Source organism: Streptomyces synnematoformans (genome assembly GCF_039531005.1).
In the GTDB taxonomy this organism is placed as follows: Bacteria; Actinomycetota; Actinomycetes; order Streptomycetales; family Streptomycetaceae; genus Streptomyces; species Streptomyces synnematoformans.
The window spans coordinates 1-91,962 of record NZ_BAAAPF010000004.1; the positions used below are offsets into that span (position 1 = coordinate 1).

Annotated in this window: 95 protein-coding genes, 2 tRNA genes and 3 pseudogenes; 32 read left to right on the forward strand and 68 right to left on the reverse strand. The window is 72.5% G+C overall.

The features are described from left to right. On the forward strand, positions 1-1,303 hold a 1,303-nt coding region (locus ABD317_RS02205), incomplete at its 5' end, for a M20/M25/M40 family metallo-hydrolase (RefSeq protein WP_344287245.1). Positions 1,304-1,346: 43 nt separating this feature from the next. Here ABD317_RS02205 and sigJ read toward each other — a convergent pair. Continuing rightward, positions 1,347-2,282, reverse strand: a complete 936-nt coding sequence (gene sigJ / locus ABD317_RS02210) for an RNA polymerase sigma factor SigJ (RefSeq protein ID WP_344287248.1) — start codon at positions 2,280-2,282, stop codon at positions 1,347-1,349. A 156-nt stretch (positions 2,283-2,438) separates the two neighbouring features. Between sigJ and ABD317_RS02215 the strand changes: the two genes are divergently transcribed. Continuing rightward, entirely contained in the window at positions 2,439-4,613 is a 2,175-nt protein-coding gene (locus ABD317_RS02215) for an MMPL family transporter (RefSeq protein ID WP_344287250.1), read from the forward strand. A 163-nt stretch (positions 4,614-4,776) separates the two neighbouring features. Here the strand turns inward: ABD317_RS02215 and ABD317_RS02220 are convergent, their stop codons facing one another. Next, a complete protein-coding gene (locus tag ABD317_RS02220; RefSeq protein WP_344287252.1) occupies positions 4,777-5,625 on the reverse strand; it encodes a FadR/GntR family transcriptional regulator in 849 nt (282 codons plus the stop codon). 153 nt (positions 5,626-5,778) lie between these two features. Between ABD317_RS02220 and ABD317_RS02225 the strand changes: the two genes are divergently transcribed. The 3 genes from ABD317_RS02225 to ABD317_RS02235 all read left to right on the forward strand — a co-directional run bounded on the left by ABD317_RS02225 (position 5,779) and on the right by ABD317_RS02235 (position 8,068). Then, positions 5,779-6,273 carry a gluconokinase, GntK/IdnK-type gene (locus ABD317_RS02225; protein ID WP_037781940.1) on the forward strand — a complete coding sequence of 165 codons (495 nt, stop codon included), beginning with the start codon at positions 5,779-5,781 and terminating at the stop codon, positions 6,271-6,273. Between the two features lie 188 nt (positions 6,274-6,461). Beyond that, on the forward strand, positions 6,462-7,868 hold the full coding sequence (locus ABD317_RS02230) for a GntP family permease (protein WP_344287254.1): 1,407 nt from the start codon (positions 6,462-6,464) through the stop codon (positions 7,866-7,868). 127 nt (positions 7,869-7,995) lie between these two features. Further along, positions 7,996-8,068, forward strand: a tRNA-Glu gene (locus tag ABD317_RS02235). Positions 8,069-8,168: 100 nt separating this feature from the next. Here the strand turns inward: ABD317_RS02235 and ABD317_RS02240 are convergent. Next, entirely contained in the window at positions 8,169-9,083 is a 915-nt protein-coding gene (locus ABD317_RS02240) for an alpha/beta hydrolase (protein ID WP_344287255.1), read from the reverse strand. A 111-nt stretch (positions 9,084-9,194) separates the two neighbouring features. Here ABD317_RS02240 and ABD317_RS02245 point away from each other — a divergent pair, with 111 nt between their 5' ends. Next, entirely contained in the window at positions 9,195-9,611 is a 417-nt protein-coding gene (locus ABD317_RS02245; protein WP_344287257.1) for a MarR family winged helix-turn-helix transcriptional regulator, read from the forward strand. Positions 9,612-9,684: 73 nt separating this feature from the next. On the opposite strand, the gene ABD317_RS02250 is transcribed toward ABD317_RS02245, so the two are convergent. Then, positions 9,685-11,268, reverse strand: a complete 1,584-nt coding sequence (locus ABD317_RS02250) for an AAA family ATPase (RefSeq protein WP_344287259.1) — start codon at positions 11,266-11,268, stop codon at positions 9,685-9,687. Positions 11,269-11,346: 78 nt separating this feature from the next. Continuing rightward, positions 11,347-12,693, reverse strand: coding sequence for a cytochrome P450 (locus ABD317_RS02255; RefSeq protein ID WP_344287261.1), 1,347 nt, complete (start codon positions 12,691-12,693; stop codon positions 11,347-11,349). Positions 12,694-12,861: 168 nt separating this feature from the next. Between ABD317_RS02255 and ABD317_RS02260 the strand changes: the two genes are divergently transcribed. The 4 genes from ABD317_RS02260 to ABD317_RS02275 all read left to right on the forward strand — a co-directional run bounded on the left by ABD317_RS02260 (position 12,862) and on the right by ABD317_RS02275 (position 15,919). Then, complete coding sequence (locus tag ABD317_RS02260) at positions 12,862-13,692, forward strand: SAM-dependent methyltransferase (protein WP_344287263.1); 831 nt, start codon at positions 12,862-12,864, stop codon at positions 13,690-13,692. A gap of 86 nt (positions 13,693-13,778) precedes the next feature. After that, complete coding sequence (locus ABD317_RS02265; protein WP_344287265.1) at positions 13,779-14,573, forward strand: SAM-dependent methyltransferase; 795 nt, start codon at positions 13,779-13,781, stop codon at positions 14,571-14,573. A gap of 73 nt (positions 14,574-14,646) precedes the next feature. Then, entirely contained in the window at positions 14,647-15,345 is a 699-nt protein-coding gene (locus ABD317_RS02270; protein WP_344287267.1) for a class I SAM-dependent methyltransferase, read from the forward strand. Between the two features lie 55 nt (positions 15,346-15,400). Next, complete coding sequence (locus ABD317_RS02275; protein WP_344287269.1) at positions 15,401-15,919, forward strand: DinB family protein; 519 nt, start codon at positions 15,401-15,403, stop codon at positions 15,917-15,919. A gap of 147 nt (positions 15,920-16,066) precedes the next feature. Here the strand turns inward: ABD317_RS02275 and ABD317_RS02280 are convergent, their stop codons facing one another. Continuing rightward, positions 16,067-18,139, reverse strand: coding sequence for a 4-hydroxy-3-methylbut-2-enyl diphosphate reductase (locus ABD317_RS02280; protein WP_344287271.1), 2,073 nt, complete (start codon positions 18,137-18,139; stop codon positions 16,067-16,069). A gap of 842 nt (positions 18,140-18,981) precedes the next feature. Here ABD317_RS02280 and ABD317_RS02285 point away from each other — a divergent pair. Then, positions 18,982-19,896, forward strand: coding sequence for an aromatic prenyltransferase (locus tag ABD317_RS02285; RefSeq protein ID WP_344287272.1), 915 nt, complete (start codon positions 18,982-18,984; stop codon positions 19,894-19,896). Positions 19,897-19,997: 101 nt separating this feature from the next. Beyond that, positions 19,998-20,384 carry a peptidase inhibitor family I36 protein gene (locus ABD317_RS02290; RefSeq protein ID WP_344287273.1) on the forward strand — a complete coding sequence of 129 codons (387 nt, stop codon included), beginning with the start codon at positions 19,998-20,000 and terminating at the stop codon, positions 20,382-20,384. 39 nt (positions 20,385-20,423) lie between these two features. Here ABD317_RS02290 and ABD317_RS02295 read toward each other — a convergent pair whose 3' ends face one another. Beyond that, positions 20,424-21,506, reverse strand: coding sequence for a LacI family DNA-binding transcriptional regulator (locus tag ABD317_RS02295; protein ID WP_344287275.1), 1,083 nt, complete (start codon positions 21,504-21,506; stop codon positions 20,424-20,426). Between the two features lie 186 nt (positions 21,507-21,692). Between ABD317_RS02295 and ABD317_RS02300 the strand changes: the two genes are divergently transcribed. The 3 genes from ABD317_RS02300 (at position 21,693) to ABD317_RS02310 (ending at position 24,552) form a co-directional block, all read left to right on the forward strand. After that, positions 21,693-22,586, forward strand: a complete 894-nt coding sequence (locus ABD317_RS02300) for a class I SAM-dependent methyltransferase (RefSeq protein WP_344287277.1) — start codon at positions 21,693-21,695, stop codon at positions 22,584-22,586. 7 nt (positions 22,587-22,593) lie between these two features. Further along, a complete protein-coding gene (locus ABD317_RS02305; RefSeq protein ID WP_425582247.1) occupies positions 22,594-23,409 on the forward strand; it encodes an endo alpha-1,4 polygalactosaminidase in 816 nt (271 codons plus the stop codon). Between the two features lie 138 nt (positions 23,410-23,547). Further along, positions 23,548-24,552 carry a Rossmann-fold NAD(P)-binding domain-containing protein gene (locus tag ABD317_RS02310; protein WP_344287279.1) on the forward strand — a complete coding sequence of 335 codons (1,005 nt, stop codon included), beginning with the start codon at positions 23,548-23,550 and terminating at the stop codon, positions 24,550-24,552. Positions 24,553-24,813: 261 nt separating this feature from the next. Here the strand turns inward: ABD317_RS02310 and ABD317_RS02315 are convergent, their stop codons facing one another. Further along, positions 24,814-26,559 carry a cation:proton antiporter gene (locus tag ABD317_RS02315; RefSeq protein ID WP_344287280.1) on the reverse strand — a complete coding sequence of 582 codons (1,746 nt, stop codon included), beginning with the start codon at positions 26,557-26,559 and terminating at the stop codon, positions 24,814-24,816. A gap of 178 nt (positions 26,560-26,737) precedes the next feature. Further along, entirely contained in the window at positions 26,738-29,539 is a 2,802-nt protein-coding gene (locus ABD317_RS02320; protein ID WP_344287281.1) for an NPCBM/NEW2 domain-containing protein, read from the reverse strand. A 228-nt stretch (positions 29,540-29,767) separates the two neighbouring features. On the opposite strand from ABD317_RS02320, the gene ABD317_RS02325 reads away from it, so the two are divergent. Continuing rightward, a complete protein-coding gene (locus ABD317_RS02325) occupies positions 29,768-30,118 on the forward strand; it encodes a metallopeptidase family protein (RefSeq protein WP_199789005.1) in 351 nt (116 codons plus the stop codon). Between the two features lie 42 nt (positions 30,119-30,160). Here ABD317_RS02325 and ABD317_RS02330 read toward each other — a convergent pair whose 3' ends face one another. Further along, on the reverse strand, positions 30,161-30,388 hold the full coding sequence (locus ABD317_RS02330; RefSeq protein ID WP_344287283.1) for a hypothetical protein: 228 nt from the start codon (positions 30,386-30,388) through the stop codon (positions 30,161-30,163). Positions 30,389-30,726: 338 nt separating this feature from the next. On the opposite strand from ABD317_RS02330, the gene ABD317_RS02335 reads away from it, so the two are divergent. Further along, entirely contained in the window at positions 30,727-32,742 is a 2,016-nt protein-coding gene (locus tag ABD317_RS02335) for a DEAD/DEAH box helicase (protein WP_344287285.1), read from the forward strand. A 142-nt stretch (positions 32,743-32,884) separates the two neighbouring features. Then, positions 32,885-32,957 (forward strand) — tRNA-Lys (locus ABD317_RS02340). Between the two features lie 180 nt (positions 32,958-33,137). On the opposite strand, the gene ABD317_RS02345 is transcribed toward ABD317_RS02340, so the two are convergent. From ABD317_RS02345 to ABD317_RS02565, 45 genes are all read right to left on the reverse strand, one after another. Beyond that, a complete protein-coding gene (locus ABD317_RS02345) occupies positions 33,138-33,464 on the reverse strand; it encodes a hypothetical protein (protein ID WP_344287287.1) in 327 nt (108 codons plus the stop codon). A 14-nt stretch (positions 33,465-33,478) separates the two neighbouring features. Next, the gene (locus tag ABD317_RS02350) at positions 33,479-34,357 is read right to left on the reverse strand and encodes a radical SAM/SPASM domain-containing protein (RefSeq protein ID WP_344287289.1); all 879 of its coding nucleotides are present in this window, start codon (positions 34,355-34,357) and stop codon (positions 33,479-33,481) included. Then, a complete protein-coding gene (locus tag ABD317_RS02355; RefSeq protein WP_344287291.1) occupies positions 34,357-34,485 on the reverse strand; it encodes a hypothetical protein in 129 nt (42 codons plus the stop codon). The genes ABD317_RS02350 and ABD317_RS02355 overlap by 1 nt, the downstream gene beginning before the upstream one ends. A gap of 172 nt (positions 34,486-34,657) precedes the next feature. Further along, entirely contained in the window at positions 34,658-34,855 is a 198-nt protein-coding gene (locus ABD317_RS02360; RefSeq protein WP_344287294.1) for a hypothetical protein, read from the reverse strand. Then, on the reverse strand, positions 34,852-35,115 hold the full coding sequence (locus ABD317_RS02365; RefSeq protein ID WP_344287296.1) for a hypothetical protein: 264 nt from the start codon (positions 35,113-35,115) through the stop codon (positions 34,852-34,854). Before ABD317_RS02365 ends, ABD317_RS02360 begins: the two co-directional genes overlap by 4 nt. Positions 35,116-35,205: 90 nt before the next feature. Further along, positions 35,206-36,423: a helix-turn-helix domain-containing protein gene (locus tag ABD317_RS02370; RefSeq protein ID WP_344287423.1), complete on the reverse strand. Its 1,218-nt coding sequence runs from the start codon at positions 36,421-36,423 to the stop codon at positions 35,206-35,208. A gap of 178 nt (positions 36,424-36,601) precedes the next feature. Further along, a complete protein-coding gene (locus ABD317_RS02375) occupies positions 36,602-36,883 on the reverse strand; it encodes a histidine kinase (protein WP_344287298.1) in 282 nt (93 codons plus the stop codon). After that, entirely contained in the window at positions 36,880-37,179 is a 300-nt protein-coding gene (locus ABD317_RS02380) for a hypothetical protein (RefSeq protein WP_344287300.1), read from the reverse strand. Before ABD317_RS02380 ends, ABD317_RS02375 begins: the two co-directional genes overlap by 4 nt. A gap of 3 nt (positions 37,180-37,182) precedes the next feature. Then, positions 37,183-38,061 (reverse strand): peptidoglycan recognition protein family protein, encoded by an 879-nt coding sequence (locus ABD317_RS02385; RefSeq protein ID WP_344287302.1) that lies wholly within the window; start codon positions 38,059-38,061, stop codon positions 37,183-37,185. Positions 38,062-38,131: 70 nt separating this feature from the next. After that, positions 38,132-38,467 carry a hypothetical protein gene (locus ABD317_RS02390; protein ID WP_344287304.1) on the reverse strand — a complete coding sequence of 112 codons (336 nt, stop codon included), beginning with the start codon at positions 38,465-38,467 and terminating at the stop codon, positions 38,132-38,134. Between the two features lie 20 nt (positions 38,468-38,487). Then, positions 38,488-41,895 (reverse strand): hypothetical protein, encoded by a 3,408-nt coding sequence (locus tag ABD317_RS02395; RefSeq protein WP_344287306.1) that lies wholly within the window; start codon positions 41,893-41,895, stop codon positions 38,488-38,490. Between the two features lie 4 nt (positions 41,896-41,899). Beyond that, positions 41,900-43,987 carry a phage tail tape measure protein gene (locus tag ABD317_RS02400; protein ID WP_344287308.1) on the reverse strand — a complete coding sequence of 696 codons (2,088 nt, stop codon included), beginning with the start codon at positions 43,985-43,987 and terminating at the stop codon, positions 41,900-41,902. A 3-nt stretch (positions 43,988-43,990) separates the two neighbouring features. Beyond that, entirely contained in the window at positions 43,991-44,146 is a 156-nt protein-coding gene (locus ABD317_RS02405; RefSeq protein WP_344287310.1) for a hypothetical protein, read from the reverse strand. After that, the gene (locus ABD317_RS02410; protein ID WP_344287312.1) at positions 44,143-44,550 is read right to left on the reverse strand and encodes a hypothetical protein; all 408 of its coding nucleotides are present in this window, start codon (positions 44,548-44,550) and stop codon (positions 44,143-44,145) included. Before ABD317_RS02410 ends, ABD317_RS02405 begins: the two co-directional genes overlap by 4 nt. Before the next feature lie 136 nt (positions 44,551-44,686). Further along, a complete protein-coding gene (locus ABD317_RS02415) occupies positions 44,687-45,190 on the reverse strand; it encodes a hypothetical protein (protein WP_344287314.1) in 504 nt (167 codons plus the stop codon). Next, positions 45,190-45,600 carry a phage tail protein gene (locus ABD317_RS02420; RefSeq protein WP_344287316.1) on the reverse strand — a complete coding sequence of 137 codons (411 nt, stop codon included), beginning with the start codon at positions 45,598-45,600 and terminating at the stop codon, positions 45,190-45,192. Before ABD317_RS02420 ends, ABD317_RS02415 begins: the two co-directional genes overlap by 1 nt. A gap of 15 nt (positions 45,601-45,615) precedes the next feature. Next, positions 45,616-46,350: a hypothetical protein gene (locus tag ABD317_RS02425; RefSeq protein WP_344287318.1), complete on the reverse strand. Its 735-nt coding sequence runs from the start codon at positions 46,348-46,350 to the stop codon at positions 45,616-45,618. A 2-nt stretch (positions 46,351-46,352) separates the two neighbouring features. Next, positions 46,353-46,796 carry a hypothetical protein gene (locus ABD317_RS02430; RefSeq protein WP_344287320.1) on the reverse strand — a complete coding sequence of 148 codons (444 nt, stop codon included), beginning with the start codon at positions 46,794-46,796 and terminating at the stop codon, positions 46,353-46,355. Position 46,797: 1 nt separating this feature from the next. Further along, on the reverse strand, positions 46,798-46,977 hold the full coding sequence (locus ABD317_RS02435) for a hypothetical protein (protein ID WP_344287322.1): 180 nt from the start codon (positions 46,975-46,977) through the stop codon (positions 46,798-46,800). Positions 46,978-46,990: 13 nt separating this feature from the next. Then, positions 46,991-47,587, reverse strand: coding sequence for a phage gp6-like head-tail connector protein (locus ABD317_RS02440; protein ID WP_344287324.1), 597 nt, complete (start codon positions 47,585-47,587; stop codon positions 46,991-46,993). Positions 47,588-47,591: 4 nt separating this feature from the next. Beyond that, on the reverse strand, positions 47,592-47,849 hold the full coding sequence (locus ABD317_RS02445; protein ID WP_344287326.1) for a hypothetical protein: 258 nt from the start codon (positions 47,847-47,849) through the stop codon (positions 47,592-47,594). Between the two features lie 84 nt (positions 47,850-47,933). Then, positions 47,934-49,322, reverse strand: a complete 1,389-nt coding sequence (locus ABD317_RS02450; RefSeq protein ID WP_344287328.1) for a phage major capsid protein — start codon at positions 49,320-49,322, stop codon at positions 47,934-47,936. Between the two features lie 142 nt (positions 49,323-49,464). Further along, positions 49,465-50,136 (reverse strand): HK97 family phage prohead protease, encoded by a 672-nt coding sequence (locus tag ABD317_RS02455; RefSeq protein WP_344287330.1) that lies wholly within the window; start codon positions 50,134-50,136, stop codon positions 49,465-49,467. After that, on the reverse strand, positions 50,133-51,353 hold the full coding sequence (locus ABD317_RS02460) for a phage portal protein (protein WP_344287332.1): 1,221 nt from the start codon (positions 51,351-51,353) through the stop codon (positions 50,133-50,135). Before ABD317_RS02460 ends, ABD317_RS02455 begins: the two co-directional genes overlap by 4 nt. 9 nt (positions 51,354-51,362) lie before the next feature. Continuing rightward, on the reverse strand, positions 51,363-52,901 hold the full coding sequence (locus ABD317_RS02465) for a terminase (RefSeq protein WP_344287333.1): 1,539 nt from the start codon (positions 52,899-52,901) through the stop codon (positions 51,363-51,365). Next, entirely contained in the window at positions 52,867-53,112 is a 246-nt protein-coding gene (locus tag ABD317_RS02470) for a hypothetical protein (protein ID WP_344287335.1), read from the reverse strand. The genes ABD317_RS02465 and ABD317_RS02470 overlap by 35 nt, the downstream gene beginning before the upstream one ends. 87 nt (positions 53,113-53,199) lie before the next feature. After that, positions 53,200-53,445: a hypothetical protein gene (locus ABD317_RS02475; RefSeq protein ID WP_344287337.1), complete on the reverse strand. Its 246-nt coding sequence runs from the start codon at positions 53,443-53,445 to the stop codon at positions 53,200-53,202. Between the two features lie 14 nt (positions 53,446-53,459). After that, the gene (locus ABD317_RS02480; protein WP_344287339.1) at positions 53,460-53,750 is read right to left on the reverse strand and encodes an HNH endonuclease; all 291 of its coding nucleotides are present in this window, start codon (positions 53,748-53,750) and stop codon (positions 53,460-53,462) included. Positions 53,751-53,801: 51 nt separating this feature from the next. Further along, entirely contained in the window at positions 53,802-54,230 is a 429-nt protein-coding gene (locus tag ABD317_RS02485) for a nuclear transport factor 2 family protein (protein ID WP_344287341.1), read from the reverse strand. Positions 54,231-54,378: 148 nt separating this feature from the next. Then, complete coding sequence (locus tag ABD317_RS02490; RefSeq protein WP_344287343.1) at positions 54,379-54,561, reverse strand: hypothetical protein; 183 nt, start codon at positions 54,559-54,561, stop codon at positions 54,379-54,381. A 14-nt stretch (positions 54,562-54,575) separates the two neighbouring features. Next, a complete protein-coding gene (locus tag ABD317_RS02495) occupies positions 54,576-55,115 on the reverse strand; it encodes a hypothetical protein (protein WP_344287345.1) in 540 nt (179 codons plus the stop codon). Between the two features lie 78 nt (positions 55,116-55,193). Beyond that, positions 55,194-55,562 carry a hypothetical protein gene (locus tag ABD317_RS02500; RefSeq protein WP_344287347.1) on the reverse strand — a complete coding sequence of 123 codons (369 nt, stop codon included), beginning with the start codon at positions 55,560-55,562 and terminating at the stop codon, positions 55,194-55,196. Between the two features lie 267 nt (positions 55,563-55,829). Continuing rightward, the gene (locus ABD317_RS02505; protein WP_344287349.1) at positions 55,830-57,926 is read right to left on the reverse strand and encodes an FtsK/SpoIIIE domain-containing protein; all 2,097 of its coding nucleotides are present in this window, start codon (positions 57,924-57,926) and stop codon (positions 55,830-55,832) included. Further along, complete coding sequence (locus tag ABD317_RS02510; protein WP_344287351.1) at positions 57,919-58,281, reverse strand: DUF6251 family protein; 363 nt, start codon at positions 58,279-58,281, stop codon at positions 57,919-57,921. The genes ABD317_RS02505 and ABD317_RS02510 overlap by 8 nt, the downstream gene beginning before the upstream one ends. Further along, complete coding sequence (locus tag ABD317_RS02515) at positions 58,278-58,460, reverse strand: hypothetical protein (RefSeq protein WP_344287353.1); 183 nt, start codon at positions 58,458-58,460, stop codon at positions 58,278-58,280. Before ABD317_RS02515 ends, ABD317_RS02510 begins: the two co-directional genes overlap by 4 nt. Beyond that, the gene (locus ABD317_RS02520; RefSeq protein ID WP_344287355.1) at positions 58,460-59,143 is read right to left on the reverse strand and encodes a DUF2637 domain-containing protein; all 684 of its coding nucleotides are present in this window, start codon (positions 59,141-59,143) and stop codon (positions 58,460-58,462) included. Before ABD317_RS02520 ends, ABD317_RS02515 begins: the two co-directional genes overlap by 1 nt. After that, a complete protein-coding gene (locus ABD317_RS02525) occupies positions 59,143-59,499 on the reverse strand; it encodes a hypothetical protein (RefSeq protein ID WP_344287357.1) in 357 nt (118 codons plus the stop codon). Before ABD317_RS02525 ends, ABD317_RS02520 begins: the two co-directional genes overlap by 1 nt. Before the next feature lie 129 nt (positions 59,500-59,628). Continuing rightward, on the reverse strand, positions 59,629-60,285 hold the full coding sequence (locus ABD317_RS02530; RefSeq protein ID WP_344287359.1) for a hypothetical protein: 657 nt from the start codon (positions 60,283-60,285) through the stop codon (positions 59,629-59,631). Beyond that, on the reverse strand, positions 60,282-60,452 hold the full coding sequence (locus ABD317_RS02535) for a hypothetical protein (protein WP_344287361.1): 171 nt from the start codon (positions 60,450-60,452) through the stop codon (positions 60,282-60,284). Before ABD317_RS02535 ends, ABD317_RS02530 begins: the two co-directional genes overlap by 4 nt. Next, entirely contained in the window at positions 60,449-60,667 is a 219-nt protein-coding gene (locus tag ABD317_RS02540; protein WP_344287363.1) for a hypothetical protein, read from the reverse strand. The genes ABD317_RS02535 and ABD317_RS02540 overlap by 4 nt, the downstream gene beginning before the upstream one ends. 214 nt (positions 60,668-60,881) lie before the next feature. Further along, on the reverse strand, positions 60,882-63,617 hold the full coding sequence (locus ABD317_RS02545) for a hypothetical protein (RefSeq protein WP_344287365.1): 2,736 nt from the start codon (positions 63,615-63,617) through the stop codon (positions 60,882-60,884). Next, positions 63,614-63,940, reverse strand: coding sequence for a hypothetical protein (locus ABD317_RS02550; RefSeq protein WP_344287367.1), 327 nt, complete (start codon positions 63,938-63,940; stop codon positions 63,614-63,616). Before ABD317_RS02550 ends, ABD317_RS02545 begins: the two co-directional genes overlap by 4 nt. Positions 63,941-64,014: 74 nt before the next feature. Further along, complete coding sequence (locus ABD317_RS02555; protein WP_344287369.1) at positions 64,015-64,443, reverse strand: hypothetical protein; 429 nt, start codon at positions 64,441-64,443, stop codon at positions 64,015-64,017. Between the two features lie 235 nt (positions 64,444-64,678). After that, on the reverse strand, positions 64,679-65,146 hold the full coding sequence (locus tag ABD317_RS02560; RefSeq protein WP_344287371.1) for a DUF6907 domain-containing protein: 468 nt from the start codon (positions 65,144-65,146) through the stop codon (positions 64,679-64,681). Between the two features lie 32 nt (positions 65,147-65,178). Next, positions 65,179-65,481 carry a DNA-binding protein gene (locus tag ABD317_RS02565; protein ID WP_344287373.1) on the reverse strand — a complete coding sequence of 101 codons (303 nt, stop codon included), beginning with the start codon at positions 65,479-65,481 and terminating at the stop codon, positions 65,179-65,181. A 105-nt stretch (positions 65,482-65,586) separates the two neighbouring features. Between ABD317_RS02565 and ABD317_RS02570 the strand changes: the two genes are divergently transcribed. Next, entirely contained in the window at positions 65,587-66,321 is a 735-nt protein-coding gene (locus tag ABD317_RS02570) for a helix-turn-helix domain-containing protein (protein WP_344287375.1), read from the forward strand. A 24-nt stretch (positions 66,322-66,345) separates the two neighbouring features. Beyond that, positions 66,346-67,887, forward strand: a complete 1,542-nt coding sequence (locus ABD317_RS02575) for a site-specific integrase (RefSeq protein ID WP_344287377.1) — start codon at positions 66,346-66,348, stop codon at positions 67,885-67,887. A gap of 16 nt (positions 67,888-67,903) precedes the next feature. On the opposite strand, the gene ABD317_RS02580 is transcribed toward ABD317_RS02575, so the two are convergent. Then, positions 67,904-68,230, reverse strand: coding sequence for a hypothetical protein (locus tag ABD317_RS02580; RefSeq protein WP_344287379.1), 327 nt, complete (start codon positions 68,228-68,230; stop codon positions 67,904-67,906). Between the two features lie 635 nt (positions 68,231-68,865). Between ABD317_RS02580 and ABD317_RS02585 the strand changes: the two genes are divergently transcribed. The 3 genes from ABD317_RS02585 (at position 68,866) to ABD317_RS02595 (ending at position 70,350) form a co-directional block, all read left to right on the forward strand. Continuing rightward, positions 68,866-69,273 carry a hypothetical protein gene (locus ABD317_RS02585; protein ID WP_344287381.1) on the forward strand — a complete coding sequence of 136 codons (408 nt, stop codon included), beginning with the start codon at positions 68,866-68,868 and terminating at the stop codon, positions 69,271-69,273. A 298-nt stretch (positions 69,274-69,571) separates the two neighbouring features. Beyond that, the gene (locus ABD317_RS02590) at positions 69,572-69,847 is read left to right on the forward strand and encodes a hypothetical protein (protein ID WP_344287383.1); all 276 of its coding nucleotides are present in this window, start codon (positions 69,572-69,574) and stop codon (positions 69,845-69,847) included. A gap of 26 nt (positions 69,848-69,873) precedes the next feature. After that, positions 69,874-70,350, forward strand: a complete 477-nt coding sequence (locus tag ABD317_RS02595) for a hypothetical protein (protein ID WP_344287385.1) — start codon at positions 69,874-69,876, stop codon at positions 70,348-70,350. A gap of 477 nt (positions 70,351-70,827) precedes the next feature. On the opposite strand, the gene ABD317_RS02600 is transcribed toward ABD317_RS02595, so the two are convergent. Beyond that, a complete protein-coding gene (locus ABD317_RS02600) occupies positions 70,828-71,181 on the reverse strand; it encodes a hypothetical protein (RefSeq protein WP_344287387.1) in 354 nt (117 codons plus the stop codon). On the opposite strand from ABD317_RS02600, the gene ABD317_RS02605 reads away from it, so the two are divergent. Further along, positions 71,180-71,392 (forward strand): hypothetical protein, encoded by a 213-nt coding sequence (locus ABD317_RS02605; protein ID WP_344287389.1) that lies wholly within the window; start codon positions 71,180-71,182, stop codon positions 71,390-71,392. The two genes, ABD317_RS02600 and ABD317_RS02605, sit on opposite strands and share 2 nt — an antisense overlap. 105 nt (positions 71,393-71,497) lie before the next feature. Then, a complete protein-coding gene (locus ABD317_RS02610) occupies positions 71,498-72,166 on the forward strand; it encodes a DUF4352 domain-containing protein (protein WP_344287391.1) in 669 nt (222 codons plus the stop codon). A gap of 261 nt (positions 72,167-72,427) precedes the next feature. On the opposite strand, the gene ABD317_RS02615 is transcribed toward ABD317_RS02610, so the two are convergent. From ABD317_RS02615 to ABD317_RS02625, 4 genes and pseudogenes are all read right to left on the reverse strand, one after another. Beyond that, complete coding sequence (locus tag ABD317_RS02615; protein ID WP_344287393.1) at positions 72,428-72,880, reverse strand: VOC family protein; 453 nt, start codon at positions 72,878-72,880, stop codon at positions 72,428-72,430. A gap of 56 nt (positions 72,881-72,936) precedes the next feature. Beyond that, positions 72,937-73,614: a transposase gene (locus ABD317_RS37685; protein ID WP_425582249.1), complete on the reverse strand. Its 678-nt coding sequence runs from the start codon at positions 73,612-73,614 to the stop codon at positions 72,937-72,939. 5 nt (positions 73,615-73,619) lie between these two features. Beyond that, positions 73,620-73,820 (reverse strand): annotated as a pseudogene (locus ABD317_RS37690) (transposase); the annotation flags it as partial. Beyond that, the gene (locus ABD317_RS02625; protein ID WP_344287395.1) at positions 73,817-74,794 is read right to left on the reverse strand and encodes a helix-turn-helix transcriptional regulator; all 978 of its coding nucleotides are present in this window, start codon (positions 74,792-74,794) and stop codon (positions 73,817-73,819) included. The pseudogene ABD317_RS37690 and the gene ABD317_RS02625, both read right to left, overlap by 4 nt. Before the next feature lie 126 nt (positions 74,795-74,920). Between ABD317_RS02625 and ABD317_RS02630 the strand changes: the two genes are divergently transcribed. Continuing rightward, complete coding sequence (locus ABD317_RS02630) at positions 74,921-75,676, forward strand: NIPSNAP family protein (protein WP_344287397.1); 756 nt, start codon at positions 74,921-74,923, stop codon at positions 75,674-75,676. A gap of 171 nt (positions 75,677-75,847) precedes the next feature. Then, positions 75,848-76,224, forward strand: a pseudogene (locus ABD317_RS02635) (transposase); the annotation flags it as partial. Here the strand turns inward: ABD317_RS02635 and ABD317_RS02640 are convergent. From ABD317_RS02640 to ABD317_RS02650, 3 genes are all read right to left on the reverse strand, one after another. Continuing rightward, a complete protein-coding gene (locus tag ABD317_RS02640; RefSeq protein WP_344287399.1) occupies positions 76,137-76,331 on the reverse strand; it encodes a hypothetical protein in 195 nt (64 codons plus the stop codon). The pseudogene ABD317_RS02635 and the gene ABD317_RS02640 sit on opposite strands and share 88 nt — an antisense overlap. A 522-nt stretch (positions 76,332-76,853) precedes the next feature. Beyond that, positions 76,854-77,504, reverse strand: coding sequence for a Rid family hydrolase (locus ABD317_RS02645; protein WP_344287401.1), 651 nt, complete (start codon positions 77,502-77,504; stop codon positions 76,854-76,856). Further along, positions 77,501-79,027, reverse strand: a complete 1,527-nt coding sequence (locus tag ABD317_RS02650) for a flavin monoamine oxidase family protein (protein ID WP_344287425.1) — start codon at positions 79,025-79,027, stop codon at positions 77,501-77,503. Before ABD317_RS02650 ends, ABD317_RS02645 begins: the two co-directional genes overlap by 4 nt. A gap of 505 nt (positions 79,028-79,532) precedes the next feature. On the opposite strand from ABD317_RS02650, the gene ABD317_RS02655 reads away from it, so the two are divergent. From ABD317_RS02655 to ABD317_RS02675, 5 genes are read left to right on the forward strand one after another with little or no spacing between them, the layout of a single operon-like run. Beyond that, the gene (locus tag ABD317_RS02655; protein ID WP_344287403.1) at positions 79,533-80,111 is read left to right on the forward strand and encodes a hypothetical protein; all 579 of its coding nucleotides are present in this window, start codon (positions 79,533-79,535) and stop codon (positions 80,109-80,111) included. A 58-nt stretch (positions 80,112-80,169) separates the two neighbouring features. Continuing rightward, positions 80,170-80,748: a GNAT family N-acetyltransferase gene (locus tag ABD317_RS02660; protein WP_344287405.1), complete on the forward strand. Its 579-nt coding sequence runs from the start codon at positions 80,170-80,172 to the stop codon at positions 80,746-80,748. After that, a complete protein-coding gene (locus ABD317_RS02665; RefSeq protein WP_344287407.1) occupies positions 80,745-81,701 on the forward strand; it encodes an ABC transporter ATP-binding protein in 957 nt (318 codons plus the stop codon). Before ABD317_RS02660 ends, ABD317_RS02665 begins: the two co-directional genes overlap by 4 nt. After that, complete coding sequence (locus ABD317_RS02670) at positions 81,698-82,507, forward strand: ABC transporter permease (protein WP_344287409.1); 810 nt, start codon at positions 81,698-81,700, stop codon at positions 82,505-82,507. The genes ABD317_RS02665 and ABD317_RS02670 overlap by 4 nt, the downstream gene beginning before the upstream one ends. A 29-nt stretch (positions 82,508-82,536) precedes the next feature. Continuing rightward, positions 82,537-83,364, forward strand: coding sequence for an ABC transporter permease (locus ABD317_RS02675; RefSeq protein ID WP_344287411.1), 828 nt, complete (start codon positions 82,537-82,539; stop codon positions 83,362-83,364). On the opposite strand, the gene ABD317_RS02680 is transcribed toward ABD317_RS02675, so the two are convergent. The 4 genes and pseudogenes from ABD317_RS02680 to ABD317_RS02695 all read right to left on the reverse strand — a co-directional run. Further along, on the reverse strand, positions 83,357-84,196 hold the full coding sequence (locus ABD317_RS02680) for a DUF3109 family protein (protein ID WP_344287413.1): 840 nt from the start codon (positions 84,194-84,196) through the stop codon (positions 83,357-83,359). The two genes, ABD317_RS02675 and ABD317_RS02680, sit on opposite strands and share 8 nt — an antisense overlap. Before the next feature lie 42 nt (positions 84,197-84,238). Further along, positions 84,239-89,344 carry a DNA repair ATPase gene (locus ABD317_RS02685; RefSeq protein WP_344287415.1) on the reverse strand — a complete coding sequence of 1,702 codons (5,106 nt, stop codon included), beginning with the start codon at positions 89,342-89,344 and terminating at the stop codon, positions 84,239-84,241. Positions 89,345-89,480: 136 nt separating this feature from the next. Next, the gene (locus ABD317_RS02690; RefSeq protein WP_344287417.1) at positions 89,481-91,520 is read right to left on the reverse strand and encodes an SPFH domain-containing protein; all 2,040 of its coding nucleotides are present in this window, start codon (positions 91,518-91,520) and stop codon (positions 89,481-89,483) included. Between the two features lie 86 nt (positions 91,521-91,606). Next, a pseudogene (locus ABD317_RS02695) lies at positions 91,607-91,962 on the reverse strand (hypothetical protein); the annotation flags it as partial.

The following is a 91,962-nucleotide window of genomic DNA, read 5'->3' on the forward strand; positions in this document are numbered from 1 at the left end:
CCGGCGCCGGCCGCCCGCCACCGCCCAGCGCCCCGGCCGCGAGCTGCGCGCCCTGCTCGCCGAGATCGACCCCGACCGCATCGAGGCCGACGTCCGCCGCCTTGCCGCCTTCGGCACCCGGCACACCCTCTCCGCCCAGGACGACCCCGACCGCGGCATCGGCGCCGCCCGCGACTGGATCCACCGCCGGCTGCGCCGCCACGCCGCCGCCTCCGGCGGCCGGATGACCGTGGAGCTGCAGTCGTACGTCCAGCAGCCCGCCAGCCGCATCCCCGTCCCCACCCGCATCACCAACGTCCTCGCCACCCTGCGCGGCGACACCGACCCCGACCGCGTCTACGTCGTCTCCGGCCACTACGACTCCCGCGCCAGCGACGTCATGGACGCCACCTCCGACGCCCCCGGCGCCGACGACGACGCCTCGGGCGTCGCGGTCGCCATGGAGCTGGCCCGCGTGCTCGCCACCCGGCGCACCGCCGCGACGATCGTGCTGGCCGCGGTGGCGGGGGAGGAGCAGGGGCTGTACGGGGCCGCGCACATGGCGGAGCAGTTCCGGCTCCGGGGCGCCCGCGTCCAGGGCATGTTCACCAACGACATCGTGGGCAGCTCCACCGCCGACGACGGCACCCGCGACCCGCACACCGTGCGGCTCTTCGCCGAGGGCGTCCCCACCGCCGAGACCCCCGACGAGGCCGCCACGCGCCGCTCCGTCGGCGGCGAGAACGACTCGCCGGCGCGCCAGCTGGCCCGCTTCGTGCGCGACGTGGCCGACAACGACGCCACCGGCATGGACGTCCGCGTCATCTACCGCCGCGACCGCTACCTGCGCGGCGGCGACCACATCCCGTTCCTCGAACGCCGCTTCCCCGCCGCCCGGTTCACCGAGCCCGCCGAGGACTTCGCCCACCAGCACCAGGACGTCCGGGTGGAGGACGGCAAGCAGTACGGCGACCTGCCGGAGTTCTGCGACTTCCGCTACATCGCCCGCGTGGCGCGGGTCAGCCTCGCCGCCGTGTGGACCCTCGCCCAGGCCCCGGGCACGCCGACGGGCGCGGGGATCGTCACCTCCGCGCTGACCAACGACACCGAGCTGGTGTGGGACCGGGGCACGGAGCCGGGCCTCGCCGGCTACGAGGTGGTGTGGCGGGAGACGACGGAGCCGGAGTGGACGCACGTGGCGGAGGTCGGCGACGTGACCCGGCATACCGTGCCCAAGTCGAAGGACAACCTCTTCTTCGGCGTGCGCGCGGTGAACCGGGCCGGCCACCGCAGCCCGGTGGCCTTCCCGGTCCCGCGCAGGTGAGCCGCCCGGCCCGGCGGCCGGACCGCGCCGCGGTCCGGGATCCTCAGTCCAGGTCCGGGACCATCGCGAGCTTGTCGGGGTTGCGCATGATGTCGATCGCGCTGATCCGCCCCGCGTCCACCGTGAACGACATGACCGACAGCTGCCCGTCGGCGCCCCGGACCGCCAGCCCGGGCGTGCCGTTGACCTCGACCGGGCGGATGTCCAGTGGCCCCGCGGTGCCGGCCTGCGCGACGATCATCGGCGCCACCCGCGTCGCCTCGCGCTCGATGTGCTGCAGCGTGGCGACCTTGCCGCCGCCGTCGCCGCGCAGCACCACGTCCGGGTCGAGCAGCGCGATCAGCCCCGGCAGGTCGCCGTCCTGGCAGGCGGCGGTGAACGCGTCCACCAGCTCCCGCTGCTCCGCCTCCGTCGCCGGCGTCCGCGGCCGGCCGTCCTCCACCTGCCGCCGCGCCCGCGACGCGAGTTGCCGCACCGCCGCCGGCGAGCGGCCGACGACCTCGGCGATCTCGGGGAACGGCACGCTGAAGACGTCGTGCAGCACGAACGCGGTGCGCTCGGCCGGCGACAGCCGCTCCAGCACCACCAGCAGCGCCATGCTCACCGACTCGTCCAGCGTCACCCGGTCGGCGGGGTCGTGCGAGTCGTCCGCGACCAGCGGCTCCGGCAGCCACGTGCCCACGTACTGCTCCCGCCGGGCCCGCGCGCTGCTCAGGGCGTCGAGCGCCAGCCGGCTGACCGTCGTCGTCAGCCAGGCGGTGAGATCGCGGACGGTGCCCGGGTCGTCGATCCGCCGCAGCCGCAGCCACGCCTCCTGGACGCAGTCCTCGGCCTCGACGAGGGAGCCGGTCATCGTGTACGCCACGCGCAGCAGCCGCGGCCGGTTGGCCTCGAAGGACCCCGCGAGCAGCTCTTCGGTGTCCCGGGCGGCGTCCCGCGGGGTGTTTCGTCCGGTGTCCCGTGCGTCCCGCTTCGTCATTCCCCTGTCCTGTGCTCACCTGTGGCCGGTCACGGTGTGACACGGACCCTATCCGACGAGTGTCCATGTCACACCTCGCAAGGCTACGTCGTCAACAGGCTACGGAAGCCCGGGGCCCACCCCGGGGACGTTTGACGACCCTCCGGGGAAGAGATCATGACGATTACCGAGAACCGAGAACAAAGCTCAGAGCCGCCCCTCCAGAAGGGGGTGTTCGTCCGGATCGGGGGCTTCGCGCACCGCCGCAAATGGCTTGCCGTGGTCCTGTGGGTGGCGGTCCTGGTCGGTGTGTGGGGCATCGCCGGCGCCGTGGGGGACGCGTACAAGAACGACAACTCCATCCCCGGCACCGAGTCGCAGGCAGCCGCCGACCTGTTGAAGGAACACGGCGCGGAGCGCGCCGCGGACACCATCGACATCGTCTTCCAGGACGAGGGCGGGCTGGCCGGCGCGCAGCAGCGCGTCGAGCCGATGCTCGCGGAGGTCGCGGACCTGCCCAACGTCGGCAGCGTCCAGAGCGTCTACGACAACCCGACCGCCATCTCCGAGGACGGCACGATCGGCTACGCCACCGTGCAGCTCGAAGTGGTGTCGGAGGACATGCCGCTGGAGGACACCGAGCGCATCCTCGACGTCGCGCAGGAGATCGAGGGCGAGGGACTCCGGGTCGAGATGGGCGGTGAGGCCGTCCGGCTGCTCGCGGAGGGCGAGACCGGCACCGCGGAGATGGCCGGCATCGTGGCCGCGCTGGTGATCCTGGTACTGATGTTCGGCACGTTCATCGCCGCCGGGCTGCCCCTCATCATCGCCCTCTTCGCGGTCGGCTCGACGGTCGGCATCATCCTGCTGGCGTCGCACCTGTTCACCATCGCGTCGTGGACGCCGCCGGTCATGTTCCTCGTCGGCCTCGGCGTCGGCGTCGACTACGCGCTGCTGATTTTCGCCCGCTACCGGTCGGAGCTGGTGCGGGGCGTCGAACCGGAGCGGGCCACGATCACGGCCATGGACTCCGCGGGCCGCTCGGTCTTCTTCGCCGGCTGCACCGTCATCCTGGCGCTGCTCGGCCTCACGGCCCTCGGCCTCGGCTCGATCCAGGGCATGGCGCTGTCCGTGGCGCTGACCGTGCTGATGACGATGCTCGCCTCGCTGACGCTGCTGCCCGCGCTGCTCGGCATCTTCGGCAAGCGCTTCGCCCGCCAGTTCCTCGCGCGGGCCGAGAAGCGCAAGGCCAAGGGCAAGTCCGAGGACGGCGAGGGCTGGCGGAAGCTGGCGACGGCGGTGCAGAAGCGCCCGCTGGCCGCCCTGCTGGGGGCCGCGGTGCTGCTGGGCGCCCTCGCCTTCCCGGCGCTGAGCATCCGCCTCGGCTTCAACGACGCGGGCAACGACCCGAGCGACTCCACCAGCCGGCAGGCGTACGACCTGCTCTCCGACGGCTTCGGCCCCGGGTTCAACGGCCCGTTCCTGGTGGTGACCGAGGGCGGCGACGGCAGCGCCGAGGACGCCGCCGCGGCGGCGGCGCAGACGCTGGGCCAGACCGAGGGCGTGGCCGCCACCGCGCCCCCGACGGCCCTGCCTGAGGGCGAGGCCGCGATGGTCCTCGTCTACCCCACCACCTCGCCGCAGGACGGGGCGACCCAGGACCTCCTCGGCACCATTCGCGACGACGTGCTGCCGGGGGTGGAGTCGGAAACCGGCGCGGAGTACTTCGTCGGCGGGGCCACGGCCGCGTCCGAGGACTACGCCGGCAAGCTCGCCGACCGCATGCCGGTGTTCATGATCATCGTCGTGGGGCTCGCGATCGTCCTGCTGATGGCGGTGTTCCGATCGATCCTCATCCCGCTGAAGGCCGCGTTCCTGAACCTCCTCAGCATCGGCGCCGCGCTCGGCGTGATGAAGCTGGTGTTCCAGGACGGGGCGCTCGGCTTCGAGGGCGGACCCATCGAGGCGTACGTGCCGGTGATGATCTTCGCGATCGTCTTCGGCCTCTCGATGGACTACGAGATCTTCCTGATCTCCCGGATGCACGAGGAATGGGTCAACGACAAGGACCGCGACCCGTCGCGCGCCGTGCGGGAGGGCCTCGCCCACACCGGGTCGGTGATCACGGCGGCCGGTTCGATCATGATCGTGATCTTCGCGGCCTTCATCCTCAGCCCGACCCGGCTGTTGCAGCAGTCGGGCCTGGCCTTCGCGGTGGCGATCTTCGTCGACGCGGTGATCATCCGGTGCATGGTCGTGCCCGCGGCGATGGAGCTGATGGGCCGACGCGCCTGGTGGCTGCCGGCGCCGCTGGAGCGGATCCTGCCGAAGGTGGAGCTGGAGAAGCACTGAGCGGGGTGCGGCTCAGCGGAGCCGCATAGTCCGCGCGGGCCCCGCCGGGCGTCCGAGGACGGCCGGCGGGGCCTTTTGCCGTACGGGTGCGCGTACGGGGACGGGGCGCCGGGCGCGTACGGGGACGGGGAGATCGGGCCCGTACGTCGGCCGCGGGCGGGCCTCACCCGCGCGTACGCGGCTCCCAGAGCGGGAGCATCGCGTGCCGCACCTCCGCGAGCAGCTCGCGCATCGCGGTCTCCGCGTCCCGCGCCCGCCCGCCCGCGACGGCGTCCGCGACGGCCTCGTGCAGGGCGAGGGCCTCCGGCTCGGGGTGGTGCGGCATCAGCCCGAGCTGGGTGCGGCCCTGGAGCACGACGGCCACGACGTCCGCGAGCGCGCCGAACATCTCGTTGCCGCTGGCCTGGAGCAGCAGGGTGTGGAAGGCGACGTCCGCGGCGAGGAAGCGGTCGAGGTCGCCGGCCTCGCCGAGGGCGCGCAGGGAGGCGGCGATCTCGGTGGCCCGCTCCCGCTCGGCGGCGGAGGCGCTGCGGGCGGCGGCCCCGGCGGCGAGCGGCTCGACGGCGATGCGCAGTTCGGTCAGCGAGCGGAGCTGCGCGTTGCGGCCGGGGCCGGAGAGGCGCCACCAGATGACGCGGGGGTCGTAGACGTTCCACGAGGCGCGGGGCTGGACGGTGATGCCGACGCGCCGGCGGGAGCGGACCAGGCCCATCGACTCCAGGATCCGCATGGTCTCGCGGGCGACGGTGCGCGAGACGCCGAAGCGCTCGCGGATCTGCTCCAGCGTGAGCACGTGGCCCTCGGGCAGGGCGCCGCCGGTGATCTCCTCGCCGATGGTGTCGAGGACGGAGCTGTGGAGGACGACGGCGTCGGGGGCGCCGGCGGCCCCGGGCGCGGGGGCGGCGCCGGGTGAGGCACCGGGCGCGACGGGGGCGGCGGCCGGCGGGGGAGGCGCGGACGCGGACGTTGCCACGCCCTCCCGGCCCCCGTCGCCCACGCCCCGCAGTTCCACCGCTGAAGGGTATCCCGGGCGCGGCTCTTCCCCTGTCTCCGGCATTGGTGCTACCTTTCCCGGCGATTGGTAACACCATTCTAGGAGTCAGTCGTGTCCTCGCCTTCCCCGCAGCCGCCGGCCCCGCCGGAAACCCGCACCGGACTGGTGGTCATGGGGGTGTCCGGGGCCGGAAAGACCACCGTCGCCCGGCTCCTCGCCGACCGGCTCGGCTGGGCGTTCGCGGAGGCCGACGACTTCCACCCCCGTACGAACATCGAGAAGATGCGCGCCGGCACCCCCCTCACCGACGCCGACCGCCTGCCCTGGCTGCGGGCCATCGCCGCGTGGCTGGCGGGCTGGGCGGACGCCGGCGAGAACGCGGTCGTCACCTGCTCGGCCCTCAAACGCGGCTACCGCGACGTCCTGCGCGACGCCGGTCCCCGCATACGCTTCGTCCACCTGCACGGCGACCGCGACATCCTGGCCCGCCGGCTGGGCGGCAGGTCCGGCCACTTCATGCCGCCGGCCCTGCTCGGCTCGCAGCTGGCGGACCTGGAGCCGCTGGAGGCGGACGAGGACGGGGTGGTCGTGGACATCGCCGCGACGCCCGACGAGGTGGCGGCCGACGCGCTGCGTCGGCTGGGCCTGGCGGCGCGCCCCGGCTGACCCGCCGCGGCAACGTCCACCACCCCGTCTTCCCCCGCACAGCACCCCACCCTCCCCCGGCGGGCCACCCGACCGCCCAGCCCGTCCCGAACCGTCCCCCAACCCCCGCCCCCGACCCGTGACACCCGTCGCCGCAAGGCGCACGCGACCCCTGTCCCCGTACCCGAGAAGCGATGGAGCTTTTCCCCATGAAGACGGTGCATCTGGCCCAAGAGGTCGAAGACTGGACCCAGACAATGGACGCGGGCCCGCTGCTCGCGATAGCCGGCGCGGCCGTGGCCGTGCTCCTGTTCATGGTGATCTACCTGCGCGTCCACGCGTTCCTCGCGCTGGTCACCGTCAGCATCCTCACCGCCTTCGCCGCCGGCATCCCGGCCGAGCAGGTGATCCCGGTGGCGACCGACGGCTTCGGCTCGACGCTGGCCGGCGTCGCGCTGCTCGTCGGCCTCGGCGCGATGCTCGGCCGGCTGGTGGAGGTCAGCGGCGGCGCGCAGAGCCTCGCGGACGCCATGGTCCGGAAGTTCGGCGAGGACCGCGCCCCGTTCGCGCTCGGCCTCGCGTCGCTGATCTTCGGCTTCCCGATCTTCTTCGACGCCGGCCTCGTCGTGATGCTGCCGATCGTCTTCACCATCGCCCGCCGCCTCGGCGGCGGCGTGCTGCGCTACGGGCTGCCGGCCGCGGGTGCGTTCTCCATCATGCACGTCTTCGTGCCGCCGCACCCCGGCCCCGTCGCCGCGACCGAACTGCTGGGCGCGGACGTCGGGCTCGTCCTGCTGATCGGCCTGGTGATGGCCCTGCCGATCTGGTACGTCACCAGCTACCTCTACGGCCTGTGGATCGGCGAGAAGATCGTCCTGCAGGTCCCCGAGATCCTCACCGGCGGCCCGCAGGAGGAGAAGCAGGACGCCCCGCCGAGCGCGTCCACCGTCATCGCGCTGCTGCTGCTCCCGCTGCTGCTGATCTTCGCCAACACCGGCCTCGACACCGCACGCGCGGCGGGCTGGGTGGAGGGCACCGAGTCCTGGTACAACGTCGCCCGCGCCCTCGGCTCCACCCCCGTGGCGCTGCTGCTCACCGTCTTCGTCGCGTCGTACGTCATGGGCACCCGCCGCGGCCGGGGCCTGCAGATGATCGAGAAGCTCCTCGACTCCGCGCTCGGCCCGGTCTGCGCGATCATCCTCATCACCGGCGCCGGCGGCATGTTCGGCGGCGTCCTGCGCGCCAGCGGCATCGGCGACGCCCTCGCCGACGCGATGAGCGACCTGGGTCTGCCCGTCATCGTCGTCGCGTACATCGTCGCCACCGCCCTCCGCGTCGCCCAGGGCTCCGCCACCGTCGCCCTGACGACGGCCGCCGGGCTGATCCAGCCGGCCGTGCTGGACGGGGACTACAACGCGGTGCAGCTCGCCGCGATCGTCCTCGCCACGGCGGCGGGCTCGGTCACGGCCAGCCACGTCAACGACTCCGGCTTCTGGCTGGTGGGCCGGTTCTTCAACATGGACGTGAAGACGACGCTGAAGACCTGGACCGTGATGGAGACGACGATCGGCGTCTCGGCCTTCGGCCTGGCGTCGCTCCTCTTCGTCATCGCCTGACGCCGCCCCCGCGGCCCCGCCGCGGCCCGCCGGGTGCGGAAGGAATCGTTTTGGCGATCCCCCCCGCCATCCCATATCCTGCTGGAGCCCCCGAGCGCGGTTGGTCCAGCGCCCCGGCGGGCCGTCGGCCCTCATCGTCTAGTGGCCCAGGACGCCGCCCTTTCAAGGCGGTAGCACGGGTTCGAATCCCGTTGGGGGCACCCGTCCAGGCCCTCCTGATCGCCGGAAACGCGGCCGGGAGGGTTCTTTTATTCCGGTTCACGTGCTGACGGGGCAGCACCGCACCCAGGCTCGGGCCGATCACAGGTTGTGCACATAGAAGTCGGCGAGCCGGGCGACGGCGGCGTCGACGTAGGCGGGCTCGTCGTACATCTCGTAGTGACCGGCGCCCTCGATCACCATCAGGTCGACCGGGTTGGGCGCCAGTTTCCAGAGCCGCATGCCGGACTCGTAGGAGCCGGTGTTGCCGATGCGTCCGGCGAGGATGACCTGCAGCGGCTGGGTCATGAGCTGATCGACCAGGTGGTAGGCGTCGTAGCCCAGGAGCAGCGAGTCGCCGCGTGAGAGGCGGCGGTTCGTCGAGTGCTCGTTCCCGCCCCGCTCGGTGCGGTAGAAGGTGATCGCCTGGGTCGTGTCGATGTCCGTCAGCCCGGCCGCGGCGGCATCCGCCAGGGTGTCGGGCAGCCAGTTCGTGCGGGCCGGCACACCGGTGCGGGCCTCCTCGGTGCGCGCGCCGGCCATGGCCTGAAGCGCGGCCACCGGACCGTCCGGCTGGAAGCTGCGGAACGACGTGCCCATGTTGCCTGGGACGACCGTGCCGACCGCCTTGATGCGGTGATCCGTGCGGGCGGTGTACACCGCATAGCCCCCGCCGGCGCAGATGCCGAGGACGCCGACGCGCTCCGGGTCGGTGCCGGGGACGGTGCTGAGTGCGTCGATCGCGTAGGAGATGTCCTCGCTGCGGCGGTACGGGTCCTCCAGGTCGCGGGGTTCGCCGCCGCTCTGCCCCTGATGGGCGGGGTCGAACACGAGCGCCGCGAAGCCCCGGGCGGCGAGACGCGCTGCGTAGTTCGCGCCGATCTGCTCCTTCACGCTGCTGCCCGGTATGGAGAGCACCACGGTGCGCAGCTGCGCGGCCCCGTCCATGTCGTCGGGCAGGTGAAGGTCGGCCGCCAGCTCGATCGGCCCGCGCGGGATCGTGATGTGCTGAAGCACCTGATGCCGCCTCTCGTCGCCTATAGTTCGTTCGATAACCGACCAGTTCAAGGGACGGCTTAGTTCATTATTGAACTAGTTCAGGACTGTACCATCTGAAGGGAGTTTCGCGTGCCGGTTGACGTCGCCGAGTTGTGGACGCTGAACCATCGTCTGCTGACCGGCGTGATGAACGCCTGCAGCGCCGAACTGACCTCGCTCGGAATCGAGACGAAAGAGTTCTTCGTGCTCACCGAGGTGACCGCCTCGCCGTACCCGGCCGAGCTGGCGGCGACGCTGATGATCCCCAAGGCGAGCGTGTCGGTGTACGTACGCAGCCTCGTCGCGAAAGGGTTCATGCGGCGCGAGATCGACGATGCCGACCTGCGACGGCACCGGCTCGTGCTGACCGCGGAGGGCGAGGCGGTACGGGACCGCGCGCTCGCAGCGCTGAGCACGGAGTTCGACCGCAGGTTGGCGAGGATCACGCCCCGCGATCGCACCGAACTGCGGCGGATCCTCCTGACCCTGGCGGCACCCGCGCCATAGAGCCGCCACCCCGCGATTCGGCGCGCGAACCGCCGGCTCGTGTGTCCGTAGCCGGGCGCGTTCGCTCCGGCGGTCAGGCGCGGAGCAGGGTGACGGTGCGGCCGGAGGGGGTCCGCTGCTGTGAGAAGGCGGTGCGCTCGTGGACGAGGGCGGCCTGGGGGCGGGTGTCGAAGACGACGAGGGTGCCGGTGGACAGCTCCATGCGGTCCAGGTAGTCGTCCAGCTGCGACAGACCCTCGGTCAGGGGATCGGGGCGGCCCTCGCGCCACACCTTCAGCTCCAGTGCCTCGCGCTGGACCGATCGTGCGTTGTCGGCGGCTGTGTAGGGCTGGCGGATCAGCAGGTCCACCCGGCGGCGGCCGACCCCGTACTCCCGGTCGATGAAGCCCGCCCCGTTCACGATGCGGTGCAGGTACGCCATCATCACCAGCTGCGGCGCCGCCTCCGGGTAGGTCGAGTGGGTGGCCAGGATCTCGCCGTTCTCGCGCCAGAACTCGGCGAAGGAGCGCAGCAGCTTGTCCATGTCGACTTGGCCGTCCGGCAGCCGGAAGCTGCTCGGGGCCGCGGTGATGACCGATTCCGTCCTGGTGCCCAGAACACGGACGATGACCTCTTTGTAGATCGGGTTGGCCACGCGCACCGGCGAGTCCGGAGCGATCAGGCCCAGGTCGCGCACATAGGCCAGGTCATCGTTGTAGGTGCTCGCCTCCTCCGGCAACTCACCCGCGATCAGCGGCTCGATCACCCGCCGCACCCGGTCCTCGCCGAGCCTGGCCGTCAGCGAGTCCAGGTGCGTCGCGCGTTCCAGGATCAGCCGCTCCTTGGCCTCGTCCACGTGCTCAGCCGTGATCGGCTCGGCGGTCGGGACCCGCATCCGCCTGGTGATCTCGTACGCCAGGGCGTTGACCAGCCAGGGCTGCCCCTGGGTGCAGCAGTAGGCACGCGCCAGCGCTTCGGCCGTGAACTCCTGACCGGTTTCCGCGGTGTGCTGCCGGTACAGCGCGTGCACCTCGGCCTCGGTGAAGTCGCCCAGCCGCAGCGAGGCGACCTTGATGTTGAACGGGCTCGACGTGCCCAGCCTCGTCGGATCTCCGCCCGAGGCCGCCTTGTAGTCACGCACATCCCGCAGCCCGCACAACACCACCGACTGGGGGAAGCTGCTGCGGTTGGTCGTGAACCCATTGCGCAGCTGACGCAGCACACTGCGCAGGCTCTCCCCGCGCAGCGCGTCGATCTCGTCGAAGAACAGCACCAGCGGACGCGGACAGCGTCGCACCCACTCCGTCAGTCCTTGCTGGAGCCGGGCCCCGGGCACATCGTCCGGCCACGGGTCCGGAGGAGCCAGCTCGTCCGGCAGCCGGTTCGCCTCGGCGGACCGGCGGAGCGCGCTGAGCACCAGCTCCTCCGCCCGGCCGTAGTCTTCCCCTGCCACCTCCGCGTTCTCACATGAGAGATGCAGCGCCGCGTACTCTCCCGAGGCCGTCAGCTCCCTGGCCATCGACGCCAGCACCGTGGTCTTGCCGGTCTGCCGGGGTGCGTGCACGACGAAGTACTGGCCCTCCTCCACGATCTCGCGGGCCCGCGGCAGCCGTTCCTCGGCCGGCACCATGTAGTGCCGCGAGGGGAGGCACGGCCCCGCCGTGTTGAAGTAGCGCATGGCAGGAACGCTATCCGACGGCACCGACAGCCGGCGGTGGCCGAGCGGTCACCCGTTCGGGTCATCTCGGTGTGCGGGTCATCTCGGGGTGAGGTTCATGCGGATGTCCTCGGCGGCCCAGAGTACGAAGCGTTCGATCGGCGTGACCGTCTGGCCGGGGGCCAGCTCGAAGCGGAAGCGCTTCAGCAGGACGGCGAGGACGAGTTTGGCCTCGACCATCGCGAGCGTGGCGCCCTCGCAGCTCCGCGGGCCGAGGCCGAAGGGGATGTACGCGAGCCGGTGGCGGTCGGCGGTGGCCTCCGGGGTGAAGCGGTCCGGGTCGAACGTCTCCGGGTCGGGCCAGTAGGCGGGGTTCATGTGTACCGCCCAGAAGGGGTAGAAGACGGTCGTGCCCGCGGGGATCGTGTAGTCGCCGAGACGGAGGTCCTCGGTGGCCTCGCGGGCGCCGTACGGGCCCGGCGGGTACAGCCGCATCGCCTCGCGGAGCACCATGTCCAGGTAGGGCAGCTGCCGGAGGTCGCCGTAGCCGGGGGCGGCGCGGTCGGCGAGTACCCGGTCGAGTTCGGTGGTGGCGCGGTCGGCCGCCTCGGGGTGCCGGGAGAGCAGGTACAGCGCCCAGGAGATGGCGACGCCGGTGGTGTGGTGGGCCGCCATCATGGTCATCAGCACGGTGTCGCGGATCCGCGCCGGCGCCTCGCCCGCGGCGACCAGGGCCGCGATCAGGTCGCTGTGGTCGGCCCGTGCGGTGGTGCCGCGCGCCCGGTGTGCGGCGAGTACCTGGTCGACGGTGGTGCGCAGGTAGGCCAGGGCCCGCTCGGAGCGGTCCTGGCGCTCCTCCTCCGTACCGCCCACGTCCACCTGGTAGAGCCGCGCCAGGTAGTCGGTGAGCACGTCCTCGAACGCCGCCACGACCCGCCCCGCGGACTCCTCGGACGTCAGGGCGCTGCCCAGCGCGAACTCGCAGACCAGCTGCAGCGACAGCTTGCTGAGGTCCTTCTGCAGCTCGACGGGCCCGGAGGCCGACTGCTCCGCCCAGCGGCCGGCCATCGCCTCCGTCAGCGCGGTGAACTGCGCGAAGTGCGCCTCGTGCGCGGGGCGTCCGGCCAGCACGGACAGCATCACGCGGCGCCACGGCACGTGTTCGGCGGGCGGGAGCGTCTGCATGTTGCCCGACTCCTGGAGGGGCTCCAGGAACGCGAACAGCTGCTCGGGGCGTTTGTTGATCTCCGCGGTGGCCTCCAGCAGCACCGGGTCCGCGACCGACACCGCCGCGTCCACTCCCGGCAACGGGAACCGCACCACCGGGCCGTACTCGTCGTGCAGCCGCAGCTGGTAGGTGTGCAGTCCTCCCGCCGCCGCGATCGCCTCGACGCCGTCGCCCTCCGCGGGCGGGCCGGGGATCCGGTCGATGCCGTCGTCCGGCATGGCACTCCTCTCCGTGGGTCACGTTCCGGCAGCGTTCGCGGCCGGCCCCGGACGGGCCGGGCGGCCGCGGCTGACGGTCAGTAAGCTCGTATGCTTCCACGTATTTCCGGGACACGGCAGGAGGCTTCGATGGAGAGGCCGGCAGAGGACGGGGGAGAGCGCGGAACGATGGAGCCACTCGACCTCTGGAAACCGAACGTGCCGCGGATCTACGACTACTTCCTCGGCGGCAAGGACAACTTCGCCCACGACCGGGAGATCATGGAGGAGGTCCGCCGGTACGTTCCGGACGCGCCGCTGCTGGCGCGGGAGAACCGGGCGTTCCTGCGGCGCGCCGTACGGCTCCTGGCCGCCTCCGGTGTGCGGCAGTTCATCGACGTCGGCTCGGGCATGCCGGTCGAGGGCGACACACACCAGAACACGCACGAGATCGCCCAGCACATCGACCCGGACTCGCGCGTGGCGTACGTCGACATCGACCCGGTGGTGGCCAGCCACGGGCGGGCGCTGCTCGGCAAGTCGCCCGGGGTGGCCGTCGTCCAGGGCGACGTCCGGCGGCCCGAGGACCTCCTGGCCGATCCCGAGCTGCGCGAGGTCATCGATTTCGACGAGCCGGTCGCCGTGATCATGCTGCTGTTACTGCACTTCATCGAGGACGAGGAGGACCCGGCGGGGATCGTGGCCCGGCTGCGCGCCTCGATGGCGCCCGGCAGCCACCTGGTCGTCTCGCACTCGACCTCCGAGTTCGACACCGACGGCCGGGTCCAGAAGGCCGCCGACGTCTACCGCAAGGCCAACTCCCCCCTCACCCTGCGCGACCGGGCCGGCATCCTGCGGCTGTTCGACGGCTTCGACCTGCTCGAACCGGGCCTGACCACCCTGTCGCTGTGGCGCCCCGAGCCGGCGCCCGGGCCCGGGTGGCACCAACGGCCGGACACGGGCGTCCCGCCCGGCGCCGAACACCAGTGGATCTACGCGGGCGTCGGCCGCAGGCCCTAGCCGCGCGGTCCCCACGGGATGTCCGGTTGCGGTGGGGGAGCGGGTGCCGGGCCGACTACTGTGGTGGTCGTCGAGAGGAGCGCGGCGTGCCGCCACAGGGCTTCCGCTTCGAGGAGATAGACGTCAGCAAACCGCATCCAGCGCGGATCTACGACTATCTGCTCGGCGGCAAGGACAACTACGAGGTCGACCGCCGGGCCGGCGAGGCGCTCGTCGCGGCCGCCCCCGAGGCGCGGATCGGCCTGCGGGCCAACCGCGCCTTCCTGCAGCGCGCCGTCCGGCACGTCGTCGGCGACGGCATCCGCCAGATCCTGGACATCGGCACCGGCCTGCCCACGTCTCCCAACGTGCACGAGACGGCCCACGAGACGGCGCCGGACACCCGCGTCGTCTACGTCGACAACGACCCGATCGTCCGCGCCCACGCCGACGCGCTGCTCTCCGGCGCCGGCGCGACCAGCATCGTGCTCGCCGACGTCAGGGACGTGCAGACGATCCTGGACCACCCCGACGTCCGCCGCGTCCTCGACTTCGGCCGGCCGGTCGCGGTGTTCCTGGTGGCCGTCCTGCACTTCCTCACCGACGAGGAGCGGCCCCGGCAGATCGTCGCCGCGCTGCGCGACGCGCTGCCGTCCGGCAGCTACCTGGTGCTCTCGCACGCCACCGGCGACTTCAACGACCGCACGGACGCCCAGGCCGTCTACAACAAGGCGACGGCCGGTCTGAACCTGCGCCCGTACGCCGAGATCGAGCCGTTCTTCGACGGCTTCACCCTGGCCGAACCCGGCCTGGTGCAGGTCCCGTTCTGGCGCCCGGACATGTCGCCGCCGGCGCGGTACAAGGAGGTCGGCATCTACGCGGGCGTGGGCCGCAAGGACTGACGCCGCCGGGCGCCCCCCGGGGCGGCCGTTGGTCCGCCGCGGCGTTGTCACAGGGCTGTCCTATGTTGGCCCGATGGACGCACAACCACGCCTCCGCGCCGCCCGCGCGCCCCGCGTTGACCGGCCGGCCGACCTCGACATCGTCCGCGAGTCCTATGACCGCGTCGCCGACAACTACGCGCACCTGGTGCAGACGACGGGCATGGGCGACATCCGCCGGCACCCGTGGCTCAGGGCCTCGGTCGACGCCTTCGCCGACACCGTCGGCGACTCCGGCCCGGTCCTCGACGTCGGCTGCGGCCCCGGCACGGTGACCGCGTACCTCGCCGACCGCGGGCTCGACGTGTCCGGCGTGGACCTCTCCCCGCGCATGATCGAGAACGCCCGCCGCCTGTACCCGCGGTGCCGCTTCCGCGTCTCCTCCGCGACCGACCTCGACCTCGCCGACGGGTCGCTGGCCGGGGTGCTCGGGTGGTGGTCGCTGTTCAACCTTCCGCGTGACGTGCTGCCGCAGGTGCTGGCCCTGTTCGCGCGCGCCCTGCGGCCGGGCGGGCACTTCCTGACGGGGACGCACACGGGGGACGAGGACGTGGTGCGTACGGAGGCGTACGGCAGCGCGGGCGTCCGGTGGACGACGCACCGGTGGCGGCCCGAGCAGTACGCGGACCTGATCGAGCGGGCCGGGCTGCGCCCGGTGGCCGAGCTGCGGCTGCCCGGGGACGGGCAGACGGGGCCGGGGGTGGTGGTGATGGCGCAGAAGCCGGCGGGGTGAGCGCCCGGGGAAATCCGGCGACATCCCGGGGCCGGGCCCGCTAGCGTCCGCAGGCATGTCGCATATCTTCGAACGTCCTCCCCTCCTCGCAGACGAACGCGCCGCGCTCACCGGCTGGCTGGATCTCCAGCGCAGGATCCTGCGCTGGAAGTGCGAGGGCCTGAGCGAGGCGGACGCGCGTCGCCCCGTCGTCCCCACCTCGCCGCTGATGACCATGGCCGGGCTCGTCGCCCACATGCGGTGGACCGAGCACACCTGGCTGGAGGTCATCTTCCTCGACGGGGACAGCACACCCAATCCGGCCTTCGACGAGTCCGCGGACGAGGACGCCGACTGGTACACGGGCGACGTGCCCCTGGCGCAGCTGCTCGCGGACTACGAGGCCCAGTGCGCCCGCAGCGACGAGATCGTGGCCGCCGCCTCCCTGGACGACGTCGCCCGGCACCCCGGCTTGCCCCGCAGCAAGGCGAACCTCCGCTGGATCCTCCTCCACCTCGTCGAGGAGACCGCGCGGCACGCGGGCCACGCGGACCTCGTGCGGGAGACCGTCGACGGCACGAAGGGCTACTACTAGCGGGCGGCGCCCGGGACGCTCCGGCAGCCCTCCCCACCATCCCGCGCGTACGCACCCACCCGGCCCCCGCGCCCCCGCACAGCCGCGCCCCCGCCCCGGCTATCGGCCGGCCCGGGCGAGGGCGCGTTCAGCGGTGTCCGTGCGGCGTCAGCGGTCCCGGTAGGACACCCGCACCGCCATCTCGCCCAGCCGCTCCCGCCAGCCCGGCGCCAGCGGGGCCTTCTCCAGCGCCTTGTGCGCCGTCTCCACCAGGCGGTCGATCCGCTTCTCCACTTCCTCCCGCATCCCGGACGCCAGCAGCGCCTCGTGGAGCAGCTCCGCGTCCCAGTTCTGGCCGTCCGCCACCAGCCGCGCCACCTCCGCGTCCTTCGTCGCGGCCAGGGCGAGCAGCAGGTTCATCTTGTGCTCGCTGAGGTCGAGGCCCGCCGGCTTGCCCGTGACCGCGGGGTCGCCGAAGGCGTCGAGGAGGTCGTCGCGGAGCTGGAACGCCTCGCCGGCCGCCACGCCGTACGCCTCGAAGGCCGGGTGCAGGTCGTCGCGGCCCGCGATCGTCGCGCCCAGGGCCAGCGGGCGGTGGATCGTGTACTGGCCCGACTTGCAGACCGCGACGTAGCGGGCGAGGTCCGGGTCCGGGGCGAGTTCGGCGGCCAGGGCCATGTCGAGCTGCTGGCCGACGATCATCTCGGTGCCGAGGTGGTTCCACACCTTCCGCGCCGGGCCCGACAGGTTCTCGGTGACGGTGTGGGCGTAGCCGAACGCCAGGTCGCCGGCGATGATCGCCACGCCCTCGCCGTAGCGGCGGGCCTCGCCCGCCCAGCCGTGTTCGGCGTGGATGCCGGCGAACTCCATGTGGGCGGTCGGGCGGCCGCGGCGGGTGGGGGAGTTGTCCATCACGTCGTCGTGGATCAGGGCGAAGGCGTGCAGCAGCTCCAGGGCGGCGCCCGCCGAGGCGACCGCGTCCTCCGCCACCGAGCCGTCGAGTTCGCCGCCGGCGGCGAGGTAGCCGCTGATGCAGAACGTCGGCCGCAGCCGCTTGCCGCCGGCGGCGACCAGCCGCGCGACCACGTCTATCGGCTGCATCATGCGGGCGTCGACGTCGCCCCACTGCTTGCGCTCCGCCGTCAGCAGGTCGTCAATGCGGGTCGTGACCCGGGAGAGGAGCTTCTTCGTGGCCTTGTCCAGGCCGCCGGAGCCCGCGGCGTCCGCGCCGCCCGCGTCGCCCGCGGCGTCCGAACCCGTGCCCGCTCGCCCGCTCTTCGCCTCGCTCTTCGCCTCGCTCTTCGAACGTTCCAGACCCGCCGGCGGACGGAACACCACGTTCTCCTTCGCGGTCACGACCGAGTCGACCTCCCCGTAGCCCAGTTCCGCGAGACGCGATATGACCTGGTCCACCAGCAGCTCCGGCGCGCTCGCGCCGGAGCTGACGCCGACGGTCTCCACGCCCTCCAGCCAGCTCGGGTCCAGATGGTCCACGGACGGGAGCAGCTTGCCGGGCGTGCCGAGGGCCTCGGCGACCTCCACCATCCGCACGCTGTTGCTGGAGTTGACCGAGCCGATGACCAGGACGAAGTCGCTCTCCGCCGCGATGGCCTTGATGGCGTTCTGCCGGTTCTGGCTGGCGTAGCAGATGTCCTCGCTGCCCGCGCCCACGATCCCCGGGAAGCGCTCCCGCAGGATGGAGACGATCTCCGAGGTGTCGTCGACCGACAGCGTGGTCTGCGTCAGGAACGCCGCCTGGGTGCCCTCCGGCAGCTCCACCTGCCGGGCCTGCTCCGCGTCCTCCACGATGACCGTGCGGTCCGGCGCCTCGCCGTAGGTGCCCTCGATCTCCTCGTGGTCCGCGTGCCCGATCAGCAGCAGCGTCCGCTCGTCCCGGGCGAAGCGCCGCGCCTCCTGGTGCACCTTCGACACCAGCGGGCAGGTCGCGTCGATCACGTTCAGCTGCCGGCCCGCCGCGTTGTCGCGCACCTGCGGCGAGACGCCGTGCGCGGAGAAGATGCACACCGCGCCCTCGGGCACCTCGGTCTCGGAGTCGACGAAGACCGCGCCGCGCTCCTCAAGATCACGTACCACGTGCTCGTTGTGCACGATCTGCTTGCGCACGTACACCGGCGCGCCGTGGATCTCCAGCGCACGCTCTACGATCTCGATCGCCCTGTCGACGCCGGCGCAGAAGCCGCGGGGTTCGGCCAGGAGGACCCTGCCTCGGGGAGTTGGCATGTTCGCCTCTCAATATCCTTCGTACGGAACATCTTCGCGGCCGACGCGGATCGGATCGGTTGCGGGGGTTCCCGCGCGGGCGTGGACACCCGCACGGACGTACGGGTAGGGACCGGCGATCACCGGGACTCGGTCGGGGGCTCGGCGCGGTTCGCGCGGTGGCGCACCGGGGCTGAGAGGGCGGGTTCCGGGCCGGGGCGGCGGTGGCCGGTCCGGTGCGCCGCGGCGCCGGGGAATTCGTGTGCTCCGGCGGCACGGCCGGTCAGGCGTGTGGAATGCCGTGTGCATTGCGGCGCGTACGCCGCGGCAACCCTCACGTGTCGCCCCTTCCCCTGCTGGAACGAAGTTCCGGACAGCTGACGGACAAACCTGCACGAAAGCCGGCGGCGCGTCGGCGTGCGCCTGGCACCGGATCAGCATCTGCCAGGCGACTTGTGCGGCACTGAGGATTGAATTGGTGCCGACTTGGGTCTCCCGCGGGGAGTGGCGGCCGGTACATAATGCCAGGGCGCGCGCCGCACCTGTTGATCTTTTGGCCGGCGGGCGGCCGGCCCGCTTACCGGCGGGGCCCGTCCGCGCGGCTTTCCGCTACGCTCTTCCCGCGCGTGCCGCGCTGGCGCAGAAATCCGCAGGTGGGCGCGGCTGCTCTGGCGTGCCGCCAAGCCGGCGCCAAGCGGTCGTACAGTCCCGCGCAAGCCGGCTCGCCAATACTCGGGTCAGTGGAGCAGCAGGTAGCGGCCACGGTTGACGCTCCTCGATGCGCCGACGAGACGCTCTTCGACGGCGTCGGTGATTCTGACCTGGCCCCCATAGTCGCTCATGATCGATATGCGGAGGATTCCATGTCCGGGGCTAAAGACGTCGAACGTGTCTATTCCGCTATGGAGGAAGCGGCCGGGCTGCTGAATGTGCCCGTCGCCCGCGACAAGATCTGGCCGGTTCTGACCGCGTACCAGGATGCGCTCGCGGACGCCGTCATCGTCTTCTCCATGGCGGGTGGCCGCCGCTCGACGGAACTCGACTTCAGTATCTCGGTGCCCACGGACCACGGCGATCCGTTCACGACCGCGCTGGAGCGCGGCCTCACCGAGAAGGAGAACCACCCGGTCGACAATCTCCTCGCGGAACTGCGCGACGGATTCCCGCTCGGGATGTACGCCATCGACGGCATGGTCACGACCGGTTTCAAGAAGGCCTACGCCTCGTTCCCGACCAACGAGCCGCAGCCGCTGACCGCCCTGCTCGACCTGCCGTCGATGCCGGAGAGCGCGCGCGCCAACGCCGAACTCTTCGCCCGCTACGGCCTGGACAAGGTCCAGATGGTCTCGGTGGACTACCCGAAGCGGCAGGTGAACCTGTACTTCAGCGACCTGAACGCCGACCACCTCACGCCGGAGGAGGTCAAGGCGACGGCCAGCGAGATGGGGCTGGTGGAGCCGACGGACATGGCGCTGGACTTCGCCACCGGCTCGTTCGCGGTGTACCCGACCCTGGGCTACGACTCCGACGTCGTCGACCGCATCACCTACGCTGTCATCAGCGTCGACCCGACGCTGGCCCCGACGACGTCGGAGCCGGAGAAGACGCAGATCACGACGTACGCGAACTCCGCCCCGTACGCCTACGCCGGCGAGAACCGCACCCTCGTCTACGGGTTCACGCTGACGTCCAAGGAGGAGTACTACAAGCTCGGGTCGTACTACCAGATCACGGACCTCCAGCGGACGCTGGTCAAGGCGTTCGAGGCTCTGGACTGACCGGCCCGCCCCCTGCCCCCCGCCGCCCCGGGACGCCCGGGGGCGGCGGGGTGTTCGGTTTCTGCCGCCACGTTCGGGCTCTGCCCCCACCGAGGAGAGAGATGACCAAGAAGCTGCACGCCGCCCTCGTCACCGCCGCCGCGGCCGCCGCCGCCCTGCTGGCCGCGCCGGGCGCGTCCGCCCAGGCGGTGGCCGACGGCTACGAGCGGTGTCCGGCCGACCACTACTGCCTGTTCTCCGGCCTGGACGGCACCGGGGACATGGCCGCGATCCAGGACGACACCCCGGACCTGGCCGCCCTCGGCATGGACGACCGCGCCACGTCGGACTGGAACCGCACGGACCACCGGATCAACCTGTGGTCGGACGCCGACTACACCGGCTGCATGGCGGTCACCAGCCCCGGCGGCAAGGGCAACTTCTTCTCGTCCTTCCGGGACTTCTTCAGCTCGGTCGAGATCGACGAGCCCAACGGCATGTCCTGCTGAGGGAGCCTGCGCCGAGGCCGGCTCCGGGGGGCCGCCGGCTCACTCGGGCCCGTAGCGGATGACGTGCGTGGGCAGGACGGTCCGCCGCGGGGGCCGGGAGGCGGCGGGGCCGCCGTTGATCCGGTCGACGAGCAGCCGCGCGGCCTGCCGGCCCATCTCGTCGGCGTCGTACGACACGATGGTCAGCGGCATCCCGAGGATGTCGGCGAGGTCGAAGTCGTCGAAGCCGGCGAGCGCGACGGGCACGTCGAGGGCGCGGACGGCGCGGATCGCGCCTTGGGTGAGGCGGTTGTTGGTGCAGAAGAGCGCGGTGGGGGCGTCCGGCGCCGGCTCCCGCGCCCCCTCCCGGCTCTCCGGGCTCCCTGGGCTCGCCGGGCTCTCCGGGCTCTCCGGCGCCAGCAGGCGCCGCGCCGCCCGCTCCGCCGTCGCCACGTCCGTCAGCCCGCGCCGCACCAGCCGGTCGTCCGGCTCCAGCCCGGCCGCCTCGTGGGCGGCGCGGTAGCCGCGGTAGCGCTCGGCGCCGGTGTGGATGGCCGGCGGGTTGCCGAGGAAGCCGATCCTGCGGTGGCCGCGGGCGATGAGTTCGGCCGTGGCGTCCCGGGCGCCGCCGAAGTCGTCGACGAGTACGCAGTCGGCCGCCATCCCCGACGGCGGCCGGGACGCCAGCACCACCGGCATGTCGCGCAGCGCCGCCGGCGTGAGGTGGCTGTGGCTGCCCCCCGCCGGCACCACGATCATGCCCGCGACCTGCCGCGACGCCAGGTCCTCCACCAGCCCTCGCTCCCGCTCCAACTCCTCGCCGGTGTTGCTGAGCAGCATGCTCAGCCCGTGCTGCGAGGCGACCTCCTGCACGCCGAGCGCGAGCCGCGAGTAGAACGGGTTGGCGAGGTTGGTGACGATCAGCCCGATCATGCCGCTGCCGCCGAGGCGCAGGCTGCGCGCGGTCGCGTTGAGCCGGTAGCCGAGGGCGTCGACGGCCGCCAGGACGCGCCGCCGGGTGGCCTCGCTGACGCGCGCGTCCTCCTTCAGCACGCGCGAGACCGTCATCGTGCTCACCCCGGCGCGGTCGGCGACGTCGCGCATCGTGGGCGCCCCGGAGTCACCCGGTCGCTGCCGCGCCATGCCGTTCCCTCCACCCGCCGCGCATGCGGTCGATTCTAGGTTCGTTCCGGGGCCGTACGGACACCGCGCCGCGGGTCGGCACACCCCGCGGGGTCGTATGAGCGGGAGATTAACTCTTCGTGCCGGGGCCGTGGTGACGCGGCTCAGCCCTCGCCCCGTCCCCGTGCGTCTGATGGAGTGCGATGCATGTCGCATATCCGTCGCATTGAACGCCTCGGCCGCCGCGTCGAGCGCGCGGTCCGCAGGCCCGGCACGGCCGACGACGAACTCCGCGCGCGTGTCGACGCGATGGAGAAGGAACTCCGGGAGGCCCGCGTCGCCCGCTACACGCTGGAGCTGCTGTTCGGCGGCCAGGACGGCCGCAAGCAGCGGATGCCGACCAAGGGGTCGGTCGACACCCTGGTCGAGCAGGTCCAGGCCGCGACGGGAGAGCGGGACGCCCGGCCGTACGTCGTGGCCGCGTTCCGTACGCTCGTCGAGGTGGAGCTGCGCGGCGTCGGCCGCATCGCGGGCGGCGCGCCGAACATCCTCGGGAAGCTCACCGTCCCGCTGCTCCTCGGGCCGCCGAACGACGACGTGCTGGAGATCGGCACCCTCTTCGGCCTGTTCTCCTCCGCGCTCACCCGGCAGTTCGCGCGCGCGGGGCGGCGGTGCTCGCTGACGATCGTGGACCCGCTGGCCGACGTGCAGCTCCAGCCGGGCACGGCCAACTCCGCGGACCCCACGGGCACGCCGGTCAGCGAGGCCGTCGTACGGACCAACCTGGAACTGGCCGGCGTGCCGCCCGAGCGGATCCGGCTGCACCGCGGGTTCTCCGGCGACCCCGACGTCCGCCGCGCCGTGTCCGACCGACCGTACGGCACGGTGATCGTGGACGGCGACCACTCCGCGGCGGGGGTGCGCGCGGACCTGGAGTGGGTCGAGGAGATCGTCGCGCCGGGCGGTGTGGTGGTCGTGGACGACTACGGGGACCGCACGTGGCCGGGGGTGCAGCAGGCGGCGGACGAGTACCTCGCCGGGGACACCGCCTTCGAGCTGGTGGGGGTCGCCTCGACGAGCGCCTTCCTGCGGCGGCGATAGTGAGGGGGTGAATCGCGAACGAGTGCGCCGGACCCTCGCGGTCGCCGCCGGGACGGCCGCCGTCGCCGCCGTCCTGCTGCTCGCGCCGTGGCGGGACGACGACGGGCCGCCGGCCCCCGCACCGCCCCCGCCCGGCGCCGGCGTCGACTACCAGATCGGCGGCGCCTACGCCCCGCCCCCCGGCGTCGACGTCGTCGTCCGCGACCGCGGCGACGCCCCGGCCCCCGGCGCGTACAACGTCTGCTACGTCAACGCCTTCCAGGCCCAGCCCGGCGCCGAGGACGAGTGGGACCCCGACCTGCTGCTGCGCGACGCGGACGGCGCGGTCGTCTACGACGAGGACTGGGGCGAGGCCGTGCTCGACCTGCGCACCGCCGGCAAGCGCGAGCGCATCGCGGCGCGGGTGGGCCGCTGGATCGACGGCTGCGCCGACCGCGGCTACCAGGCCGTCGAGCCCGACAACCTCGACACCTACACCCGCTTCCCCCGCCTCCTCACCCGCGCCCACGCCGTCTCCTACGCCGCCCTCCTCGCCGACCGCGCCCACGGCCGCGGCCTGGCCGTCGCCCAGAAGAACACCGTGGAGCTGGCGCGCGACCGGGCCCGTACCGGGCTGGACTTCGCGGTCGCGGAGGAGTGCGGCGAGTACGGCGAGTGCGCCGCCTACGCGGCGGCGTTCGACGACCGGGTGCTGGTCGTCGAGTACACCCCGGGCGGCCTCGCGGCGGCCTGTGAGCGGTGGGCCGACCGCCTGAGCGTCGTCCGCCGCGACCGCGCGGTCTCCCCCCGGGGCGCGGCGGGGTACGTACGCGAGACCTGCTGAGCAGCGGCCGCGCGGCGACGGCCGAGCGGCCCGGCGGCCTTTCCGGCCCTGCGGCCCCGCGGACCGCCTCCGCCGGCCCGGATCTGCTGTCGGCGTAGCGGTGCTGCGCCGGGGCGGGATCGGTGCTTGGGTGCGGGCATGGACATTCTCGTGCTGGGCGGTACGGCCTGGGTGGGCCGGGAGGTGGCGCGGCTGGCGCTGGCGCGGGGGCACCGGGTGACGTGCCTCGCGCGCGGCGAGAGCGGCGGCGTGGCGGACGGCGCGGAGCTGGTGGCCGCCGACCGGAGCGAGCCCGGCGCGTACGACGCCCTGCCCGCCCGTAGCGCCGACCGGCCCTGGGACGCCGTGGTCGAGGTGTCGTGGCAGCCCGGCTTCGTCCGCGGCGCCCTCGCCGCGCTCGCCGGCACCGCCCGGCACTGGACGTACGTCTCCTCCGGCAACGTCTACGCCGCCCACGACCGGCCCGGCGCCGACGAGTCCGCCCCGCTGGCGGAGCCCACCGCGCTCGACGAGGTCGGCCGCGAGCTGTACGGCGAGGCCAAGTCGGCCTGCGAGCAGGCGACCCGGGAGGCCGTCGGCGACCGGCTCGTCATCGCCCGCGCCGGCCTCATCGGCGGCCCCGGCGACCACACCGGCCGCACCGGCTACTGGGTCGCCCGCGCCGCCCGCGACCCGGAGGGCCCGCTGCTCGTCCCGCACGGGCCGGGCCTGTGGACGCAGGTGGTGGACGTCCGGGACCTGGTGGCCTGGCTGCTCGACAACGCGGAGTCCGGCGCGACCGGCACGTACAACGCCGTCGGGCCGGTCCTCTCCCTGGCCGACTGGATCCGGCTCTCCCGGGAGGTCGGCGGGCACACCGGGCCGGTGGCCGAGGCCGGTTCCGCGTGGCTGCGGGAGCAGGGCGTGGAGCAGTTCATGGGGGCGGAGTCGCTGGCGATGTGGCTGGACGAGCCGGGCTGGGAGGGCTTCGCGGCCCGCAGCGGCGCGGCGGCGGAGGCGGCGGGGCTGACGCACCGGCCGCGGACGGAGATGCTGGCCGACACGCTGGCGTGGGAGCGGGAGCACGGACTCGACCGGCCGCGCCGGGCGGGGCTGAGCCCGGAGCGGGAGCGCGAGCTGCTGGCGGCGCTGGCGGCGGAGTGAGGGCGTACGGGCTGAGCCCGTACGGCGGCCGGGCGTACGGCTGCGCTCGTACGGCGGCCGGACGCGGCTCTCGTACGGAGGCGTGGCTGTCGGTGGGGCGGCCTACCCTGGGGTGGGTGTGCGGGGAACGGGGGGAGCGGGCGGTGTTTTCGTCGCCGGACCGCACCGGCGGGCCCCCCGCCCGTGCGGCGGGTGGCCGGTACGGTGCGCGCCGCCCGGCCGGGCGCACCGTACCGCCCGGTCAGCGGCCGCTCCGCTCGCCTACCCCGTCGGGAACGTGGAGGGGGCGCCGTCGCAAAGCACGACCTGGCCGGCGGTGTCGCCCGGTGGCGTGTGCGGCGCGGACGCCGTCGCCGCCGGCGCCAGCCGCCCGGTGGCCGCCACGTGGAACAGCACCACGTCCCGCGCGCCGGCCGCGTGCCGCCGCGCCACCTCCGCGCCCGTCATGCCCTCCGCGAACAGCGACTCGCCCGCCATGAACGGCGCCACCACCCCCGCGCCCCCGGGCGGCGGCTGCGGCCGGTACACCGGCACCCCCCGGTCCCGGCCCGCGAGCAGCGCCCCCGCCAGCGCGTTGAAGTCGTCCTCCGCGGTCAGCAGGTACACCTCCGTGATGCCCTCCAGCTCCGCCCCCGCGCCCGCCGCCGACGCCAGCAGCTCGCCCGGGGCCAGCGCCAGCCCGGCCCGCGCGATGCGCTCCCGCTCCGCCGCCCCGCCCGCCCACATCAGCACGTCGGGACCCGCCGCGCGCAGCGCCACGGCCAGCTCGACCACCCACGGCTCGCCGCCGACGAGCAGCGGCCGGGAGCGGGCGGGCCGGGTCACGCCGAGCCGGCGGGCGACCGGCACGGCGCTCAGCCCGTACAGGAGCACCGTCGCGACGATGACGAGGAACGTGGCCGGCAGGATCTTCTGTGCGCCGCCGACGCCGTCGGCGACGAGGCCCGCGGAGAACGTCGAGGCCGTCGAGGCCGCGACGATGCCGCGCGGCGCCAGCGCGCCGAGGAACGCCCGCTCGGCGCGCGGCAGGCTGGTGCGTACCGTGGCGAGCGCGGCCACCAGCGGCCGCGCCGCCAGCACCAGGACCGCGACGAGCACCAGCGCCGGCAGCACCACGTGCCGCAGCGAGGCGGGCGTGACCGTCGCCGAGAGGGAGACGAAGAGCAGCCCGACGGTCAGCGACACGAGCGTCTCGAAGAACGGGCGCAGCGCCGGCACGTCGAACTCCGGGCGGGTGGCGACCACGACGCCCATGGCGATGGCCGCGATCAGCCCGGTGTCCTCCCGCACCGCGTTGCACCCCGCCGCCACCCCGACGACCAGCGCCAGCTGCGCGGAGGCGGCCAGCACCTCGTCGAGCCGCATCCGGTGCAGCAGCAGCCACAGCAGCGCGGCGCCCACCGCGCCGCCGGCCAGGCCGACGCCGGTGCTGGCGAGGAGGCCGAGGACGGCGCGTACGGGGCCGTGGCCGGTGTCGGCGGTGACGGCGTGGAAGAGGAGCGCGCCGAGGATGCCGCCGACCGCGTCGATGACGGAGCCCTCCCAGACGAGGATGCGCTGCAGCCGCTCGTTGGGCCGGACGTAGGTGAGCAGCGGGCCGACGACGGTGGGCCCGGAGACGACGAGGACGACGCCCAGCACGGCCGCCGCGGGCGCCGACATGCCCAGCAGCGGCGCGGCGGCGAGCCCGGCGACCACCGGGGTGAGCAGCGCGCCGATCCAGATCAGCCGGATCACCACCCGGCGGGTGTCGCCGGTCAGCCGGCGCAGGTCGAGGCCGAGGCCCGCCTCGTAGAGGATGACGGCGACCGCCAGCGACACCAGCGGCGGGAACGCGGGGCCGAGCAGCCGGCCGGGGTCGACGGTGTCGGTGAGGGCGCCGGCGGCGAAGCCGGCGGGCAGCAGCAGGACGATCGCCGGGATGCGCAGCCGGGACGCCAGGATCTGCGCCCCGGCGGCGAGCACGGCGATGAGCCCGACGCCGGTCAGGATCTCCTCGGACGTCATGAGCGCAGCCGGCCTCCTCGTCGTACCTGCCGCGTCTCATTCAACCCTCGGGGAGTGCTTTGTCCGGTGGTTGACGCCCGGCGCGTACGCGGTGGAGCGGCGGGTACGCGGTGGAGCAGCGGAAGAGCGCCGCAGCGCGGCCACCGGCCGGGCCGCGGCGCTCTCCATGCCGGCCGCGTCAGGCGCAGGACACCTTCGCGTCCGCCCAGTCCGCGTGGTCGTAGCTGATGCCGTCGCCGCCGTCGGCGACCTCCAGCGTCAGCACGTCGACCCCGGCCACGTCCGCCGTCACCGGCTGCGCGCCGTCCGCGCCGCGCAGCGTGCCGGTCGCCGCCAGTTCCGTGCCGTCGCCGAGGACCCGGAAGCTCACCGAGCCCTGGTCGCCGACCTCGTCGTCCACGCCCACCTGCGCGGTGAAGGCGCTGCACGCGCCGCCGAGGTAGACCGTGACCCGGGACGGCGCGTGGGCGCCGAGGCCCTTGTCGTACGTCGTGCCGCCGATGGTCAGCGGCGCGCCGTCGCCGGCGCCGTCTTCGCCGACGCTGGTGTCGACCTCGACCGGGCCCCAGCCGTTCGTCGCCGTGAGCAGGTGCAGGTCGCCGACGTGCGCCTCGCCCCGCGGCACCGGCGGGGCGACCAGTACCCGCACCGCCTGCTCGACGTGCACCGGCGGCTCCGCCCGGCCGGCGCCCGGCGCCCGGTACTCCGCGACGACGGGCACGTCCGCGTACCCCGGCTCCGCCGACTCCGGCACCCGCACCGTCCAGCTGCCCGACAGCGCCTGCCCCGGCCGCAGCACCGGGCGCGCCGCGTCGTCGCCCGACGCCGTCCAGCCGGCCCGCGGCCGGGCGCCGAGGCGGACGTCCCGCAGGGTCGCGGACTCCCCGTCGGCGGCGGCGAATCGGCCGGTGACCTCGATCTCGTCGCCGGGTTCCGCGGTGGCCGTCGCCGGGGTGACCGCGAGCGCGGTCGCCGGCGTCGTACGCACCGGCGCGTCGCACGTCGTCCGGCCGCGCTCGGCGGGGCAGACCAGCGCAACGAACCCGCCGTTCCCCGCCACCGGCACCGTCAGCTCCGCGTCGCCGGCGACCGTGCGGCTCTCGCGCACCAGCCCGTCCGCGCCGTCCGCGCCGTCCGCGCCGTCCGCGCCGTCCGCCTCGTCCGTCACCAGCTCCACGAGCAGCCGCTCGTCGTCGTCCGCGCCCAGCCGCCCGAGGTCCACCTCGGTCTCGCCGGCCGCGCCCGCGTGGATGCCGCCGACGAACCACCGCTCGCCGGCGCGCCGCGCCAGCACCGCGTCGTCGCCGGGCCGCCCGCCGAGGTAGCGGGTCTCGTCCCACACCGTCGGCAGCTGGTCGAGCACGCGCTCGGCCTCGGGCAGCCGCGCGTACGTCTCCGGGCTGTCCGCGGGGTGCTGCAGCCCGGACTCGTACACGACGGGCAGCGCCAGCTCGTGCGCGTCGGTGTGCGTCCTGTTGGTCATGGAGAAGGTGCCCGGCGTGACGTCGGCGGAGCCGACGACGTTGCGGGTGAACGGCAGCATCGTGTTGTACGTGGGCGTCAGCGGCTGGTCGAAGGAGTAGTACTCGTGCCCGCGCACCGCCTCGTACGTCATCAGGTGCGGCCAGGTGCGCTGCAGCCCCTTCGGCAGCGTGGCGCCGTGGAAGTTGACGAGCAGCCTGTGCTCGGCGGTGGCGGCGAGCACGTCCTCGTACCAGGCGTGCCGGCCCACCCCTTCGGGCTCGCCGCCGCCGTTGTTCATGAAGTCGACCTTGACGCCCTTGACGCCCCAGTCGTTCAGCTCGCCGAAGACGCCGTCCATCTCCTCCGGAGTGTCGACCTCCCACCAGCGGAACCACAGCAGGATGTCGACGCCCCTGGCGCGCGCGTACCGCACCAGCTCCGGCACCCACTCGCGGCTCCAGCCCTCGTCGACCAGCGTGTACTCCCAGCCGTGCGCGGCGGCGTAGTCGACGTAGTCCTTCTGCCGCTCGAAGTCCCGCGGGCTGTCGTGCTCGACCAGCCAGGACCAGGACACGGTGCCCGGCCGGATCCAGGAGGTGTCGGCGAACTCCGCGTCCGGCGCGAGATCGCTGACGAGCGTCGACTCGGTGACGGCCGCCAGGTCGCCGACGATCGCGGTGCGCCACGGGGTCGCCAGGTCGCCGGGCGAGACGACCTCGGCCTCGGCGAGGGCGACGTCGTACGCGCCGCCGCCGTTGTCGCCGGCGGCGGTGTGGGCGAGCTTGCTGCCGGGGTACGTGGAGTCCATGCCGGACTCGGTGAGCAGCACGTACTCGTTGGCGGAGCCGGCGGCGAGCTCGAAGAGCGCGGGGTAGCCGTAGTCGCCGGCGGGGGCGCCGCCGGCGGTGGTCCGAGCGCGCACCTCCTCGTACCAGGAGGTGTGCGGCAGCAGCCAGGCGGGCGCGCCGGCGGGGAGGCGGTAGCCGGTGGCCTCGCCGGTGACGACGGTGCCCGCGGAGTCCGGCAGCTCGTAGCGGAACGCGACGCCGTCGCGGGCGACGCGGACGACGAGGTCCATGCGGACGCCGCCCTCGCCGCGCAGCGCGAAGCGGGACTCCGTCATGGGGGAGCGCACGCGGCGCTGCTTGCCGGTGGTCATCTCGTACCGCTCCACGACCCGGCGGTCCGCGCGGTCGAGGAGTTCGAGCCCGCGGGTCAGGTCGGCGTCCCGGGTGCGGAGGCCGAGGGGCGAGTCGGGGAGCACGGGGTCCGCGCCGCGGCGGACGGTGAGGGAGAGGGCGCCGGTGGAGTCGTCGAGGGCGACGTCGGCGGTGAGTTGATCTTTTTTGGTTTCTGGTGGGGCCACTCTCCAGACATCGGAGGTGGTGTCCGCGGGGGTGGGGGAGTCGGATGCGGGTGTCGCCGCGGCGGGGGACAGCCAAGCGGTGATCAGGACAGTGAACGCGGTCAGCATGGTGCCGGCCGGCCGCCGTCCCAGCGGGCCGAAGAGGGGCACGGATGCTCCTTACACATCGGATGAGCAGGAGGAACCGATGAACTGACGTGTTGCACTCTGTTGATTCACGTCTGGTTGAGTTAATTCTTGGGAGGGAGGGCTGTCAAGGGTCCTCGCCGGGCGCCCGCGGGCGGGGGTGCAAGCCGCAAAAGGCACTTTGCGGGCCGTTCGCCTCGTCTGCCCGGTGCGACCCGCCGGTATCCGGTGGGCTGACGCAGAATGGGCCGTGTGCTGGACATGCCGAACGAGGAGTTCGAGGAACTGGTCGCGCAGGCGCTCGACCGGATCCCGGCGGAGCTGACCCGGCTGATGGACAACGTCGCGGTCTTCGTCGAACCCGAGCCGCCGCCGGAGGACCCCGGCCTGCTCGGGCTGTACGAGGGCACGCCGCTGACGGAGCGCGGCGAGTGGTACGCGGGGGTGCTGCCGGACCGGATCACGATCTACCGCGGGCCGACGCTGCGGATGTGCGAGTCGCGGGAGGACGTGGTGGCGGAGACGGAGATCACGGTGGTGCACGAGATCGCGCACCACTTCGGGATCGACGACGAGAGGCTGCACGCGCTGGGGTACGGCTGAGGGGCGCCCGGGTGGCCGGGGGCCGGGGGCCGGGGCTCGGGGTCAGGCGGCCGGGAGCCGGGGGGCCGAGCCGCCGTCGCCGCCGGCCGCGGCGGCGGGGGCGGCGTGGGCACCGACGCCGCCGTCGGGCTCGGTGCCGTTCCGGTCGGCGCCGGTGTCGGCCGGCCCCGGGCGGCCGGTGCCGGAGACGGTCATGCACCCGCCGAGCGCCAGCACCGCCATCGTGGCGGCAGAGATCCGCAGGGCGGCACGGGCAGTCGGCTCAGGCATGGGGGAGCCCCTTTCAGGACGCGCGTCGTACGGCTCAACTCCCCGCCGCCCGCGGAGGACACGGGGCGCGTGGACGGGCGCACCGACCGGCGCGTACCTGCTCCGCGCGCCCTCCGGTACCCTTCGGGAGCCGGTCCCGCTCAACGGATTTGCCAGCCGGCCCACCTGGTGCGTACTCTGGTAGATCGTTTGATCCCATTTGCCCGGCGCCCCACCGAAGCGCGCCGTGTGTGGCGCGTTCCCTTCCCTGCCGTGGCAGACCGCACGAGGCGGTCCGTATGACATCCGCCGCGGAGTCGTGGCGCGTGCCGACGACTGCGGAAGGCTTTAGCTCGTTCATGTCTGAAACCCCAGTGCTCGACCCTGCCCTCGACGAGGCGGAGGCCCCCGGGACCACCGACGCCCCCGAGGCCGCCGCCCCCGAGGTCGCCGGCACCCCCGAGGCCGCCCCCGACGCCGCCGAGACGGCCGCGGCGCCTGCCGCGCCGACGTTCGGCGACCTCGGCCTGCCCCGCGGGGTCGTGGCCAGGCTCGCGGAGCACGGCGTCACCAGCCCGTTCCCGATCCAGGCCGCCACCATCCCGGACGCCCTCGCCGGCCGCGACGTCCTCGGCCGCGGCCGCACCGGCTCCGGCAAGACCCTGTCCTTCGGCCTGCCGCTGCTCGCGACCCTCGCCGGCGGCCACACCGACCCCAAGCGCCCCCGCGGCCTGATCCTCACCCCCACGCGCGAGCTGGCGATGCAGGTCGCCGACGCCCTCCAGCCGTACGGCGACCTGCTGCGGCTGTCGATGAAGGTCGTCTGCGGCGGTACGTCCATGGGCCGCCAGATCGGCGCGCTGGAGCGCGGCGTCGACGTGCTCGTCGCCACCCCCGGCCGGCTGCGCGACGTCATCGACCGCGGCGCCTGCTCCCTGGACCGGGTGCAGATCACCGTGCTCGACGAGGCCGACCAGATGGCCGACCTGGGCTTCCTGCCCGAGGTCACCGAGCTGCTCGACCAGGTGCCGCCGGGCGGGCAGCGGATGCTGTTCTCCGCGACGCTGGACAAGGGCGTCGGCACGCTCGTCGACCGCTACCTCGTCGACCCGGTCAGCCACGAGGTCGACCCGTCGGCGGGCGCGGTGACGACGATGAGCCACCACGTGTTCGTCGTGAAGCCGCGCGACAAGGCCCCGGTCACCGCCGCCATCGCGGCGCGCAAGGGCCGCACCATCGTCTTCGTACGCACCCAGCTGGGCGCCGACCGCGTCGCCGACCAGCTGCGCGAGACCGGCGTGCGCGCCGCGGCGCTGCACGGCGGCATGACGCAGGGGGCCAGGACGCACACGCTGGCCGACTTCAAGGACGGCCGGGTGCACGCGCTGGTGGCGACGGACGTCGCCGCACGCGGCATCCACGTCGACGGCATCGACCTGGTGCTGAACGTCGACCCGGCCGGCGACCACAAGGACTACCTGCACCGCGCGGGCCGCACGGCGCGCGCCGGCGAGTCCGGCACCGTCGTCTCCCTCGCCCTGCCGCACCAGCGCCGGACGGTCTTCCGGCTGCTGGAGGACGCGGCGGTGGACTCCTCGCGGCACATCATCAGCGGCCGCGGCGCGTTCGACCCGGACGTGGCCCGGATCACCGGCGCCCGGTCGATCGACGAGGTGCAGGCGGACTCGGCGGCCCAGGCGGCGACGCAGGCGGAGCGGGACGTGACGCAGCTGGAGGCCCAGCTGGAGCGGGCCCGCAAGCACGCGGCGGAGCTGCGCGCGGAGGCGACGCGGCTGGCGACGCGGGCGGGCGTGCCGCCGGAGTCGGCGGCGGAGCCGGGCGGGCAGACCGGCGAGGCGGACGCCGGGCCGGCGGAGCGCCCGTACGAGGCCCGTACGGACCGTGACGACCGGGCCGACCGCCCGTACAACCGCACGGCGACGCGGCACGACCGCAGGGAGCAGCGCTTCCGGGCGTTCGACCGCTCGGGCGACCAGCGCCCGCGCCGCAACGACCGCGACGGCCGGGAGACCCGCGACTACCGCGCCGACCGCGGCAACGAGCGCACGTACGGCACCCGGGAGCCCCGCTCCTACGACCGCCGCGACGACCGCGGCACCCGCCCCTACGACAGCGGCACCCGCTCGTACCCCCGCCGCGACGACCGCGGCGCCGCCCGCCCGTACGACCGCGACAACCGCCGCCCGTACGAGCGCCGCGACACCGACCGCTCCCGCTACGGCGGCGGCGACCGCCCCGCCGGCCGCGACCGCCGCGACAGCCGCCCCTACGGCCACGACCGCCGCACCTCGGACGACCGCCGCACGGACAAGCCCCGCTGGAAGCGCCAGGACCGCAAAAACCGCAAGAGCTGACACCCACACCCCGGGCCCCCTCCACGCACCACCGGAGGGGGCCCACCCGCGTCCCCGGGCCCCGGCCCCGTACCGGGCCCGCACCGCCGCAGGTGGATATCCGCTCGGGAGCAGCGGGAGGTCCGGGCTATGCTGGCCGGGCGGGCCGCTAGCTCAATTGGCAGAGCACCGGACTTTTAATCCGTTGGTTGTGGGTTCGAGTCCCACGCGGCCTACTCTTCTGGGCCAGGTCAGAAGGCATCTGATCTGGCCCAGACTCGTTCCTGAGCCCCGTGGAGATCGATAGCTCGGCCGATGCTCGGCCGAACTGCAAGCGATCACGCCGGGGAGTCCCCGCGCACGGAACGGCCCCGGGAGCCGATGCGCACGCTCCCGGGGCCGTCCTCTGTCCGCGGTCAGGGTCGCTCGCGCAGCTGCTCCAGCCGGCGGCGGTACAGCGGCCCGGCGGTGTGCGCCGCGCGCGCCTCGCTGGGGGCGGACGTCTCGATGAGGTGGTGTGCTAGCGCCTTCAGCTCGGCCGCCCAGGCGAGCACGTGCTGCTGCGCGGGCCGGCCGCACTCCTTCGGCTCCCCGGGGAGGCACAACGGCAGGTCCGGGCCCAGCTTGTTCGCGGCGTGGCGGACGTAGCCGGCGAGGAGCGCCCACTGCTCCTCGGTCCGCTGCACCGGTCCGTTGGCGTCGGCCTCGGTCCAGCCGCCGAAGTCGTCCCCGTGGTCGTCCATGTCTGCTCCCTGCGTCAGTCGGGCCCGTCGATGCTATCCGCGTGCCTGCCAGCTTGCGGGGCGCACGGCTGGCACGGTCCGCACCACGGGAGGCACTGCGGCGGCGTGCACGACTCGGCACCGGGCGGCCCGTGGACGTCCCGTATGGCGGCGGCGACCTCGGCCATGCGCGCGCCGTGCCAGATGTCCGCGAGGGGGGTGTGCAGCACGTTCCCGGCGTACAGGAAGCGGCCCATGGCGCAGGGCCACACGTAGCCGTCCGGGCCGATGGCGCACTGCTCGTGTGCGCACTGCCCGCACAGTGCGTCGACGGTCTGCCCGCCGTTGCGGCCCGCTCGTCCGAGTGACCGTGTCCGGTCGGTCTTGACCTGGGTGACGCCCAGCGTGCGTAGGTCTTCGGCCGCGTTCTGTACGCGCTGGCCGGACCGAGGGCCGATGACGCCCGCGCGCAGCGGGATGCCGAGTTCTTTCGCCCGCTGGATGTTCGCGCGGGTGCGCCGGTGGGAGCCGGGCAGGCGCGTGATCCGGTCGTGCTGGCGCGGGTTGTCGCTCAGATACGTGGTCGCCAGCCGCACGCCACAGGTCCGGAAGATGCCCCACAGCTCGTCTCGGACGTGGACGAGGTTGGAGAACACCTCCACCTCGACGAGGCCGGCGCCGTGCGCGTAGGCGATGAGCCGGCCGAGGAAGGGGTGCAGAGTCGGCTCACCTCCGATGAACTGCACGGTGCGCGTGCCCAGTTCGGCAAGGTCGCCGATGGTGCGCTCCCAGTCGGGGATCTTCATCGTGCCGTGTGTGCCCTTCGGGCTGCTGTCGGCGTAGCAGAAGGAGCACGCCTGCTGACAGCGTCCTGTGATCTCTAACGCGGCGAACTTCAGCGGCGGCGAGCCCATCACACGGCCCCTAACTCGGACGCGACGAGCACCGCTAGGGCGGCGAGGACGGACAGCACGAGGAACGCGGCGGCGGCCGCGGCGGCGGCTTCGCGGCGGCTGTGCGCCCGTGCGGTTCGGGGGTTCATCTGTGGCTCCTCTCGGGGCCCGCCCCGGACCGCCCGGGGCGGTGGTGCGCGCCCCGCCCGCCTGGCCTCGACAAGTGGGCGGAGCGCCTTTCCCGGCTGGCCGTGAGCAGCGGCGGCCGACCGGGGGCCGCTCCCTGGCTGGGTTGACGAAACGGCGGCCAGGGAGCGGAGTTCAGCGGTGGGGGTGCCGGCGGATGAGGACGGAGCAGTCGGTGGCGGCGGAGTGGTCGCCGCGGTTGCGCGCGGCCCGGCGGTCGTTGGCGAGCTGGCGGCACTTCTCGCAGCCGAGGGAGGGCTGCGCCTCCTTGCCGTCGCGGACCGGCAGGACCACCGGCGGCGAGGGGTCGGAGCGGCGCGCGGGGGCGGTCACTCGGCCGCCCCCTTTCCTCGGTGGCGCGGGCACTCGCACGGCGGGTAGGTGCCGTTGAGCAGAGGGGGGTTGCAGTCGCGGTCGTAGTACCGCTTCTCCCGCCCCCAGGTGCGCCCGCCGTCGCGGGACACACGCAGCGTCATCCGAGGACGGTCAAGTAGCCCGGCGGCGGGCTGCGAGTCGGACGTCATGGTGGTCCTCGCGTCGATGATGACGCGGTGCCAGCCGGAGCCCTGGCGGAGGACCGGTACAGCTGGCACCGCTACTCAGGGGACGCACCGTAAGTCGGGCCTCTACGCGGGGACAGTGACGCTCTGTGCCACTCTGCTATACGGGTAGGACGCCGTGCCCTACCCGTCGAGGTGGAGCCTGGCGGCGAGTTCCGTCACCGGAGACGTGCGGCGCCGCTCACGGCCGCGCAGCTCGGCGACGATCCTGCGGGCCGTGGTGTGGTACCGCATCCACTCGGGAGCGTCGGTTTCTGCCTGGAGGAGGGCGCGCACGGCGTGCTCGTCCCGGTTGAGGTCGACGTAGGCGAGTGCGCGGTCGACGTGGAATCGGGCCCGCCACGTCGGCGGGAGCGATGCCAGACCGGGGATCGTGCGGGAGGTGGTGATCGCCTCGCGGTTCTTCTCCATCTCCACCTGGAAGTTCACCTTGGCCACGCCGGTGTTGGTGGGGCCGAACGGCGTGGCGTAGTCGAGGCGGTCCCTGCCGATGGTGGCTGCCGCGGCGGTCGCCATGCGCAGCAGCTCGTCCACACGGTCATACCTGCTGGTGCCCTGACGGACCGTGGCTGTTGCTGCGCGGAGCAGCAGGATTCCCCACAGGGACAAGTCTGCCGGAGCGGAGCGGAAGCCGGGGTCGATGTCGTCGGCGTAGCGCAGCGCCACGTGTTCGGCATCCTCAAGCCGCCCCTGTTTGGTGAAGATCCACGCGAGCGTGGAGGCACCGACGACCTCAAGGCGCGGGTCGTCGGAGCGGCGGGCGGCGTCCGTCGCCCGTTCCATGGCCGTGAACGCCGCGTCGTCCTTCCCCAGCGCGGTGAGGGTGGTCGCAGCGACCTGATACGCCTCCGCGAGCACGGCATACGCCGACGCCCGCGAGGCGCCGTTGTAGGCGCGGGCGGCAGTGAGGGCGTCGCGGATGAGCGGAGGCAGCAAGAGCCCGATGTCGGCCATCCGGCCTTCGCGGCGGATGCGTTCAGTCGAGTGCAGCGCGGCGCGCAGAGCACCGAGGGCCGGCGGGTCCTCGGGGTCCGGGTCGTCCCCGAGGAGACCGGCAAGGGGTGCGACTGCCTGCCGCAGAGCGAGCACGGAGGGGAGTTCGCCACTGGGCGGGGCCTCGAACGTGGTCGGCTGGCCGAGGAGTGTGGACGTGTCGACGTCGAGGGCCCGTGCGAGCTGGTTGAGGGTCGCGAGCCTGGCGGTCAGCCGCCGGTTCTGCTCCAGCTTGCGCACGGTGTCGACGGACACGTCCGCGCGGTCCGCCAGTTCCTCTTGGGTGAGACGGCGTCGTGCGCGTAGCCGCCCGATACGGTCGCCGATGGACTCGCCGTGTTCGTGCATGGAGCACCCCCGCCAGGTGGATGAGAATTCCACGCTACGCCGTCATACGGGGGGTCGGGGACGGGGCGTTGCGTGACGGGCTGCTCCGCCGGCAGGCGCCACCCGGGACCGGCCCCGGGCATGACGAAACGCCCCCTGCCCCGGCCGTGAGGCCAGGCCAGGGGGCGCTTCGTGCAGCTCATCCGGTGACGATGTTCGCGATGTAGCCGGCGGCGGTGCCGACGACGACGGCGGCGCCGGTGGCCATCCACCGCCACCGCCGGAGGTCGTCGACCTCGACGCGCAGTTCCTTGATGTCCTCGTCGGTGCTGCGCGCGAGGTCTCTCACGTCCTGCTCGACGCGGGAGTTCCGCTCCACCAGGACGCTGAGGGAGCCCTTGATGTCGGCCATGTCGGTGCGGATCTCACCGCGGAGCGTGGCCAGCTCTACCGCGATGGTCGCCGACTCCGGCGGCGTCACCGGCCCGTCCGGCGCGCGAGCGCGGCCAGGGAGGCGTCCGGCTTGGCCGGGTACTCCGGCGGCCGGGCCCAGCCCAGCAGGGCGCCGGCGACGAGCCGCAGCGGCTCCCACTTGAGCCGGACCGCGGCGTCCTCCAGGACCCGGAACAGCGCGTGGTAGACCGCGGCCACGACGACGGTGACGCCGCCGGCCGCCGCCTCGGAGTCGACGTCGATGCCCAGGGCGCCGGTGACGGTCAGCAGCCAGCCGACGAACAGCGGGACGACGGTGCGGAGCACGGACAGGTAGAGGTTCATGTGTCAGTTCCCGTCGTTGAGAGCGTCGCCCAGCTCGGCGAGCGCGGCTCGTGCGCCGGCTTCGGCTGCGGCCTGGGCCTGTGCGGCGGTGAGGCTGCCCCCGGCGTCGAGCAGCTGCTGCACCATCCCGGTCAGCGCGCCCGTCTGCGCTGCCGCTGCCTCAGCGGCTCGGCGGGCACCGCGGGCGGCCCGGGTCTGGGTGGTCACGTGGTTTTTGAAGGCCCAGAACTTGTTCGTGTCGTAGCTCGCGGCGTCCTCCGGCGCGGGGTACACGCCGTCCTGGTTCGCGAGCCGGTCGCAGACCGCCTTGGCGACCCGGTCGATGTCCTTGTCACTGAGGGGCATGTCGTCCTTTCCGGCCGCGCGCGCCCGGATCCCGGGCATCACGACCTCCTTGAACTGGGTGATGCGTTTCGGGCCGGGGCAGGCGGTGCCGCCGGTGGACCATGCGGAGTGCAGCCGGTGCCAGCCGAAGCCGGGGTCCGTGCTGCTGCGGCAGATGCGCAGCGGGATGCCGTGACGGCGGTGCGCCCACACACCGAGCTTGATCAGTGCCTCGATCTGCTCGGCGGTCCACGGGTCCGTCGAGCTGGTGTTGCTCGCGGTCTCGATGCTGATGGCGCCGGTGCCGTCGCCGCGGCGGTTGGCGCTCGCGTTGGCGTCCGCGCGGGTCTCGGTGCCGATGAACTGCGCCAGGGTGCCATCGAATCCGAGGCCGAAGTGCGACTCCAGGTTCGTCGAGTCGCGCCAGTACTCGTACAGCCGCCGCGGCGTCCACGGCGCGGCCATCGAGTGCACGATGAACTGCGTCGGCCGGATCGCGGCCTGGTCGTCCGACTCGGGCTGCAACTCCATCTTGGTGGCGCCTGGGTACCAGGCCATGCGCGTCTCCTGGGCATGAAGAACGCCCCGTGCTGGTGGGCGCGGGGCGGGGCGTGGGTGGGGGTGGGTGTCAGAGTTCGAAGGCGATCCAGTCGACGGTGGTGGCGGTGGTGGAGAAGCGGGCGCCGGTGAGGGTGAAGCCGGTGGTGGAGGGGTTGGTGTAGCCGACTTCGAGGACTACGCCGGGGACGGAAGTGTGTGCGGTGACCGAGACGATCGGTGTGGAGGAGAAGAAGCCGACGGGGAAGGCGACGTCGACGTGCTGGCGGATGTAGTCCTGGTCGTAGCCGCTGCCGGCGGCGTTGATGGTGGTGCCGGTGGAGAAGTCGAGGGTTTCCCTCCCGGACAGGATGCCGGCGTTGAGCCGGGCGGCGGTGACGGTCATGCCGGGCAGCCACAGAGCCATCGTGCTCGTGCCTCCTTCTTCTACAGCGCCACGATGGCGGGGTGGGCCAGCGACAGCGCGGTGCCGGCCGGGTGCGCCTTGGTGATGCCGTTGACGGCGCGGGTGACGGTGAACACCTGGGGGTCGGCCACCTGGAAGTCGTCGTAGACGAGGGTGGGGTTGGTGTTGGTGTTGGAGCTGGTGACGATGGAGCGGGTGCCGACCTGGCCGGTGGTGTGGTCGGTGTCGGTGGCGACGACGTTCCACGAGCGGGGTTCGGGGTCGCCCAGCAGCCATGCCTTGCCGAGCAGTTCGGTGCCGATGGCCTGGAAGCGGGTGTTGAGCAGGCCGCCGGCGGTGTAGGCCAGGTTGGGGATGTTGCTGATCAGCTCGCTGTCGCTGTCGACGACGCGCTTGCGCAGGGACAGGATGATGCCGGCGGCGGTGGTGGTGAACTCGATGCGCAGGTAGTACAGGTCGCCGTCGCCGGTGTAGCGGCCGGCGACGCCGGCGAACTGGGAGCCGCCGGTGGAGGTCTCGACGACGCCGACCTTGCAGTACAGGTTGAAGTCGTCGGCGATGGCCGGGGTGAGGACGCTCAGCCGCGCGGTACTCAAGGTGCTGCACAGGTGCCGGGCAGTGCCGGCGGACACGGCGTAGTCGGTCGCCACGCCGCCCGAGATGGACCACGCCTGACCGGTGGGGGCGGTGCCCCAGCCGGAGGTCGCCACGCGGTCGAAGGGATCGGCGATCGAGTGGGTGACCGCGGTGACGGTGGCGACCTCCCCGCCCAGGTGGATGTCCCACGGAACCTCGGCCGGGTCGGTGGTCCACGGCGAGCCGGCGGTGGCGCGCACGACCAGCTCGGTGTCGTCGGCGCCGGCCGGAGCGAGGAGTTCGGAGCCGTCGGTGTCGGCCTTGCCCAGGACGGGGTCGTCGGTGACGGCGACGGTCCAGGGCGAGGCGGGGGAACAGTTGAACTCCAGCGTCCAGTCGTACTGGCCCAGGTGTTCGGTGTAGCCCTCGACGACCAGGCGCACCGCGCCGGGCGGCAGCCAGGCGGGCAGTCCTTGGACCTCGATGACGGCGCCGATGTCCAGGGACAGCACCAGCGGAATCAGGTGCGGTGCGGCGGCGAGGTCGACGGTGAGCTTGGGGTAGCGGGCTTCGTCGACGGTGCCCAGATGCAGCCGCCAGGCGGCCACATCCTCGGTCTGGTCGTCGGTGTGGAGGTTGAGGGTGACCTGGTCGTCGTAGGTGCCGACGCCGTCGGGCGGAGCCTGTACCGACAGCGGGCCGTCGTCGAGGACGGCGCGGCCGGAGCCGCCGTCGAGGCGGGTGACGGTGACGTCGTTGCGGGTCTTCTGGTCGTCGTCGACCGGCTCAAGCGGCGGCGCTACTTCACCGTCGGTGTCGTAGTGCAGCACCAGCTGGGGGGTGCGGTTGTAGCGCAGGTAGCGCGGCAGGTACGCCAGCGCCGGGGTTTCGCGGTTCTCGTACAGCAGGCCGCCGTCGGCGGCGGCGCAGTCGTCGACGACGTCGAGGACGGTGGCGATGCGCTGCGGGCCGACGGCCATGGACTCGCCGGGGATGCCGGGGATGGCCATCTCCAGGTTCTCCTCGTCGGCGACGCGCCGCATGCGGGTCAGGGCGCGTTCGCCGGCGAAGCCGTCGTCTGCGCCGGCGTAGACGTCGACGCCGGCGTCGGTGGTGGAGGTGCCGCCGGTGTCCCACACGCCGAGGTGGCCGATGGCCATGCCGGTGAAGTCGCTGCCCCACTCCCCCCGCACGGATGTGATCTTGCCGGGGTTGCCGGTGAAAGCGGTGTTGACGACCCACAGCGTGTTCGCGGAGACGTCGCGCCAGGCGACGCACACGAACGTGGAGGGCCCGGAGTCGAAGGAGTAGAACTGCAGGCGGTTCCAGACGCCGGTGAAGTCGGCGATGGCGTCGGGGTCGGTGAACAGGAAGAAGGCGACCACGGTGTCGTCGTCGTCGAGGGCTTGGACGCGGATGCCGGCGGTGGAGATCCGCACCCGCACGGCGGTGACGGAGGATCCGGCGTTGGCCAGGTACAGGCGCAGCATGGTCCGCTCGGTGGCCGGCATGGTCTGCAGCCGGTAGACCATCTCGGTGTGCCAGCCGCCCGCGGCGGCGCCGGGGACCTCGCCGCGCAGCGAGGAGGAGTTGCCCAGGGTGGGCAGGGCGTCGGCCGACGGCAGGGAGGTGTCGGCGCCGAAGGTCATGCCGCGCACGGTCAGCGGCGCCACCCCGGGCACCGGGGAGGCCGGGGCGGTGGTCAGCGGCCCGTCCTCCATGGGCCAGTACGCCAGCGGGTCACCGGAGGGGATGCGCTTGCGCAGCGTGGACTGCAGCGGCTTGGCGCCCTGGCGGTGGCGGCGCAGCACGCCGGCGACCTCCAGCGGTACCCACACGTCGTGTGCGTCGACGTCCCACCGGGCCGGCCAGGCGGAGACCTCGCCCCACAGCCGGCGGTAGAAGGCGGTGATCTCCGCGCTGCCCTGCAGCTGCCAGGAGCGGCCCGCGGCGTCGGTGAAGCTCGTGGTGCCCGGAGTCTGGGCGGTGAAGTCGGGGTTGGCGATCAGGGTGCCGTCGATGCCGTTGCGGACCTCGGCGGTGAAGTAGCGGCCGGCGCCGGGTGCGAAGGTGTCGACGGAGATGTCGCCGATCTGCAGGTCGGCGGTGCCGCTGGTGTTGATCGACGTGGTGCCGGCGGTGACGATGTCCTGGCCGAGCTGCGTCCACGGCCCGGCGATCGAGGCGGCGGTGTAGAAGCGCACCACATGGGCGCCGGCGCCGTCGTCGACGTCGAGGGTGGCGCGCACGGCGGCGCGCTGCCCGGAGACGACCGGCAGCACGTCGGTAGAGACCCGGTCGGTGAAGGTGGCCCCGTCGGTGGACCAGCTCAGCACCAGGGTTCCGGACTGGCCGGCCACCAGCCGCCACATCCGCGCGTTGCCGGCGGTGTTGTAGCGGCCGATCAGCTCGTTGGCCTGGTTGGCGAACCCGGCCGTCTGGGTGGGCAGCTCGGCCAGCGCGAACTCCAGGCGCACATCCAGGTCCCCGGAGATGTCCAGCTCGGCGGCGGACGCGACCCGGGCGCGGTCCCCGGCGGCGCCGATGATCCGCAGGTGCGGCTCCGGGCCGCGGGCGTGGATGCGGATCGGGGTGTTGCGGCCGATCAGCCCGTACAGGTCGCTGTTCGGGTTGCGCGGCGAGTACCGCCCGGAGATGCCCGGCGCGGCGCGGGAGGCGCCGTTGTTGAGCGTCAGCGTGCACCTGCTCGGCTCCAGCGAGCCGGCCTCGTCGTCGCGGCCGCGGTCGATGGTGATGATGTCGCGGTGGTAGGCGTCGTCGGTGATGTCGATCCACGACTGGCCGGCGCGGATCTCCACCAGCACCTCCAGCGGGTCTTGCGGGAACGCCACAGTGTCAGCCTCCTCCCGGGCCGAGGACGGTCTGGACGTTGCCCCCGCGGACCCGGATCTCCTTACGGAAGATCTTCAGCAGGTCGCCGCGCAGCTCGACGATGACGTGCGCCGGCATCCCTGCGCCGCCGCGGGCCAGCGGCGCCGCCGGGCGGGCCGCCGGCCGGGCCGCGGCGGGGTCGACGAGGGTGGACATGGCCCGGTCCAGCTCCGGCTTCGTCTCGTCGATGCCGGCGACGACGCCCGGCGGGATCCACCGGCCCACCACATCGGCCATCACACGAGAGGGCGAGCCGATACCCAGGGCGGAGGCGATCGGGCCCGGCACCACCGAGCTGGCGAAGCTCTTCAGTTCGCCGGCGAGCCAGTCGCCCATGGACTTCACGCCGTTGAGCAGGCCGCGCACGAGGTCCTGGCCCTTGCCGTAGAGGACGTCCTTCAGCGACCCGATACCGCGTTTGATCTTCCCCGGCAGGCCTTTGACCCAGTCCACCAGCCGGGTCGCCACCCGGACGGCGCCGTCCTTGGCCTGCCCGAAGTGCTTGATCACCCGCCCGGCCAATGTCCAGTTCAGGAAGAAGGACACCATGCGCCCGGGCAGCTTCTTCACGAACCCCAGCACCGCGTTCCAGATCGCGACGGTCCTGTTCTTGATCGCTTTCCAGTGCTTGATGATCCGCCCGACGACCGTCCAGTTCATGAACAGGTTCACGATGAACCCGGCAATCTGCTTGATCTTGCTCCAGACCCACGACCACGCCGCGGCCACCGCCGAGGTCATCGCCTTCCAAGCGGTCTGGAACCACGTCGTCTTCGTGGCAATCAGGACGATGGCCGCGATCAGTGCAATGATCCCGACGATGATCCACGTCATGGGGTTGGCCCAGAACGCGGCGTTCAGCAGCCACTGCACCCCGGTCCACACGGTGGTCGCCGCGGTGACGACGGCCTGCCCGGCGGCGTAGGCCATCATCGCGCCCTTGACCACCAGGATCGTCGCGGCGACCGCGGCCAGGGTGTACGCCAGCGGCTTGAACACCTGCTGGTTGTCCATCGCGAAGGAGATGAACCCGCCGGCGACCTCCGCCAGTTCGGCGGTGGCCTTGCGCTTGAACGACTCCAGGGCCGCGGCCGGGTTGTCGCCGACGGTCTTCGCCATCCGGTCGGCGGCGCCCTCGACCTTGCCGAGGGAATCGACCGCCTTGGACGGGTCGATGGCGAACAGCGCCTTCGACAGGTCCTCGGACTGGGTGCCGAGGAGCTGCTGCGCCAGGGCGTACCGCTCGGTGGGGTCCTTCACCGCCCGCAGCCGGTCGGTGATCTCGTCCAGAGCGTTCGTGGCCTTCGGGCCGCCCTTGGCGAACGCGCCGGCCATCTCGTCGGCGTTGAGCCCGAGCGCCTTCAGCCCTTCCGCGGCGTCGCCGGACTGCACACGGATGTTCAGTTCCTTCATCGAGTCGGCGACCAGGTCCGCGTCGCGGGCCCCGGCCTGCAGGCCCTGCTGGAGGATGCCGGTCGCTTGCTGCCCGCTCAGCCCCAGGTCACGGAACTGAGTACCGTACTCGTTCAGGGTCTCCAAGAAGTCGTCCGACTTGTTGACGCCCTTCTGCATTCCGGCGGTGATGATGTCGAACGCCTCGTCGGCGTCCGCGGCAAGACCGGTCTTGATCATCTGGCCGACTGCGGCGGTGGCCATGGACACGTCCTGGTCGAACGTCTCCGCCAGGGCCAGGGCCTTGATGGTGACGCCCTCCAGCCCGCCCTCCGCGGTCGAGGTGTCGCCGATGTTCTGGTACACGCCGCGGATGGCGGTGTTCACCGTCTCCGTCGAGTCGCCCCACGCCTGTTGGTAGACGCTGGCGCTGACCTTGGACAGCTCGGCGGCCTCCTTGGGACCGACGCCGAGCTGGGCGGCCAGCTTGTCGTTCGCCGCGGACACATCCAGCGCCGCGGTCAGCCCCACACCCATCGCCGCGGCGGCGCCGGCGCCCACGACGTTGGCCGCGGTCGACACCTTCTCGCCGGCGGAGGAGATGGCCTGCGAGGCGCGGTCGCGTGCGACCAGGTTGAACACCAGCGACGTGTCCGCCACGGTTCACCGCCCCCTCTTCATCTCCGCTTCCGCCTCGGCCTGTGCTTCGGCGTAGGCGTCGAGCCAGTCCAGGTAGGCGTCGGTCTCCTCGACGGTGAGCGTGTCCCACGTCCGCCCGACGATCCCCAGCAGGTGGGCGGCGTTGCCGAGCTGCCTCATTCGGCGATCGGCAGACTCGCTTTTCCCTCCGACTCCTCGTCGTAGGCTTCGGCGATCTGCTCGTCGATCTTCTCCAGCGCCGCGGCGCGGGCGTCGGCCGGCGCGTTCGCCTCGACCTCCGCGCGCATCCGCTGCAGCTCCCCCCGGGAGTACTCCAGCGTCAGCTCGTCCCACGCGAAATCGACGTCATCGAACGACAGCCCGCGGTGATCGCGGCGCAGGAACATGAACAGCAGCGCGCGACGGCACAGGCTGTTGCCGTCCGCGACGTCCGCGGTGAACTGCCGGTAGTTGCGGCCGGTCTTGCGCTCCAGCAGCTCCCGGTCGGCGGCCATCAGCTTGTTCGGCAGGTACTTGAAACGCTGCGGCTCGTCCGAGCCCTCCGGCTGGTACACCAGGTACACGTGCGGTTCTCCGTTCAGGTCTGCCGTGATGAGCCGCAGCAACACGGCCTCGGCGGCGCGGGCGGGGATTCCTTCGGCGGTCCGGCTTGCAGTGGTGGCTTGCCGGCGCCGACAGACTCCTGCATGGGTTGTTCCTTCATCGGGCCCGGGCGGCGATGCGCTCGGCCATGGCTTCCATCGCGTTGTGCACGGCGGCCCGGTACTGGGCCTGGCGGCCTTCCAGGGCGCGGTCGAACCACTGGTCCTTGCCGTGCTGCGTCACCCACGTGTCCGTGCCGAACACCGGATGGCGCCAGCCCGACGGCCGGTTCGTGCGCTTGGGGGCGTTGGCGAAGCCGCGCACCCCGGGTGTCTTGAACGCCTTGATGCGGGCGCCGGACCACCGGCCGCCGAGCTTGACCTCGGGCCGGATCTTCCGCGCGATCGACGAGCGCAGCGGCGGGGACGCTCCGGGGCCGGCGCTGCTCATCGACATGATCCCGGACTTCGCCAGGACCGCCGCCGGCTTCAGCTCCTCGCGCAAGTTCTTCGCCAGCTCGCGGCGCAGCTCCTTGCCGTCCTCCTCCGCGCGCAGCGCACGCACCAGGGCCTCCAGGCCCTCGACGGACGCGTGGAGCTCGAACGGCGGGCCGCCGGGCATCAGGACGTGGCCCGGGCCACGGCGCCGGAGGTCGGGAAGCTCACGCCCACCGATGCCTCGTCGCCCACCGACCCCTCGATGGGCTTCCACTCCTTGACCAGGATGTTCCCGGTGTACTCCGGGTTGGAGGTGCCGACCACGCCCTGGTCGGGGCGGATCGCGAACGGCACGACCGTGCCCAGGAGCGGCCACATGACCGAGTCGAGTTCGGTGGCGGCGAAGTCCTGGAGGAAGTCGATGCCCAGCTCACCGGACTTCAGCCCGCCGAGGACCTCCTTCCAGCCCAGGGAGGTGTAGGTCGTCACGTCCTTGTCCTCGACCTCGACGGCCAGCTCGGCCTTCTTGGTGTACTCGGACAGGTCGGTGCCGTTCAGGGACAGGTACTGGGCGAGCAGAACCATCTTGGGCATGGGGATCTTCTCCGATCAGGCGATGCCGAGGGCGGCGGCGAACAGGAAGCTGGGTGTGGTGCCGGTGACCGTCCAGCCCAGACGCCACCAGGTGTCCGTGATGGCGGTACCGGAGGTGCGCAGCGCCTGCCCGCTGGGCGCGGTCGCGGCGGCGAACGTCAGCTGCGTCGTGGGGGCGGCGAAGTCGGAGGCGCTGTCGGACTCCACGTGCACGGTGATCGACGGGGTGGTGCCTGCCGCCGACAGCACGTGCAGCGCCGCGTACAGCCGCTTGCCCGCGGCAACGGCGCCGGCCTCCACGGCGGTGCCGGTGCCGGTGGCCGTGCGGGGCGTGCCGGGCGGGTGCATGATCTGCCCGCGCACCAGCGGCCACGACGACTTCGCCATGCCCGACCAGGGCGCGATCTCGCCCACGGCCTCGCCCTGCTTGTACTCGGAGCGCAGCGCGCGGGTGAAGTACGCCAGCGCGCCCACGCTCGCCTCGCCGGGGCATACCGTCCACGGCCCGACGCCGCCGAGCTGCGCCCATGAGGCGTCGTCGACCAGGCTGGGGTCGCCGGCCTCCCACTGCCCCTCGCCGGTGATCTCAGCGGAGGCGAGGCCGGGCATGACCTCTTTCCACCCCTGCGAGCGGTAGTTCGTGGCGTCCTTGTCCTCGAACTCCGCAGAGACCTCGACCTTGTTGGAGTGGCCGGACAGGTCCGCGGCGACGGCGAACAACCTGACGTCGGTCAGGATCTGCTTGCCCATCTTCAGCCCTCCCCGATGACCTTGATGACGAGTTCGGCGCCGATGAAGTCGGTGCCGTTGTGTTCGAACCAGCGGTAGCCCTGCACGCGCATGACGTGCAGGTCGTGCGCCAGGCCGCCCAGGGCGTACTCGCCGGGGGCGCCGCGGGCCGCCTCGATGGCCTGTTTGAGGCTGGCCGGGCCGGAGCCGGACAGCATGGAGTCGAGGGTGCGCTGGCCGGCGGCGTCGTCGGCGCGGGAGACCAGCACGCGGCAGGTGAACTCCAGCTCGTCCAGCGCCCGGCGCATCGCCCGGTCGAAGCTCTGGGTGTACTCGCCGACGAAGAAGTGCGGCGCCGTGACGGCGTCGGGCACATAGCCGGTGGCGGTCAGCTTCCCGATCCCCTCGGGCAGGACCACCGCGCGGGCGGCGTCTGCCAGCGCGGTACGGATAGCGGAGACCTGCACGTCACTGCACCTCGTCCCGCGCCGGCCGCCGGGACTTGCCGCTGACCTCTTCGGCGACGCCGGCCGCCACCAGGTGCGCGGCATCAGCGGTCGGCAGGTCGGTGGTCTTGCCCTTGGCGGGCCACGGCTGGCCGTTGCGGCGGGCGCCGGGCGGCATCTGCACCAGCATGCGGATCCTCACGTGCCGCTCCTTTCTATGCGAAGCCGGGCAGGACGAACGGTTCGATCAGCGCCCACACGTCCGGGTCACGGCGCGACAGGCGCACCACGCCCCACTCGGCGGAGCCCATGACCCCCTCGGGGCTGTCCTTGCGGCGGTACAGGCGCGCAGCCTGGATCAGCGTCGCCTCGGTGATGTCGTCGGGCACCTCCGGCCAGCCGAAACGGGCCGTGACGCGCACGCGGGCCGTGCCCGCGCCCCAGGAGCCGTACAGCAGCCGCAGCCCGGTCAGCGGCAGCCCGTCGGCGAGGGCGTTCTCGGGGGCCGTCTCGTAGCCGGCCACGGCCGACCACGTCGTGCCGCCGCCGCGCTCCACGACCATGCCCGCGGTATCGCCGATGTCGTCGACCAGGAGCAGGTCGCCGTCCGCCTCGCGGGCGACGCGGCCGTGCACACGGAACGTGCGCTGAACGGGGGCGGGGTCGAGCCAGAAGCGGCGGCCGGTCGTCTTGTCGATCGACCGTGACGCCGCCGCCAGCGCGCTGCTCAGCAGCGTGTCGCGGCTGGTGTCGCTGGTCTCGACACTCAGGCGCAGCTTCAGCTCGGCCAGCGTGCCGTACTCGTTCGCCACGGCGTCAGGTCTTCTCGGCGCGCGGCGCCCGGCGGGCCCGCGGCTTCGCCTTGCGCGGCGCGGCCTCATCGCCCGCAGCAGCCGGCGGCTCCGGCGACTCCGGCGGGTCCTGCGGGTCCTGCGGGTCCTGCGGGGAGGCTGGCGGCTCGTGCCCGCGTAGCCGCAGCTGCTCGTCGACCGCGGCCGTCCGCGCGTCGAGGCCCCGTTGCACGTATCCGGCGCGTTCCCGCAGCAGGGCGGCGATCATCGGGTCTTCGGTCATGCTCCGCTCCCGGGGAGAGGTGGGTTCACCGTGCAGGGCCCGCACCCGGGCGGATGGGTGCGGGCCCTGCGTGGACGGGGTCGGTCAGTTGCCGGTGAAGGTCGGGGTGACCAGGCCGGTGCCGCTGATCTTGCGGGCGTGCGGCTGCCGCTGGAACGTGAAGGCGTAGTAGCCGTAGACGACCAGCAGGATCCCGAGGTTCGCGGCCTTGGGCTGCTCGGCGCGGATGTAGACCGGGGCGTCGGGGTCCTCCCACAGGTGGCACTCCTGCCGGTCCACCAGGTAGATCTCGTCCTCGTTGGTGCCGGCGCCGAGGTTCACCGCGATGTTGTTGTCGACGATCACCGGGGTGCCGTTGGGCAGGATGCCGCGCACGCCGCGGCCGTATGCCTCGGCGTAGTTCGCGCCGAGGGTCTGCGCGACCACCCCGGGCTGGGTGATCAGCGGGTAGCTGGTGCCCATGGCGTTCTGCATCCAGTACCAGCGCCGCGAGTGCATCACCGCGAGGTTGTCGCCGGACGCCTGGTCCAGCAGCGCGGCCTCCACACCGGACAGGCCCTCGATCACCTTCGGGTACAGCTCGGCGGTCGTCGGGTCGGCATCGGTGTACGTCACCGCCGTCGCCGCGGCCGACAGCCCGACCGTCGCCACGTTGAGCATGGTGGTGTCCAGGCGGCTGCCGTAGGCGCGGAACAGGTCGTCGAGGATGACGTTCTCGACGCCGGCGCCGCGCTCGACGGACTGCCGGGAGGCGGTCTGCTGCCCCGCGGCGGTACGCACGGGGACGGACAGCTGCGTGTCGTCCATGTCCTGCTCGGCCGCCGCGTCGTTCTCCGCCGACTGGTTGTCGACGTCCGTGCCGGTGGTGACCCGCGAGATCTCCACCGTCATGCCCTGCGCGGGCAGGGTGTGCATGCGGCAGGCGTCGGCGAACGGCCGGTTCGTCCGCGCCAGCGGCGCGTACATGTCGGTCAGGTACTGCGGGATGACCAGGCCGGCGAACGCGCCGGTGCCCACCGCGCGCAGCTGCTGGCCGCGCTCGGTGCGCTCCTCGGCCATGTGCCGCGACAGCCGGTCCCGGGCCTCGTAGTCGCCCAGGAACGCGCTGAGCACGTCCTGCTGGAACCGCGCGCCGCGGCGGTCGAGGTCCGGCCGGTAGGTGCGCTCCTCGGCGCCGACGCGGGCAACCCGGTCGTGGGCCGGCCGCGGGACGCCGGTCGGCGTGGTGCGCTGCTGCAGGGCGGCGATCTCCTCCTCGCGGGCCTGCTCGGCGAGCAGGCCGTCGAGGGCTTCCTGGCGGCGGGTGACCTCGGCGTCGGCGGCGTCGCGGGTCTCGACGCGCGCGGCGACGGCCTCCTCGGTCAGCTCCGGGTCGGAGCGCAGCGCCAGCAGGGCGTCCTGCTCCTGCTGGCGGGCGGAGATCGCGGCGGTCAGCGCCTGGCGCGCCTGCGCGATCAGCTCTTCGAGCGTCATGGCTCGATCTCTCCTCTGTGAGATGGGATTCCGTGACGCCCCGGTCCAGGTCAGACGGCCACCCGAGGCAGCGGCGCCGGGTGGGCTCGTGCGCGCAGAGCGCAGGGCAGTACTCCCGCCGGGCGGCGGGAAGATCAGAGGTTCAGCGGGCCAGCGCGATCTCCAGCAGCGCCCGCGCCCGCGAGGGCTTCGCGGCGGGCTCACGGCTCAGGCCGGCGCCGGTGTGCGGGTTGGCGCCGTAGCCGACGATCGCGACGTCGCCGCGGTGGATGTCGTAGCGGGTGATCCGGTACTCCGTGTAGTCCGGCGACCATTGGCCGGCCTCGATACGGAACGCGAACGACATCTCGTCGACCAGCCCGGCGCGCAGCTTCGGCGCGATGTACGCCACGTCATGGTCGCCCGGGTCCAGCGCCGGGGCACGCACCGACAGCCCGGTGTCATCCTCGTTGAGGAACAGCGTGCCGGTGGTGGTGCGCGCCAGGCGGCGCAGCTGGTCGTGTCCGAGGACCAGCGGCACGTCGAGGTCGCCGCGCGCCAGGGACTCCGAGCCGGCGCCGGCCGAGACGACCTCGGTGTACGGGCCGTAGAAGTCCCACATCTCGTAGCCCTGCTCGTACACGCTGGCGTGGCCGGTGAACTCCAGCAGCCCGCCCTCGCCGTCGCCGGTGTCGCGGACCTCGACGCCGGACAGGGCGGCGCGGACGGCGGCGCGGGCGCCGGCGGGCTCGGCGCAGCGGCGCTGCGAGGGCCGGTCGGCGCGCTGGCGGACGTGCTGGGCGCGGGCCGCCGCGGCGGCATCGCGAGTCGTCATGAGGAATCTCCCGAAGCGGCGGCGGTCGTGGGTGTGGTGCGCGGGCTGCCGAACAGCCGGTCGAACTCGGCGTACTGCTCGTCGGTGAGCGGCGGCTTCTCCTCCAGCGCACGCGCTTCCGAAGGCGCCAGGGTGCGGGAGTCGATCTGCGTCTTGAGCACCTGGGCGCGGGTGGCCGGGTCCATGCGCAGCAGCGCGTCGCTGTTGAGCTTGACGTACCGCGGCCCGGAGACCAGGCCCCGGCTGAACGCATCCTCGCGGCGGCCGACGGCCGGCCCCAGGTTCATGATGAGGAACTGCAGGTTGCGCTGGGTGATGTTGGCGTAGGTGATGCTGCCGCCGCCGGAGGAAGCCGCGTCGATCAGGTCGGCCGGGCAGCCGAAGAACCGGGCGACGTCGGCGAGCCCGAACTCGCGCGCTTCGATGAACGCGGACTGCTGCGCCGCGGACTGGATCGGCTTGTACTCCCAGTCGTTGCCGTGGACGAACAGATCACCGTTGGCAACCGACGCCTTGAACTGATCCTTCGCGATCTTCGCCTGTGCCTTGTCGATCGTCTTGGCGGTGTTCTTCAGCTCGGCGATCGGGATCGCGCCGCCAGCGAACCAGTCCCGCGCGAACTGCTGCGCGTTCAGGCCCTCCTCGATCGTCCACGCCGCATACGCCACCGGCGACAGCCCCAGCGGCAGCCCGGCGACGGTGTACTGCCGTTCGTGCCAGATGTCCGCCGGGTCATAGACCTTGCCCGCCACCCGGACCTCGGTGATCTGCGAACCGGTCGCGCGGACGGTCACGTCCGACAGCGTCACCAAGTCGATCCGCGCCGGCAGGCCCCGCCCGTCCGGGCCGATGACGCCGGAGCGTTCGGTGGTGATGCCGAAGGCGTTCCCAGCCCGGTCCAGGTCGAACTGCGTGGCATACAGCCACTGCCGCATGCTCATCTCCATGCCGCCCGGGGAGACCAGCACCGGCGGCTTGGGCACCTCCACCTGCACCCCGGAAACGCGCCGGTAGACGTCCACCGGCATCGAGCTGACCAGGTCCGCCCGCAGCCGCAGGCACGCCCACACCGCGGAGTGCCGCAGCGCCGTCTCGTTCGTCACGTGCACCGACCCGGTACCGGTGCGCCGCTCGCGGGCCTGCGCCAGCAGATCCTCCGCAGTCGTGATCTGCGCGTCGCGGGTGAACGCGCCCCGCAGCTTCGACCACACGCCCATGCCGCCCCCTCACCCGAACGAGTCGGCGATGTCGTAGTCGTCCTCGACGAGCGGGCCGCGGATCAGCAGCGCCCAGCGGGCGAACGTCGCCGCGCACAGCGGGCTGATGTCGACCAGCGAGTTCGTGCGGTCCAGCGTCCAGGCGTCCCCCACCCGCCGGGTACGGGCGCCGTTCACAGCCGCGGTGAGCGACACCTGGTCGGTGTGCACGGCAGTGCCCTGGTTCATCGCGTCGGCCAGCTGGCCGCACGCCTCGACGATGTCGCCGGTGCGCATCACCGCCAGCTCCCCGCGCTGGGGATGTTCCTTGTCCACCGGCACATCGATCCCGGCGGCAACCAGGTCGTCGATCAGCGACCCGGCCGGGGCGCCGGCGCCGGCCACCGCCACGGCGACGGGATTCCACAGCCGCCGCAGCTTCACCACCGCCGGTACCACCCAGTCCGTGCCCGGCCGCCGCGCAACGACTTCGAGGTGTACTCGGCCGTCGGCGCGCAGTGACGACGCGGCGATCGATGTGCTGGCGCGGTCCTGCGACACGTCGATGGCGAACGCCACGTCCCGCGTCGGCCGGCTCTTCGCGTCGACCAGCGCGGGCCACTTCGCCTTGGGCACGTTCGGGTCCGTCGGCGGCGCCTGCTTACGGGTGCGGTTCAGATAGGCACGGTCGAACTCCGCCGGATCCAGCTTCTCCAGCTCCGCGCGGATCGTGTCCTCGGTGACCGTGTAGCCCAGCGCCGGCAGGCAGGCCCGCCACGTCGCCGGGTCATCCCGCGGCAGATCCTCCGGGGCGTACCACTCGAAGTACGCCGTCCGCGGGTGCACACCGGTCTCCCACAGCCGCTCCACCAGTCCCCGGCCGGTCTTGCGCTTGCGGTTCAGCCACACGGACTTGTCCGTGCCGCCGGCGGACGCCCACCACAGCTGCGCCATGGCCCGGGTCAGCATCGCCGGGGAGAATGCCTGCTCCAGCCGGTCATCCTCATGCGCAAACGCCTCGTCGATCACCCCGAGGTCCAGCGGCGGGCCGTGCCCGGCCTTCTCGGTGTTCGCGGTGATGCCCAGCAGGCTGCGGGTCCGCGACCAGATGATCGCCTCGTTGCCGTTTGTCTTCCGCGTCCGGTACTTCCCCGCCAGGCTCGAGGCGTCCAGCGTCTCGAGGAACTCGTCCTCCCACCGCTGCCGCGCCATGCCCCGGGTCTGCGCCGCGTACACCGCCCGCTGCCGCCGCCAGGCCGCGATGCGGTGCACCATCGCACCCAAGATCTCCTGCGTCTTGCCCTGCTGCCGCGAGATCGACAGCCCCACCTCGCGATACGCGAACAGCCCGGTCTCGGGGTCGATCTCCAGGGCGACGTCGTACACGTACCGCTGCCACGGCATCGGCTCGTACCCGAGCCGTTGCATCACCGTGCAGCACTTCGGCCCCAGCGTGGGGAAGGCCAGCCGCCGCGGCGGCCCCCACAACGGCGGGCAGGTCAGGCCGTACAGCTCGCGCAGCTGCTCGGCCAGTTCAGCCGGGGTCTGCCAGGTCTCCGAGGTCGTCATCGTCATCCTCGGGAGCCCTCGCCTCCAGCAGCTGCGCCAGCGTCTGCCGTAGCTCGCGGTTCAGCTGCGGGAGTTGCTTGCCGTCCTCACCGCCGCCGGCGTCGATCTCGGCCGCCAGCCGGTACGCCATCTCCGACAGCGACGGCTCCACGCCCACCAGGTCGCCCAGCTGCTCGACGTCGTCGCGGACGGCCTTCTCGACGGGCCCCACAGCCGCCCCCTTTCATGATCAACAGCCGTGATTGGCTGCGGGGGGAGAAAAAAGAAAGGTGGGCGCGGGGTGGAGACGGCTCGGTGATCAAAAACCGGCGACGATCGAGCGGAACGCCTTGCCGTGATCAGCCATGAGCTGCTCCACGGAGGGCATGTCGTCGCTCGCGATCCAGCCGCTGCTGTAGCCGCAGTTGCACACGAGGTGGACGAGCCCGGTGCCCTGGCACTCGGTCCATCCGGCCGAGGAGGGGCGTTGCTCGGCCTGCCGGAAGAGGTGCAGCTCGTGCCTCTTGGTCCACTGCTCTGTCGTGACGCTGATGGTCATGGTCATGGCTGCTCCTGATCTCACGGTCCGGCGAACCAGTCGACGGAGGTGACGAGCTGGGTGACTGCGGCGAGCGGCTTGTCGCTCTTCTCCGAGTTGCACTTGCGCAGGCAGACGGGGCAGCCGTGCACGCCGTGGATGGGGGCGAGGTTGTCGGGGTCGAGGCGGGCGCCGCCCTTGGTGACGGGCACGATGTGGTCGACGGTGTCGGCGGCTCCGTGGCCGCACACGATGCACACGTCGGACTCGGCGAGGACGCGGGCGCGGAGCTTGCGGTACTCGTAGCTGGTCAGCTCGGAGCGGTCGGCCATGTGGTTCCTCGTGTGCCGTGCCCCCGGGTGTCTGCTCGGCGGCTCTCGGCGTCAGCAGTCGTCGGTTCGCCAGTGGCCGTCTTCGAGCGCCCAGCGGGCGCCTTCGTCGTCGCCGGGCTGGGGCTTGTCGAGAGCCTCGATGCCGGTGGTGCCCTTGACGACGGCGCTGTCTTCGTTGATCTCCAGGATGTCCAGGGACTTCAGTTCGATGTCGCCGTAGAGGGTGTTGGTGAGATCGATGGTCTTGGTGAGTTCCTGCTTGCTGGTCTTCTCCCGGCAGCGGGTGGAGGTCAGCTCCTGGATTGCGTCGACGTTGCCGTCGTTGACGGCGTCCATGCGGTCCTGCACGGCCTTGCGGAGCGCGGCTTCGCCGGCCTGGGTGGCGCCGTCGCCTGCGTCGCCTTCGTCGTCGCTGCCGCAGGCGGTGAGGGTGAGGAGTACGGCGGTGGAGGCGGCGAGGATGCCGGTACGGATGCGCATGGTCCCCCCAGGGATGGCGTGTTGGAGGGTGCATCGTGGCACAGCGAAGGCCCTGATCGTCGTGGAATCAGGGCCTTTCGGCGTCTGTGTCTGCCCGTTTTCGGGCAGGCTGGTCTGCCCCGAGTGTTACAGCAGGTGGTGAGGGTGGTCAAGCTGCTGCGGGGTGTGCGAACTGCCGGACCTCGTTGAGGTCGACGAGGGCGCGGCCCTGGCGGTCGTGGCCGTGTCGGGTGAGGCGTCCGCGGTGGAGCCAGACACGCAGGGTGCCGGCGGGCACGCCGGTGGCGAGCTGGGCGGCTTGGGTGTCGACGAGGAGGGGCTGAGGCGCCATGTGTCCATGGTGCGCTACTCGCCCTGGACTCGCCTCCGCGCTTGCCACTCGTGTAGGCGGTTCATGAGCTGCTTCTCCGTGTCCGTGGGATGCTCTGAGCGCCCGTATGTGATGCGCGGCTTCCCATCCTCAGTCCACAGGATCTCGGGGATTGGCGGCCTCTTGAACCCCATCCGGGAGAGATGCCAGCCCCATTCCGCGGACTCCCGCATCACTTCCTCAATCGCCTCCCTGCGCAGCTCCCTGGTGTTCGGGGACTCAAAGGCGACCCTGTGGCCTTCCGGGCCTACTGTGAACCCTCCTTCGTTGGCGATCGCATCGAGTTGGTGATCAGGCTGCGCCGCGATTTCGGCTGCGCTCTCTGCTGCGCTCTCGGCTCTCGTGAGTTCCATGTCCATGCCCAGTGCGCTCATCCGCATGTCGTGGTTGGAGATCACGTACTTGAGGAACGCCCTCAGCCTGGTGTCCCGCTTGACGATCACGTAACCGGCTGTCGCGAGCAAGAGGACCGTGATGGGCCACTTCAGGGACGATATGAACTCCAGGACGCTCACGTGCCGCTCCCTTCACAAGCGTGGCCTCATCCTGCCTGGCCTGGCCTCCGGCGTGGTCTCGGTTCGTGCGTTTTCACGTCACGGGCAGTTGGTTTCGAGCGCCGGCCAGGCGTCGGGCTTGTTGGCGCGGCCGTAGTCGGCGAAGGCTCGGGCGTCGGCGTACCAGCGCGCGCGGCAGACGTACCGGCTGGCGTCGGTGCTGCGGACGACCTTGACGTAGTACAGCTCTTGCCCGTCGTCGAGGCCGGCGGCGAAGTCCTCGATGGCGGCCTGCGCCGTTCTGGGTGTGGCGTCGGGCATGACGAGGTCGGCGGTGCCGGTGACGGCGTCCTGGGCGTGGTTGGTGACGGTGTACACAGGTGGGGGTGCCGCGTTGGTGCCGGGGGCTGCGGAGGCGGTCAGCGGTAGGGCGACGGCTGCAGCGGCGGCGAGGGTGCGGATTTTCATGGTCTCCCCCTGTGTGGGTGCGCGCGTGAGGGTAGCGGCGGCGTGGGCGTGCTGGGCATGGGCCGGATGGCCTGTGACGGGGGTGGGTTCGGCCGCCGGGGTGTCTCCGGGAAGGCACTGTGGGGCCCGTTGGCGGCTGCTGCCGCGTGGGCCCGAAACCCGATATCAGCGCAGGCCAGATGCGGGATGGGGCCGATATCGGGGGCGAAACCGGTTTCGGGTGAGGCGATACCGGATCGCCTTCCCGAAACCGGCTCTGTGGGCCCGCTACGGGGCTTCGTCGGCGCCGTCTGAGGTGGGCAGGTCGGCGTACCTGACGCCTTTGGCGCCGCCGCAGCACTCCCGGATGGTCAGCTGCCGCGTGGGCACCTTGTGGGGCTTCAGCGCGGCCGACAGGGCGGTTGAGCGGGCGGCGGCGTCGTCCTCGTCCATCCACGGCCCGTACAGGTCCGGCCGGTGCGCGGCGAGCGCGGGGACCAGGCGGTGGGAGTGGACGGCGTCGGCGCGGTCGGGCCAGATCGCTTGGAGGTGGTCGACGACCGTTTCGGTGTCGATGTCCTCGACGGTCTGGCCGGCGGCCTCCCCGGTGAGGGTGCCGGCGGCCGTGCGCATCGCCAGGGCCCGCGCGCCGACCTTCTCGGCTTCGGTCTGCTTGATGAACGCGGCGCGGACGGTGGAGCCTTCGCGGCCGCGGGCGAGGATGCCGGTGCCCTGCTCGTCGACGCTGATGTCGGTGGCGCGCAGGCCGCGGTCGTGGGCGCCGGTACCGAGCACGTTGTTGTTCGCCCGCCACTCCATGACGGCCAGGCACAGGCGGGTGCCGAACTGGGCGGACACGCCGGTGGGCAGGGACGGGGCGTCGGGGTTCTGGGTGAGCAGGATCAGGATCATGCCGTATGCCCGGAACTTCTTCGCGGCCTTGGTGCACAGCGCTTCGGCGGTGTCCTTGTACTCGGGGTGGGTGAACAGCTCCTGCGCCTCATCGATGACGATGACGATGGGCCCGAGGTTCTGCTCGGGGTAGCGGTCGACGAGTTCGCGGGTGATGCGCCGCCCGTCGGGCACCTCCGACGCGGGCAGGCTCTTGACGAACTTGGCGCGGCGTTGCTGTTCGGCGATGGCGGTGCGCAGGCCGGCGACGGCGGCGGCCATGTCCTCGTCGTCGTCGCCGGAGATGTAGACGTGCGCGATGGGCTTGACGGCGTCGAGGTCGCCGGAGCCCTTCAGCTCGTAGATCCGCATCTGGGCCGTGGGGTCGAGGGCGACGCCGAGGAGGATCGCCAGGGCGCAGGACGTCTTGCCGGAGCCGGGGATGCCGCCGACGAGGAGGTTGGAGTACATCAGGCGGATGGTGACGAGGTTGCCGCGCGGGTCGAACCCGAACGGCAGGGCCTCGAACACGTCGGCTGCGCCCTTGTGCATGAGGGGCCACAGGCGGCGGGGGGCCTTGGCGGGGTCCTGCTGAGCGACCCACAGCACCAGGCGCCCGGGGTGGGCGGCGCGGTCGCCTTCGGGCCACACGGTGGAGATCGGGCGGCGCATCGCGGCGGCCAGTTCCTCCCGCTTCTCCAGCACCGCGGACGCCTTGATGCCGCCCGGCAGGTCGACCTCGGCGCGCCAGCCGGGCCCGTCGCGCTGGACTTCGGCGGCGAAGCGGCTGCCTTCCTGGCCCTTGCGCGGGGTGATGCCGATGGCCTCCAGGGCGCGGAACACCTCGGTGGAGGTGAGGGCCTTGAGGGTGTCGACGGCGACGTAGTGGGTGATCAGGGGCCGGTCCTGGGTGCCGCCGGCGAGCCCGAGGAGCGCCGCCGCGGCGGCGCCGGCGGTGGCGAGCATCCACCCGGGGGCGAGGAGGCCGAAGACGAGCGCGGTCAGGCCGGTGGGTACGGCGATGACGAGGGTGAGGATGCGGCGCGGCCGGACGCGGCGGGAGTGCTCGCGCGAGAGCTGCAGCCACGCGTCGACGTCGGCGGTGGTGGCGGCTTTGGTCTCGACGGGGCGGGCTTCGGTGTCGGCGACCCACCGTGCCCAGCGCGCGGTGAGGCGGGCGGCGCCGCGGGGTGCGCGGCGCCACAGCCGCAGGAGGTAGACGGGCAGGCGCACGAGGTGGAAGCCGGCGCGGTGAGCTTGGTAGGTGGCGCCCCAGCGCAGCGCGTTGCGGAGCTGCTCGGCGCTGCGGAGCCAGGCGGGGACGACGGGCGGGGCGTCGGCGAGGTAGGCCCGCTTCTGCTCGGCCCAGGAGCCGGCGTGGGCGGCGGTGTCGGGGCGGTCGACGGGGGTGGGGTCGGGGTCGTTCTCCAGGTGGTAGACGTCGGCTTGGCCGCCGGGGGCGACCTTGATGAGTCGGGTGTGCTGTTCAGCCACGGCGGCCTCCCTTTCGGCCGCCGGAGACGGCGCCGACGACGTTGACAATGGCCCACGCGATGACGGCGACGGTCAGCGCGAGCACGGCGAGGCTGATGGCGAGGCTCGTGAGCGTGGCGACCAACAGCGGGCCCAGGAACACGCCCGCGGCGACGGCGCCGCCGCCCATGCCGGCGCCGAGCGCGAGCCGCTGGGCGGTGCGGTCCGGCGGCGCCTGGTGGATGTGCACGACCTGCGGGGGCTGGGCAGGTGTCTGAATTTCAGACACCTGCCTCTGCTCGGGCAGTGGCGCGGGCTCGCGCGGCACCGGCCGGGTGTTGTCGAACTGGTAGCGCTTCGGGAGGCGGTCGCTCACGGCGTCCACCTCCGCAGGCGCCGGGTGAGCGCGGGACGGGCGAGGACGCCGACGAGGAACGCGACGACGAACGGCTGCGCGAGCAGCTGCAGGGCCGCGGTCGCGATGGGCGCGCCGAGGGTGTCCGGGTAGACGAGGAGCAGCCCGAGGAACGCGCCGAGGAGGAACGCGGTCTTCATCAGGACACCGCCTCGGGGAGCCGGGACGGGTCGAACAGGTTGCGTCCCCTGGCGTCCCGGTCGGCGGGCTGGAGGCGTCCCTTGGCGACCCAGCCGCGGACGGTGGAGGGGTCGACGCCGTACCGCTCGGCGACCTCCGAGGACGTCATGAGACGCGGCTCGGCGGGCACGGCGTCCTCGGCGTGCTGCTCGTCTTCCGGGGTGTCCTCGGCCGTCTCGCCGGTGTTCTGCGACTGACCTCCTTCGGGGAGGTCTGTGGGCGGGGCCTGGCGGGCGGCGAGGTAGCGGTAGACCTGGTTCATCAGCGCGCCGAACGCGAGCAGCGCGGCCACCGGCGGCACCGCGGCCACCACGTAGTCGAGCGGGGCGGCGTCGGAGCCGACGCCGGCGACGTTCAGCGCGATGGAGCCGCCGGCGCCAGCGACGGTGAGGCCGATGGCCCACCAGTCGATTCTGCGGGCGAGGCTGGCGCGGAGGATGAGCGCTTCGCCGACGACGATGAAGCAGTCCAAGCACGCGGGCCAGGCCCAGGCGCGGATGTGGTCGGAGCCGAGGCCGTGACCTCGGGCGACGAACGCGAGGTGCGCGTAGCTGAGCCAGAAGGCGCACAAGGTGAGGAGCGCCGTGAAGACGGCGGCGATGGCGGCGAGCCAGAACTGGGCGCCGCGGGCCTGGTCGCTCATCACGGCAGCTCCCCGTCGAGGGCGTCGAGGAGGGTGGCGAGGGCGGCGGTGGTGGCCGCGAACGCTTCGACGACGGCGCGGGAGTCGTGCGGGTTGATGCCCCGGTAGTGGGCGAGGATGCGCCGGGCGACCTGGCGGGCGGTGTCGAGCGGCGGCATGTGGCTGGGGGGCCAGGTCTGGCCGAGGCCGTCGCGGTGGTCGCCGTCGTGCCCGGCGGCCAGGGTGCAGGGGATGCGGTGACTGCCGATGGCGGGGCCGTGTTCCCAGCCGGGCTTCCGGGCCCCGCAGGGGGCGCACGGCGGGGTGGGGCCGTCGGGGCTTGCGGACGCGTCGGAACGCGGGAAATGATCGGTCACAGCCGACTCCTTGCTCGTATCAAGGTGTTCGGTCAGGCCCTCGGTTGGGATTGGCGTCCCGGCCGGGGGCCGTTCTATTTGATGTTGTACGGGCTAGCTTGGCACAAGATCAGATGGTTCGTAAGGGTTTCAGCGCCTCAACTCGGCGGTGTCCGCCGGGCGTTCACCGCCGTCCGCCTCCTCCCAGTCGCCGGTCTTGAGCGCGAGCCACGTGCTCGGCGGATACGGGGTGCCGCACCACCGGCAGCGGACCTCCGTCGTGCCGGGCGGGACGCGCAGGACGGCGGCGCACACCGAGGCGTCCGGCAGGACGGCGGCGCACTCCCCGATGCGCAGCGTGGGCTCGCGCGGGTCGACGATCGACAACACGTCGCGTTCGAGATCGCGGATCTCCTCGGCCATGGCGCCGGCGAGCGGCCACGACGCGGCGACCCACTCCAAGTTCAGGGACAGCCCGCGGGACGCGGCCAGGACGCGGCGTTCGACGGTGCCGGTGATGGCGGGCTGGCCCCATCCGCGGTCGGCCTGCATCGCCGAGCGCCAGGCCTCCAGGACGCCGGCGATGCCACCGGGGCCGCGGAGGTTCAGCACGGGCTCGGATACGGGCAGGGGCGCCTCGGCGGGGCGTGCGTGGCCGAGTTCGGGGCGGCGGCCGGCGGGCTGCAGGAACGCGGCGAGCGCGTCGTACAGGCGCGGCATGCGGTCGAGGGTGCGGGCCGTGGCCAACGTGCAGCCGGCGCACAGGTACCCGGCGGCCTCGTTGCGCTCGCAGAGCTGGCAGGTCATGCGTCGCCCCGCGCCGACTCGGCGGCCTCCGCGCGCTGGGCGGCGGCTTCGAGGGCCTTGCGCTCGCGGCGCTCGTCGCGGGCCTGCAGAACGAACTGGACGACCAGGAGGCCGTTCGTGCCGAGGCTGATGCCTGCGATCAGCATGCTGATCTCGCCGGTGGTCATCGCTGGGTCCTCTCGATGTCGTCGAGCTGGGCGTGGACGGCGAGTTCGGCGTCGCGGGCGGTGGCGTCCGCGGCGGCGGCCTGGCGGGTGGCACGGTCGCGTTCGCGGCGCATCTGCCAGCGGACCAGGCGCCAGATGCCGCCGAGGCCGGTGAAGACGAGGGTGACGCCGAGGACGGCGCCCAGGACGACGAGGCCGAAGCCGGAGGTGGTCATGGCCTACTCTTTCGTGACTCTGTGTGGTGTCGGACCCTTTGGTGTCGGACCCGAAAGGTCCGACAGAGGTGAGCGGGCCGACCTGGGCTTTCGCGCGTACCGCGATTAAGAGTTGAGTTAATTTGTCTAACTATGTCTGTTTCTAGAGTGATCGGCTGTCGGACCTTCGGGGTCCGACAGTCCGACAGTCCGACAGCACTCGGGGTAATCACGGTCACTCCGGCGCCGACGAACCCGCGGCCAGGAGCGCCCCGTCGGCGAGCACGGCCAGCCAGCCCTGTTCGGCCCCGTACTGAAGCGCGGCGGGCCACAGCGGCTCGGTCGCCCCGGATGCCTTGAACTTGTCGCGGTCCGTCTTCTTCACGGTGTTGCGGTGGACGTCGCGCGCCGGGATCTCGCCGCCGTGCCGGGTCAGGTAGCGGTGAGCGCGCTTGGCGACGTTCACGACGGACGGGTGGGCGCCGTGCACCGCCTCGTAGACCGCCGACTGCGACTCCACGGCCGTCTGGACGGCTTCGGCTCGGAGCGCGTCCAGCTCGGCCCGCCGCCGCCGCTGCGCTGCGCTGGAGACGCAGTCGCGCACCTTCCTGGACGTCTGCCACATCTGGGTGGCCAGGTCCCAGTCCTCCGTCGTGACCGTCCGGCGGCCGTGGAGGAGGGCGAGGAGGGCGGCGCACTTCACGCGCCACAGGGGTTCGTGCGTGTCCAGCGGCGCGTCGGCGCCGCGGCCGAAGGAGATCTCAAGCGCGAGTTCGTCGAGGTCCTTCGTGACGTGCTCGGGCACGGACATGATGGTGTTGCGGAGTCCTTCCACCCAGGCGGTGACTTGGATCTCCCCGCCGTCCCGGGTGGTGACTTGGATCTCCCCGCCGTCCCGGGTGGTGACCATGAGTGCCCCTGTCCGGGCTGGCCGTTCCGGCGGGGTGTCGGGGCCGAGAGTGGCGTGAGCCCAGCCGAGGCGCTGCGGGAGGCCGATGGAGCCCATCTCCAGGAGCTTCGCGGCCGGCTCTTCCTGTACGCCGAGCGACATCGACAGTGTGTAGGCGCCCTTGGCCAGGACGCGGCGTCGCTCGACATCGGCGTTGGAGGTGCCCTGCCGCTCGCTCATCCAGGACTTGCACAACACGCCGTTCAAGGTCGCGGCGGCGGCCATCTGGGCCATGGCGTCGAGGACGCTGCCTTCGGTGGCGAGGGCGTAGCCGCGGCTCCGGGCCTGGACGAGGATCTTCTTCTTGCCGTTCTCGCCGTCGGGGTCGGTTTCGAGGTCGAGGTAGGCGGCGATCAGACCCTGTCCGGTGGAGATGTCGATGTGCGCGAGGTCGTCGGTTTCGGGGAACGGGGTCAGTTCTTCGGCGGTGTTTTCGGCCTGGCCCTTGCCGCTGCCGGGCGGGCCGTACAGGCCGCAGTACCAGCCCAGGGTCGCGGGCTGGTGGATGCCGTTGTCGATCTGGACACTGGGGTGGGCCATGGCTGCGATCCGGGCGAGGACGGCGTGGAGGACGGCGTCGGGGGAGGTGCGGCGGGCCTGCGCCATCTGCCGGATCTGCAGGAGCGCGGGTGTGGTCTGCCAGAAGACGCCGGGCAGGCGGTCGCCGGGCTCGTCGTCGGGTTTCGGGACGCCGTCCGGCTCACCCGGGTCGTCCTCGGGTGGCGGCTCGTCCATGTACTCGGGCGGCGGCTCTTGCGGCGGGGGCGGTGCCTCGAAGCCCTGGTGCCCGTTGTCGGTGTGGCAGCGGCGCCTCACCTCTTCGAGGACGGCGTACGGGAGCTGCGAGGCGGGCCCGCGTCCGTGGCCGGCTGCGGCGCGCATGATGTCGCGGGCGGCTTCGCTGGCGTCGCCGCCGTAGTTCAGCTCGGCGTACAGGCGGGGGATGGTGAGCTTGCGGCCTGGCGGCTGGGCGCCGACGGGCAGGTCGGCGCGCTCGGACCAGTTGATGGCCACGTGGTCGTCGCAGAGGAGGCTGTAGTCGCTGCTCGGCCTGTCGCCGTTGGTCGTCGGGCGGAGCCACTTCTCGCGGCCGTCGCTGTGGGTGCCCTGGTAGGTGAAGCCAGCAGGCTCCAGGACGTCGCCGAACCGGAGCATCGCGGCGAGCACGTCGAGCGGGCCGCCGCCCGTCGCCTCTCGCGGTGTCCTCGGGGCCCGCGGCGGCGGCATCTGGCGGCCAAGCCGGGCGGCCTTACGCTGCCGCTTCTCCTCCGCCGCCTGCTGCAGCGTGGCGCGGGCGGCCGGGGCGGACTGGGCGACGATGCCCTGGAGCATGCTCAGGTCGAGGACGTCGCCTGTGCCGGGGCCGATGGTGGCCGCGCGGGGGATGCCCTCCTTGCGGTTGATGCTGCCGGGCAGCTTCATGAGCCGGTCGAGGTTGCCGACCTCGGTGTCCCACGACCAGCCGCAGCGGTACGCCTGCGCGGCGAGGATCGCCTGCAGCCCGGTCGTCAGCTCCTTGATCCGGGCGCGGTCTTCGTCGTCGCCGATGATGTGCGTTTCGGCGAGCATCCAGATCGGGTTGAGGCCGCCGCCGGAGTGTGCCCAGCCGCTCGGCTCGGGCAGCCCGGAGTCGGTGACGACCTTGGCGACCGCCTCGGCGTCGGGCGGCGCGGGCAGGTCGTCGGGGCCGGGCTTGTGCCCGACGGTGCCGAAGTCGCCGTCGGCCCAGAGGTGGCTGAGCGCGTGCGCAAGGTCTTCCCCGCCGCGGCCCTCGGCGGGCCGCTCGCGGAGCGTGGTGGTCTGCGCGTAGATGCCCTTCGGACGGCGCCGGTCGAGCTTGACGGCGTACTCGGTCGCGGCGGTGATGCCCGCCTCGTCGGTGGTGAAGCGGTGGCCGGCCCAGCCGTCCGCGTCCGAGCAGATGCTGACGAACCCGGGGCGGTCCGCGTACAGGTGGCCCAGCCAGGTCCGGATGACATCGGCGTCCGCGGTCAACTCCTCCGCGGTCTCGGTGGCGTTCACTGGCGCACCGCCGGGAAGTAGTAGCTGCCGCCGGGCTGGCCGACGCAGCGGGAGCGGCGGATGCACACCCATGGCGTGCCCTCGTAGCCGCCGGGGTGGATGTGCTGGTGGCTGTAGAACGGGCAGTCGACGATGAGGAGAAGCGGCCGCCGGCGGCGCTCGGGGTCCTCGGGGTCCGGGAAGTTGGTGGTGACGAGGCGCGCGGCCGCGGGCGAAAGCCCGAGGCGCGGGGTCCGCGGCCTGTTCTTCTTGGCCGTGGAGGCTCGGGGTGCGCCGCCGAGGCCGAAGAGCGCGAACGGCTCCTCGATGGTTCTGATCTTCACGAACGGCTCGATTCTCGCGTGCTGATGGTGTTCGTGAGCAGGCGGCCCGCGCGCGCACGCGGGCCGCCTACGGATCACCCCGAGCCCTGCAGCTGCCGCGCCTTGTCGCGCGCGGCGTTGAGGTGCTGCATGTGCGCGGTGTCCCCGCCCCGATCGGGGTGGAGTACGGGCAGGAGAGCCCGGTAAGCCTTGTCGGCGAGTTCGAGGCCGAGCGCGGCGTACATCGCGTCGGCCCACGTGCCGGAGCCGCCGAAGGTGCCGGCGCGGGGCCAGCCGTCCCTGCCCCTGGGCCGTCCGGCCGGGCGGGAGGTGCGGACGGTGAAGCCCTCGCTCTGGAGGGTCCGTGTCAGCTCGTCGACGGCGAGGTGCGGGATGATCCAGCACTTCGCTTCCTTGTCCCACCGGCGCCAGCCCTGCGGGAGCGTCTTGATCGCGTCCTTCGCCTCGAACGGGGAGTGGACCTTGGCCTCGGTCGTGCCGATCTCGATGTGGACGGTGCTCACGGGCGGGCCTCCGTCCGGTACGCGGGGATGCCGGGGCCCGGCGTCGGCTCGGGCTTCCCGGCGACCGCGGCGGGGCTGTGCGTCGAGCAACGAGGGCCGCACGGGAACGTGCGCGCGTAGTTGAGCGCGTGCGGGCCCGTGGGGACGTTGCACGGGCGCGGCCGGCGGCGCCGGGGCTGGGCCGGGCGGCCGGGAGTGCGGGACACTCCCGGCCGGACGGCGGCGTACGGGGTGCTCACGCGGCGGGCCCTCCGCCGAAGCGGGCGCCTTCGGCCTCGTAGGTCGCGTCCAGCAGCCGCTGCGCGAGCTGCCGGGCCTCGGCGACGGTGAGGTGCCGTCCGACGTCCGACTCGTCGAGGCCGAGCCACAGCTTCGGCTGCGTCTCGTCGACGTGCTGGGACGGGGTGACGATCAGGTACTCGGGCCGGGTCGTGCCATCGCCCGTGGCGACCGGGGCCGAGAGGGCCAGGTCGACGTAGCCGTTGCTGCCCCAGCAGACGCGGTCGTCGGGGTGGTCGTCGTCGGTGTGCTCGCCGGGGAGGCAGAACGCGGGGTGGACTCGGTGCGTCGGCCACCAGGCAGGCAGCGGCTCTCCGGCGGCGGCCGGGGCCACGGCGGGGGCGTAGGGGATCGTCTCGGCCGACGTGGTGGCGATGTGGGGCTCGAGCTGGTCGTCTACGTTCGTCGGCGCCGTTGCCGACATGGGCTTTACGCTGTGCATGAGCGTGCTCGCTTCTACTCGCCAGTGGATTCGGTAGTGCGCTCGGCAAGCGGCGTCCGGGTGGCAGCCCGGGCGCCGTCGCCGTTCTCCTCGCGGATGCCGAGGAAGGTCAGGAGGTCGCTTCGCCGCGCGCGGAGCTGCCGACCGACCCGGATGCACGGGATGGGCAGCGCGTCCTCGCGGGCAAGCTGATAGGTGGCGGTGCGCCCGATGCCGAGGGCCTCACCGACCGTGGGCCAGACGTCGAACATCACCGGAAGCTCCAGCGCCTCGGCGACAGGGAGCCCCCTCCGCCGGCCGGTGGTCTGTTGGGTCATTTTGGCGCAACTCCTTGCCAGTGTTGAGCCGATCAGGCTCGGGGTTGCTGCGACTGTAGCGGCACGGGTTGGCACGGCGCAACCTGTGCCGTACCTTGGGTCCCCATGGAGCAACCGGACTGGATGGCACGAGTCGGCACAGGGGTGGCCCGGGAGATCCGTCGCCACCGGCTTGCGGCGGGCATGAGTGCGCAGCAGCTATCTGACGCTTGCGCCAAACTCGGGGCGCCGGTCCCGCGGACCGTCATTTCTAACATCGAGAACGGCAGGCGGGTCAACGTGTCTGTCGCTGAGGTTCTCGTCATCGCTCGGGCTCTTGGGCAGCCGCCGGGGGCGCTCGTATTCCCGGCTGGGTATGTAGGCGAAGTCGAGTATTTGCCAGAGAAGAAGACTGATCCGCTCCGAGCCTTGGACTGGTGGAGTGGGGAACACCTCCCGCCCGATGCGCGCGTGCCGCTATCCCGCGCGGGTGAAAGCCCTGCCAGCGCCTTCTACCCCGAAGGCAGTGACCAGGCTGAGCGTTGGGCGATCAACATCATGCGAAGGCATCGCGACGCCGTGAACCGCATCAGGGCGCATTACCGCAGCGCCTGGGAGAGTGAAATACTGGAGAAAACGGGCGGCGAACCGGATAACACCAGCGCTGTGGCCCGCGAGGTTGCGAAAAATCTGGAGTACTACCTCTACGATCTACGTGAGGAAATGGCCAGGGTTGGGCTAATCGTGCCCAAGCTCCCCCCCGGAATGCAGATCGCTAAGCGGCCGGAGGAAGAGACTGGCGACGGTGACGGCGGCGGCAGTCTTTGGACTCAGCGGTACGACGGTCCTCCACCCTTCTGACGGCAATGCGAAAGAGGTGACGTCGTGGCAACTTCCCGCCGCGGTGGCGGTGTGACGAAGCGCTGCGAGTGCCGCGGCGACGACGGCCGGCGCCTCGGCGCGAGCTGTCCGCAGCTGTCGAAGCGGTCCCACGGCAACTACGAGATGCACCAGGAGCTGCCGCCCGATGCCGAGGGCAAGCGCCGCCGCTTCCGTCGCACCGGCTTCACCGGCAGCAAGGACGCCCAGGCCGCCCTCGACCGCGTGCGGGCCATCCTCGACCTCGCCGGCGACGACGAGGACGCCCAGCGCCGCGTCGGCGACCTCCTCCAGGGCATCATGCGGGACCGCAAGACGATCCCCGAGCCGGTCGAGGTGTCCCGCCGGCTCGGCGTCGGCGTGCCCCTCGACGGCAAGATGCAGCTCGGCGAGTGGCTGGACACCTGGATCGCGACGAAGAAGACCCGGGGCACCACCACGGGCAGCTACCGCGGCCACATCGAGAACCACCTGAAGCCGCACCTGGGGCACCTGCGCCTCGACCGGCTGAACGTCGGGCATCTGCAGGAGATGTTCGACGCCATCGCCGAGCAGAACAACGTCATCGCCGCGGAGAACGCCGCCCGCCGCGAGCAGCTGGCGCGCTGCACCCGAGGCCGGCCGGGCGCCCCGAAGGCGTCCGAGCGCGCGAAGCTCGCGGAGGAGCGCGCGAAGCTCGCGGAGATGAAGCCGTTCCGGCGCGTCACGGGCCCGGCGACCCGGCAGCGGATACGCAGCACACTCCGTGCCGCGCTCAACGCCGCCATCGCCCGCCAGCTCATCGTCTTCAACCCGGCCGCGCACGTCGAACTCGACTCCGGCCGCCGGCGCAAGCCCGTGCTCTGGACGGACGAGCACATCGCCCGGTGGCGGGAGACAGGCATCGTCCCGTCGCCGGTGATGGTGTGGTCACCGCACCTCTTCGGCGAGTTCCTGGACGTAGCCGAGGGGCACCGCCTCTACCCGTACTATCACTTGATCGGCTTCCGCGGCCTGCGCCGAGGCGAGGGCGCGGGGCAGGGCTGGGCGGACATCGACCTCGACCGGGGCCTGCTGACGGTGGCCGCCGAGCTGGTGGTGGACGGCGGCGAGGTCGTCGAGACGGAGCCGAAGACCGACGGCTCGGCGGCGACGATCGCGCTGGACTCCGTCACGGTGCAGGTGCTTCGCGACCACCGGGCCCGGCAGGGCGAGGAGAGGCGTGCGGCCGGCGGCACGTGGGTGGAGACGGGGAAGGTGTTCACCACCGAGACGGGGGAGTGGGTGCACCCGGATGTGCTGAGCCGCGTCTTCCGGCAGCTCTCGGACAAGGCCGGGCTGCCGCCCATCAACCTGCGGGATCTGCGGCACGTGGCTGCGACCGTGCAGCATGCGGCCGGCGCGGACCTCCACGCGATCAAGGAGACGCTGCGGCACTCCACGATCACCCTGACGTCCGACACCTACACGTCGTTGCTGCCGCAGGTGGACCGGGATATCGCGGAGCGCGCTGCGGCGGTGGTGCCCCGGGCCCGGAGGCGTTCCCCCTCGACTCCTGCCCTCCCTTAGCAGTGCGTCAGGTCCCCTACTCGTCGATGTTCGTCAGCATGTTCGACAGCAGCCATGCGGACCCGTTGGCCTGCTCTCCATCGCCATGCGCGGCTTCGACGAGCGCGAGCAGGGCGGATCCCCGAGAGCCATCGAGGCGGTACACGAGGACCATCCGGTCTTGGCGCTTTGGAATGTTGAAGGGAACGTGCCCGTAGCCTCCAGCCCGGAGGCCCGCGGAGATCTGCTGGACAACGTTGCTCTTGGCGCGCTGGGCGCCGAAAGCGTCTCTGAGCGTCTTCACCGAGATGGCGGCATACCCGCTGCCAGCCTCGACGGCCTGCTCGACCTCAGTAAGGTCCACGAGCCCTCCTTGCTCCTCTGTCCTGTTAGGTGGACAGACGATATGGCCGCAACGAGGTTGTGCAGCACGCCGTGCTGACGATTCACCCGATCAGGTGAGATGGCCGCAGCCACGCCTGGACGATAGACTGACAGCACCTTCTACAGGCCCTCATCACCCCAGGTGGCGAGGGCCTTTTCTGCTCGGCCATTGCTCGGCCGAACGTCTCGGGAGTAGCCGGAACTACCCGGCACGAGGCAGGCGGTGGCGGCATGCCGGTCGGTACGCTGACCAGCGGGAAGCGGCAGTATCCGGCATTCGACGGAACGTCGCGGGAGTTGCCGGAACGGGGTGGTCTGGCCATCTCGGAGACTTTTAATCCGTTGGTTGTGGGTTCGAGTCCCACGCGGCCTACTCTTCTGGGCCAGGTCAGAAGGCATCTGATCTGGCCGCACGTGGAGATCGATAGCTCGGTCGGTGCTGCGCCGGGCTGCGGCCGATCATGGCGGACTGGCGGCGCGCACGGAACGGCCCCGGGAGCGGAGCCGGTACCCATCTGGGCGCGGGGCCGGCGGTGTCGGGGAGCGGGCGGTACGTGCCGCTCCATGAGTACGGGTACTCATGCCGGCGGAATCCGCGGGGAGGACACTCCCCGCATGGGACTGCTGCTGCACTGGCTCCTTGACATCGCATTGGGCAAGGCGCTGCTGGTGTGGACGCAGCTCTGCGCGATGGTCTCCTTCTACTGCCTGCTCAGCATCGGCTGGCGGCACAAGCAGCACTCTCCTCCGGGTCGGCGGAAGCTCCTCGCCTGGCGGACGGGGCTCGCTGTCGGCGCCGCGGCGCTGCTGGCGACGCCCCCGCTGGTCATCTGGTTCGGGATCACGCACGGCTTCTGGATCACCCTGACCGTTCAGGCGGTCCTGTGCTGCCTACCGCTCGCTTTCCCCGCGCGCGCCGCCTGGCGCCGCCGCCCGTGGCGACCCCCGGAACCCGAAGTCCGCCGCCCCTGCCCCCCGCACCCGGACCGGGACACCCCGGAACCGCCGACGCCTGCCACGTAGCCGCACGTCGCCCACCGCGCACACGGAAGGCCCCCGGGAGCGGATGCACACCCCCGGGGCCGTCCGACACGCCCCCGGCCATCGCCGCCGGCTGGCTGGCCACCATCGAGGCTCTGGCGCACGCCGCGGCTGGTGACGTCCCGGGCACCGACCGGGCCCTCATTGACGCACTTCGCCACGCGGCCACCATCGAACTGGAGGAACCGCCGCCGTGGCCGTGGGTGTTTTCCTTCACCAAGGCCAAGGTCGCACAGCCTGCCTGGTGTCCTGCGGCGCCCGTCTCGGCTTACCTGAGTGGGTGCTCGGCACGCAGGACGACGCCGCCGCACAGCTGTCCTCCGGGCACGACAAGCAGCGCGCGCTCCTCGTGCTCGACGTCGCCTCGGCACACCTCGCGGCTGGTCGCATCGACGGAGCGTTCTCCCTCGCCACCCGCGCGCTGGAGACGGGGCTGCGTTACCGCTCCGGGCGCATCGTTGAGCGCGCCCGCACGCTGCGCCGCGGCTACACCTCGACTGCTCCGGCGCGGGTCGTGCGCGACTTTGACGACCGCCACCACGGCGTGTACCTGTGAACCACACCAGCCGGAAGGGGCGCAGCATGCGAGTCGGCATCACCGGGCACCGGGACCTGCCGAAGTACGTCGAGGACCAGGTGCGCGCCGCGCTGCGCGCCGAAGTCGAGCCGTACGACCCGCGGGAACTGGTCGGTGTCTCCTGCATCGCCGATGGCCCCGACGCCTGGTTCGCGCAATCCGTGCTCGCCCACGGGGGCAGGATCGAGGTCGTCATCCCGGCCGCGGCCTACCGCGACGGCCTGCCCGCCGAGCACCACGCCGACTACGACGCGCTTCTGTCCGCTGCCGCGGAGGTCCATCCGACCGGGTTGGAGGAGTCGACCTCCGAGGCGCACATGGCTGGGTCAGAGATCCTCGTCGGCCTGGTCGACGAGCTGATCGCAGTATGGGACGGGCAGTCGGCCCGCGGCTACGGCGGCACCGCCGACGTCGTCGCCTACGCGCGCCGCAACGGCGTCCTCGTCCGCGTCCTCTGGCCTGAAGGCGCGACCCGGGACTGAGGTCCGGGCACGACGAATCGCCCCCTGCCCCGGCCGCGTGGCCAGAACAGGGGGCGGCGTCACCGGCCCGGCCGGCGCGCGAGCGCGGCCAGCCCGGCGTCGGCCCTGGCCGGGTACTCCGGCGGCCGGGCCCAGCCCAGCAGCGCACCGGCGACCAGGCGCAGCGGTGCCCACCGCAGCCGACCGCAGCATCGTCCGCCGGGGGTGACGTCCGGGCACCCGGGGGTGGGGCAGGTCTGCAGCGCTCGGCGCCGGTGTATGGCGGCTGCCTCAGCGGGTCGTCTGACTTCGAAGCAGGGTGGGTGTGGCGTGACCCTCTGGCTGGGATGCTCCTGGGCGCCGTCGTTTCTGGTGCTGCCGCGTATTTCGCGCAGACGCATCAGGCACGGATTGAGGTGGATCTGCGACGTCGCGATGCAGAGACGGCGGCAGTGGAGCGGCTTGAGGGCGGTCTGTGGCAGATTCGGCAGCACGCCTTCACCGCTCCAGACGAGAACGTGAAGCAGTGGAGTGAGGGCGCCCGTAGGCGCTGGGGTGAGCCGATCGAAGACATGGTTGGCCGTCTCGCCATCGCTGCGCGCGGTATCCGGGCTTGATGAACGCGGCGCGGACGGTGTTGCCTTCGCGTCCGCGGGCGAGGAGCCCGGTGCCTTGTTCGTCGATCGAGATGTCGGTGGCGCGCGTGCCACGTTCGTGGGCGCCGGTGCCCAGCACGTTGTTGTTGGCCCTCCAGTCCATGACGGCCAGGCACAGCCGGGTGCCGAACGGGGCGGCCAGGCCCGTGGGCTGTGAGGGGGCGTCGGGGTTCTGGGTGAGCAGGATCAGGATCATGCCGTATGCCCTGAAATTCTGCGTGTTGATGGCGACCTCGGCCGCGAGGCCCTCCATCGGCTCCGGCGACCTCGACGCCGTCAAACCGGTCGGGCACGTCTACGTCTACGTCTCCGACGAGGACGAGGACATGGCCGCCGCCGTCGCGGGGCTGCGCTCCGCCATCGCCGAGCAGCAGCGCCTGCAGCCCGGCAAGAGGGAACGCCCTTGACGCCGAAACCGCAGCCTCCTGCGGCCCGAGGGCCGTTCGGCCCATCCCGCGTATACCCGTACCGCCAGTACATTTCCGGCCTCAACGCACCAAGGGGGAGCACGCATGTCCTACCCGACCCAGCCCCAGCAGCCCTACGGCGCGCCGCCCCCACAGCCGCCTGTCCCGCCCATGCCGCCGAGGAAGCGCCGCCCGGTTCTCCAGATCACCGGCGTCATCATCGCCGTGTTCGCGGTATTCGGCATCGGAGCCGCCGTGGGAGTCGCGGCGAGCAGCGACAACGGCAAGAACAGCGCCGAGCCCGCCCCGACGGTCACGGTCACAGCCACCCCCGGTGCCGACAACACCGAAGGCACCGCAGCGGAAGAAGCCGACGACGCCGAGCAGCCAGGCGACGACACGTTCAAGCTCACCGAGCCCGTCCTGTACGAGACGGGTGTCGAGGTGACGCTGTCCAAGTTCGAACGGGCCACATCCAGTGAATGGGCCGCACCAGCCGACACCCCTTACGTCAAGTTCAACGTGAAGATCACTAACGGGTCGGAGGAATCGATCGACCTGAACGAGATGCTGGTGGAGTGCCAGTACGGCGACAGCACCGGTGAGCAGATCTTCGACGACGGGCTTGATACGCCCACGACGCATCTGCGGCCGGGCCGCACGATGGACCTACCCACGGGGTGTGAACTGCCAGCGGACGAGAGCTACGTCCAGATTGAGATGGCACCCGACTTCGAATCGGAGACGGCGATCTTCGCGGGGACGGTCAGGTAGTCCAGACAATGCGAGCACACACACCATCACCGCCGTCTCAGGCATCTGCATGCTGCGGGCCTCCTCGACCGCCAGCCGCACCACCGCAGCCCTCCCGCTGAAGCTGCGGCCGCCGCGGCCAACTCCACCGCACCGGCGGCACCGAGCGACAGCCTGGTTCGAACTCGAAAAGGTGACCGCGCTCGACGCCAGACGGCGCGGCGCGCGACTCCAGCAGCTGGACACACAGGGTCAGGGGGCTGCAACGACCTCCGAGTGCAGCTAGGGCCGGTTTTCACAGTCGGGGTGGTCGTTAGCCAGTGGTTTGTGACGGCGATTGGTGCGTGGGCGATGGGCTCGAACGTCCACAGGGCGTCCATCGGGATCGCGAGCTGTCATCGTCCACTGCGTGGGTAGTGTCTCGATCTGTCCGACCGGCCACCCGGCACCAAGGATGTGTTCGCGAACCTCACACAGGTGCGCGTATGTTCCGACGCGCAGTCCCCATCCCGCCTTGCTGAGGGGGTCGAGATCAGTGGCGGGGGTGGTTGCGGTTTCGACGATCACGAGGTGGTCGTTCCCGCCGACATCGATGACTGCGATCCGAGGATCGGAAGGGGTTGCAGCGCGCTCGAACGCGAGCGCTGCTCCGAGCAACTCCGTGTAGTACGTCACGAGCCGGTCGAGGTCGGTCGTGGACAGAGTCAGATGGTTGATTCCGAAGAGGTCGGGCATGGTGGGCCAACTGTAGTGCGGCCGCTGAACGGCACCTGGGGGTGATTGAGATGTGGTCACAGCGTCTGGCCTGGCAAGGCGAGTTGGATGGTGGCTCCGTAGCGGACGGCGAGTTTCTCGTAGCGAGTCGCGACGCTTCGTGCCTGCCTGAGGACTCCGATTCGGCACTCGGCTTTGTGTCTGGCCTTGTATCGCTCACGTTGGAGGCCGAGTGGGCGGCCGCCGGCCGGCCCTCGGCGTCGGCGATGGCCGGTCTGGCCGCGCTTTTCCGGAATGGTGTGCGGGATCTGTCGGCTGCGTAGGTACTCGCGGTTCTTCCGAGAGGAGCAGGCGCGGTCGGCCAGGACGTGAGCGGGTTGGGTGCGCGGATGTCCGCCGCCGATCCGCGGAACGTGGATGCGGTCCATGACCTCGGTGAACACTGGAGCATCGGCCCGCTGCCCAGCGGTGACCACGGTGGCCAGGACGTGAAAGGAGGCGTCGACGGCCCAGGTGAGTCTTGGTGGTCGGGCCGCCACGCGAGCGGCCGAGTGCGTGGTCTTCCGGCTCGGCCGCCAGCCCCTCCGGACTCGTCCGGCCTGTGTCGGCAGCCCTCTTTTGCGAGCCCCGGCGGCGTGCCGGCGGGCTCGGCAGATCGTGGTATCGACCAGCACCTCCCACCCGATGTGTCCGGCACTATCGCCCAGGTACCGTCGATCCGCCAGCGACGGAACAGCGTGTATGCCGTCTCCCACGGACCGTAGCGCTCAGGTAGTTCTCGCCAGGGCGAGCCGGTGCGAGCACGCCACCGGATCCCGTCGAAGACCTGCCGCCGGTCTCGAATGGCGACTCGAACTACTTCGCTCACCTGGGCATTCGCCGGATGTGAGGGCGGCCTTCGCTTGATTCTTTGTGAGAACCCAGCCACCACGACCGCCGGATGCGCGTCCTGGTAGGTCACCCGAGTCCGTAGGCGCCGGCGAGTACGCCTACCGTGGCGGCCATGGCTTGACGCAGTTCGGCTGGCGCGACGACCTCGACGTCGATACCGAGCCGCAGTAGCTCACCGCACGCGTGCTCGGTGCTCTCGGTCGGGATGACCGCCTCGACCCATCCGTCGTCGCCGACGGCGGTCGCGGTGGAGTCGACCGCCCGCACCACCTCCGGGGGGACGTTGTCCGGCAGACGTCGGCGTCCCCGTGGGGACAGACGGATGGTGGCGGCGCCGGTGTAGCGGCGCGCCTGGAAATCGTCGAGGTAGGAGGCCCAGTACGCGCCCAGGCCGAAGTCCTGCGGTCGGTCGAACCGCTCGTCGCTCAGCAGCGCGTCGAGGACCTGGGCGACCCGGTAGGTCGCGATTCGGCTCTCCGCAGCGGCCACGAGGTACCAGATACCGGACTTGAGTACCAGGCCGTAGGGGCGAAGGCGGCGATGCACCTCCTGCGGCGCGCGCCAACGGCGGTAGTGCACGTCCACCGCACGCTGGGTGAGCACCGCGTCGACGAACAGGGGCAGGTACGGCGTCTGTTCGGGTTCCCGGTACCAGCCGGGAGCGTCCAGGTGGAACACCGCCGCGGTCCGCGCCGCCTCCTGGCGCAGTCCCGCCGGCAGCGCGGCCAGCAGCTTCAGCCGTGCTGCCGTCACCTCCGCCGCGAGCCCCAGGTCGGCGGCGGGCCCGGGCAGCCCGGCGAAGAACAGCGCCCGCGCCTCGCCCTCGCTCATCCCGGTCAGGCGGGTGCGATAGCCGTCGAGCAGCCGGTAGCCGCCCCCGCGGCCCGGCTCCGCGTAGATGGGGACCCCGGCGGCCTGCAGACGCGCCAGGTCACGGTAGGCGGTGCGCACGGACACGCCCAGCTCGTCGGCGATCCCCCGCGCGGACATGCGGCCCCGGGATTGCAGCAACAGCAGCACCGACAGCAGTCGACCGGCAGACATGGGCGCATTCTCCCCGGAAACCCTGACAGCCCCTGGCACAGGGCTCCCCTACCGTCAGTCCGCGCCCGGCTCCGACCGAACGAGCCGGGAACCCATACCCAGAAGAGAACCGAACAGGAGCCTGCCGTGCCCTCCACCGACCCCGTCGGGCGCCCCGCCGTGATCGAGCTTCGCCAGTACACGCTGTGTCCCGGTCGGCGCGACGAGCTCATCGAGCTGTTCGACCGGGAGTTCGTCGAAACCCAGGAAGAGGCCGGGATGACAGTGCTCGGCCAGTTCCGGGACCTCGACGATCCGGACCGCTTCGTCTGGCTGCGCGGGTTTGCGGACATGGCGGTACGGCACCGCGCGCTGACGGCCTTCTACGGCGGCTCCGTCTGGGCCAAGCACGGTCCCCAGGCGAACGCCACCATGATCGACTCCGACGACGTCCTCCTCCTGCGTCCCCTGTCGGACGGGAGCGGTGTCGTCGTCTCCCCGCCCGAGCGGTCCCGGGCCGGTGCTCCGGGACCGGACCGATTCGTGTCCGCCGCCGTGTGGTCCTTCCCTCCCGGACGGCACGACGGCATGGCACTGATCCGGGACGGCCTCCTCCCCGTGCTCCACAAGACGGGACCCGCGCCGGTCGCCGCCCTGACCACCGAGACAGCACACAACACCTTCCCCAGGCTGCCGGTCCGCACCGGGGAGAACGTCGCCGCGATCTTCACCTCGTACCCCGACGAGAGCGCTTACCGGCGGCACCTCGCCGATGTCCAGGCCCATCCCCTCACACGGGACGAGATCCTGCCGGGCATCGAGCGAGAACAGACAGCAGCCCCCCCGGATGCTCCGGCTGGCGCCCACAGGCCGCTCGCTCATCTCCTGATCTGTCTCATCTGACTGTGTCTCTGATATGCGAACCGAACAGGCTCGGATGAGACAGAGGCAAGATCTCGTGAGACGGGACAGTACGGGATCAACCGAAGGCCGTTGTCATGAGTCTGGTGCCGCGATGCCCGGCGCGAAGCGTTCGCGGAAGCGTCACGCTTCCGGGGCGAGTTCTACGAGTGTCTGACCGCCCGGCGGGATGCGCTGTTCGAACTTGCCGACGCACTGCTGCGTGCCGACGGGCCGGTGGCCTCGCAGTGGACCTGACGCTGGTACCCGAACACCGCCGTGGGCACGGTGCCTTGTACGGAGCACTCAACCGCGGCCGGACCGACACCGACAGGTTACGGAACCTGCTGGTCGGCATGCCTCTGCCCCGCTTCGACGACGGGCGCCTGGTGCTCGCGGTCGACGTGTCGCCGTGGCTGCGGTCGGACGCGCCGTGCTCGGCGGACAGGCTGTTCTGCCATGTCTACGGGCGGGCGAAGTCCGCCTCACAGTTCATCCCGGGCTGGCCGTACTCCTTCGTCGCGGTCCTGGAGCCTGGGGCCCCGTCGTGGAGGACGAAGGCACGCTGGTGCTCGTAGGAGGCGTAGGCGGTGACTGCGGCGACGACCACTGCGCAGCCGCGACGGATCCAGATCTCCGAGGCGGTTCGGATGGTCATCGGGCACCACCCGCCCTACGTCGGGTGCCCACCGGGCGGATGATGGTCTCAGGGCCCTCGACCAGGATGGGAGTGGTCGAAGAGTTCGGGTTGTGGCACGTACGGCCTACCGCTAGAGCTCAGGTCAGAGTGTATATGACCTGGGCTTTCCCGCTTGTGTCGCCGGTCGGAGGCCAGTTGCCGGCCCGAACCGGGGTGGATCCTGCGGATGCGGTCGGCCAGCTCCGCTTCGGGCTGGCGGATCCTGTTCGCAGCGCCTCCGGACACACGCCCGGCTTGCCCCGCTGTCACCTTCCGCCGCGTCCCGGGGAACCACAGTGCAAGGGCATCGCCTCGTACCGGACAGACCGCGGTGCGGGCAGCGCGGGAGGACGTGGTCCCGGGGGTGCAACGTGCCGGTACCCGCGGTGGCACCGGTCGTCCGTTACCCGGTGCTCTGCGGCTCCGTCTCGGACGTCGGGGTCGAGGGGGGTGGAACCGGCCCTGGCCGGTTCCACCCCGGGTCTCACCCTCGTGACGCCCTCACTTCCTGCGGTAGGTCGCCGTGACCTCGACCTCGACCAGCCAGCCCGGCACGGCGAGCGAGGCTACCTCCATGGTCGCGCGGGCCGGGCGGGCCCTGTTGGCGAGGATCGGCGGCTTCGGCGCCGAGGTGCCCATCGGCACCGGGACCGGGTCACCCGAGGCCAGGTCGACGTTGGCGTAGAACTGCCGGTACGCGCGGTTCCAGCCGGGGTAGTCGGCGAGGTCGGCGCCCGGCGGCTTCATCAGATAGCACTTCATCGTGATGACGTCGGCCGCAGAGAGCCCGGCCGCGGCGAGGTTGTCGGAGATCTTGCGCAGCACCAGCAGCGCCTGCGCCTCGGTCACCGTGACGCCCTCGGCGTCCTCGGTCATCGACGGGTCCGTCCAGTACTCCGGCGTACGCGCCGGAGCGTCCGGGTTGAGTGCGTCGGGGCCGAGGCCGCTGCTGGTGTAGAGGGCGACGGACTCACCGGTCGCCACGCCGGTGGCGATGGCCGGGTTGCTCTGCCCGGTCGGCAGCATGACCTTGACCTGGCCGGGTCTTGGCCGCCAGCCGCGTGCGGCCGCGAAGGCGGTGGCGGAGGTCAGCAGCGCGCCGCCCGCGCCGGCGGCGGTCAGGAGCACGGCGCGTCGTTTCGGTGCGCTCATCCCTGCATCACCCTCTCGTGTAGTTCGGTGACGACCTTGCGGGCCGAGGTGATGGCCCCGTGCTGCCAGGCGATGGCATGGCTGAGCCAGTCGCCGGCGAAGTACACGTGCCCTGCTGGTTCGAGGAGGCGCCGGTACTCGGGACCGGTCTGCGACTCCCACCCGACCCACCCGCCCTCGATGAAGGGGGTGCGGTGCCAGGCGATGCTGAAGGACGCGGCGAGTTCGGTGCGGTACTTCTCGCCGTGGATGCGCACGCCCCGGCTCAGCGCCCGTGCCTCGCGCTCGGCGTGCGTCAGCCGGCCATAGGCCAGGGCGTCCGCGCCGAAGTTGTAGTAGCCGATGAGCGTGCCCCGCCGTCCGTGGTAGCCGTACGAGGGGTACCAGACGGTGGCCAGGTCGGTGTCCGTCGGCGTGATGCCGCCGTAGATGTGCTCGTCGGTCTCCCACCAACGGCTGCGGTACTCCAGGCCGATCTTGCCCACGGGGACAGGGGAGGGTGTCCTGAGCGCGGCGGTGACGTCGGCCCCCAGGTTGTGGTCGAGCCGGGCGGCGATCATCGGCGGGATCGCCGAGACGACGAAGTCGGCACGCTCGGTGTGGCTGCGGCCGCGGCCGTCCCGCCAGGTGACCTCCGCGCCGTCGGGGCGGTCGGTGACCGCGGTGGCCTCGGCCCCGTAGACGATCCGCTCGCGGCCGACGGCCCGGGCCAGCGCGTACGGTATCCGGTCCATGCCGCCCTTGGGCTGGAACATCAGCATGGCCTGGTCGTAGCCGAACTCGAAGGTGAAGCGGTGGCCGATGCGGCTGGCGAAGACGTCCGAGAGCGAGGGGACGGGGCCGAGCACGGTGCCCGACTCCGTTCCGGCGCCCGGCTCGACCGAGTAGCCGCGGCGTTCGCTGCCGGTGTATCCCCAGTCGTCCGCGCGCCCTCCTATGTCGCCGAACCCCTCCAGGAACGCCAGGAGCCGCTCCTTGTCGTCGGCGGTCAGCTTCTGGTCCAGGGCGCCCTGGTCGGTGGCGGTGGCCAGCAACTCGGAGACGTAGCCGTAGACGTCGGCCTTGGCGGTGCGCCAGCGCACCGGCCTGCCGGCGAGCGAGCCCACGGCGTTCTCGTGGTGGATGTAGGCGTTCGCGTTCTGGTTGGTGAAGACCTCCAACTCCACGCCCAGTTCGCGGCAGTACTCCAGCGTGACGTGCGACTGCGGCAGCCGGGCCGGGCCGGCGTTCATGTACTGGTCTCGGGAGAACCTCGCGCGCTGGGTCCGCCCGTCGAGGTCGGTCTCGGTGGTGCCGCCTCGGACGGTCCAGTTGCGGCCGCCCGGCCGGTTCCTGGCCTCCAGGATCCGTACGCGGTAGCCCGCCTTGCGCAGTTCGTACGCCGTGACCAGCCCTGCGATGCCGGCACCGAGCACGATCACCTTGCCCGCGGCCCGGCCGGAGAGGGTGAAGTCGCTGCGCTGCGGGGGACGGAACTCGGTCGCGGCGGCCTCGGCCACGGGGGCCAGGCCGAGCGCGCTCATCGTGGAGTACAGCGCTCCGGCGCCGCCGGCGGCACCGACGGAGCGCAGGAAGTCCCGGCGGGTTGCTGAACCTGCCAAAGTCTCCTCCTTGCCCGCGGCCACCTGCAGGGAACCGGCGGCCACGTGTTCGTGGAACGGTCCGGCCCTGGGGGGTGGGGAACCGGCGTGCGAGAGGAGCCTCTCCCCGGCGTGTTTCCCGCATATGCCGACTGCATGACCGGCTGGTTGAAGCCTTGACCGCTTCGCCGGAGTCGCCCGGAGTGCGGCATACGCCGCGGCGGGCGGGGCGTTGCCGCAGGAGGTCGGCAGCCGCGGCTCATGCGTCTCACGGGCTTCTCAACTTCCGGCGGTGGGTCCTATCATCGCCAATGCTGAGCTGATCCCTGGTCAGGGGTCGGCTCGGTGAGCGAGGCGCAAGGTCGCCCGAGGCGTATCGTCGCCCCAGCCCCATCTCTGCCCTGGGGGAGGCAGCCCGGTAGATCTGCGGCTGCCTACGTTCGCAGCAGTGCTGGAAACCGTCGTACGTCGGAAGGACCGCACCGTGAACACCCTCATGAGCCCCGAAACAGGCCACGACGCCCCTCTGCGCCGTACCGCCAAGAACGGCCCCAGCATCGGTAGCCGTAAGCGGGCGCGTCCCGCTGAGGAGAGCGGTGCCACCGGTGTTGAGCCGCTGCGTCGTGAGGCCAAGGGCAGCCCCAGCATCGGTGGTCGTAAGCCGGCGCGTCCTGTGGAGAAGGGCGGTGCTGCTGGTGTTGAGCCGTTGCGTCGTACCGCCAAGGACGGCCCCGGTATCGGTAGCCGTAAGCGGGCGCGTCCCGCTGAGAAGGGCGATGTCACCGGTGTTGAGCCGTTGCGTGGTACGGCCAAGGGCACTCCCGGTATTGGTGGTCGCAAGCCGGCGCGTCCTGTGGAGAAGGGCGGTGCTGCTGGTGTTGAGCCGCTGCGTCGTACCGCCAAGGGCAGTCCCGGCATCGGTAGTCGTCGGCCGGTGCGCCCTGCTGACCAGGGCAACCCCGGCGGGCCTGGCCGCCGCCTGGCCAGCATGCGGACCAGCTCCGGCGCCGGTGTCCGCAAGGGCTGACCGCACGGACGAGTTCTGATCGGGACCGGCTTCGGCCGGGGCCAGAGCAAGGGGACCGATGGCCAAGTCGCCGATCACGGTGGAGCGGTGGGAAGAGGCCGAGTGCGCCGTGCACCTCGACGTCGCGCTGCCGATCTACAAGGAGACCTCCGCGGAACCGCCGTACCGCGAAGGCCCGGAGGAGATCGCCGACTTCGTGGACCGCTTCGCGCAGGAGGTGCGGATTCCCCGCGCCCGCCTCGTCGTGGCCCGCTGCGACGGTCTGGCCGTCGGCTTCGCCTTCGGCTACCCGCTGCCGCCGGACGCCGGCTGGTGGAAGGCGATGGACGAGGACGTGCCGGCGGCGTTCGCCGCGGAGACCGGTGAGCGTACGCTGGCCGTCATCGAACTCTCGGTACGCGCCGGCTGGCGGCGGCGGGGGGTGGCCGCGCGGTTGCACGCGGCGCTGCGGGAGGGGCTGGGCGTGGAGCGGGTCACGCTGGCGGTACGGGACGACCCGGAAGCCGCGCCGGCTCAGGCGGTCTACGCCGCGTGGGGCTACCGCCGGGTCGGCCACTGGCGGCCGGCGGACGACGCGCCCCTGTCCCGCATCATGGTGCTGGACCTCGCGGGCACCGCGCAGCTGGCCGACCGGTGACCGGCAGCGCGATCGAGGTCCGGGAGCTGACCCGGCTCTACCGGCGCAAGGGCAAACCGGAGTTGCGTGCGCTGGACCGCGTGACGCTGACGGTTCCGCGGGGCGAGGTGCACGGGCTGCTCGGGCCGAACGGCGCGGGCAAGACGACCTTGTGCCGCGTCCTGTCCACCGTGCTGCTGCCGTCGTCGGGTGACGCCGCCGTCCTCGGCCGGGACGTGGTGCGGCAGGCGGAGGAGGTCAAGCGGCTGATCGGGATCGTCTTCGGCGGGGACCGCGGGCTCTACCCGCGGCTCACCGGGCGGCAGAACCTGGACCTGTGGGCGTCGCTCTACGGGCTGCACCGCAAGGCCCGGCGCGTACGAGTCGCGGAGCTGCTGGAGCGGATGGGGCTGTCCGAGCGCGCCGAGGAGCGGGTCCAGACGTACTCGCGCGGGATGAAGCAGCGCCTGCACCTCGCGCGCGGGCTGGTCTGCGACCCCGGTGTGCTGCTCCTGGACGAGCCGACCGTGGGCATGGACCCGGTCGCGGCCCACGACTTCCGCGAGCTGGTGCGCGAGTTGCGCACGGGTGGGCACACCGTCCTGCTGACCACGCACGACATGGCCGAGGCCGCCGCGCTCAGCGACCGCGTCTCGTTCCTCGACAACGGAAGGCTGACGCTGACCGCGAGCCCGGAGGCGGTCGGTGACGTCGTCTCCTCGCACGAGCGGCTGGAGGTACGCGGCCTGCCCGCCGCGCTGCGTGCGCGGGTCGCGGCGCTGCCGGCGGTGGCGGCGGTGACCGCGGTCGACGGGGACACCACCCGGATCGAGACGGAGACCCCCGAGGCGGTCCGCGCCGTGCTGCTGCTGCTCGTGGAGGAGGGCATCACCGACATCGCGCGCACCCGGCCCTCCCTGGAGGAGGTATACCTCCACCTCGTCGGCGACCGCGGCATGGCGGTCGGCGGGTGACGGCGACGCCGGAGGCGGCCCGCCGGGGCTCCGCGGTGTCGGGCTTCGCGTCCGGGTTGCGCTTCCAGCTCGTGTCGATGGCGCGGGAGGTCGACACGTACCAGGCGCTGGCGCTCGCGCCGTTCCAGACGCTGGTGCTGATGTCGGCGATGGAGTTCGCCGGCCGCGGCGACCTCAACGCGTACGCCGTGGTGGCGGCGACGCTGATGACGATGTGGACCACCGCGCTGATCTTCGCCACCGGCCTGGTGATCGAGGACAAGGAGGACGGCCGGATGGAGTCGCTGGTCGCCGCCCCCGCCTCCTTCCCGCTGCTGGTCTTCGGCCGGCTCTGCGGCTGCATGCTGCTGGCCATGCCGTCCTTCGGGCTGGCGGTGCTGGTGGCCGGCGGCGTCTTCGGCTACTGGACGCCGGTGCCGCATCCGCTGGTGTTCGCCGCCGCGCTGCTGCTGACGGCGGCGGGTACGGCGGCGGCCACCACCGCCCTCTCGGCGCTGTTCGTAACCCGGCCGAGCGCCTACGCCCTGGGCAACGCGCTGGTCTACCCGGTCTTCCTGCTGAGCGGGGTGGTCGTCCCCGCCGCGGAACTGCCCGGTGCGCTGGAGGCGGCCAGCCGGCTGAGCTACCTGGCGTGGGCGGCGGAGCTGCTGCGCGACGCCACCGAGCCGGGGCCGGTGGCCCACGCCGTACCGCGGCTCGGGGCGATGCTGCTGCTGGGCGTGGTGATGGTGGGTGTCGGCGTCGTGGCGCTGACCCGGCACCTCGGCCGGGCGCGGGCGTCGGGCGTGCTGGCCGGTGGGCAGTGACCGGGGCTCCCGCCGAGAAGGCGAGGGCAGTGAGGGCGCCGAGGACGGCCAAGGCGGCTTGGGGGCGTCTCGGCGCGGCCGCGGTCGCGGTCCGCCAGGGCGCGGTGGTGACCGTCGAGGACTTCCGCGCCTACTACACCTGGCGCACCTGGCTCGGCGGCTGGCTGATCCGGCTGCTGTGCCAGGTGCTGTTCTTCAGCCAGCTCGCCGCGCTCGTCGGCGACTCCGACTACGCGGTGCACGTGGTGCTCGGCGCCTCGCTGCTGGTCGGCGTGCTCCAGGCGATGCAGGGCATCTCCACGACCGTACGCGACATCCTGCTGGGTACGCTGCCGCTGCTCGCCGCGTCCCCCGTGCGGCCCGGCTGGTTCTTCCTGGGCCGGAGCCTGTGCTGGCCGGTGTCCGGGGTGGTGAGCAGCTCGATCGTGCTGCTCGCCCTCTCGCCGTTCTTCGGCGCGTCGTGGACGGCGGTGCAGGTGCCGCTGGTGCTGCTGCTGGTGCTGCTGACGACGCTCGCCACGTACTGCGTGGCGCTGGTGCTGGGCGCCGTCGCGCTCCTGGTGCCGATGGCGAACAACCTGCTGAGCGCGCTGGGCACGATGGCTGTCACCGTGCTCAGCGGCGCGATCACCCCGGTGCACTTCTGGCCCGGCCCGGTGCAGGCCGTGGCGGAGACCATCCCGGTGACCCACGGGCTGTCGGCTCTGCTCCTGCTGGAGTCGGACGCGGGGCTCGGCCCCACGGCGCACGCCGCCGGGCGCGCGGCGCTCGCCGGGCTGTGCTGGCTCGTGCTGAGCCTGGTGGCGTACCGGCTGCTGTTCAACCGTGCGCGCCGCGGGGGCTCCCTGCTCACCTGACCTCGTGCACCTGGTCCGCCGGGTCCACCGGATCCGCCGGGTGCGGCGCGATCAGGGGCAGGCCGTGCCGCGGGCCGGCGACGCGCTCCTCGCAGAGCCGCGCCAGCACGTCGTAGGCCTTCTGCCCCATCAGCGCCACCAGCTCCGGCCGGTACGACACGTACACCGGCTCGCCGGCGCCGTGCGCCGAGGGCGCCGACGTGCACCACCAGTGCAGGTCGTGCCCGCCCGGGCCCCAGCCCCTGCGGTCGTACTCGCCGATCGAGATCACCAGCACCTGCGTGTCGTCCGGCCGCGTCACCCACTCGTGCGTCCACCGCACCGGCAGCTGCCAGCACACGTCCGGCTTGGTCTCCAGCGGCTCGCGGCCCTCCCGCAGCGCCAGCAGGTGCAGCGCACAGCCCGCACCGCCGGGGAAGCCGGCCCGGTTGTGGAAGATGCAGGTGCCCTCGACGCGCCGGGTCTTGTGCTTCCCCTCCTCCTCGGCGTACGGGTCGGGCTCGGTGAAGCCCTCCGGGCCCGTGCCCTCAGCGTGGTGCTGCCATATCTCCGGGGTGAGCCGCCGGGCGTGGCGGCGTACGCGCTCCTCGTCGTCCTCGTCGGAGAAGTGCGCGCCGAGGGTGCAGCAGCCGTCGTCGGGGCGTCCCGCCAGCATCCCCTGGCAGCCGCTGCCGAAGATGCACGACCAGCGTGACGTCAGCCACGTCAGGTCGCAGCGGAAGACCTGCTCGTCGTCGGCGGGGTCGGCGAACTCGGCCCAGGCCCGGGGGAAGTCCAGCGGGACTTCGTCCCCCGGACCCGGCTGTCCGTCGCCCTGTTTCGTGTCGTCCACTCGTGCACCGTAGGGTCGCGTCCCCGAATCCACCAGCCCCGCTCACCGTCCCCCGGGGCGGGTCGCGGCGTAGGCCGCCTTCACCGCCTCCCAGCGTTCCGCCTGCGGCTCCGTCAGCCGGCCGCGCAGCTCGGCGAGCTTCAGAAGATTCGCCTCCGCGCCCTGGGCCAGCGTCTGCGCCTCGCCCAGGTAGTGGTCGTCGATCAGCGCCTCCACCTCGTCGTCGTTCATCACCGGCATGATCCGCTCGGCGAGCCTGTTGGTGTTCCGGTACGAGCCCTGCAGCTTGAACGGCGGCTCGGTGCGGGCGGCGTCGGACTGCGCCGCGGAGGCGATGTAGGCCGCGTTGACCTTGAGCACCGTGTCGCGGACGTGCAGCAGCCTGCGCAGCACGCCGAGGACCTGGTCCAGTTCGGCCGTGGCGTACGGGTGGGCGAGGCGGTCGGCGCGGGCGTCGGCGTCGCCGCGGGCGAGGCGGACCAGGAGGTCGGTGTCGGCGCGTTCGCGGGAGGCGAGCGGCGCGAGGACGGGGTTGGAGGTGAGGGCGTTCTCGATGTGGCTGAGGGCGAACAGCTGCTCCCTGCCGGACAGGACGTCGCCGAGGTTCCACACGTCGGCGCGGTTGGCGAGCATGTCGGGCACCTGGAAGCGGGCCCCGGACTCGGTGAACGGGTTGCCGGCCATGCACACCGCGAACCGCTTGCCGCGCAGGTCGAAGACGCGCGAGGAGCCGTCCCACACGCCCTCCATGCGGCGCTGCGCGTCGCACAGCGAGACGAACCGCTGCAGCAGCTCCGGCGATGTGTGCTGGATGTCGTCGAGGTAGAGCAGGGTGTTGTTGCCCATGGCGAGGGCGAAGTTGATCTTCTCGACCTCCCGGCGGGCGCCCGCGTCCGGGGCGGCCGCCGGGTCGAGGGAGGTGGTGCCGGTGCCCAGCGCCGGGCCGTCGACCTTGACGAAGACCAGGCCGAGCCGGGCGGCGACGTACTCCATCAGCGACGTCTTGCCGTAGCCGGGCGGGGAGAGCAGGAGCAGCAGGCCCTGGCTGTCGGTGCGGCGGGCGCCGGACTCGCCGCCGGCGGTGCCGAGCTGCTTGGCGAGGTTGTCGCCGATCAGCGGCAGGTACACCTCGTCGAGGAGCCGGTTGCGGACGAACGTCGACATGACCTGCGGCCGGTACGTGTCCAGGCGCAGCCGCTCGCGCTCGGCGCCGACGAGCGCGGTGCGCCGGCGCAGGTACTGCCGGTAGGCCGGGACCCGTACGTCGCTGAACTCGGCGGTGCGGGCGAGGAACTCGTCGAGGCGCACCACGAGCCGCCCGCCGTCGATGCGGCGATGGCTGCCGAGCAGCCCCTCGACGGCCGTCTCGGTAACGGCGCCGGAGTCCTGCCGGGCGAGGGCGGCGCCGGTGACCTCCACGGCGACGGCCTCCGCGAGGCCGGCGGCGTCGGCGCCCGTGCCGGCCGCGTACGCGCCGAGCCAGGCGGCGGCGAGCTGGTGCCGGGCGGCGAGGGCGCCGGCGCGGGCGTCGAGGTCGCGCGCGTAGTCCTTGGCGCCGCCCGGGCCGAGCGCCTCCAGGAAGCCGGTGCGCAGCGCGCGGGCCGCGGGGCCGGTGACGAACGCGGGCGGGTCCGCGGCGGCCAGCTCCTCGAAGAGGTACGCGCCGACGTCGGCGCGGGCCCGGGCGCCCGGCAGGGGCAGCCCCGCCGCGGTGTGGAACTCCGCCGCCCGGGCCGCCAGTTCGTCCGACAGCTCCGCCACCGTGCCGTCGGTGCGGCCGAGCCCGAACGCCGCCCGGGCGCGCGCCAGCGACCGGGCGCGCGTCGACCACCCGGCGCGCTCCTCGACCCCGGTCCCGTACGCCCAGAACAGCTGCGCCGCGGCCCGCACCTCCGGGGTGAACCGCAGCAGCCCGCACTCGTCGCGCAGCCGCAGCAGCGCGCCGAGGATCGCGGCCGCGAACCCGTCGTGCACGCCGCGGTCGTACCGGACGGCGTACGCCGCCGCGGCGGCCTGCCGCGCCAGCTCCGCCAGGCCGTCGACGCCGCCGTCACCCCCGCCGCCCTCGCCCGCGCCGTCGCCTGCCGCCGCCGCCAGCTCCGCAGCGGGAGCCCCGGCGAGCAGCCGCGCCGCCAGGTACTCGCCGCGGTAGACCGCGGGCGACTCGGAGACCAGCGGCTGGTCCCAGAAGTCCCGGGTGTCCGCGAAGCCGGGGTCGGCCACCGGCGCCCGGTAGTCGGTGCCGGTGATCACGAACACCGGCTCCCCGTCCTGCGGCACGAGCGTCAGCTCGGCCGGCCGGGAGTTGACGGCGAACCGGTGCCGGCCCAGGCGCAGCGTGCCCTGCCCGTCGTCGTAGAGGTCGGCGCGGTCGCGCAGGGCGCGCACCGCCTCCTGGCGCGCGGCCTTGAGCCGCCCCTCCAGCTCCTCGGCGCGTACGGTGTCGCCGAGGGTGCGCAGTTCCGCGGCGGTGGTACGGACCTTGGCCACCAGCGGGTCGGAGGCGAAGAAGGTGTGGACGTCGTCCGCGCTCCGCAGGGCCGCGGTCCGGCGGGAGACGGTGCCGAGGATCCGCTCGGCGGACCGCGCCAGCCGGTCGGCGTGCCGGGCGCGCTCGTCGAGCTGCGCCTGCTTGCGGGCGGAGAACGCCTCGTGGACCTCCTCGCGGCGGGCGGCGATCTGCTCGGCGAAGTCCTCCGCGGAACCGAACTTCGCCTCCAGGTCCTCCAGCCGGAGCATGAGCCGGCCCAGCTGCTCGTCGCAGTCCTCCGGCGTGCCGGCCGCGGCCAGCCCGCCGGTCACCGCCTGGCCCAGCAGCGCGAACTCGGCGGCGAACTCGGCGCTGCCCTCCTGCTCCCGCAGCTCCCGGCGGCGGCCGTCGAGCCGCGCACGGGCCCGGTTGACGGCGCCGAGCACCTCGCCGATGCGGGCGAGGATCGACGTCCGCAGCGTCGCGTCCGCCAGGTCGAGCGTGCCGATCACCTCGGTGACCGCCTGCAGCGCCGCGGCCTGCTCGTCGATGCGCCCGGCGACCGGCTCCGCCGCCGCGGCCGTCGCCACCGCGCCGGCCTCGGCGGCCAGCTCGTCGGCGGTCGAGCGGGCGGCGTCGAAGGCGGTCTCCTCGCTGAGGAACGCCACCGCGCGGCGGCCGGCGGCCGCCAGCGACTCCGCCAGCTGCGCGTCGAGTTCGTCGATGCGGCCGAGGTCGGCGTAGCGCTGCTCGCGCAGCGTCTCCAGCCGGCCCTGGGAGCGGCGGAGCCCGGCGATCTGGGTCACCCAGCCGTCGGCGGTGTCCGGCGCGGTGCCCCGGGCCCGGCGCACCTGGCCGGTGATCCGCGCGGCGGCCTCGTCGACGGCCGCGGCGGCCTGGGCGCGCAGCTCCTCGACCCGCTCGAACTCGTCGATGACCTGCTCGGCGGTGGTACGGACCGACTCCAGCGGCGCGGCGAGGTCCCCTCCCCCACCGGCTGCACCCTCACCGGCGGACGTACCCCCTCCCCCGCCGGCTACGCCCTCACTGGCGGGGGCACCCCCAATGGCCGGCTCGCCCAGCCAGTGGTGGTGGTCGGCGACGCGGTTGGCGGCGGCGACGATGGCCTCGAAGACGGCACGGCTGGGCTCCATCTCGTCGGCCATCCGCGCCACCGACAGGCAGTCGGAGATCCCCCGCACGAGTTCGGCGTTGCCGATCCTGGCCAGCGGCCCGGTGCCGGCGGGCTGGGCGGCGGCGTGCGCGTCGGACACGTACGGGGTGCGCCACACCTGCACGGGGTGCACGCGGGTCGGCTCGCCGCCGGCCGCCGTCCGCAGGACGATCATCGTGCCGTCCTCGAAGAGCGACCAGCCGTGCGTCTGCCAGAGGGTGGCGACGTCCTTGCGGATGACGTTGTACGGCAGCAGCAGGGTGCGGCCCTCGGCGCGGGCGTGGAAGACGTAGAGGACGTCCTCGCCGTTCGGGGAGTGGACGACGCCCTGGTATTCGAGGTCCTTCGTGTCGGTGTCGAAGGTCCGCGCGGCGCTGCCCGCGGGGACGTCGGCGAGGTAGTAGCCGCCGGGGAAGATGACGCCCTGCTCCTCCGGCAGCCGGCGGCAGGCCCGGCCGAGGCCGTCGAGCCGGACGACCTCCTTGGAGCGGGTGTTGTAGACCAGGTGGCGGCGGGTCTTCTCGTTGTACGGGAGGATCCGCAGCAGGACCAGGGGGCCGACGAGGGCGTAGTCGATCTCGGCGTCCGCGAGCGACTGCAGCGGTTCGTCCACGGGCTCGCTGTAGATGCCTTCACCGGTGTCGGTGCTGTCCTCGGCCTTGAGGGTGAGGGTGCCGCCGACGCACTCGACGAAGACCAGGCCGCGGACGGAGACGTGCGGGTGGCGGCCCTGCACGTGGTCGGCGCGGGTGGTGGCCGTCCACTCGAAGTCGTGGGCGGGCGGGAAGACGTGGTCGCGCTCGCCGCGGTTGTCGACGTAGGCGACGGCGCCGTCCGGGGCGACGCGCCAGCGCAGCACCCGGATGTCGGTGAGCGCGTTCCCCGTCTGGAAGACGGCGAGCAGGTGGGAGCCGGCCAGCCGCAGCTGGAGGAGCTGGGTCTCGCGGTAGTAGCGGTACAGCTCGGCGAAGTCCCGGCGGAAGGCGGGGTCGTCGAGCAGGCCGGGCACGGCGTCCTGGGACGCGGGGCGGAACCGTATCGCCGCGCCGTCCGCGCCGCCCCCGCCCTGCCCGCCCTGCCCGTCGTGGCCGCCTTGCGCGCCGCCCCCGTCTCCGTGCCCGTCCTCGCCCGCGTCCGCGCCCCGGTCCGTGCTCTTCCCGGCTTCGTCGGCGAACTCGAAGTGCTGCAGCGAGAACACGTCGGCGACGTCGGTCTCGGGCTTGAGGCCGAGGTGGACGTTGTAGCCGAACAGCAGCACGCCGCCGATCTGCACGATGTCGCGGGGCACGCAGTTGTGCTCGGTCCGGATGCGCTCGGTGCCGGCGAGCCGCGCCTCGGCGCCGCCGAACGCCGCGACGCGGCGGGCGTTGAGCGTCTCCGCCCGGCGGGCCAGCTCCTCGGCGGCGGTGCGCAGCCGGTCGCGCAGCACCTCGTACGTGCCGGCCGCCAGGGCGTCCGGGCTGCCGTGTACCTGCGGCGGGGCGGTCTCCACCTCGTCCTCCACCTCGTTCGTTGTCGTTCCCGACGTTCGTGTCGTCGCGTCCAGCGACGCGTCGCGGCCCGCCGGCCGGCCCCGGCCCGAGGGCCGGGGCCGGGCCCCGGGGCCGGATTCCCGGCCCCGCCCGGGCCGTCTACTCCTTCTACTCCTTGGTCAGCGGCACCGCGCCGTTGACCGCCGCCGGGCCGACCAGCGACGCCGCCGGGAGGTCCGCCGCGCCGCTCGCGCGGGCCGCCTCCAGCAGCTGGGCCAGGGCCCCGGCGTGCGGGCCGTCCGCCGCGATGAGCCGGGTGAGCAGGCCGGCGACGCTCAGGTCCCGCAGGCCCGTCGCGCCGAGCCCGGCCGCCATCGTCGTCACGTCCGACGTGAACGTGCTGTCGGACCGCAGCCACGGACCGGCCATCGCCTGCACCGACTCGGAGCTGCCGACGAAGCCGTCGACGCTCTTGCCCATCGACACCGCGTTCACCAGCTTGTCGAAGAAGACGCTGTCCCCGCCGACGATGCTGATGTCGGCGTTCTCCAGCCCGGTGGCGAGCACCGTCGCCTGCGCCTCGGCGATCTTGCGGCCCACGTCGACCTGCGCCATCCGGATGTCCTTCTCCGCCTCCAGCCGCAGCCGGTACTCCTCGTGCTCCCGGCTGGCCGCGTCCAGCGCGGCCATCGCCGCCGCCTTCTCGTTGATGCCCGCGGCCTCCGCCCGGAGCTTCTCCCGCAGCCCCTCGGCGCCGGCGAGCGCCTTGTCCCGCTCGACGTCGGCCTCCGCCTTGCCGACCTTGGCGACGGCCTCCGCGCTGCGCTCCTGCACCTGGGCGGCGGCGAGCCCCTCGGCGGCCGCGTCGGCCTGCTTGCCCTCGGCCAGCCGGATGGCCGCCGCCGCGTCCAGCTCGGCGGCCTTGCGGCGGGCCTCCGCCATGGTGAGCTCCTCGGCGGCCCGGTGGTCCGCCGCCTGCTCGGCGGCCTCGGCGGCCTTGATGTCCTTGACCAGCCGCTCCTGCGCCTCCGCCTCCGCGGCGATGATCAGCGCCTGGCGCTCGCGCTCGGCCTCCTCGACCGTACGCAGCTTCTTGATCTCCTCCTCCTGCTGCGCCACCGTCTTCTCGACCGCGATCCGCTCGCGGACGACGTCGGCGATGTCCCGCTTCTCGCCCTCGACCTCCTTGTCCTTGGCGATCCGGGACAGCTCGGTCGCCCGCTCCCGGGCGATGACCTCCAGCAGCCGGTCCTTCTCGATCTTCTCGTTCTCGATCGCGACGACCCGCTCGCGATTGAGCTGGGCGACGGCGACCTCGCGCTCCCGGTTCTCGTTCTGGATGCCGAGCTGCTCCTCGGTCTTGATGTGCGCGGTGTGCGCCTTGAGCCGCTCCTCGGCCTGGACCTTGGCGGTCTCGGCCTCCTCCCGCGCCCGTACGATCCCGACCTCGCGCTGCTGCTTCGCCTCGGCGTCGGCCTGGCGGCGTTCGAGTTCGAGGACGGCCTCGCGGGCCTCGACGTTCTTGCGGGTGATCTCCTTCTCCTCGTCCCGCCGCAGCTCGTTGGTGCGCACGTTCTCGACCGCGGTCAGCTCGGTGATCTTCCGGATGCCCTGGGCGTCGAGGATGTTCTGGCCGTCGAGCTGGGCCATCGGGGTCTGCTCAAGGTAGTCGATGGCGGCGTCCTCAAGGCTGTAGCCGTTGAGATCGGTGCCGATGATGCGGATGATCCGGTCGCGGAACTCGTCGCGCTTGGTGTAGAGGTCGGCGAAGTCGAGCTGCTTGCCGACGGTCTTGAGCGCCTCGGAGAACTTGGCGTTGAACAGCTGCTGCAGCGTGTCCTGGTCGCTGGCCCGCTCGGTGCCGATCGCCTGCGCCACCTTGATGACGTCCTCGACGGTCTTGTTGACCCGGACGAAGAACGAGATGCGGATGTCGGCGCGGATGTTGTCCCGGCAGATCAGCCCTTCCTTGCCGGTCCGCTCGATCTCCATGGTCTTCACGGAGATGTCCATGAGTTCGGCCTTGTGCAGCACCGGCAGCACGACGGTGCCGGTGAAGGTCACGTCGACCTTGCGCATCTTGGAGACGATCAGCGCGTGGCCCTGCCGCACCTTGCGGAACAGCCGGCTCACGGCGAACAGCAGCGCGAGCCCGATGACGAGGGCCACGGCTATCAGCACGCCGAGTCCCGTGGTGATGGCGTTCATGAGTTCTTCTTTCTCTGCGGTCTGAATGTGCGTGCGTGTCAGCCGGAGGCGCCGGGACGCCGGGGGGCGCCGGGACGCCGGGGACGTCAGGGAGGCCCGGGGACGTCGGGGAGCCCGTCGGCGGATGCGACGCGGAAGAACTCGCCTTCGGCGTCGTAGTCGAAGATCAGTGCGCGGCTGCCGGCCGCGAGGCCGTTGCCGTCCTCCGCGCGGATCTGAACGGTCGCGCCGGAACCGTCGGCCGCGGTCACCTCCGCCTGGCCGTACGCGGGGGTGACGGCAGCGGTGCGCACGACGCACACGCGGCCGACGAAGTCCCCGCGGGCGACCGGCCTGCCGGTGCCACCGAGGCGGCGCAGCGGGCGGTCGAGCAGCCGGGCGGCGTACCAGCCGGCGGCCAGCGCCAGCACCAGGCCGGCCGCCCGGGCCGCCCAGGCGAGCG

Excerpts from the sequence above, each read along its gene's own strand:
- ABD317_RS02215 (WP_344287250.1), top strand. The coding sequence starts at position 2,439 with ATGACGATTACCGAGAACCGAGAACAAAGCTCAGAGCCGCCCCTCCAG.
- ABD317_RS02480 (WP_344287339.1), bottom strand. The coding sequence starts at position 53,750 with ATGGCCGACCGCTCCGAGCTGACCAGCTACGAGTACCGCAAGCTCCGC.
- ABD317_RS02560 (WP_344287371.1), bottom strand. The coding sequence starts at position 65,146 with ATGTCGGCAACGGCGCCGACGAACGTAGACGACCAGCTCGAGCCCCAC.
- ABD317_RS02285 (WP_344287272.1), top strand. The coding sequence starts at position 18,982 with ATGTCCGGGGCTAAAGACGTCGAACGTGTCTATTCCGCTATGGAGGAA.
- ABD317_RS02570 (WP_344287375.1), top strand. The coding sequence starts at position 65,587 with ATGGAGCAACCGGACTGGATGGCACGAGTCGGCACAGGGGTGGCCCGG.
- ABD317_RS02335 (WP_344287285.1), top strand. The coding sequence starts at position 30,727 with ATGTCTGAAACCCCAGTGCTCGACCCTGCCCTCGACGAGGCGGAGGCC.
- ABD317_RS02380 (WP_344287300.1), bottom strand. The coding sequence starts at position 37,179 with ATGAACCTCTACCTGTCCGTGCTCCGCACCGTCGTCCCGCTGTTCGTC.
- ABD317_RS02690 (WP_344287417.1), bottom strand. The coding sequence starts at position 91,520 with ATGAACGCCATCACCACGGGACTCGGCGTGCTGATAGCCGTGGCCCTC.
- ABD317_RS02290 (WP_344287273.1), top strand. The coding sequence starts at position 19,998 with ATGACCAAGAAGCTGCACGCCGCCCTCGTCACCGCCGCCGCGGCCGCC.
- ABD317_RS02660 (WP_344287405.1), top strand. The coding sequence starts at position 80,170 with ATGGCCAAGTCGCCGATCACGGTGGAGCGGTGGGAAGAGGCCGAGTGC.
- ABD317_RS02420 (WP_344287316.1), bottom strand. The coding sequence starts at position 45,600 with ATGCCCAAGATGGTTCTGCTCGCCCAGTACCTGTCCCTGAACGGCACC.
- ABD317_RS02250 (WP_344287259.1), bottom strand. The coding sequence starts at position 11,268 with ATGCGCTACTTCAACACGGCGGGGCCGTGCCTCCCCTCGCGGCACTAC.
- ABD317_RS02520 (WP_344287355.1), bottom strand. The coding sequence starts at position 59,143 with ATGAGCGACCAGGCCCGCGGCGCCCAGTTCTGGCTCGCCGCCATCGCC.
- ABD317_RS02485 (WP_344287341.1), bottom strand. The coding sequence starts at position 54,230 with ATGCGCATCCGTACCGGCATCCTCGCCGCCTCCACCGCCGTACTCCTC.
- ABD317_RS02230 (WP_344287254.1), top strand. The coding sequence starts at position 6,462 with ATGAAGACGGTGCATCTGGCCCAAGAGGTCGAAGACTGGACCCAGACA.
- ABD317_RS02500 (WP_344287347.1), bottom strand. The coding sequence starts at position 55,562 with ATGAAAATCCGCACCCTCGCCGCCGCTGCAGCCGTCGCCCTACCGCTG.
- ABD317_RS02450 (WP_344287328.1), bottom strand. The coding sequence starts at position 49,322 with ATGACGCTCGAAGAGCTGATCGCGCAGGCGCGCCAGGCGCTGACCGCC.
- ABD317_RS02225 (WP_037781940.1), top strand. The coding sequence starts at position 5,779 with ATGGGGGTGTCCGGGGCCGGAAAGACCACCGTCGCCCGGCTCCTCGCC.
- ABD317_RS02565 (WP_344287373.1), bottom strand. The coding sequence starts at position 65,481 with ATGACCCAACAGACCACCGGCCGGCGGAGGGGGCTCCCTGTCGCCGAG.
- ABD317_RS02310 (WP_344287279.1), top strand. The coding sequence starts at position 23,548 with ATGGACATTCTCGTGCTGGGCGGTACGGCCTGGGTGGGCCGGGAGGTG.
- ABD317_RS02405 (WP_344287310.1), bottom strand. The coding sequence starts at position 44,146 with ATGAGGCAGCTCGGCAACGCCGCCCACCTGCTGGGGATCGTCGGGCGG.
- ABD317_RS02295 (WP_344287275.1), bottom strand. The coding sequence starts at position 21,506 with ATGGCGCGGCAGCGACCGGGTGACTCCGGGGCGCCCACGATGCGCGAC.
- ABD317_RS02280 (WP_344287271.1), bottom strand. The coding sequence starts at position 18,139 with ATGCCAACTCCCCGAGGCAGGGTCCTCCTGGCCGAACCCCGCGGCTTC.
- ABD317_RS02385 (WP_344287302.1), bottom strand. The coding sequence starts at position 38,061 with ATGGCCTGGTACCCAGGCGCCACCAAGATGGAGTTGCAGCCCGAGTCG.
- ABD317_RS02445 (WP_344287326.1), bottom strand. The coding sequence starts at position 47,849 with ATGACCGAAGACCCGATGATCGCCGCCCTGCTGCGGGAACGCGCCGGA.
- ABD317_RS02455 (WP_344287330.1), bottom strand. The coding sequence starts at position 50,136 with ATGACGACTCGCGATGCCGCCGCGGCGGCCCGCGCCCAGCACGTCCGC.
- ABD317_RS02600 (WP_344287387.1), bottom strand. The coding sequence starts at position 71,181 with ATGATCCTGATCCTGCTCACCCAGAACCCCGACGCCCCCTCACAGCCC.
- ABD317_RS02465 (WP_344287333.1), bottom strand. The coding sequence starts at position 52,901 with ATGACGACCTCGGAGACCTGGCAGACCCCGGCTGAACTGGCCGAGCAG.
- ABD317_RS02255 (WP_344287261.1), bottom strand. The coding sequence starts at position 12,693 with ATGCCGGACGACGGCATCGACCGGATCCCCGGCCCGCCCGCGGAGGGC.
- ABD317_RS02515 (WP_344287353.1), bottom strand. The coding sequence starts at position 58,460 with ATGAAGACCGCGTTCCTCCTCGGCGCGTTCCTCGGGCTGCTCCTCGTC.
- ABD317_RS02615 (WP_344287393.1), bottom strand. The coding sequence starts at position 72,880 with ATGCCCGACCTCTTCGGAATCAACCATCTGACTCTGTCCACGACCGAC.
- ABD317_RS02530 (WP_344287359.1), bottom strand. The coding sequence starts at position 60,285 with ATGACCTGCCAGCTCTGCGAGCGCAACGAGGCCGCCGGGTACCTGTGC.
- ABD317_RS02610 (WP_344287391.1), top strand. The coding sequence starts at position 71,498 with ATGTCCTACCCGACCCAGCCCCAGCAGCCCTACGGCGCGCCGCCCCCA.
- ABD317_RS02460 (WP_344287332.1), bottom strand. The coding sequence starts at position 51,353 with ATGGGCGTGTGGTCGAAGCTGCGGGGCGCGTTCACCCGCGACGCGCAG.
- ABD317_RS02260 (WP_344287263.1), top strand. The coding sequence starts at position 12,862 with ATGGAGCCACTCGACCTCTGGAAACCGAACGTGCCGCGGATCTACGAC.
- ABD317_RS02390 (WP_344287304.1), bottom strand. The coding sequence starts at position 38,467 with ATGGCTCTGTGGCTGCCCGGCATGACCGTCACCGCCGCCCGGCTCAAC.
- ABD317_RS02350 (WP_344287289.1), bottom strand. The coding sequence starts at position 34,357 with ATGGGCTCGCCGCCGCTGAAGTTCGCCGCGTTAGAGATCACAGGACGC.
- ABD317_RS02330 (WP_344287283.1), bottom strand. The coding sequence starts at position 30,388 with ATGCCTGAGCCGACTGCCCGTGCCGCCCTGCGGATCTCTGCCGCCACG.
- ABD317_RS02275 (WP_344287269.1), top strand. The coding sequence starts at position 15,401 with ATGTCGCATATCTTCGAACGTCCTCCCCTCCTCGCAGACGAACGCGCC.
- ABD317_RS02585 (WP_344287381.1), top strand. The coding sequence starts at position 68,866 with ATGGGACTGCTGCTGCACTGGCTCCTTGACATCGCATTGGGCAAGGCG.
- ABD317_RS02315 (WP_344287280.1), bottom strand. The coding sequence starts at position 26,559 with ATGACGTCCGAGGAGATCCTGACCGGCGTCGGGCTCATCGCCGTGCTC.
- ABD317_RS02605 (WP_344287389.1), top strand. The coding sequence starts at position 71,180 with ATGCCGTATGCCCTGAAATTCTGCGTGTTGATGGCGACCTCGGCCGCG.
- ABD317_RS02415 (WP_344287314.1), bottom strand. The coding sequence starts at position 45,190 with ATGCCCGGCGGCCCGCCGTTCGAGCTCCACGCGTCCGTCGAGGGCCTG.
- ABD317_RS02645 (WP_344287401.1), bottom strand. The coding sequence starts at position 77,504 with ATGAGCGCACCGAAACGACGCGCCGTGCTCCTGACCGCCGCCGGCGCG.
- ABD317_RS02540 (WP_344287363.1), bottom strand. The coding sequence starts at position 60,667 with ATGACCACCTCCGGCTTCGGCCTCGTCGTCCTGGGCGCCGTCCTCGGC.
- ABD317_RS02425 (WP_344287318.1), bottom strand. The coding sequence starts at position 46,350 with ATGGGCAAGCAGATCCTGACCGACGTCAGGTTGTTCGCCGTCGCCGCG.
- ABD317_RS02270 (WP_344287267.1), top strand. The coding sequence starts at position 14,647 with ATGGACGCACAACCACGCCTCCGCGCCGCCCGCGCGCCCCGCGTTGAC.
- sigJ (WP_344287248.1), bottom strand. The coding sequence starts at position 2,282 with ATGACGAAGCGGGACGCACGGGACACCGGACGAAACACCCCGCGGGAC.
- ABD317_RS02345 (WP_344287287.1), bottom strand. The coding sequence starts at position 33,464 with ATGGACGACCACGGGGACGACTTCGGCGGCTGGACCGAGGCCGACGCC.
- ABD317_RS02300 (WP_344287277.1), top strand. The coding sequence starts at position 21,693 with ATGTCGCATATCCGTCGCATTGAACGCCTCGGCCGCCGCGTCGAGCGC.
- ABD317_RS02650 (WP_344287425.1), bottom strand. The coding sequence starts at position 79,027 with ATGAGCGCGCTCGGCCTGGCCCCCGTGGCCGAGGCCGCCGCGACCGAG.
- ABD317_RS02475 (WP_344287337.1), bottom strand. The coding sequence starts at position 53,445 with ATGACCATGACCATCAGCGTCACGACAGAGCAGTGGACCAAGAGGCAC.
- ABD317_RS02595 (WP_344287385.1), top strand. The coding sequence starts at position 69,874 with ATGCGAGTCGGCATCACCGGGCACCGGGACCTGCCGAAGTACGTCGAG.
- ABD317_RS02535 (WP_344287361.1), bottom strand. The coding sequence starts at position 60,452 with ATGACCACCGGCGAGATCAGCATGCTGATCGCAGGCATCAGCCTCGGC.
- ABD317_RS02370 (WP_344287423.1), bottom strand. The coding sequence starts at position 36,423 with ATGCACGAACACGGCGAGTCCATCGGCGACCGTATCGGGCGGCTACGC.
- ABD317_RS02490 (WP_344287343.1), bottom strand. The coding sequence starts at position 54,561 with ATGGCGCCTCAGCCCCTCCTCGTCGACACCCAAGCCGCCCAGCTCGCC.
- ABD317_RS02640 (WP_344287399.1), bottom strand. The coding sequence starts at position 76,331 with ATGACCATCCGAACCGCCTCGGAGATCTGGATCCGTCGCGGCTGCGCA.
- ABD317_RS02355 (WP_344287291.1), bottom strand. The coding sequence starts at position 34,485 with ATGAACCCCCGAACCGCACGGGCGCACAGCCGCCGCGAAGCCGCCGCC.
- ABD317_RS02625 (WP_344287395.1), bottom strand. The coding sequence starts at position 74,794 with ATGTCTGCCGGTCGACTGCTGTCGGTGCTGCTGTTGCTGCAATCCCGG.